Raw genomic sequence first — 115,343 nt, forward strand, 5'->3', positions numbered from 1 at the left:
CTTCTCAAACTGCTGTAAGGCTTCTGTTGTCTTCATATTCTTATTCATATTCATATTCATAATATTCAGGCAGCTCCTTTATTCTTCGGTCTGACCTGAATATACACAACCGCTACTGACAACATTATGTCAGTAGCGTTCCAGCATTCTCGCCGCTTCCTCCCGCACAAGCTTCCGCAAGGCTTCCGGCTCCAGGACAACCGCCCCCGCTCCCCAGCCAAGCACCCATTGCAGCAGGTCCTCGGGCTGGCGCACGCGGAAGGTCATAAGCCTGCCGTCTGCCCGGTCCTCCACTGCCTCCAGATAAAAGTTACCCGATTCAGCCGCCTTGCCCGCGATCTCCGGCTGAACCAAAATGCACACGCGTACATGGCGGTCATCCTCCGGCTGGTACTCGTGCAGATCGAAATCCGCAGGCACTTCGAACCGGTCACCCAGAACGGTAAGCCCGCTCATTCTGGATAACCGGAAATGACGGATCTCCTGCCGCAGCCAGCACCAGGCGACCAGGGTCCAGGCGCCTCTGTTCAGGACAAGTCCATACGGCGAAGCGGTTCGGACACTCCGGTGACTTCCGTCAGCTTCCTGTCTGCCCTTCGTATACCCGAAGCTGATCTTCCGCTGCTCCAGAATCGCGCGGCGGATCTGCTCCATGTACTCCTTCTCCTGTCCTTGCAGCTTATCTTTACTGGTATTCAGCAGCAGGATGCTCTGGCGGAGCCGGGCGGTATTCTCCTTGACATCCTCCGGGAGAACCGCTTCAATCTTCCTCCCTGCTGCGGAGGCCTGGTTACCATACTGAGTGTCGAACCGCTGCTCCACGAAATCCGTCCCGATCAGCAGGGTCACTGCCTCCTCGGCGGTGAAGCTGACCGGGGGCAGGAAATACCCTTTTACCAGCGAATATCCCTGACCTGTAGCTCCTACCACCGGCACTCCAGCTTCACTAAGCGCCTGGATATCGCGGTAGATGGTTCTTACACTAGTCTCGAAGACGGACGCCAGATCCTCTGCCCGTACGACCCCTTTGCGCTGCAGCTCCAGTACGATGGCTAACATGCGGTCTGTCTTGTTCATGCGGCGGCTGCACCCTCTTCATCCTGAAATCAGTTTATGTATTGATTATACTGATTTCCTGTTCACTTTTCTCCTTACGGCTTCTAATGGAATACAGAACGAACAGCAGGATGAACCAGAGCGGGGTGAACAACAGAGCCGGACGGGTCTCAGCAGCAAAGAGCATGATCACAAGAATGGCGGCGAACAGCGTCAGGACGGCATAGTTAATTACGGGGGTGAACGGCGCTTTAAATTTGGAAGCGGCATGTAAGTCCGGGCGGTTCCTTTTATACTTGATATGGCAGACCAGCACAACGCCCCAGACCCAGATGAAGCAAATGGCGCTGATCGTAGTCACGATACCGAAGGCCTGACCCGGAATAAGCTTGCTGAGCAGTGCCCCGGCAGAAATCACCAGCGTGGAGAGGAATAAGGAATTCGCAGGCACATGATTCCGGTTCAGCTTGCCAAGCTGAGGCGAGGCCTGATTCCGTCTGCTCAGATTGTAGAGAATCCGGCTGGTCGAGAACATCCCGCTGTTGCAGGCGGAGGCTGCCGAGGTTAAGACCACGAAATTGATAATCCCCGCAGCAATCGGAATCCCGACCAGACTGAAGGTGCGCACGAACGGACTTTCAGCCGCGCTAAGCTGGGTCCAGGGATTAATGCACAGCAGCACGAAGAGCGCGCCGACATAGAAGAAGAGAATCCGCAGCGGAATTTTGTTGATCGCGGACGGGATGTTTTTCTCAGGATTAGCCGTCTCCGCTGCCGATACCCCCACCAGCTCCACGCCGACATAGGCGAATACCACCATCTGGAAGGAGAACAGGAAGCCCTTCACCCCGTTCGGGAACACGCCCCCGTGCTCCCAGAGATTGCGGACCGACACTGAGCCTGCATCTGTCTTGAACTGGGTTACCAGCAGGACAATCCCCAGGCCAATCAGAGCCAGAATCGTAACCACCTTGATCAGAGCAAACCAGAATTCGAGTTCGCCGAAGCTTTTGACCGTGAGCAGATTGAGTCCGAGCAGAATGATCAGGCAGATCACGGCCGGCACCCACTGCGGAATATCGAACCAGTACTGCACATAGACGCCCACCGCAATCACATCGGCCATCGCCGTCATAATCCAGCAGAACCAGTAGGTCCAGCCCGTAATGAACGCCGCCCGCGGCCCCAGGTAATCCTCAGCAATGTCTGTAAAAGACTGATACCCCGCCTTCGAGAGCAGCAGCTCCCCCAGCGCCCGCATTACAAAAAACACGGCAATCCCCACGATCAGATACGTGAGCATGATGGAGGGCCCGGCCTGCTGAATGGCTTTACCCGATCCCAGGAATAAACCTGTGCCAATCGTACCTCCGATGGCAATAAGCTGGACATGCCGGTTTGCAAGCTCTCTTTTTAACTCTGTCTGTGCCATACCTGTTTCCCCCTTAGTGTATATGACGCTGTCCTGCCGGGTAACGCAAAAAGGAGACTGGATATCATCCAATCTCCCGGTTCATAAGAGGTTCCAAATAAGCGTCTGCAGCAGCGGCTAATCCGCACGGCAAAACACAAATTCGGTACTCTTCTGTCCTTTTGCCTGAGATTGTGAACCCTTCGGCGCTGCGGTCTCCCGCAGTCTCTCCAGAAGCTGCTCCAGCTATAGTGTGATCCATAGCCTTCATAGCTTGCGAATATTCAATTATTTGAAGCTGACTTCATGTAAATATTTTTCAATTCTATGCACAGTCCAGACTTCTGTCAATATCATTTGTTACTCTCGTGGTCATCGCCGGGTGTCCTGCACTGCTTCATTGCACGTTATTTAACCGTAATTTTGGTTTCCAGGTCTTTATAATAAGTTTTAGCCCATTGGCCCTGCTTGTCTTTGAACATCTTCCCGCTGGCATCTTTGGAATACGTAAAAGGCTTCACGCTAATGGACTTCGGAACGGCTGGGAATGCACTATAGTTCTGTTCCTCGGTACCGCTTGTTTTAACCTTCTCAAACGGCTTGCCCCACGGCGAGATCACATTCCCCTTCTCATCCACAAGGTCATATAACATTCTTTCCGGGTTCACCTTGGACTTGGCCGCTGCCGGAACTTCACCCTTAAAGGTCACCTGCAGAGACATCGTTAACGCGGTCATCTCGAAGGAATTCACCGTATAATTGAATTTGTTGTTCTTCTTGGAGACGCCCGGCTTCAGGCTTAACAGGGTCCCCAGCTTGTTCACTTGAACTTTGAAAATAAACGGCTCCTTCACCCCGTTGGCGTATGCCTTCAGCGTTAGGTCGAATTTGTCCGGGATTTGCTGCTTCATGGCTCCTTTGGTCAGCCAGATCAACGCCGTGTCCGTATCTTCCAAATTGGGAATGATGGAAGTATCAAACAGCAGCTTTTTCCCATTGATCAACACGTCCACATTCCTGGTCTGGTCCATGAAAGAACCGTTCTTGCCCACCGTCCCTCCCTCCTGCCGGATACCTGCGACAAGCTCGTTATTGTCATAGATCAGATCGGTTAGAGTCAGGGTCACCCCTTCCTGGGTCACGGTCTGATTCGGGGCAGCAGCAAGCCCTTTCTGGACAAGCGCCTTCAGCACGGTGCTGTCACTGACCGCAAAGGCGCTGCCAGCCTTAGTTGCCTTGTTGACATCGGCTGCCGCCGCTACGGGTACAGTGAATCCCCCGCCGACAACTGTCCCTCCGAGTACAACGGTTACTGCTGTTGCTATCATTGCTTTCTTCATCGTATTTAAGCTGATCGTGTACATAGTTTCTCTCCTTTGCTGATTAAGAATATACAGGTATAACGTTCCCCTGCTGCTATTTTGTGACAGGAGCGCAGAATAACATCCTACTTGCACAAAGTCATTTTTGAATAAACAGGGTCATTTGCAAGAGAGAATTCGGTTCATCCGCTCTACTATAATAAGTTCATCCAGAACAAGTAGAGTGAGGTTAGAACTTATGGCAAATCCCGCACCACAAGCTATGAACACCAAGTTAGCGACACCGCCCCAGGGCCGTTTCGGCCGTCTGCTGCACAATATCGTGCGATACCGGGTGCTGCTGCTGATGCTGCTGCCCACCTCGATTATCTTTTTCATCAACTGCTATATTCCGATGTTCGGATTATTCATTGCCTTCAAGAACATCAACTACATTGACGGCATTATGGGCAGTCCTTGGGCCGGGCTCGACAACTTCCGGTTCCTGTTCGCCACCTCTGACGCCTTGCGCGTGACCATCAACACCGTGGGGTACAATGTGGTCTTCATTATCTCAGGACTCATCCTCTCGGTCTCGCTGGCCATTGCGATCAATGAGGTGCGTAACAAGCTGGCTTCGAAGTTCTTCCAGACCGTCATGATTATGCCGAACTTCCTGTCCATGGTCGTGGTCAGCTTCATCGTCTATGCCTTCCTGCACCCGGAGTACGGCTTCCTGGTCAAGCATATTCTGCCAATGTTCGGCTACTCCTCAGTGAATGCCTATATGCATCCTAACGCATGGCCTTACATTCTGTGGATCACCAAAATGTGGCACTCCATCGGGATCGGCAGCGTCATCTACCTTGCAGCCATCACCGGCATCAGCGAAGAGCTGTACGAAGCCGCGGTGATGGACGGCGCCAGCAAATGGCAGCAGATCACCAAGATTACCCTGCCGCTGCTCACGCCGATCATGGTCATTCTCACGATTCTTAACATGGGCGGCATCTTCCGCTCTGACTTCGGGCTGTTCTACCATGTGACCCTGGACTCCGGTGCGCTGCGCTCGACTACGGACGTCATCGACACCTATGTCTACCGGGGCCTGATCCAGCTCAACGACCTGGGGATGTCCTCAGCGGCGAATTTCTATCAATCGGTCGTCGGCTTCTTCCTGGTCATCGGCGCGAACGCTCTCGCCCGGAAGCTGAACCGCGATACGGCGCTTTTCTAGAAACGGAGGATTCTAATGACTACTGCATCCCGAAGCAACCCTTATACCAAAGGCTCCACTACCGCCCAGATTATTCTGAATGTGTTCTTCATCGCCTTCAGCCTGGCCTGTATTCTGCCGATCCTACTCATTGTCGCCATCTCCTTAACCAACGAGAAGGCCTTGACGCTGCAGGGTTACAAATTCTGGCCCGATCATATCGACGCATCCGCGTACCAATATCTGTTCAAGCATTCGGAGACACTGGTTAAGGCGTATGGCGTCAGCCTGACCGTTACCATTATCGGGACTGTTCTGGCCGTGCTGCTGATTGCGCTATATGCGTACCCGCTTTACCGGAAGGATTTTCCCTTTAAAAAAACATTCAACTTCTACCTGCTGATCACCATGCTGTTCTCGGGAGGGCTTGTCCCCTTCTATCTGCTGTACGTGAACTATCTCGATCTGAAGGACTCGCTGGTTGCGCTGATCCTGCCCGGCCTGTCCAATGCCTTCTATATCTTCATCACCCGTACCTTCTTCCAGCAGACGATCCCGGAGGAGATGATTGAATCCGGCAAGCTTGACGGGGCCTCGGAATGGCGGATATTCTTCCAGCTTGTGCTTCCGATCTCCCTGCCTGTTCTGGCTACGATCGGTCTGTTCACTACGCTGATGTATTGGAATGACTGGTTCAACTCCATGCTATTCATTAATGACACCGACAAGTTCTCCCTGCAATACGTCATGATTCAGATGATCCGCCAGGCGGAATTCTTCAAAACCCAGCTTGCCGGCAGCGGTGTCGCCCTGATGGTACAGGAATCCGTTCCGACCGAAAGTCTGCGGATGGCTATGGTCGTGCTGTCGATTGGTCCGATTCTGTTCATCTATCCGTTCTTCCAGAAGTACTTCACCAAGGGCCTTACTATAGGGGCAATCAAAGGTTAAGCGGTCTAGCTCTGGCGTAAATGCCGGTTAGAATATATGATCTAATTATCATTCGAGGAGGTTCATACAAATGAGAACAACAAGAAGCTCAGGCACGGTGCTTGCCGCTCTGACTGCCGTGATACTGGGCATTACCGGATGCGGCGGGGGCAATTCAGGTGCATCCGCCCCGTCCAAGGCAGAATCAACAGCAGCAGCCACAACGGCTGGCACGGAAGGCAGCACGAGTCCTGATACCTCAACGTTCCGGAAGCTCAAAGTTTACACGGTCGGGAATTTCCCGCAGAATGATACCAAGGCAGTTGTAGATGAGATCAATAAGTATCTCAAAGAGAAAATCAACGCCGAGATTGACTTCCAGGGACTCCCTTGGTCCTCCTGGGCCGAGAAGATGGCACTGGCTTACCAGTCCGGTGAACAGGTTGATCTGACCTTCGCCCCCAACTGGGCCGACTTCGCCAATAACGTAGCCAAGGGCGCGTTCCTCCCGCTGGATGATCTGTTAGCCAAATATGGACAAGGCATCAAGGAGACCCTTGATCCCCGCTTCCTGGACGGCGGAACCGTAGACGGCAAAATCTATGCGATTCCTACCAATAAGGAAATTGGTGAGAGCCATACCATTATGTTCCGCAAGGATCTGGTAGATAAATACGGCTTCGATGTGAACTCGATTGAGACGCTGGAGGATCTGGAGCCATGGCTGCAGACGATCAAGGAGAAGGAACCGGCTATTGCGCCGATCTGGCTCTCCGGCAGCGGCTCCGATACCCTGGGCTACTTCGACAAGACCAGAGAGAGCATGAAGGAGAACTTCCGTTATGAGCTGGTGGCCGGCGCTCCCGCCGGAATCGTACTGGATACCAAGACTGATAAGATGGTGATCAGCTCCATGGAGTCCGACACCGCAATCTACCGGATGAAGCTCTACGGCGACTGGTTCAGCAAAGGCTACATCAATAAAGATGCCGCAACGACCAAAACCAGTACTGAAGACGCTTTCAAGGCCGGTAAGACCTGGATGAAATTCGGTTCAGACAAACCGGATTCCGACAAGGAAGATTCCATCGCTACCGGCATTGAGCTGGTGAAGCTGAAGGGGAATGAACCCGAGATCAGTACAGCCAGCGTCAGCAACTCCATGATGGCCATCGGACGCACCTCGATTGATCCCGAGCGGACCATGATGCTGCTGAACCTTCTGCATACCGATCCGGTGCTGGTCAATCTCATTGACTTCGGTGTAGAAGGACGGCAATATGTGAAGGTGGAAGGCAAAGAGAACTTCATCAAGCTGCCTGACGGCATTGCTACCCGTGCCGATACCGGCTGGGCGCCGGGCATTGAATGGATGTTCGGTAACCAGACCATAACCTATCTGTGGGAAGGCGAAAGCGCCGACAAGTGGGAGAAATTCAAGGCTTATAACGAGAGCGCCCATAAGGTGAAGTCCTTCGGCTTCAACTTCAATACCGACGCTGTCAAAACACAGGTCTCCGTGGTCAGCAACATTATCAAGGAATTCCGCCCGCTGCTGGAAACGGGCAGCCTGGGTGTAGATAAGGTGCTTACGGAGTACAATAAGAAGCTTAAGGCTAACGGCATTGAAGAGATCCGCGCCGAGGTTCAGAAGCAATACGATGCCTGGAAGGCCAAACAATCCTAAACAAACAAGTGAAAACGACGATGCCGTCCTTTTAAGGACGGCACCCGTTTCAGCGAGAAATATAAGGATAAGTTGTCGTGTGGAACATACAAATTCTTATATTTTAAGCTAAGGGGAAGGACGGCTGCCGTCCTTCCCCTTTCCTGCCGCTCAGCGTGTAAATGTACCTAAGGATAAGGGGGAAGACTGTGAAACTATCATTGCGATTCAAAGTGAGTGCCCTTGTCCTGCTGCTGGTCACGCCGCTGTTCCTCTTTCTCTCCTACACCAATCTCTATTCCACCAACATTGTCCGGGAGAAGGTTGCGAAGTCCGCTTCGGACACGTTGACCCTGCACTTAGGTACACTCGATGAGCTGCTGGAGCAGACCAGCCATTATCTGCTGCGTACGGCCAATGAAAACATGCTGCTGGAGCTCTATTCCGACAGCGGTCCCGACAGCGTCAATTATTATCTGTCCATCCGTAAGCTGATGGACCAGTGGTACAGCGATGTCAGCTACTATACCATTATCCGCAGTGTCTTCGTCTACCATCAGGACCGGGATGAACTCTTCCTGAGCAGCCAGAAAGAGTATTACCAAGAGAAGGAGATGATTGCCTCGGGGCTGTCTTCACACCTCAAGACCCCTAATCTCCAGGCCTCCCTGAAGTGGGAGACCGTGACCCTCGGCGGAGAGCCGGTGTTATTCAAGGTGCTGCCGGACAAGAGCGGCCGGCTTCTCATGGGGGTACTGGTCAGCATCGATTCTCTGGCCCAGCCCCTGACCCAGTTGGAGTCTACCGGGGGCAGCGGACAGGTCGGCATGATCGACAATGACGGTAAATTACTCTGGGGCCAGTTCGCCAGTAAAGATCTTGCGCTCATCCGCAGCCGGCTTAATCAGCCCAACCCTCGTGCTGATGCCTCGATTCGCCTGAGTAACGGTAATTCGTATCTGCTGATTGACAAGCCATCCCAATATTCCAATCTGAATGTCTTTTTCCTGCTCGACGAGAAATCCATTCTGGACGAGCTGCCGATCTTCCAGCAGATCATCAAGGTGATTCCCTTCGTCATTATCCTCGTAATGGTTATCCTGTTGGCTCTGCTTAGCAGACTGGTGTTCAAGCCTATCCAGCAATTGACCAGCGGGATGCGCATCTTGGGGAAGGGACAGCTGGAATACCGGCTGAAGGATGGCAACAGCAGAGAGTTCCAGATCATTACGATGCAATTCAACCAGATGGCGGAGCAGATCGGCAATCTCAAGATTGATGTGTATGAGGAGCAGATGAAGGTGCAGCAGGCCGAGCTGAAGCATCTCCAGGCGCAGATCAATCCCCATTTTTTCATGAATTCCTTGAATATCGTCTTTCATCTGGTAGAGCTGAAGCAATATGCCTTGATCAAAAAGATGATCGGACATCTGGTCTCCCACTTCCGCTTCATTATGAATACCAACGACGCCTGGCTTCCGCTCCGCAGCGAGCTGAATCATATTCAGAACTATATCGAGATCCAGATGGTTATGTATCCGAACAAGCTGTCTTATGAAGTGCTGCTTCCGCAGGAGCTGGAGTCTACGCTGATTCCGCCGCTGCTGATCCAGCCCTTCGTCGAGAATGCCATCAAGCATGGCTTCATCAACAATTCGAAGCCCTTCGAGGTCGGCATCACAGTCAGTGAAGAAGCCGGAGAGAGCGGCGATTCCTGCATTGCCATTCAGATCCGCGATTCCGGGCCGGGCTTCTCCGCGGCTCAGCTCGACAGGCTCAATCATGGCGTATATGAGCGCAAGCCGACAGACCGCCATCTGGGGATATGGAACGTATACAGACGCATGCTGATGTTCTATAACAACCGGGCACGGCTTACCTTCCACAATGCTCCAGACGGAGGCGCGGTTGTGGAAATCAGACTACCCGTTCAAAAGGAGCTGTGACGTTCAATGTACAGAGTTCTAATCGTTGACGACCAATACTTCGCCTTGCTCGGCCTTCAGCAGGGGGTAGATTGGAGCGCGCTTAGCGTGTCAGATGTCTGTCTGGCGGAGAACGTAGACCAGGCGATTGCTGTTCTTGAGCAGCAGCCCGTAGACCTGCTGATCTGCGATATTGAAATGCCGGGCAAAAGCGGCCTGGAGCTGCTGGCCTGGGTGAAGCAATCCGCTCCCGGCACGCTGACGATTATGCTGACCTGCCATGCGGATTTCGAGTATGCCCAGCGCGCGATTTACCACGGAGCCTTCCATTATCTGCTCAAGCCGGTAGACTATGAGGAATTGATGAAAATCTCCCGTGAGGCGCTATTCGAGATCAGCAAGCAGAGAGAGCAGCAGCAGTTCGAGGCCCTGATCCAGAAGTACCGGAGACAGTGGGAGCATCAGCTCCCCCTGCTGGTGGAACGGTTCTGGCAGGATATTCTCAGCCAGCGGGCAGCGCCCGTGCTGGAATCGCTCACCCTTCCGGCGAACACCTACAATCTGGATCTGCAGCCTGGAGACCGCTACTTCCTCGCTCTGCTCGGGTTGGAGCAGTGGAAGGAGAACCTTAGCGCACGGGATGAGACAATTATGGAATATGCACTGCGCAACATGGCCGATGAGCTGCTGCTAAGCGGGCTGGAAGGCACTGTGCTGCAGGATCAGGTCGGCCATAATCTGGCGGTCATCTACGTGCGTGGCGATATGAACGCCGTCCGGCATACGCTGGAGCAGAATGGCCGCACCTTCCTGGATACCTGCGGACGGCTGCTGCATTGCTCCCTCTCGATCTACATCAGCGCGGGTGTCCCTCTATCCGGAATCATGAGCGCTTACACGAATGTCACGGAGCGGGAACAACGCAACCTGAATCGTTCGCGTCAGGTGTTCGGACCGGAGGATCAGGCATATAGCCGAGATCAGCCGCTTGCGCCGGTGCCTCAGGCAGCGCCTATGCATATCTTCGGAGAGTGGGCGACCCTCCTGGAGCTTGGCGAGCTGGAGGAGCTGGAGCGCCGCGTGACGCTGTGGTTCTCGGGCATCGGGCCCGGCCGCTGGACAAGTGAGCTGCACCGCCAGCTTATCCACGGCATCCTGTTCATTGTACACACCGTTCTCGCCAAAAAAGGCTTATCCGCACACGCCTCAGCGGAGCTGAAGCCCTTGATGGATAAGGAGAATTATCCGAAGCAGTCCGCTTCGCTCCAGCATTGGGCGCTGGAATGCCTGCGAGCCGTAATGCACTTATTGCAGACCAGCAATAACGTATCCTCGGCCACGGTCACCAAGATCCGGCAGTATATCCGCTCGCGTCTGAGCGAAGAGATCACCCGCGACGAACTCGCGGCCTATGTCTACTTGAACCCGGCCTACTTGTCGCGGCTGTTCAAGAAGGAGACCGGGCTGTCAATCTCCGATGTGATCATTCAGGAACGGCTGCAGAAGGCCAAGCAGCTGCTGGAGGAGACAGAGCTGAAGATCACCGATATCGCCGAGCAGGTCGGATACACCAGCCTCGGCAGCTTCTCCAACCTGTTCAAACGGATCGTCGGCGCCACACCGCAGCAATACCGTGCGCGGAATAAGAAGTGAGTGGGGCGGGCAGATGCTTTTGAATCTCGCCGCCGCACTCACCATACCTGCCGAACAAAAAGAGCGAGAGGGCTATATGCCCCTTCGCTCTTTTTATATGCACTCGCTGTTAACTTTTACAAGTAACTCTAATTACTTAATAATTACATATTCCAGGCCAACCAGCTTCGCATAGGTAACGATCTGATCGGTCGTCAGGTTCAGCGATACAACGGTGTGGTGTCCGCCGCCGTTCTCGATCCAGGCTCTGACTCCGTCCTGGAAGTTAGGCTTCACCTGCCACAGCACACGGGCTACCGGCAGATTCGGAGCCGGAACGGTTGGCTCGAACGCGGTAACTTCGTTGATCAGCAGCTTGTAGTGGGTGCCGAAGTCGGCCATCGATACCACGACACCTTCGCCTGCCTTGCCGTCGAAGACGAGGCGGGCCGGGTCTTCACGGTCGCCGATCCCCAGCGGAGATACGATGATCTTCGGCTGATTGCTGGCCAGGCTCGGATCAACCTCCAGCATGTGGGACTGGAGAATTGCTTCCTGTCCGGCAGCCATTTCGTAAGTGTAATCCTCCATGAACCCGGTGTTCAGGTTGTGGCTCATCACCTTCATCAGGCGGTCCAGGGCCGCAGTCTTCCAGTCCCCTTCACCGGCGAAGCCGTAGCCTTGGGCCATCAGGCGCTGAACAGCCAGACCCGGAAGCTGCTTCATGCCGTGCAGGTCCTCGAAGTTAGAGGTGAAGGCATTGTAGCCGCCTGCATCCAAGAAGCGCTTAAGGGCAATCTCGTAGCTCGCCTGCACCTTCACGCTGGCTTCCCAATCTTCCTTGCTGTACGTGCCATAATCAACGGCATACAGCTTGGTATATTCTGCGAACAGGGCATCGATCTCTTCCTGCTTCACTTCATTCACATAAGTGACCAGATCGCCGATGCCGAAGTAATCTACGGTCCAGCCGAACTGGATCTGGGCTTCTACCTTGTCGCCTTCGGTAACGCCGACGTTGCGCATGTTGTCGCCGAAGCGGGCAACCTTGATGTTGAAGCTTTCGTTATAAGCTACAGCAACGTCCATCCACTCAGCAATCTGCTTCTGGACTTCCGGACGTTCCCAGTATCCTACAACGACCTTATTCTGCTTCTTCAGGCGGGCATTGATGAAGCCATACTCACGGTCGCCATGGGCAGCCTGGTTCAGGTTCATGAAGTCCATGTCAATCGTTGCCCAAGGGATGCTCTCATTGTACTGGGTAGCCAGATGAAGCAACGGCTTCTGCAGCAGCTTCGTGCCGCGAATCCACATTTTGGCCGGGGAGAAGGTGTGCATCCAGGTGATTACACCGGCAACCTCATCACGATAGTTCACTTCTTTCATGATGGAGGTGATTTTGTCTGCGCTAACGGCCAGATCCTGCAATACCAGCGGATAAGGAAGCACCCCGCTGTTGTTGAGCGCATCAGTCATTTCCTGGGCATGTGCCTTCACCTCACCCAGCGCTTCATCTCCATACAGGTGCTGAGATCCTACGACGAACCAGAATTGCTTGTCGCTTACTGTTGACATATCATTCATCCTCTTCTCTATTAGTTTGGTAAAAGTCGTTACTTCTGTCCGTAATACGCATCCTTGCCGTGCTTGCGCAGATAATGCTTGTCCAGAATCCGCTGCGGCAGCTCCTCGGCGAACGTATTCAGCTGGCGGGCGAAGTGGTTCATCTTGGACACTTCCTCCAGTACCACACTGTTCATGACAGCAGCGTGGGCATCCTTGCCCCATGTGAACGGCGCATGCCCCTTCAGCAGAACGCCGGGAATCGCCATCACATCCAGCCCCCGCTGTTCAAAAGTCTCAATGATCACATGCCCAGTCTCTGCTTCATAACCGCGGTCAATCTCTTCCTGGGTCAGGAACCGTGTACACGGTACAGAACCATAGAAGGTGTCTGCATGCGTCGTGCCCATAACCGGAACATCCAGTCCGGCCTGAGCCCAGATGGTTGCCCACGTGGAATGCGTATGCACGATGCCGCCAATTTCGGCATAGTGCTTGTAGAGTACAGCGTGGGTCGCTGTATCCGAGGAAGGCCGCATCTCTCCCTCCACCACATTGCCATCGAAGTCCACAACGACCATATCGCTCGGCTTCATCTTGTCATAGCTGACTCCGCTCGGCTTGATGACGAACAGACTGCTCGCCCGGTCCACCGCGCTCACATTGCCCCAGGTGTATTTGACCAGCCCGTGCTTAGGCAGCTCCAGATTGGCCGCGTACACCTCTTCCTTCAGTTGCTCCAGCATGTGTTAATTCCCCCCGTTCTCTACGAGATGATCTACAGCGGCCTGCTCAATCGCCAGACCCGCCGTGTAGCGTTCCATGAACAATTCAAAGCCCTTCACATCCGCCGCAACCGGATGAATGGTCTCGCCTTCGATATCCTTGAAGACCTTCTGGTCGAGGAAATCATCCAGACGCTCCTGCTGCGCTCTGTTCTTCATATAAGAAGCCAGAATCGCCATGCCCCACGCGCCGCCTTCTCCGGCTGTTGCCATCACAGAGACCGGAACATTCATCGCAGCAGCCACGATTCTCTGTCCGACAACAGGCGTCTTGAACAAGCCGCCGTGCGCCAGAATGCTGTCGATGGACACCTGCTCCTTCAAGGTCAGAATATCCATCCCGATCTTCAGCGCGCCAAAAGCGGAGAACAAATGCGTCCGCATAAAGTTGCCCAGCGTGAATCGGCTCTCAGGCGAGCGGACAAACAGCGGCCGTCCCTTCTCCAGCCCGGTGATGTTCTCACCCGAGAAATAGCCGTAGCTTAGCAGTCCGCCGCCATCAGCGTCCGCCTCCAACGCTTTATTGAACAGAACACTGAAGAGCTGGGCCGGATCAGCCTTGAAGCCCATCGCCTCCGAGAATTCCCGGAACAAGCCGACCCAGGCATTGATATCGCTGGAGCAGTTGTTGGCATGCACCATCCCTACCGGACTGCCATCGGGGGTAGTCACCATGTCAATCTCAGGGTATACCGCTGTAAGGTCCTTCTCCAGCACGATCATGGCGAACACGGAGGTGCCTACAGAGATATTACCGGTCCGTTTGCGCACACTGTTCGTAGCGACCATTCCTGTTCCGGCATCGCCCTCTGGAGGACAGAGCGGAATGCCTGCCAGCAGGTCCCCGGACTCATCCAGCAGTCTCGCTCCGGCTTCCGTTAACACACCAGCCTGCTCGCCTGCTGCGTAGACCTTGGGCAGGAGATCACTCAGCCTCCAAGGGTAATTCTTAGCGGCAATCAGCTCATCGAACTGGCTGACCATGGCCGGGTGGTAATCCTGTGAAGCTTCATCTATAGGGAAGACCCCGGAGGCATCGCCAATCCCGATCGCCTTGCTGCCGGTCAGCAGCCAATGGATGTATCCGCCCAGCGTCGTTACGAACGTTGCCTGCGGAACATGCTCTTCCCCGTTCAGAATCGCCTGATACAGGTGGGCAATGGTCCAGCGCTCCGGAATATTGAACTGGAACAGCTCTGTTAATTCCTTGGCCGCCGCACCGGTTGTAGCATTACGCCAGGTCCGGAACGGAACCAGCAGCTCGCCCGCGCTGTCAAAGGCCATATATCCGTGCATCATTGCTGAGAATCCGATCGAACCGACAGTAGTAAGCGTAACCCCGTATTTCTGTGCAACCTCCTGCTTCATCTCGCGGTAAGCCGCTTGCAGCCCCTTGATGATATCGGTGAGGGGATACGTCCAGTACCCGCCTTCCAGCAGGTTCTCCCACTCGTAGCTTCCGGATGCAACCGCCTCGAATCGCTGATCAATCAGGACGGCTTTGATACGTGTGGACCCAAATTCGATACCCAGTGATGTCTCTCCCTTAAGTATCGCTTGCTTGATGTTCTGATCCATGCCCACGTTACTCCTCTCTGAACCAAACTGTGTTACTTACGAATTTAAAGAATGCGCTTCCTTTATGAACAGGTTTAGTATATTTTTTGTTCGTACATTTGTCAATAATAGATATAAGATATACCTACAAATTTACCGGAAAATCACCCGTATTTTACGCAAATCATGATATATGGTAGACACCGGAGGATATTAAGCTTATATTCAAGCTATAATATGTACGTACAACTACAATAATTTATCCACTCCAAATAAGAACAACTATGAAAGAAGTGACCCATGTGCGAACCAAGTACCAGATCATATTCGATGAACTCAAAAGCAACATCCTGTCCGGCACCTACAGTGTAGGCGAGCAAATTCCTACGGAGTCGGCGCTGCAGGAGATGTACGGCGTCAGCCGCCAGACCGTGCGGAAGGCCATTCTGGAGCTATCCAATGAGGGGTTTCTGCGCAGCGAAAAGGGCTCGGGCACCTATGTCAGCCACCAGTTCCGGTCCAAATCCGGGAATGGCGCGGGCAAGCGGACCATCGGCGTAATAACCACTTACCTCTCCGATTATATTTTCCCGTCCATTATCCGGGGCATTGAAGGCAGGCTGAATGAAGACAACTATTCGCTGCTGCTCGCCAGCACCAATAACGATGTCGCCCAGGAGAAAAAAGCGCTGGAGATGATGCTGTCCTACGGGGTAGACGGGCTGATCATTGAGCCAACCAAGAGCAACCTCTACAATCCGAACATCGCTTACTACTTGTCGTTCAAGGAGCAGGACGTCCCGTTCATCATGATTAACGCTTATTATGAGGAGCTGGAGGTGCCGTTCTTCTGCCTGGATGACGTACAGTCGAGTTATCTGGCGACCCGGGAGCTGATTGCGAAGGGCCATACCCAGATCGGGATTATCGCCAAAATGGACGATCTCCAGGGCAAATACCGCATGAAGGGCTATATCAAGGCACTCGGCGAGGCCAAGCTTCGCTTCCACCCGGAGCAGGTCCTCTCCTTCGATACCGAATCGAAGCAGGCGCTGTCGGCCAATCTGGAGCAATTCCTGACAGATAACAGAGAGGTGCTGACCGCTATCGTCTGCTATAACGATGAAGTGGGCCTGGAAGTGGTCAAGATGTGCCGCGAACTGGGGATCTCAATTCCTGGAGAGCTGTCGATTATCGGGCAGGACAATTCCTATATCGCCAAGAATGCAGGGATCAAGCTGACGACGCTGACCCACCCGCAGGAGAGAATGGGCCGTGACGCCGCCGAATGGGTCATTAAGAAGCTTCAGGGTAAAAAAGACCTGAAGAGCAGCAACTACTATCTGCCCGAGCTGGTAGAGGGGGAGACGGTGCGGGTGCTGGAGCCGGCTCCAGTGGAATAGGAAGTCCGCCCGGGAATGTGCAGACAAAAGACAAACAGCCCTGACCGCTTCATGACCGTTACAGGCCGTGAAGCGGCAGGGCTGTTCAGTATTCTGCTGATTCAGGGGACTGATTTAGTCCAGCAGAGTAGAGATGCTTATGCTTTCAATCTTAGCGCCCTTGACGTGGAACAGCATATAATCCACATAGTTGCTTGGGGCGAACCGGAAGTCATCCTCTTCCTCAGGTGCACCGTCTCCGGTCAGCGTGCCTTCGGGATAGGCTTTTTTGAGCGTATCCAGGCTGTCTCCGACCTTGATATTACGGACTGTAGTGTACTTCGGATCAGTGATCTTCATGTTGAAGATGTAGAACTGCTTGCCGTCACCCGAATCAATGGTCTTAATCTCAAGGCCCGGGAAGGTATACGTGTTCTCTGTTCTGCCGATCAGGGTATCCATATTTTTACCGTCATCCAAGGAATAAGTGTGCGATTTCTTCGCCGTTGCCTTGCCAAGCATACTCTCCAGCTTAGCATCATCCACAATGTCAGAGAGGGCAATAGTCTGGTCCTTATAGACAAAAGCCAGCTCCTTCAGAACCACATTCCCTTCCTTCTCAATGGTTCCCTCCTTGATTGCCTCCGAGCTGCCCGCTGAAGCCGCAGGGGTTGGCTCGGCCGTAGCAGCTTCAGTCGCCGCAGGGGTTGCTTCCGGTGCCGCTGTGGCCACCGCTTCAGTGGTAGGCTCTGCCGAAGGAGTTGCCGCCGGAGCGGCTGAATCAGACTGGCACCCGGCCAGAAGTGTCATTAACAATACTGCGGACAGCAGCAGCGCTGCCGGTTTTTTAAATGTTCCCATAAGTAATCCCTCCATGAATGTACGCGATGGACGCGTTGTTTGTTTGGTATGAGGTTAGTATACGAAAAGCATTTATTAGTGTAATAACAGAGTTGTATCAGTCTTGTAACGCCTGTTTACAGGAGCGGCAGACGGATGGAGACCGTGGTTCCCGCGCCGAGCTGACTCTCAATATCCAGGTGCCCGCCGAACTTCTCAGCGATCTCCTTACATATGGACAGCCCCAGCCCCGTTCCGCCTGCCCCGCCTGCATTGCTTGCCCGGTAGAACCGCTCCTGCACACGGGTAAGCTCATCCGCGCTGATTCCAATGCCCTGATCGCTGATCCGGACGACAGCTTCCTGCTCCCGGACCAAAGTTTCAATGCTTACCCGGGTACCGGGACCGGAGTATTTGATCGCGTTGTCCAGCACATTCGCGATGGCATGGGACATCAGCACCTGATTGACATTGACGAAGGCCGGCGGCCCCTGCCGGATCGTAAGCTCTATCCCCTTACTGTCCGCCTTGGCCCTCAATCCAGCGGCTCCCCCTGCGGCCAGCTGTGCCAGGTCCGTCTTCTCGGCATCGATTCCATCCTGCCCTGCCTTATCGAAGCGCGACAGCATGAGCAGCTCATTGACCAGCCGGGTCAGGCGGTCCGATTCATTCACCAGATGGAAGTAGATCCGCTGCAGCTCCTCATCCTCGTCCTCACCTTCGTACAAATATTGAGAGAACCCCTTGATCGCAGCAAGCGGCGTTTTCAGCTCATGGGATACGTTCGAGACAAACTGCTTCTGATACTGGATATAGTCGCTGAGCTGAATACCCATCCGGTTCAGGCCCGCAGCCAGCATGCCCAGCTCATCCTTCCGATTCAGGTGAACCTCGCGGAACTGCTGCTTGGAGAAGCTCTCCGTAGCACCCAGCAGATATTTAATTGGCTTCGTCGTATTCCGGGCAATGAACAGACTGGAGAGCGTAATCAGAATAATGAATCCCCCTGCACCGGCGAACAGGATATAGCGGATCTGGTCCATCATCGTATAGAAATAAGAGACATCCTCCACGAACTCGTACACATAGCTATTCTGATAATACTTGTCTTGGATCGGAACCGCGAAGTAGAGCAGATGATCCTCGGAGACCGTATACGCATAATTGCCCTTAAGGGCATTCTGGATATTCCCGGGGAAAATGACGGGGGTCTTGTTATTGATCACAATCCCGTCAACGGCGAGTCCCAGCAGCTTCTGGCTGCTGTCGTAGATGCGCACTTCCTTGACGGAGGCTTTTAACGTCTCCAGCGCGCTTCTCGCCACCGCCTCCATCTGCCCGGCATCCACCTCTTGTTCGTGCCTGGAGAGCACCTCCCTGAAGGACATCTCGCCAAGATCCGCCTTCTCCATCATTTGCTTCTCTATGGTTACGAAGCTGAAATAGTCAATCGCCTTATTAACCGAAATAATGATAACGGCAAAGGACAGCACCGAGAACAGCAAATACATTAGCACCAGCCGGGTCGCGTATTTCAGGCGGAGCCACCTCCCAGCTGATAACCGAAGCCGTAGACGGTGCGGATATATTTCGGATTCTCGGCATCATCCTCCAGCTTCTTTCTTAAGCGCATGATCGTCATATCCACGCTGCGGCTGTCGCCCATGAAGTCATAGCCCCAGACAATCTCCAGCAGCTCATCCCGGGTATAGATTTTGTCCGGGCGCTTCAGCAGGGTCTCCAGAATCCGGAATTCCTTGGCTGTCAGAGCCACCGGAACGCCGCCTTTCTGCACCACCCGGGTCTCCAGATCGAAGGTCAGCTCCTCATGAGTGATCCGGGTATCTTCAGCTTCTGCGGGCAGACCGCTGTTCTGGGCTCTCCGGAGCACCACCTTGATCCGCGCCAGCAGCTCCCGGTTATCGAACGGCTTGGTCATGTAATCCTCTGCCCCCAGCTCAAGCCCCAGCACCTTATCGATAATCTCATTCTTGGCCGACAGCATAATGACGGGAACGGCCTGCCGCTTGGTGATCTCCTTACACAGGTCATAGCCCGAGCAATCGGGCAGCATCAGATCCAGTACCACCAGGTCCGGCTGAAAAGCATCCAAGGCCTCTAGTCCCGCACTCCCGTTCTCCGCTGTCCGCACCTCATAATTCTCTCTGCGGAGCACAAGCTCGATCAGATCTCTAAGGGCAGCTTCATCATCGATTACGAGAATTTTGTTCATCCGATCCCTCCTCCTATACTTAATATTAACACCGGCAAAGGACGTTAATCTCCCCGCAGCGCAGATCACCTGTTATCATTGCCCGTGAAACCGTCGCCAGCAAATTGTATTCGGTTTTTCGCCTACATTCGGTCCGCGCACCCTGGTGTACCCGGAGCCTTTGCTGTTGCCGGACCGCTAGCTATATCCTTTCCAAAAATAAACCTTCGGCAGGCGGTTCACCTATCGCATTTTCCAACATACCTTGAATAAACCAACTAGAAAGGGGACAAATCAATGTATCTGCTCTGGGTAATCATCGTAGGGGGACTCATCGGCTGGCTAAGCGGCAATCTAATCGGGCGTGATGTTCCGGGAGGCGTCCTGGGCAATGTAATCGCCGGGTTCATCGGTTCCTGGCTGGGCTCCGAGCTGCTTGGTCCAAGAGGCCCTGTAGTAGGTGGCTTCCACATTGTTCCAGCCATTATCGGCTCCATCGTTGCGCTATTGATCTTCTTTGCCCTGGCCCGCGGCGGCGCCTTCCGGCGTCGTTAATCCTTCCCGCCGGCTGCTGCAAAGTCAACACAGAGCCCCTCCTGTTCAACCAGGCAGGGGCTCTGCCATGTCATCCTTACAGAATCCTTAGAATCTGCCCTTAGAGTAGAGGGAGAGAAAGGATGATATACTATGCAGGAACATATTCTGGAAATACAGGATCTATGTAAAAGCTTCAAACGCCAGACAGCCGTCAACAACGTATCGTTAACTGTTGCACGTAATTCGGTCTACGGGCTGCTCGGTCCGAACGGTGCAGGCAAATCGACCCTGCTCAAAATGATTACCGGCATGCTGCGGCCCGATTCCGGGACAATCCGCTTCCAGGGCCAGGAATGGACCCGGAAGGACTTAAGCCGGATCGGCGTATTAATTGAAGCACCTCCGCTGTACGATAATCTGACCGCCCGGGAGAATCTGAAGGTACGCACGCTGGCCCTCGGACTGCCGCAGTCGCGTATCGAAGAGGTGCTTGCCGTTGTCGATCTGACCGCAACCGGGAAGAAGCGGGCCGGACAATTCTCCATGGGGATGAAGCAGCGGCTCGGCATCGCCATTGCGCTCCTCAACCAGCCGGAGCTGCTGATTCTGGACGAGCCGACGAACGGGCTGGACCCGATCGGGATTCAGGAGCTGCGGGAGCTGATCCGCTCCTTCCCGGAGCAGGGAATCACCGTCATCCTGTCCAGCCACCTGCTCTCCGAGGTGGAACAGACAGCCGACCATATTGGCATCATCGCGGGCGGCGTACTCGGCTATCAGGGGGCGATCTCCCCGGATCAGGACCTGGAGGCGCTGTTCATGCAGGTTGCTGCGGCCCACCGGAGGGACGGTGCGGTTCATGCTTAATGTCATACAGGCCGAACGCCTGAAATGGCGGCGGACCTTCATTCCCAAGCTGACTTGGCTTGCCCCGGCGGTTGCGCTTCTGCTGTGTGCGGTGCTCATGGGCGGCAGCCTGTTCCAGAGCGGCTCCTACAACTGGTGGTACACCCTGTTCCTGCCCGGTGCGCTGAGCCTGGCCTGTTCGCTGGCGCTGCTCAAGGATGCCAAGCTGAAATACCGCAGCCTGCTGGCCCTGCCCTTTACACCGGGTACGCTCTGGACCAGCAAAATCCTTGCCTGCACCGGTTGGCTGCTCACTACTCTAGCCGTGTTCCTGACCGGCGTTACAGCCGGTGGCTTGCTGTTCGGACAGATGATTACACTGCCAAGCAGTCTGGCAGGCAGCGCGCTGATCTTCCTCACCTTCCTGTGGCAGATTCCGCTGTGCCTGTTCCTGGCTGCCCGGCTCGGATTATTCGCAGCCATCCTGCTGAACCTGTTCGGTACTATTCTAGGTGTAGTTCAATTCGACAAGGGCGGCTTATGGGATTACATTCCTTATACAATTACCGCAAGGCTCATGTGTCCGGTGCTGTCCATCCTGCCGAACGGCCTGCCGGTCCCGGCGGACAGCCCGCTGCGCAGCACAGATATGATTCTTCCCGGTACGCTGGTCTCCCTCGGATGGTTCGCCCTTCTGTTCCTGCTGACCACCTTATGGTTCCGTAAACAGGAGGCGAAGTAGCATGAGTACATTGCCGGGTCTGCTCAGAGCTGATCTGCTCAAAACACGGCGCACCCCGTTTCTCCTGACCCATCTGCTGACTCCGCTGATCGGGGCTGCCCTATTCATAGCTTACTACTCCATTTCCTCTGCCAGCGAAGGGGTTAAGGTGATGGCGTTCATGCAGGCGGTCGCCTGTGCGTTTCCTACCCTCATCGGGCTGCTATGTGCGATGGCAGCGGAGCAGGAGGCTGCCGCCGGAGAATTCCAGGGAATGCTGGCCTTGCCTGCGGCAAGAAGCACCACCTATGCAAGCAAGCTGCTGCTCCTGCTGGGCTTCAGCCTGGGGGCTGTCCTGCTGATTTTCGTCCTGTTCAGCCTGGGCTTTGCCGGAATGCTGGGGCAGGACCGGCACGGCATAGTCTTTTATCTGACCGGGGCCGTGATCCTGTTCGCAAGCAATATCCTGCTCTATCTGGTTCACTTCGCTGTCAGCCTGCGGTTCGGCCGGGGCGTCTCCATCGGCATAGGAATCACGGGGAGCCTGCTCGCCGCCCTGATGCTGACTGGTCTTGGCGATATCCTGTGGCCGTATATCCCCTTCGCCTGGGGTGGACGTTTCCTCTCCCTGCTGGAGATTCAGCATTCGGGACTCCGGCTGCCCCGGGCTGAAACGGGACTGGCCACCGGCATATCCATCTGTACAGGAGCAACAATAGCCGCTGGCCTTCTCAGTATGTTATGGTTCAACAAATGGGAGGGCCGCTCTGCGGATAACTAGCCTCCTAATCTGCAAATGAAGGAAACAATGACTATGGCCAAAATACTTGTGGTAGACGACGAACCCGCTATCCTCTCCCTGATTCATAACGCGTTGAGCACAGACCAGCATCTGGTGACCACCATTTCCAATCCGGCGGAGGTGCACAGCACCGATCTGGGGGCATATGATTTGATTCTGCTGGATGTGATGATGCCGGGAGTGGATGGCTTCACGCTCTGCCGGGAGATCCGCACTGCGGTGGATTGTCCCATTCTTTTTTTGACGGCAAAGACGTTGGAAAGTGACCTGATGTACGGACTCGGACTGGGGGCGGATGACTATATTACGAAGCCCTTCGGCATCGGCGCGCTGCGCGCGCGGATTCAGGCCCATCTCCGGCGGGAAGGCCGGGAGCGGCGCAATATGCTGTACCTGGACCCCGTGCGCCTGAACCTCTCCGGTAAGGAGCTGTATATACGCGAGAATAAGGTCCCGCTGACCAAAAGCGAATATGAAATCTGCGAATTCCTGGCCCGCCACCGCGGACAGGTCTTCTCCAAGGACCATATCTATGAAGGGGTCTTCGGGATGGACGGGGACAGTGACAGCAGTGCGATTACCGAGCATATCAAGAATATCCGCGCTAAGCTGGCCCGGCACGGGCTGGAGGCCATAGAAACCATCTGGGGGATCGGATACAAGTGGAAGCTGTGAAACAACGTAAAGCCGTGCGACTGCGCACTTTTTTCCTAAAATACCTGCTGCTGCTTAGTCTGGGCACCATTCTGCTGCTGGGAGGACTGCTCGGTGTATTCGCGCTGGCGTTCGCCCGGGGGGCGCTGCTGCCTGCCAACTATGAGGAGAAGGCAATTGCCCAGTTCAAGCAGCAGTTAGCTGCTGATGTAACAGATACGGTTCCCCGGGTCCCAGACCGGCTGAATTACACCGTATTCACCTTGGACGGGAAGCCGCTGGCCGGCAACCTGACAGCTAAGGAGGCGGAGCAAGCCTGGAGAATAATCCGGGAGGGGAACAACAGAAGCGCCTACTACTATACCACCGCCGAGCATGGGCAGGAGCTATGGATCTTCCGCTATGTCCTGACACCGCAGTATGCTTCTCCAGTGCTGCGCAGCGCGCTGCCGAATCCCCAGCTCCTGGGCCCCTTGCTCTTCGTGCTCGGATTCCTGGTGATGGCCGCCCTGCTCGCGGCCCGGTTCGGCCGGAAGCTCTCGGAGCGGATGGCCGGACTGCAGGAAGCGACCGAGAACATCCGGCGCGAGAATCTGGAGTTCGCCGTCCATCCCAGCGGCATTGTGGAGATTGATGAGGTACTGGGCTCGCTGGACCGGATGAAGGATGCCCTGCAGACTTCACTGGAGAAGCAGTGGGAGCTGGAGCGCTCCCGCAGAGAGCAGATCTCCGCGCTGGCCCACGACATCAAGACGCCACTGACCATTATCCGGGGCAACGCCGAGCTGCTGCAGGAGATTGTAGAGACGGAGCCGCAGCGTGAATACAGCGGCTATATCCGCCGCAGCGCTGAAGACATTGAAGCCTTCGTGCAGGAAGTCATTGATCTGTCCAACCAGCAGGCCGGCTCCTCCCGCCAGAAGGTGCTGGTCCCGGCAGCAGAGATCATAGCTGAGCTGGAGCTGCAGATGAATGCCCTCAAGGCAGGCAGGAACCTGAAGACCTCTATCCGGCAGGAGAAGCTGCCGGAATACCTGTTCATTCACAAGGAGCTGCTGCTGCGGGGCATGATGAACGTGATTACCAATGCCGCCGAGCATACCCCGCCCGGGGGCAGCATTGCCCTGCTTGTCCAGAGCGGGCCGGATGCGGTTCAGTTCACGGTTACCGACACCGGCAGCGGCTTCTCGGCGGCCGACCTCCGGGAGGCCACCAGCCAGTTCTACCGGGGCGACCCGAGCCGCAGCTCCGGGAATCATCACGGAATGGGGCTCTATATTGCACGCTCTGTGGCCGAGCAGCACGGAGGCACGCTGAGCCTCAGCAACGACTCCGTCTCCGGCGGCGCCAAAGTCACGATGCGCATTGCCAATCCGGAGCGTCTGATTACCCCGTCTGCGACTTCATAGAAATCTTCATCTCAAGCGGTTTTTGTGATTATTTTAATAGACAAATCCACTCAATTCACTGTTACGTTCCTTCTCTATCCGTAGTAGAATGAAGAGGTACCGCTAATCTTCTGCTCAAAGGAGAAGTCTATGGAGATCCAAATTCTGATTGTCGAAGATGATGCGGTATGGAGAAGCATGCTCGCCCGGTTCCTGAATAGCGAACCCGGTCTGCAGGTTATTCACACTACAGCTACCAAAGAAGAGGCGCTCGCCTTTTGTACAAGCCATACAGTAGATGTGGTGCTGATGGATCTCAACCTGACGGAGCATCATCTGGACGGCCTCCAGGCTACGCTGGAGCTGAGCCTGACGGGCAACGAGGCCCGGGTGATTGTACTCACCTCCCTTACGGATGAGCGTACGATTCTGGATGCTTTTACGGCCGGTGCCATTCAATATGTAAGTAAATCGGATTTCCGCCTCATCCCGGGCACGATCCGGGAAGCGATGCGCTCCCGTTCTCCCCAGTCTGTTCTGGTCAGGGAATTCCTGCGGCTCAAAGAAGCCGAACAATATAACCGCCTGACGTTAGCCGAGAAGGAAATTATCTCGCTTAGCGAAGCAGGCAACGGCAGACAGGCCATGATGCGCTCGCTCCGCAAATCGGAAGGGACGCTGAAGAATCAAATTACCAGTATACTCCGCAAATTCAACTCCAAATCCCTGAAGGAGGTCGTCCGGGCTATCAAGAGCAGAGGATTAACCGACAGAGAACTTGAGCTATGATCCCCGCCTTGTTCATAACTCTGTTAGTAGCTTCGGTGGTTCTCTGGCTCAATTCGGGCAACGCCTCGTTCCGCTGGTTCAGTATTGCTCTGTTTGCGTCCAGCAGCAGCATTATCACCTATCTGCTTAGCGCAGCCTATCCGCAGACCAAGTACGATGTATGGATTAATACACTATATGCCGTTTCCGATGCTACAATTGCCTATACGTTCGGCATGTTTGGTGCTGTATATTCGGATTTGCTGCACAGGCGGCAGCGGCGGATGTACGGCTTTATTCTTATCATTGCGGCGTTAGCGGGACTTGCTGCTACCCCGCTCACGCCCGGCCGGCTCATCAATTACAGCGGCAGAAATGAATTGCCTATGCTGCTGTTCATCGGCTGTGCGTTAGGAATCAGCGCCGTGCTGCTTATTCTGGCGAATCTCCGTGAGAAGCACCCGTTCAAGCGCCGCGAGCGGATGCTGACGAACATGCTGGCGCTGCCGGTGATGGTGTATATTATAGTGAGCTATGCCTTTTATATGCGGGGGATTGACCTGTTTCAATTCAACCACCTCGTTAGCATAGGCTTCCTGTCCGTGTTCCTGCTGATCGGTCTGACAAGGGGCATCCTTGGAGTCCGGTTCAAGGTGGAGATGCTGAAGATAGACGCGTCCCTGCACACCTTGAAGGGAGGCTCCCATCTGCTGAACCATACCATTAAGAATGAGATCGGCAAAATAGACATCCTGCTCCATCAGATCCGGCGGGAGCTTCAGAGCGGTGAGCAGACTGGCGGCGGCCACCGGGAAACTCTCGGAATGGTCGCTTCGGCTGCCGAATCCATCGGCCATGTGCAAAATATGATGGGCAAGATCAACGAGTCCGTACAAGCCATTGACATTCAGGCTCAGACAATGAATCCTGCGCCTGTATTAGAAGCTTGTCTTGCAGCCTTTGCAAGGGTAGCTCCGCCGGAGATTCACCTCCATCATTCCCTGCATCCCGTCCAGGACGTATACTTCGATCCCCTTCATCTGAAGGAGATGCTGACCAATCTGCTGAACAATGCGGCCGAGGCCATAGAGCATCAAGGAGCGATTACCGTCCGGTTGTCGGAGACCTCCCGGGAAGCGGTCATCTCCATTCAGGATAGCGGCAAAGGGATTCCGCAGACGGCACTCCCGTATATCTTCGATCCCTTCTACTCCACCAAGAAGATGACCGCTCATTATGGTCTGGGCCTGTATTACTGCAAGAATGTGATGATGAAGCTTGATGGCTCCATCCGTGTAGAGAGTGAACCGGGGCAGGGCACCTGCTTTTACCTGTATCTCCGAAAAATAAAGCGCTCCTCCATATAACGAATTCCCCTGCCCGTAGGTCCTATAAAAGATAGGCGTTACGGGCTTTTTTTGCCCAATGATACAATGAATTATATCGAAATATAGGGAATCGCGTCGAATGATGTCATTTCACTGCGAACCCGGTTCATTCTATTCATGTACAAAAAGGGGAGTTGCGAAAATGCAAGAACTGAAGAAAACACGCAAGAAGCTGTACATCAGCGCGGCTGTATCCGCTTGTCTGGTGCTTGGCGCAGTTCCATCCGCTTATGCCGGACCCGGCAGTCTGCTGGACAACAGGATCGGTAATGAGCTTGAGGCAGAATTCAACGTAACGGCAGTAAATGCCGAGGATACCGTTGTTCTATCCTGGGATTCTTCAGCTCTGAAGCTGGACAAGAAGGCCTATGATCTGACCAAGGATACTTCCAAGGAGATTGAATACTTCATCAGTCCTGGCGCGGAGAATGACGACAATCTGAAGGTCAGCGTACTGCTGGAGATTCCAACCGCCGCTGCGGGTGCCGTAGAGCTGGACAACCGCCCAGAATCTTTTGTGGAAGGCAACTATACCTATTACTACATTGATAAAGGCCTCGAAGTCAATGTCGGCGATGCTGCGGATTCCAATGAATTCGATATTACCTTCAAGGCTGTATCCCCGCAGAACGCTCCGTTTACAGCCAAGCTGCTCGCTGTTAAAGAGGTGAAGCCGGCGCAGAAGACAACCTTTAGCGGAAATCTGCAAGAGCCGAATCCTTATCAGCATAGAGATATGATCATGTACCTGAGTTCAGCGCCGGCAACAGCCGCTTCAACGGGTACGTTCGTTATTAATATCGGTGAAATGACTCCGAATTTCAGCGATGGCCAGTATGATGGATTCCTGTATACCGATAAAAAAGGCATCCCGCTGCTGGCAGAATATTATGATGCAGCCGCCCACACCTTCACGATTCCGGTAGAATTGGCAGCAGGCGATTCCTTAGAGGTATTCCGGCTGAACTACCCTACGTATTCTCTGACACCTAATTCACAGATGACAGCGAAGTTCGACCAGGACGGCGAAGAAACCGTCTATACGTTCAGCGATGAAGTGAAGGTAACCTACAACACGACCATGATTCCCTAACGAATGGAATGACACAGGATTGGAATGGTGATCATGAAAAAAGCAAGGATTGTACTCTATACCGTCTCCCTGTTCCTCGTCCTGCTTGCCTGCACGACTGCGGTATTAGCGTCTGAGGGCAACCGCCCTCCATCCGGGCTGGCGAATGTCGTCTCTAATGAACTGGAGATGGCATTCACGGTTACGCAGCCAGAAGTTAAACCTACAACTGCACCAGAAGCTACAACTGCACCTACTGCCACGCCAACTGCTTCACCTGAACCTGCCAGTACGCCTACAGCTACACCTCAACCTACGAGTGTGCCTACGGCTACAACTCAACCTTCAAGCGCACCGGACGCAGGTTCAGTAAGCCCAGGCGGAAGTGAGCTGTTGGCGGTTATCGTCGACAATGGAGACGGCACTACGATCTCCGGCGCAGCGGTGCGGCGGACCAGAGATGCTGCCGGACGCATTACCGACCAGGTGACCTTTGATGCGCAGCAGGCCGCCGCAAGTGTGGCGGGCGCCAAGGCAGCCGGACGGAGTGCGGCAAGAATCGTCATCCCTGATCCCGAGGATAAGGTGTCCGAGCTGAAGCTGCAGATTCCGGCAGCGGCTCTGGATGTACTGTTCAAGGGCGGTCTGGAGCTGGAGATTTACTCGGATAATGCGGCAATTAAGATTCCCAACGCATCGTTATCCGGAATCACGGAGGACCTGTACTTCCGGCTTGTGCCGATCAAGGATGCGGTACAGCGCGCTGAAGTTGAGGAGCGGGCCAGAGTGGAACGTGTTGTCAGGGAAGCCGTGAGCGGCGAGAAGGTTCAGGTTGTCGCACGCCCAATGACCATTGAGACCAATCTGAGCAGCCGGGCTGTTGAAATCACGCTGCCGCTTAAAGGGGTTCAGCTGCCCGCAGACGCCAAAGAGCGGACGGCCTTCCTCGCGAAGCTTGCTGTCTTCATCGAGCATAGCGACGGCGACCGCGAACTGATCAGGCCTGAGTTCGTCCAGTACAAGCAGGGATTATCCGGCCTGTCCTTCGGCATTAACAAATTCAGTACGTTCACGATTCTCAAGCTGGAAGGCCTCGGGGGCGCTGCCCGGCATGATGCCTATATTCTGGGCTATCCGGACGGGACGTTCCGGCCTGAACGGGGAATTACCCGCGGAGAACTGGCCGCAATCCTGTACCGCTTGAAGGTGCAAGGAACCGCACCGGCAGCGGCGGCACCGGCGGCACTGACCGATATCACGGGTAAACGTTGGTCCGATCCGGCAGTACAATACGCCGCAGCAGGCGGTCTGTTACAAGGTTACCCTGACGGTACCTTCAAGTCAGAGGCAAATGTCAGCAGAGCCGAACTCGCGGCTGTGGTCAGCCGCTGGCTGAACCTGCCGGCCGGCGATGGTTCAACCTTCGCAGATACGGCTACTCACTGGGCGGGTACGGAGATCGGAGCGCTTCTGCAGAAGAAGCTCATAACCGGTTACCCTGACGGTACCTTCCGTCCAGACCAGCCGCTGACACGTGCGGAAGCCGTTACGATCATCAATACTATTCTGCAGCGGAACAGCGAGAGCTGGAGCAAGTCTTCCTGGAGTGATGTGCCGGCTGCACATTGGGCCTTCCAGGCCATTCAGGAAGCTTCCGCAGCGCATGAGTATGCGGGCAAACCGTAATATTTAAAAAGATGTAGTCCCAACAAATAGAGAAGCATCTCTTCAGTACGTTGAAGAAATGCTTCTCTATTCATGTTCGGTAACACAAGATTCAATATACAGTTCTATCTCCAATATTGGACTTAGGCTTCTCCCCAGTTCCGCTGATACAAGCGGCGGGAGGGTGTGTGTTCCGTATGCTCTGTGTACAGGTTGGTCGCGGTTATAAGCGCAGCCACCTTGTCCAGGAAGACCGCCTTCGGCAGCTCCTGGCCGAGAATCACCTCGTAGACCTGCTGCAACTCGGCCAGGGTGAATTGCTCAGGCATTAAGAGCAGCGCGATTCCTGTTCTCTCCGTCTCCTGACGCAGCCGTTCAATAGCATAGGCAATGATCTTAGCGTGATCAAAAGCAAGTCCGTCATTGGACAAGACGGCATACTGCACCGATCTTGCAGCCGGTGTCGCCGTCACCGTCTGTTCGATCACTGCTGCCAGCTCCTGCCCGCCCGCTTCCAGCCGCAGCTCATAGGTACGGGTGCGGATGCAGCCCTGCTCCAGCAGCTCTTTATGCTCCTGCCGGAGCTGGTAGCTTACCTTGAACCAGGCCGCAGCCTCGGCATCATCCCCTGCCTCTAATTGGCTACGGCGGCTGTCGACCAGCGCCATATAACTGCTGCTGATCACCCAGGTGCGGGGATCGCGCCCGGGGTCGCTGAAGGTGCGCAGCTGCTCCAGATAGACACCGGCCACGCCGGTCTCCTCCTCCAGCTCTCGCGCGGCCGCCTGATCTGTGGTCTCGTCCGGCTGGACGAAGCCGCCCGGCAGTGCCCACTTCCCGAGGCAGGGATGCCCGCCTCTGCGGATCAGCAGAAGGCGCAGCCCCTTCGCTCCAGCCCCGGGTTCCTGATCCGCCGCTGCATCCGCAACGGTGAAAATCACCATATCCGCCGCCACGGAGGGCCGCTCATAATCCCCAGGCCGGTACTGCTTCAGGAATTCTTGCTCTGTAAGTCCGTTACCATCTCTCAATTCCACATTTTCCGCCTCCTTATGTCTCTGGTTCAATGCTCCAGCTCTCCGAAATAATTCCCGTACGGCTTGAATTTTGCCAGTACACTGTCCACCTTGCTTATACGTTCCGTAAGCGTGCCCCTAAGGGTTATATAGGGAATCCGCCTCTCCTTCAGATCTGCGATAATCTGCTGGTGGAACACATGCCGCTTCTGATCCCCGCTGCGGTCCCACGTATCGTCATAGGGAATATCATCGTCGCACAGGAAGAACAGGTCGTAGCGCTGCGCGTTCTCCAAGGCCAGCCGGGTTAGCAGCTCGGGTGCCTTCCCATGGTAATCCAGCGCATACATATAAGTGGTAATCGCATTCGTATCGACGAATAAATACCTGTTGGCATCAAGCAATGCCTGCTCTTCCCGCTCCAGATGCCCCACCCCGATCTCGTCAAAAGCCTCCAACCCAATCCGGCGGTCCACCTGATGCTCTGCCCAGTAATCCCGCCCGTATTCACTGGCAAAGGCCGTACCGTATTTCCGGGCAAGCGCTTCGGTGATCGTCGACTTACCGGTAGACATCGCCCCTACAAATACGACCTTGGTAATTAGATCGCGGTACACTAGCCCACTGACATAACCCCGGTATTGGTAAGGGTCCGAGCGGACCATCGTGGCCGATACCGGAACCTGCACCCTCGCCTCATCCACCCGCCGGTCAATAGCACCCAGCGCCAGACTCATATGCTCTCCATAGAATTCACTCGAATAAAAATGGGTCACCTGCTCGCCCTTCAGCAGCCCGAGAATATACTGCTCCTCCCGGATCTCATGCTCCCTGTCATCCGAGTATCCATCAGGGCCATCCCAGGCCTCGATTACCCGGACCGCAGGATAGAGCCTGCGAATCCAGTTCGCCCGGATCTGCAGCGGTACCGGAGAGACCTTGGTCTCATAGATCACCACAATCAGCTCGTCAACCTCCCGCAGCGCCGTCTCGATCATGAACTGGTGCCCTTTATGCAGCGGCGCGAACTTCCCGAGGGTTAATCCAAGTGTTTTCATGACAGTGCCTCCCTAGCCCCTTTGTTCCAGTTGTAGTAGCCGTAGACCGCGTTGATCAGATAGGCGCTCCACATCACGATCATCAGCAGACCCTCCCCGCTGCCTTCCAGCGTCCGGATCACCCAGAGCAGCACGGTGAACATATTCAGCACAATATAGACCAGCCACTGCTCCTTGAAACGACGCACCATCAGAATCGTTGCCACTACCGATAACACGGTAGTCAGGGCGTCGATGTAAGGTGAGTTCTGCGCGGGAATGAACGATAAGCCGAAGCCCAGCAGCAGCGCTCCCGCCACACAGACTGCAACGGTGAGCAGGATGCCCCTCGTTTCCATTTGGCGCATGGACAGCTTGCCGCCGTGCATGTTTCTTTTCCACATATAAAAGCCAACAATATTCATGGGCACAAAGAATAGCAGATTCAGCATAACCTCGCCGAATAATCCGTTGATATAGGCCAAATAAGCATATCCGAACGTATTATACATCCCGAATCCATAGCTCGCCAGCTTCCCCTTCGCCGTCAGCACCACGCATAGTACCCCGGTGATGAAGACCGTGAACCCGAAGAGCGAATCCTTGGAGATCACCGTAAAAACAACCGCGATCAGCGTAAATATCACCAGCCAGGCGAGTTCAAACCCGCTCCAGTTGCCGGGTGCCTTCTTCATGCTCATCCCTCCGCTTCCTCTGTATCCTGAGAAATTGAATACTTAATAACTAATTGATAATTACATTTTGTTAATATCAAAATAACAGAATTTATGGCGGGATGCAAGCCCGATTTTCCACAACTTATGAGCTAGCGGTCTTCGGCCGCCTGTTGAGAACCAATCATTTGGAGGATTAGATAACGGCGGTATTAGGAAGCTATTAAAACCTCCTTCACACGTACAAGTCAGCCTATAAGCTGGCTATTTTTGACGCCCTTCTACTTTTCTTCCATTTGTTGTTGCCTAAACCTCTTTATGCAAATATGATAGATTCATATACTCCAAGATCTTACATATTATCCACCCCATTAGCGATCATATAAGGAGGAACGGCAGCAATGTTCAAGACAAGGATCATGAAACGAAGCTTCATCTTATTTGCCATTCTGGTATTGGTATTCTCTTCTCTTCAGCTCAGGCCCGCTCTAGCTCAGGAATACACGGGCGGGAAGCAGGATACAACTTACACAGGAGAGGGTTATGAGGTAACCTACACGATTTCCTCCAAGTGGGAAGGCGCCTTTAACGCAGATGTTACGATCAGGAATACGGGTAAACAGACGCTAGAGAACTGGAGTATTGATTTTACATCCCCTTATGAAATTACGAATATCTGGAACGGACAAGTACAGGCCTACGAGAACGGAGTTTATACCATCAAGAATGCAGGCAGCAATCAGGACATTCCGGTGGGTGGCAGTGTGAATTTCGGCTTCACGGCTTCATTTGAAGGAGAGCTTCAGCTGCCTGTAGCATTTGAAATGCCGGGCGCGGAACAGATCGTACCGGGCGCGCAATACGAGACAAGCTTCACAGTGACAAGTGATTGGGGAAGCGCTTTTAACGGCGAAATTGCCATTAAGAATACATCGCAGTCAGCCATTGAGGATTGGACGCTGGAGTTCGATTATGACGGGAACCTGGACCGGTTCTGGACGGCTGAAATTACCGGGCATACCGGCAATCATTACGTCATACATAATGCGGGCTATAATGCCAACATTCAGCCGGGCGAGATACTGATCCTAGGCTTCTCCGGGAACCCGGGAAATGTTGTAAGTGCGCCTTCGGGCTATCAGCTAACGCAGATCTCAACCGGGGAAGAATCCCCGGAGCCTGAGCCGGGCAGGGTCTCCGTGCAGCTTGAAACGTACAGTCTCCAGCTTCAGAACAGTCCGGACGGAGACTATTACTTCCTGACCTCCAAGATGGACAAGCTGACGGGAACGCTAGGAGGAGTATCACAGGTCAAGGCCTTCAATTATGAGATTACGGACAAAAACAAAGCAGTCCTCCAGCAAGGGACGATCCCTGTAAGTGCAGCATGGTCTGTGGAAGGAATCGGACTTGGCATCGGATATAATCTGCTGAAGTTAAGCGCGCAGTTAAACGATGGCTCAGAGGTCTCCAAGACGTATATTATCGTGAACTTCGACGAGAGCAATCTGGATAACCTCGGGATTGACCGGGAGAAGGACAGCGATAATGACGGAATTAGCGATTACTATGAGGAGCATTATGGCCTCTCCGCTACCAGCAAGGATACCGACGGCGACGGGTTAAGCGACCGGGATGAGCTGCTCGTGCTGAAGCTGAATCCGCTTGAACCGGACAGTGATAAGAACGGGACTGCTGACGGTGATGAAGACTACGACAAGGACGGATTAACCAACCTGGAGGAGCTGATGCTGGGCACCAGCCTCATCAGTGAGGACAGTGACGGCGATGGCCTGACGGACGGCGAAGAGATCCATAAGCACAAGACCGATTCCCTGAAGGCCGACACCGATGGAGACGGACTCTCTGACGCGTGGGAACTCCAGATCGGAAGCGACCCGCTTGTGCCTGAGACGAAGTTCGCAAGAACGGAGAAGGCGGCGGATGCCGGGGGCAAGGCTGTGCCAAGTGTGGCCGTGGAAGGGATCACTGCGGAGCAGGTAGACAGCTTGTCTGTCCAGCCGGTCCAAGATGGCATTCTTAATGATATAACCATCCCCGGGTATATTGACCAGGGCTATAATTTCTCCATCGATGGAAGCTTTGAGAAGGCGACAATCTCCTTTGAGTTTGATAAAAGCTTACTGAGTCAGGCAGGCTTTGTGCCGCGGATCTACTATTACAATGAGGAGTCGCAGCTATTCGAAGAGCTGCCGGATCAGCGGGTCGCCGGGAATGTGGTCTCGGCCGAGACGGCTCATTTCTCCAGGTACATTCTGCTGAATAAGACGGTATACGACCAGGTCTGGCAGTATAAGTTCCTGTATGATGAGGGGCAGGAGCATTATGCGGGGATGGATGTCGCCTTCGTCATCGATTCCTCGGGCAGTATGTCAGATAATGACCGGAGCAATGTAAGAATCAGCGTAACCAGACAGTTTGTTGATCTGCTGACGGACAGTGACCGCGGGGCGGTGGTTGATTTTGACGACTATGCTACGGTATTATCCGGCTTCACTTCAGACAAGACCGTGCTGAGTCAGGCTGCGGGGCGGATTGATGCGAACGGCGGAACGACTCTGAGCAGCGGGATTTCAAGTGCAATTAATCTGTTCGCCACCACCAGCAGAGCGGATGTTCTGAAGTACATTATTATGCTTACTGACGGGGAAGGCTCTTATGATACCGCACTAACCAAACGGGCTGCCGATCAGGGTATTGTGATTTATACGGTAGGCCTGGGCAGCAGCATTTCGACGAGTGTCCTGACCAGCATGGCCCAGGGCACCGGCGGCAGCTATTATCATGCAAGTAATGCCAGCCAATTGTATGGGATCTTCGATACCATTGCCGAGACTTCCGATCTGTACAAGGATACAGACCAGGATGGCATCAGCGATTATCATGAGAAGGAGATGCAGGCCGGAAGACTGCGTGTTGGTACTGGCGGTGCGGCAATAAGGTTGAATTATCTGGATGCAGACAGCGATAACGACGGGCTTAAGGACGGGCAAGAGATCCGTATTGTTAAATCCGGCGACAAGGTCTACGCCTATTTGTACTCCAATCCCAACCTGGCCGATACGGACGGCGACGGCTTGAACGATGCGGTGGACAGCAGAAGACTGATTCCAGATGTAAGGGAGGCCCTGATCCTTCAATCTGATAACAGAGAAGGAATTCTTAAGAAAGCACCGCAGGGAACTTCCCCAGTCTCCGATGACCTGACGTTCAATGACTACACTTATTTTGAGTTACTCAAGCTGGACCCGGTATTCTCGGTGGCCAGAATTACGCCCGAGCCCATGATCTGGGGCGAGATGGCCCTCCTGTTCGTTGTCGGCACAATAGGTGCAACGGATGATATGAAATTCGTTCTTGGCGATCTGATCTCAACGTTCAAATACAGCAAAACCATTAATGAGGGATCTTCGGTAACCCTTGGCGACACCTTCGATACCAGCAAATATATCAAGTATCATAACAGCCAGCTGGATAATGCCGTCATCACGGACGCCAGTACCCAGAACTATGTACAATTAATCAAGAATTTTGTTGTGCAGGAGCTGCGCAGTAATAACGGTGATCTGTCCAGACTAAAATTTGATCCGAACAGCAACCGGAATGTGGTGTATAGTTACGTGAATCAATTCTCGACCAGCCCGTATCCGGTATTTACGGAGAAGACCAATCTGGCGTTATCTCTGGCTATCCATGCCTTCCATGGTCATAATATTACCATTAAGGACTTCAACAGCAACGGAGGTCAATTCAGCGGCAAGCTGGTGTTCCATTTCTACGATCATTTCGGCCTGGATGCTGATGATGAGATTAATAATCCGGGATTTGTGGACTGGTTCACTTTGCAGCACTACGAACGGTTCAACGGCAAATATGTACCGTTCATTACAACGATTGACTACGAGCTGCCTTTTAGCGGCTCCGTTAACTAATTTCAATGGAGCAGGCAGGTGAAGCTATTGAGTCGCAGGACACGAATCTTACTTGGCATTACCATTATACTGTTGCTTGCAGCGGCGGGCTTCATCATCATGTACGACCCCTCCATGGCGAAATATAATATTTTCCGGGAGCACCGCGCGCAGTTTGATGCTGTGAAGTCGGAGACCCTGCTGCTGATGGACAGCCTGGATGAGCAGAGCGATATCGGGAATACCTTCATCTATTCCAATAATCGTAATACCACCTCTCCGTTCCATGACAGTGTGAATACAGAATTGCAAGACAAGATCCGGCAGATCGCTGCATGGTCTGGGGACAGCCTGGACTTCGTGCGTTACAGCAGGCAGGACGGAAAGCCGCTCCTCAGGTTCATATTCGACTGGGAAAGGGAGCATGGCGCGACCTATCACATCGTGTATTGCGCAAGTCAGAGCATGGTGGAGCAGGCCTATGCAGCAGAGCCGGTTAAGTATAAGCTGACTCCACTTGCAGACGGCTGGTACGGGATCGAGATAGAATAGTTTTTAGAAGAAGGGGTGTCCCACGCCATGTGTAATGGCTGAGACACCCTTTCTTTTGAACAAACCGGTTACCCGCTCTGCTCACACCACATATTCGGCCATAATCTGCTCAATATGGTACGGAGTCACTCCCTGGTCTACCGAGAATACGGTATCCGCCTGCTGTGGTGACACGGCCAGCTGACCGCGGGCCTTGGCGTGCAGCGTGAACAGATCATACAGATCGGGCTTCTTCAAGGAGGTCATCGCCTTGCCGATGATCACCATCCCCTTCTGGTTCCCTTCCACGTTATTCACATGGAACGGATCTCTGGTCAGGGACAAGTCTGTCCAGATCACGGTCCGCTCCACCAGATCGAGTATCACAGGAATGGCGAGTTGGGTATCCGCCGTGACATCAATCTTGTTCGATACCGTGGCTGGCTCATAGATTTCACCGGACCCCGGCTTCTTCCGCATCATCCAGCCCGTAAAGCACTCCGGCAGATTGCAGTACGGCTGTCCTGTGAAGGAATGGAGAGTCGCCACTACATACCTTCCGCCATACTCAACAATAGAAGGAATATGCAGATCAATGAACTCGCTGGCCCCGTAAGGCGCCGTTACTATATCGCCGCTATGGACTGCACGATATTGTGCCGAGCGAAGATTCGTATAAGAAATATGCTCCACATAATTCCAATTCTTATCATACATCACTGCTGACAGATCAATATCAACTCGGCCTGTAGAGGTACCGTCCATCTTCCCTTCCTTCCACCAGCAGAAGAAACGGACCGTGTTCCCTTCTTCCAGCGGAATCCGGCTTCCCCGTACAAGAGTATGCAGCGCTTTACTGGCCGACCGCTGGGAGAACGGCACCAGATAGTCCTTCAGACGCTCATCCACATATACTTTTCCCAGGGAAGGCTGGCTTGCGAAGCGGGCGACCAGAGTCTGCTCACAGAGGTCCACCATGTCCCGACAGGCTTCTTCACTGATCTCCGGCAGGGTATTAGGAGTGGCCCAGGCTTTGGCGACATTTCCCTTGGGGAAAAACACCCTAAGCTCCGGCAGCTCCCGCTGTCGCGCGAAGTAGCTCTTCACCTGCAGCAGCACCGGGGTCGATACCTGGTCTGCCACTTCTGCGAAGGCCATCACCACGTACTCCGGCTCGCGGGTCATCCGCAGCAGCTTCGCCAATCTTCGTGCGAATTCGCCCGGACGCTTCACCAGCAGATCCAGCGCCGTCCACATCTGGTGATACTGAAGGGCCAGCTCCACACTTCCGTTAAAGGTCGTGAAGGCTTTGTTGTTGCGCAGGATATCAAAAGCTTCCTCACAGCGTTTATACCGCTGCTTGTATTCAGATGGATGCAGGATCTCGCCGAGACGAATCCAGCGCTCCCTGTATCGCAGCATATCCTCGGTGATCGTCTGACACCGTTCCAAGAGCCCCAGTAACAGCCGGCGTTCACTACGCTTGAACTTGCGGAAGCGGGTGGGCAAGGCCAGACTAACATCGCCTTCCGACCAGGCCACCGCCAGCCGCAGCACATCGGTTGCTGTCATGAAATAGGGGCTTATTCTGGCTACATCCGCCTTATCATGCCTAAGCAGCGACGCTGCCACGAATCCGGCATTCTCCTTGAACGGGATCTCCTTCGGCAGGAGTTCATCCAGCTCTTCGTTGGCTGTATTCGCAATCACAGCATCGATATCCTTCTGATCCTCTGCCGAGATCGAGCCTCTGGCCTCCATCAGCTGGCGGATTAGGGTCCGGAACTCCGTGATGCTCCCCAGGTCAATGACCTTCATCTTCACCTGTTCCTCAAGGGGCGTTCGCTGCACGGAATCAGCATATGGAAGCTCCCAGGTGTAATAATGGAACATCGCATTGAAATACAGCTCCGCTTCATCCTCCTGCATGACCTGCTCCGGGAACCCTGGATACATCGGTGCATAATGCACATGCGCGCCAACCATCCGTCTTACATCGGCAATCAGCGGATAATACAGCTGCTCGAAGGCCTCGCGGGGCATCTTCTGGACCGCCCGGAACAAGGCAGGCGACAGGGTATACCCAAGCCCCTGCAGATTGCGGAGGGCTGCGGCCAAGTACCCCTTCGGTAGCTTCTTCGTGTCAGCAGCATCAGGTGTGTGTTTCAGCATCATTTTGCCTGCTCTACGCAGGTAGATTCGGTTTATTTGCATAGTAAAAGTGTCCAGGAGAGCTGTATCCCTACTCGGTTTCAGTCCATGGGTAGAAGGAAGGAATACAATAGCCTGGACGCCTCCTCTCTGGATAAGCATCCTTCAGGAGAGCTGCGGCTCTAATTCATCCAATTGAGTAGAAGGAAGAACCGCAATAGCCTGAAGATCTCCCGGCGATCTTGCCGCCGTTTGATGAATCCATCATCGCACACGGTCCAGCGGGCCAACAGGGCGGAAGTATTACGACAAAGGGAATTTTTAACTTATGGCACATCCCGCCTCTTATCGCACCCTGTATTTTGGCTTTTCATTGAGGGTATGTTATCATTCTTACAGTAAGTTAAATTTTAAATGTTTAGGAGGGATACCTGATGAAAAAGAGATCTATTCAATATCTGTCTGCTGGAATCGGGTATTCGACTGCTGTTTTTTTCTAGAATTCATGTTGACGGGATAGGTCTGTCCAATATGAAGTAATACTATAAAAAACAGCCCATTTAAAAGGAGACTTATAAGCAATGAGACTAAATAACAATGTCATTCAAAGATATAATCCGGAAAATATAGCAAAACCTGTTGGAAGCTACAGCCATGTCACTAAGATCAGCAGAGACGCTGAAATGTATGTCTTTTCCGGTCAAATCGGGATCGATCAGAACAACAATATCCCTGCCGATTTCAATCAGCAAGTAACCAATACGATGAGCAATATTGTAGACATCTTGTCCTCTCAAGGGCTAACTCCCGATCATGTCATCAAAATCAACATCTGGGCCACGGAGGAAATCGATTGGGATCATTTCTATTCCATCTGGAATGAAGTGTTCGGCCCTACGCCTCCTTCCATGACGGTGGCCTACATCCAGGGATTAGGTCTGCCTGAACTCAAAATCGAGCTGGATGTGTGGGCCGCAGGTTAGAGCGTAGCGTAAATTAATACACCCAAAACAAGCCCTAGAAGTATTCTAGAGGCTTGTTTTGGGTGTTTTTTTCTGCGCTGCGGGTAATTAAGAGATAAAGGTGTATTATTGATGTGCATCAGATAATTTAAGAGGATTTTAATGTCGTTTTTCTTAAAAGGTTAGATAACGTTGTTAAATCATTCCACTTAGGGATATACTAGAACAGAATACGGAACTAAGATATCTACAACCATTTAATGCTGCTGAGGGGTGATTGTTTGAAGCTCAGAGTTAGAGATGTTTTTATTGCTGGTGCCCTTCCGATTCACACCTATATTTCGCGCAAATCGGAATTTGGGCTGACCTATGAATTCCGTCTTCATAATGTGATCGATATGGTCGGATTTTTAACTTCAATTATAGGTCCATCGAAAACAGGAAAAACCGTACTGTGTGACAAGGTAATCGGCTTGGACGGATACGTCGATTTTATAGGAAGCGACTTTAAGGATACCGTAGATTTCTGGGAGACGGTTGCAAATAAAATTGGTATTCCCCTCGAACGAGACCATACAGAAATACGCACGCTTGAAGGTCAGGGGCTCGCCGGAACAACAGAAGGAATCACCACCTCCATCACAGAGTCTTTCCGTTCCGGCAAAGATAAAGTCATTAAATATTTTATAGCAAACAACTTAGTTCTATTACTAGATGACTTCCATTACGCTTCACCCAGCAAACAGTTTGAGATTGCCTATCAGCTCAAAGATGCGATCCGCAAAGGGCTTCGAGCCATCATCATATCCTTACCTCACCGTTCGGATGATGCCATTCGAAAGAATGCCGATTTAAGCGGGAGACTGAACCTGATTAATATCGAGCCTTGGAATCCAGATGAACTGCGTGAAATTGCTGTAGGAGGATTCAACAAACTAAATATGCAGATTGATCTGCGGATCGCCGATAACATTGCGCAGGAGAGTCTATCTTCTCCCCAACTCATGCAATCTATCTGTTATAACCTTAGTATGATACTCGATATCGACAATACAGATTATCCGGCAATGCCTGATCAGGAGACCCTCAACCAGGCCTACAGAATGACCTCATTGAACCTTCTTGCTTACCAAGAGGTTGCCAGGAAATTGAAAACAGGTCCAAATCCCCGGGGACAAAAAAGAAAAACTTATTTGACTATAAAAGGTGAACAAACCGATATCTATGAGTTACTTCTAAAGGCAATTGCTGATGATCCGCCCATTGTGAGCCTTTCTATCGACAGCATCAAGCGAAGAATTGATGTGTTGCTAGGTAATCATGCTGACAAACCGGATCGGGTGAAAATCAAAGCAGCTATTGATCAGATGCAGGCTATTATGCAGAGCAGCGAACCGATGTATCAGGTTTTTGAATATAAGGACGATGAAGTTTACATTTTAGAACCGTTATTCCTGTTCTTTTTGCGCTGGGGTAATCTCAACTAATCGAAGGGGGATTATTTTGACTACGATTAATGAGGATAGACTACAAGCTATAGGTGCGCTTCAAGTGCAAATTCAATCTTTCCCACAGGGACAATCGGCTGACTTCAGCAGATGGGTAGATACTACCAGCCGCATGTTAGAGCGTCTCTTCTCCGATCAGTCCATAGCACAGAAATTTGTCTTGCTCACCAGAGCAGGTATACTCCAGGCACAATTATACCTGGAGAATTTAATTACAGATATTAACGCTGGGCTTTTCGATGATGCCAAACCACTTAATGAAATAGATGAAGCACATTTTCATCTTATCATAAGCAGAGTTCTTCATAATTTCGATAAGCATATTTACGAAATGTATCAGAAGCCAGTCCATGGAAATGGAACACTGAAGCTAGAGAGCCTTGCTGACATTTCACTGGGTAACGAATATGATGTGCAGCGGTTGCTATATTCACTGCTCCGTCCCATTTTCCCTGAAGCAAGGGTCGAGGTGCCCACTGACGGAGGATACAAGGGTTATCGCTTTGATATATTTATAGATTCCTACGAAACTGTAATTGAAGTTAAATGCTCGCGTCCAAATATGACTGAGAGGAAGCTCACCGAAGAGATCGGGTCAGATGCATTTCATTATCCCAAAAAGCACATCTATTTCTTCATCTATGATAAAGCTAGAATCATTACAAATGTTGATGCATTCTGTAAGAACTATAACAGGACTCATGATTCCAAGCAGATAAAAACAATAATAATCCAACCAGTTAAAATGATATGAAAAAACAGGCTGCTCTCCATCATTGGAAAGCAGCCTGTTCTTTAATCTGCAATATCACTCCCCCTCCCCCTTCTTCGGCGCAGGCCGCTCATACACCACAGCATAATTCTGGCTGCCCAGTAGTATCCGTTTGCCCTGGAACTCATCGTAAATATTCACCCGCACCGTTGCGCCGTTAAGGGACTTGTACGCTTTGTTGTTCAGCGGGAAGGACAAGCTGCCCGTGGCTCCCGCACCAGCCGGTCCGTCTCCCAGAGGCAGAAGCTGCTCCGACGGCTGACCAAACGGATCAATCAGTTCGGCCACCAGCCTATGCTCATTTGCCTCAGCAACATACTGCTCACTTCGGGTTAACCGGTAGTTCATCTGTACCTCTATGGACTCCCGGTCTTCAGGCATCGTGGCAGTCACCTGGTTCACGGACAGGGAGTAGGGGAACAGGTCCAGCTTCTGAAGGGACGGCTGCGGAGCAGGATTGGCCGGACTCAGCCCCAGGCCCACGGTCTGGATGTAAGCGGTCGGCACTGCGCCGGGTGCGGTCAGCTTGCCTTCGGCGATGCCTTCCCCGAGGAAGAGGGTTAGATCTGACGCATTGATCTCCGTAGGAAGCTTGCTCCAGACGGTTACGAGACTCTTCTCTTTGGGGTTCAGGGCCGCGGCGGACTGCGAGATTACCGCCTCGAAATACTGTCGATCCGGGGTCCGGTAATACCCCACCAGCTGCGCCGGCTGGGTCTTGCGTAGTTCCTCGTTGGTCATCACCAGCTCGGTATAGATCAGCTTGGAATCCGTGCCCGGATAGATCCGGCTCTGCCGCTCCAGAATCTCTGCCTTCTTCCCGGCCAGCTCCAGACGGAAGGGTTCACCGGCCGCCACGGTTCTTAAGGTATTCTCCACCTGGCTGGTGAATAGCGTGAGGAAATTCGCCTGGGTCTCTTCCGAAGGATACTGGAGGATCACCTTCAGCTTCGTCAGATGATAAGAATAGGGAAGGTTCCCCGTAATATACAGAACCGCTGTCTCCTGCGGGGCCAATTGGCTCTTGGAGCCTTCGATCACCATCTGCGAACTGCCGCTGATATCGAGATCCCCCGCCTTCAGAAGCGCTGTAAGGGCCGGAAGCTGAACATTCGCCATGCCTGAGTTGCGGAGGCTGAGCTTGGTCACGACCTGATCGCGGTCCGACCACGGCAGGCGTTCCACCGCTTCCAGCTTCACCACGAAGGTACCCAGACTGTTCTGCACGGGGTACTCAGTCGCCAGCAGATGATTCGGCTGCAAGGAGTAGGGAATCTGATAGTAAGCCGCCGGGAAGGCGATCCGGCCCTCTTCTGCCGGCTCGTTCATCTGTAGCTGGAGCACTCCCTGATTAAGCTTCAGGGGCAGCTCTGCACTGAGTTCGACTACCCGCTCCTCCAGCGGCTTCAGACTCAGACCGGCCAGTGCCTTATTGCTGACCGGATAGCTGTACCCTTCGGCAGTCGTCAGGCTGAAGGAATAGGCCGGAATCGTCACCGCTTGGTTGCCTGTGTTGCGCACCCGGAATTTCAGGCTCCATTTCGCCAGATGATCCTCCGAATACACCGCCGCGCTTGCGAGCTGTGTCTCAATTGTATTGTTGGCAACCTTAAGCTTGGCGACGGCGTTAACGGGTACGGTGAAGTTCGGCGACACCGCGGCAGGCAGCTTATACTCAGCCACAGGCAGGTTCAGCTGCAGCTCGCTGTCTTCCTGGATGAACTGCAGGGACATATTATCCGTCTTCGTATAGGAGGGAATGTCCGCCAGAAATTGCACGGTCCGTTTCTCCTTGGGCTGAATCTGGTAATCGGCAGGGGCGGCATTCAGTTCAAATCTGGAGCCTCCCGAGGATATCAGATATCCCTTCAGGCCCGTGTCCTTAAGCACCTTGGTGCCCGAATTGGCGAAGCTGATGCCCACCCTGGCATACACTTTTCCGTTAGCCTTAACGATCTGCAGGCTCTCGGCCTTACTGATCACCGGCATACCCGCCAGGACCAGCTTCTTGCTCTGCCCTCTGGCGGTGGCTACCGAGTAGGAACCCGGAATCGTGAACATCCCCAGCTTCTTCTGGTAATTCGCCTGGCTGAAGTCCCAGCCGAACAGGGCGATTCGGACTCCGGTTATTTTGGCAGCCTTCCCCGCATTGACATAATACGTGACCGACTGGCTGCTATTAGCCGGAATAGATTTGACGGCAGCACTGCCCGTCACCGGCTTGCCTTGAATAACTGCGCCGCTTGGGGTAGTAACCTTGGAGAAATAATCAATCAGGCTCACGTTGCTGTTACTCCCGTTAACGTAATTCAGGGTATACGTAATCATATTCCCGCTCTCCTGGGGCTGAAGGGCAGCGTCCAGCAGCTTCACGCTCACCCCGCTCTTCAATGAGACCGCCCCCAGTCCCTCCAGCGTGGACACGGAGGCTGTAGCCGCCTTTCCCGCTGAAGGCCCGGCTGCCGCATAGGCTCCGAAGGCGATGGACTGGCTGAGAACCGCCAGGCTTAGCATGGCTACAGCATATTTTCTAGTGGTATGATTCATAATTCTCTCCTCCCTTAACTTCGCTTAAGCTTGCGGCAGCCGGACCTCGAACCTCGTCCGCAGCTCATTGCTCTCTACAGACAGGCTACCGTCATGCTGCTCTACAATATTGCGTGCAATGAACAGCCCCAGGCCGGTCCCGCCCTCCTGATGTGTCCGTGCCCGGTCCCCCGAGTAATACATCTCGAAGATATGCGGCTGCTCCTCCGGCGGAATGGGATTTCCGTAATTGATGACCTCAACCGCTACTGAACCTGAATCTGGGCGGCTGTTAATATCCACATAACCGCCTTCCTGCCCGTAACGGGCGGCATTGGTCAGCAGATTGCCTAATACGCGTACCAGCAGATCCCCGTCCCCGTAGATCATTAGGCCAGGAGTCACATTCAGCCGGGAGGTCAGGCCATTGCGCTCGAATACCGGGTACATCTCCTCGTTCAATTGCCGCAGCAATTCGGTAATATCCAGATATGTCTTCACCACAGGCAGTGTGCCATGGTTCATCCTGGTGATCTCGAACAGCCCGTCAATCAGCTTCTCCAGCCGCTGGGACTTGGTGAAGGCAATCGTCGCGTAATGCCGGATCGTCTCCACTGGTAATTGCTCATCCCTCAGAATCAGATCCAAATATCCGAGAACGGACGTCAGTGGTGTACGCAGATCATGCGCCAGATTGACGACTAGCTGGTCCTTGCTGCTCTCGGCGAAATCACCTCTTTGTACGGCCTCCTGCAGCTTGGCTCCGGCCACATTCAGATCCTCTGCGATTGCGCTGAACTCATCCCTGGAGGCAATCCGCACCTGATTCTGGAAATCTCCGCCCGCCAGATGATGAATCCCCTTGGAAATCTCGTTAAGGTAGCGGATGTACGGCTTGGTGAACATGAAGAATAAGATCAGCATGATTGGAATGAACAGCATCAGAGACACATTGAAGTCTCCGATCCTGTAGATGAACCGGCGGATTTCCGCCTCCGGGTCCTCCCACTTCACCCCGGCGTAATAGAGCTGAAGCAGCTTGAAGATCCCGTAGGTGATCCCGGCAGAGAGCAGCATGCTTACGCCCAGTAACTGAACCAGTCTGGTTCTGAATCCCCGGCGTCTCTTAGGCATTGAACGTGTACCCGACACCCCAGATGGTCTTGATGAACCGTTCCTTGTTCTGATCCTCTCCCAGCTTCCGGCGCAGGGTGCGGATATGTACCATCACTGTATTCCCGCTCTCATAGTACGCCTCGCCCCATACCTGCTGAAAGATACTCTCTGCACTGAACACCTGCTTCGAGTGGCTCGCCAGCAGATAGAGGATGTCGAATTCCTTCGGCGTAAGGTCAATCTCTTCGCCATACAGCGTAACGGTGTGCTGGTCAGGGGAGATGATCAGCCCGCCCAGCTCCAGAACCGAAGTCAGATGGGCACCCTGAGGCTGGCTGAACTGCAGGGAGCGCCGTAGCTGGGAATTGACCCGGGCCAGCAGCTCCATCGGATTGAAGGGCTTGATCATATAATCGTCCGCGCCCATGACAAGACCGGTAATCTTATCGAAGTCAGAGGTCTTGGCACTGAGGAAAATAATCGGCAGATTATGCTTCACCCGCACCTGGCGGGTGACCTCGTATCCGTCCAGCTTCGGCATCATAATATCCAGGATGGCCAGATCAATGGATTGGGACTGAATAGCCTGCACGGCCGCTTGGCCGTCGAATACCTGAATGCAGTGATACCCTTCCTTCTCCAGGTGCAGGGCAATCAGGCCGGCAATCTCTTTCTCGTCCTCTGCGATCAGAATAGTAACTCGCTTCATACCGGAACCCTCCTAGGCCTGAATCTATTCGTTCAGGTAGGTAGTCGCCTTGTTCTGAATCAGCTTCGCCACTTCCTCCGCGGTCTTCTGTCCGCTGAAGAAGCCTCCCGCCTCTTCTCCGACAATCGAAAGAATTTTGACATCCAGCATGGCGAAGTTATCCGCAGTATTCATCATCTCTCTGAATACCTTGAATTGCTCGTCAGGCACACTTGCAGACTTGCCGTCTGGAAGCTTATACGTCCCGCCCTTCACTTCCTGCTGAAGCTCGCCAAGCTGCTTGTCGTTTACCGACTTCAGCAGGGAGAAGCCTTCTTCACGCTGCAGGTTCTGCACTTCCTCTGACAGCAGGAATTCCATGAACTTCCAAGCCTGTTCTGCCACCGGCGATTTGGCCTGGATCGAGAAGGTGGAGACCGGAATAATCCGCATGGTGCCGGAATTTCCGCTATGCGGCTTATCCAGCAGCTGCGGATTGGTGAAGTAAGTATACGGAACATTGACGAAATCAGCCGGGGTTTGCAGAACGGCGGAATAGAACAATTGATTATCGGCTTCCCCCGAGCCGGCGCTCATCACTCCATCGTCATACATCTCTTTAATCTGCCGCATCATAAATATGAAGGCAGGGGAATCGAATTTGGCTTTGCGTGCCGCAGCGTCTACGAACTGGTTATAGCCGTCCACGACCATCTCCTGAAGCAGCATCTCCGGCGGATACTCCTGGAGTGCGAAGCGGTGCCCGGACCCTGCCTTCTGCCCGGCTTCAATCATCGGTTTGGCAATCCCGCTGAATTGCTGCCAGGTCCAGCTCTTATCGTCCACATTCGCATTCTTAAGCGCATCCCCGTCTCCAATGAAAGCTCTCAGATTGTACCCGGAAGGGATGAGATAGGTGCCCCCGTTCAGCTTCAGGGCGTTCAACACATTAAGCTCCAGATTCTCCTGCTTCAGCGTTTGTGACTGCTTCAGGTAATCGTCCATATTCAGGAACAGCTGCTTGTTCACGTAATCACTGACCGGCAGAGTGCTGGTCTCGTAAATATCGGCGCCTTTGCCCGAGAGCAGTGCCGTTCCGGTGCTTTTGATGTATTTCTCATAATCCTGCGCTTTCTCACCGATCGCCTTGTAAGCCTGCACCTGCAAGTCAATATCAGGGTAGGCCTGTTCAAACTTCTTCTCCAGCGCACGGTAGAACTCACTGTCCTGCCTAACCGATAATGTCAGAACGGTCTTGCCGTCTGTGCTTGGAGCTTCCGCGCTGCTCCCCGAACTGCATGCGGTCATCACCGTTGTAAAAGCAAGAATCATTCCTAGAAAGCCCATCTTCTTCATCTTCATTCTCAAATACCTCCCAATAATTATTCGTAGAAAATGCCTTACTCCTATGGCTACTGCAGACGTACACGGTTCCCGTCCTGCAGGGGCTCGCTGCTCTCCAGAATAATCAGCTCATCCTCATACAGATTATCCGTCTGGATGATGCTGTCTATGCCATTGGTTGTACTGGAGTGGATCGTAACCTCGCGGGCGATAAAGGTATTGCCCAGCGCCCCCCTCTGCTCCTCGATCTTATAGATATAGCTTCGCTCACCCAATTGGTGGATAACCTTATTGGATACGAGGAGTCCCTCCTCCCAGGAAGGCTTCTTCAGCTTAATCTGAACCTGCTCCCCCCCCTTAAGCGACTCTTCATTCAGCACAATGAAGACATTCTTCTGCGCAATTTGCTCCACCCTGACGTTCTCCTCAGCGGATGCGCTGTCGGTACGCGCCTGAGCGTCCTTGATCTCTGCAACCTTACCCTGCAAGGAACGGGCCTGCTGGCCCTGTGCCGGATGAACCTGCACCTCAAGCTGCTCCCCTAAGGTAACCCCGAGGCTGGATAACAGCTCCGCGTCCGCCGTGAAGCCGAACTGATACCCCTTGCTGCTGCTCGACAGGACCAGATCCGCTTCCCCCGCGGACAGCATTCCCGCAATGGCATTCACCTGGGTGACCACCCCGTCGAAGGGTGCCGTAAGCTGCTGCTGCGCCGTTAACCGCTCTCTCAATCCGGCAATTTTCCGCGCCTGGGTGACCTGATCGACCTTACCCGCTTCAATCTCGCGCCGGGCCTTGCGAATCTGAAGCTCATCGCCTTCCGCATACGTCTGAATGAACTGATCCTGCAGCGTCTGCTGCGCGATCTTTTGCTTATCGAGCGCCGCGACTTCATCCTTCAGCTCCGCTTCGGCGGCCTGGCTGTCATAGCGGATCAGTGTTTGCCCCTTCGTGACCCGGTCCCCCTCCTTCACAAGAACCTGCCGGACCTTCCAGCCGCTGGCATTCAGGAGCTTCGCTTCACTCACGGGCGTAAGCTTCCCGCTGCCCTCCAGCGTGAATTCGAGGCTCTTGGTCTGCGGCTTGACCGTGGTCACCTTGGGCAAGGTCAACGACTGCAGCGTATTGCTGAAGAAGGTGAAGAAGAGTAACACGCCCATGAGCAGAAGGAAGGCTGTTCTGATATTTTTTTTGCGCCTGCGGTCTGCGGGCACTCCTGTAGTCTCCATATTCCTTCTATCTCCTCCTGCCATTAAAATCCCTCACACACGAACATCAGCCCTTGATTCCCGACAGTTGAATCCCTTCGATGAAGTACGTCTCCGCATACAGAAACAGCAGAACCATCGGTGCCATGTAGATCATAGATGCGGCGAACGCCAGGCCCTTCTCGCTGCTGATATTCGATAAGTAGACAGATAAGGGCTGTCTGAGCGGGTCGTCCAGGAAAATAAGCGGCTGCTCCACCATATTCCAATAATCGACGAATAACAGAATCGTCAGAGCGGCCAGGCCCGGCTGGACCATCGGAACAATAATCGTATAGAAAATCCGCAAGTGTCCGGCCCCATCCATCTTAGCCGCTTCAATATAGGCATACGGGATATCCAGCATGAACTGCCTGAGCATGAATACTCCGAAGGCGGCAAAAATTCCGGGCAAGATAATGGCCCCCGGGCTATTTAATAACCCCAGCCGGTCAGCCATAATATAATTGGGCACCAGCGTGACCTGAAAGGGCATCAGCATCGTCAGGACATAGACCAGGAACAGGAATTCCCGGCCCCGAAATCTCAGCTTGGAGAACGCATAGGCCGCGAGCGCGGCGATCACCGTCTGTCCGGCAATGATCGGCACCACCAGGAATACTGAATTCCAGAACATCGACAGGTACATCGGGCTGTCCATCAGCACCTTGCCATACTGCTCCAGGGAGACCTGATCCGGCAGCCATTTCAGATTGGCGAACGGATCGCTCCTGCCTTGAATGACAGGATTCATCTGTCCGATGGGGCCGTAATTGATCCCGATTTCGCGGCTGCTCATGAACGAATTGATGAGGGTCACCCCGATCGGGAACAGCATCAGGAGGGCAACCGCCCCCATCAGGACGGTTAACGTCAGCTTTTGTATGACTTTACCAACTGCCAAGACCTCTTTCACCTCTATTCCATATACCGCCGGTAGCGGCGTTCCATAGCGAACAATCCCAGCACGATGATCAGAATGCCGCCGACCATCAGGGTGGATGCAGCCGTCATCTTCTGAAGGTCGAGCGACAGGAACATGTTGTTCATATAATGCTGAAGCATATAGATACTGTCATGCGGGTAAGCTCCGGCAATCAGATACGTCTCCCGGAAGACCTTGAAGGAATTAATGACCGACATAATGACGACAAAAAACATCGTAGAGGTTAAATAGACCAGCGTAATGCTCCGGAACTGCCTTAGACGGCCGGCCCCCTCAATCTGGGCGGTCTCGTAATAATCCTTCGGAATCTGCTGCAAGCCGGCCAGGAACAGGATCACGTTATACCCGATGTTTTTCCAGACATACATCAGCATGATTACATTCCGCGCAGCCTCCGTCTTCATCCAGTCCACCCGCGTCCGGCCGAAGCCGCTCAGCCAGGCATTAAGCACCCCATTCCAGTCGAACAGGATCTGCCAGACCAAGATAATCGAGGCTACAGGCACGACCAGCGGGAGTACGTACGCAGTTCTCAGCCATTTCTGAAAATACAATTTCCTGTGCAGCAACAGCGCTAGTCCCAGCGACAGCACAATCAGCAGGGGAACACTCACCATACTGAAGTAGAAGGTATTAGAGGCCGCCTTCCGGAAGGATTCGCCCGCAATGACCTCCCAGTAATTATCCAGTCCCACATAGTGGCCCCCCACCGTGCGGTCCATGAAGGAGTAGAACACGCCCATGCCGAACGGAATCAGATAGAATAGGGCGAACCCAACCACACTGGGTGCCAGAAATAACCATGCAATCGATGAATCTTTACGGGCCCAATTCTTCAAGTTGCTCCCTCCCTGTACTCAAGAATAGGCTCAACTGTTTAAGAACAAGTCGGGTAAAGATTAAAACTTTCTTAAATTGTCTCCACCACATAGCAAAATAACCCCACAAAGTGGGGCTTTAGCGTAGGTGATGACTCAGGTACTTTGCGGGGACCCCAAAACATCAAAAAAGCCGCGGACGGATGTATTATCCATTCGCAGCTCTTGCAAGGCACCGCATACTTTACTTCAGGTCGGCAATCTCCATGACCTTATCCTTGAACCGGTACGTCACACTAACATTCTCGATAACCGCTGTGTCGTCGTAGGCCAGGGAGCCCTCGAACGCTAACGTGTCATTATCTTTCCACACAAGTTGACTCGGATAGCTGTAATTCTCATGATCCGGGCGGACCCAGGTATCCAGCTTGCGCTGCGCGCCGTGTCTGATCCTAGCCGACTCTACCAGCTCCGGGCTGATCGTCCCCTTCTCCACATTCAGGATCTGCACGAATTCACTTTTGTTAGAGCCGGTGACCACTGCCAGGAGCTTCCGGTCCGGTGACGGGAGGATTTCCTTAATGTACATGGAAGGGGCCGCGAAGCTGAAATAGGGTTCAAGCACATCATCTTGTATGCGCCACAGTACATTCTGGGTACCGTAATCCGAATAGTTGTTGAATAAGGCGAATACGATGCTCCCGTCGGCCATTTTGTGGAGATACGGACTCTGGTAGCTTTTCGACAGGATATCTGTGGCAAAAGCAGCCGCACCCGCGATCTTCGGAGAATCATCCTTCAGCAAAGGCTGAAGCTTCTGCAACGCCAGCTCCCGCGCCTTCGGATCATTGAAGCTCTCCACCAGCCGGTTTACCGCAATGTAGACATGTTCATCGTTGCCGCTGGCTAAGGCTTGGAGGAATTTGTCCGCCTGATATTGCGCGGGAGGTGCCAACTCCATATCCTCCACTGTTAAATAACGGATGTAGGGCTCCTCCGTTTTATTTCTGGTGTATTCTGTGGCGAGCAGCACTGTAGAAGTTGAGCTGTACACGACCAGACAGGCGACCAGTGCGATCCATCTTTTGGAGAACCGGCCTCTCCTGCCCCTTCCTCTTACTCCGCTGTGTTCGGCCGCCGCAATCAATTCCTCGTCAATCAGTCCGATCTCCTTATACAAGTCCTCCCGCTTCATAGGTGAACGCCCTCCTGGTCTAAATGAATTCTAAGCTTGTTCCGGGTCCTGAACAGGCTCGACTTCACCTTGCTGCTGCTCATATCGAACCTGCCGGCGAGGGATTCTATGGAATCCGCATACCAATACCGCCTGATGAATAAATTTCGTGTGCCCTCCTCCAGCCCGTACAGAAATTCGTTGATCAACCGCGCGGTTTCACCGGCGGCATACTCGGTCTCCACCGTCTCTGCTGCGGGCAGGCAGTCCTCCAGCTCCTCCAGAATCACCTCAAGCTGGCGGCTCCGCTTCTTGGCCGTATTATACCCATACTTATCGAGCGCGATATTGCGGGTGATCCGCCCCAGGAACACCGGCAGCCTCCTCGGCTGGTTAGGCGGAATAGCATTCCACGCAGCCAGGTATGTATCGTTCTCACACTCTTCGGTATCGGAAGGGTTCGCGACAATGTTCCTGGCGATCGCCCGGCAGTAAGCACCATATTTGTTCCGGGTTTCCGTGATGGCCTGCTGTGAGCGCTGCAAGTATAGCTGAATGATTCCCTGATCTTCCATCTGCTAGTTTCTCCTTTAGCATCCTCTTATCTATATAGTAGAGAATTCCGGGTAACGGTTGCACTTATACGCTAATTATTTTTAGCACAAAAAAATCCTGGCACATAAGCATCACTGCTTACACACCAGGATGGGGATATAAATCTCTTGTTAACCGAGGACCGGCGGTTTCAGCTCAGTGGTGCTGTCATCCTCTACGTCTGCCGGTTTAGTAATTACCTTAATGTCCACAATCAGGGTATCCGTCAGCTCCGTATCGGCCCAGGCTGAGCCGTCCCATATCTGCTTGCGGTAGATAACGGTTATCTTGTAATCACCTACAGCAGACGGAACATATGCAGCCTGATACACATCATCCGTTACGGTGAAGACGCCTGCCATACCTTCCTCTGTGGAGCTCCAGGCCTCCGGATGATAACGTTCATCTCCGGGGTTGGCAGGTACCAGGCTCTGGTTATGGCCTTCGGCCGTCAGGGTAAGTGTTTCCCCTGCAAAAGGGCTGCCCGGGCTAACGCTGAGCCGGTTGCCTTCAGGCGTAACCGTTTCATACACATCGAGGGTTACCGTCTTAAGCGCACTGGCCGTCACCTTTTGTATCCCTGTAACACGGGCATTATCGAACACCGCATTCTGGGAGGTTGTTCGGAAGCCGATCTTCCCTGCAGTTAATTCCGTTTGCGGGTTCGTCCATTCGAGCTTTAACTGGCCGTCCACAAAGCCTAGAATTCTATTCCCTTTGATGACCGCCTTCAGGGTATACCACTGGCCCGCAGCCGCATCGGCAAAAAGTGAACTGGACACGGGGGTCAACGTTCCGTTTACTGCCTTGAACAGCTCCAGCTTCTTGTCGTTGACATTGATCCGGTACATGTAATAGTTGTTGGCGTCCTGCACCCGGAAGAGAATTCCGGCATTGGCATTCGCGATGGGAACCTTCACTTTGGCTTCCATAGCAATATCTTGCCATGAATCCCCGGCTGTAATGAGCCCCGCCCCATTTCCTTTTGTCTGGATCAGGGCTTTCGTACTGCCATCTGTGGTTACACTCCAGGTCCCGCTGGCAGCCGTCCAGCCCGTCGTATTCCCATCCTCAAAGTTATCCGTGAACCGGACGGAATTCGGATTGGCATCAATCGGAGTCTCGTCCACATCTGTAACCTGAATCGTGAAGCTCTTCTCCAGAGACAGGCCATTGGCGTCAATGCTCTTCACCCGGATGCTGTAGCTGCTCTTCGCTTCATAATCCGGCGTAGTGCGGAGGGTCAGCCTGTCTCCCTGCGGGGCAATGGAGAAGCTGCTGTTATCGGCGTCTCCTTGCCCCGGAACCAGCGCGTAAATAAAGGTCTGGCCCGCATCCGGATGTGCTGTAGTGAAGGTGCCCACTACACCGCCTGGAGTAGTCAGCTCCGGCACCTGGGTAGCGCTGAGAGTGATATCCGTGGGCGGATTGTGAATGGCGGTCACCTTGGCATCATCATACCAGACCCCGGCTGAAGTGGTGCGGAAGCCGATTCCGCCCGAGGTTAATTCATTGACCGGATTGGTCCATGTTGTCTTCAGCACTCCGTCCACATACCCTTTGATAGTGTTGCCCTGGACCGTCGCCTTAAGGGTATACCATTGGTTCTTGACAGGCACGAACGAGGTGTTCGAGACCTGCGTCAACGTTCCGGCTACAGCCTTGTAGAGCTGCAGCTGGCTTGTGCTGGCATCAATCCGGTACATATAGAAGTTGTTCTGATCCTGCACCCGGAAGACAATGCCTGCGTTCTCGCTTCCATTAATGAGAGGCAGTCTGGCTCTGGCTTCATACGTGTAATCTGTCCAGGATATACCGGCCTTGGCGGTAATCAGCGCCGTCGTGGTCTGGCTGGTGGACAGCACCCGGTTCCCTGTTCGATCGGTTACCGCCCAACTGTTGGCACCTGAAGCCACGGTCCAATCCGGGAGCAGCCCGGAGGTGAAGTGATCGCTGAACCAGGCCTGATCCGTATTCGCGAAGACTACCCCGCTTACATTCTCATTCTTGATGCTCACCTTCAGGTCACTGAGATTCTTCGCCAGCGTTCCTTTGACCACCACATTTTCAAAAGTTACCCCGTTCACCATCCCGCCTCTGGTGGGATTGCCCTGAATAGGGGAATCTCCTCCCGTCTCGCGGACATTGATGTTCCGGAGAATGACATTGCTTACATCACCGGATGTACTGGTGGAGACCCGCAGCCAGTAATTGCCGAACTGGTTGATGCCCACCCGTTCAATATCGATATTCTCGAAGGTCACATCCTGGGCCCAGCCTTCGACCGGGAGCGGATTCTCTGTATAGGCATGATCCACCAGCAGCGCCCGCGCGCTTTGATAGACATACGAATTGCGGATGGTTACGCCAATCTGCGGCGTGCATATGCCCATCCCCAGCTTGAAGGCGGCGCAGCGTGTCCAGGCGAAGCAGTCCTCAAAGACCACATTCTCCAGATGCTCGATGGCTCCCGGCCAGTCCTTGGACATTCCTTTCTGCGGCCAGGTCTTGGTGGAGAAGGTATCGTCATCCGAGATGGCAAGGGCATGCTTCACCAGCACGTTCTGGCTCTCGTTAATATCGATGGCATCATCCTCAAGCGTAAATAAATCCTGGTATCCCTTATAGTTGGTGATGGTCACGTTATCGGAGCGGACCACCAGGAACGCCCAGAAGCCGCCGTCCCGCAGGGTTAACCCGTCGAACTTGAAGTTGCTGGTCGCCATCGGCACCACCAGGTTATTGATGAATCCCTCTCCCTGCTTATGGGTTGCAGGCGGGTTGGTCATCTTGCGTTTGCGCATTTCTATCCCTTTTCCGTCGATCGTTCCGCGCCCCCGCATGGTGATATTCACGGAATTGGTGGCGGTGCGGATGAAATAGGTTCCATCCGAGATCGAATCCTTGCGGAAGTCATTCCGGTAGTCCTCGCCCCGGCCTGTACCGACGATGACTGCACCCCCGGCCAGATAGAACGTAACATTGCTTTTGAGGGTCAGATTGCTGCTCTTATATACGCCCGCCGGAATATAGACGATACCGCCTCCGGCCTGATTGGCAGCATCAATCGCCTGCTGGATGGCGCCCGAGGTGATCGTTGCCCCCGTCTTGTCTGCGTTGTACGGTGCAGCGGTCACATTGTAGATTCCCGGGCCGGAGGACGCGGGGATGTCTGTCTCCAGCGGATCGGCGGCGATCACGAGTCTTTTGCGGCGCTTGTCCGGGTCCTTCTCATTCGGGTCTTCGTTCGCAGGTGCATTAATGTCGACGATCACATAGGTAGAGGCCGACAGGGTGAAGGTCAGCTTGTTGCCGTTGACCGTTCCCGTGATGTTCTTGGCCAGCGGGCTGATCGAATACGAGGTGATTGGCTTGTCTGCCGTCACCTCAAGGCTAATGGTTCCTTCAAAGGAGAACTGGGCATAATCATAGTCGGGTAAATACTTGACGACGGGGACCGCCTCATTGTTCACCTTCAACGAGTAAACAGAAGACGGAGTATAGATAGACGGCATCGGGTAATTCTGGATGGTTGCCGGGCCAGCGGCGGCCACCTGCGGCACCGGTTCCGTTCCCGGTTCCGGTTCAGCCGCACCGGCGGTCTGCGGGATGAACCCCGTGAATGCGACGGCAAGCACCAGCAGCAATCTCAATACTTTGCGAGTAAGCATAAATACCTCCTCCAGATCGATTTGGCTCCAGGCAACCGCTTTCAATTTCCAGCAGGATACATAGAGTCATTCCTTACTATAATCCCGGGCCAAAAAGAAAGGAGGGTGGCAAACCCACTCTCCAGGGACACAATTATACTGTTCTGCACCATCTGTTAACCTTAGATGTTATGCATTAGATGAATGCTTCGAAACGCCCCTCTGCATTTACTGTCGCTGTCTGCGGATCCGTCTGGCCGATCCCCTTCAGGAACCCCTTCCACTCGGTCCTCATCAGCGGACCCTGGACATTCTGGAAGGCTGTGCTTACGTCGGTGGAAGTACTGCTGCCGGCTTTGCGTGCAAGCTGAACCTCCAGCAGCCGGATCTGCCGCTGCAGCTGCTCACGGCGGTAGGGCACGGCCTCGCTGCTCTGTCCCGCGTTCACCCGGTCCAGCTCCAGCATCAGCCGATCCCGCTGCTTCTCCAGTGAGCTGACATCGCTCTGTGTGCCGCCGTAGGCCATGATGACCTGTACCGGACTGATTCCTGATACACTCTGTCCTATCATGATCCATCCCTCCAGTCCTTGGGTCCCGCCGCATTCCGGATGATCGTGCCTGTAACGTTTCCGCGCCGGGATTGCTGTGGCTACAGTTAAAGCTTCTATATCTGTCTATTACCCTGCCTCTTCCGGTATGACTACAGCTTAGCCGCTGGATGACTCTAAAATCTATCAAAAAATCCCAAAAATACAATTTACATAATATGTTATATATGGTATCCTTATGGTGGATGCGCTTACATTTTATGCCGTAAAAGAAGAGCTCTGCTTCATAGAGGGACATAAGAGGACGGATGAATCAGGTTTGGCCTAATCTATTTAAACTAAGGAGGATATGTGAAATGAAGAAGATGATGACTCGTATTGCCGCTTTGGCTCTGACGGCAGCGCTGATGCTGCCCGCTATGTCCTATGCCTCGCCGGTAGCCGAAGAGCAGGAGTTGAGCCTCTCTGCGGATGCCGCTGCGGCTATAACCAGTACCATCACTCCCGCTCCGCAAGGCTATGACGGATACCGCAATAATATTCCCCACGGCAACGTACAGCAGATTTCTTATTATTCGACTACCGTAGGTAAGTCAAGAAACGCAATGGTATACACCCCTCCGGGCTATACCCCTTCCAAGACCTACAATGTTCTTTACCTGCTGCACGGCATCGGCGGAGATCAGAACGAATGGCTGAACGGGATGAATCCACGGAACATTCTGGACAACCTGTACTCCCAGAACAAGCTGGAGCCGATGATTGTCGTGTTCCCGAATGGCCGCGCGATGGCGGATGACCGCCCGATCGGCGATATTTATGCACCGGACAAGGTAGCCGCCTTCGAGCGGTTTGAATTCGACCTGATCAATGATCTCATTCCTTATGTCGATTCCCACTTCCCGGTATACAAAAACAAGCAAAACCGCGCCCTGGCCGGCTTATCGATGGGCGGCGGCCAGACGCTGAACTTCGGGCTCAAGCATCTGGACAAGTTCTCCTGGATCGGCGCGTTCTCCTCTGCTCCGAATACGAAGCCGGCCTCACAGCTGATCACGAATCCGGCGCAGACGGCCAGCCAGCTGAAGCTGCTCTGGCTCTCCTGCGGTGCTTCCGACGGCCTGCTGTATATCAGCCAGAACTTCCATAACAGCCTAACCAGCATGAATGTTCCGCATCTGTGGTATCTGGATATCGGCGGACATGAAGGCAAGGTCTGGAGCAGCGGACTGTACCAGTTCTCGCAGCGGATCTTCAAGTAATTTAGGTCATAGGCTGCCCTCTCCCGATCCGTTATGGTTGGGGGAGGGCAGTTTTTCTTGATAAGGCCCGGCCAACTTTAAGGAGGGCAATATGGCGAATGCGATAACGGATTACTATGATTCCTATGATGAAGAAGGAAGGCTGTCCAGGGATAACGGTCATCAGATAGAATGGATCACAACGATGGCCTACTTCAAGAAGCTGTTTAAGCCGGAAGCCTACATTCTTGACGGCTGCGCAGGGACAGGGAATTACTCTTTTCCACTGGCAGAATTGGGGCATAAGGTTGTAGCTGGAGATCTCGTTCCTTATCATGTAGATATCCTAAGAGAGAAGCAGAGCAAGCATCCGGTATTGGCCGATATGTATGCAGGAAGCATCACGGATTTATCCCGTTTTGACAGTGAAACCTTTGATGTTGTTTTGAACATGGGAGCCTTTTATCATATCGGCAATGAAGACCGGCAGCTGGCCGTGGCCGAATGCCTGCGCGTGCTGAAGCCGGGAGGGCTGCTGGCAGTCTCATATATTAACAATGCTGCCGTTTCGTTATTAAGCATAGGCGATAGGTTAGGAATATGGATGATGTGCTTACCTGGCATACTAACCAGACGAAAGATGGTCTATTCCTACATATGTCCCCCTTGGAAATGGAACGCATAGCAGCGGCCTATCACACAGAGCTTGTGGCCCATATTGGAACAGACGGCGTCGGTTATCTGTTTGCCAAGCACATCAATGAGGCACAGCAAGAAGATTTTGAACGCTGGCTTCAGCTTCATCTGCGGACCTGTGAGGACAAGAGTCTGCTCGGGTATAGTTTGCATGGACTGGCTATTTTGCGAAAATGATAGAAATAGACCTACCATTTGGCCCGCGCGCCCACGCAATGCCGAATGTGATCGGTTTTTCGATTACATCTGGCCCGCGCGCCCACGCAACGCCCAATGTAATCGGTTTTTCGATTACATTCGGCCCACGCGCCCACGCAACGCCAATTGTGATCGGTTTTTCGATTACATTTTGATCGATGCACTCGCCAGAGAGCACAAGAAAACTGCACGCTCATCGCGTGCAGCCCTTCTCAAGCCCTCTTATGGTGTGCCAACACGTAACCATGCTGCTGGAGTTTTCCTCATGAAATGCTTCTCTACCGAAGCAAGCACTACATCATTCCCCGGTAAAGCGACCCTGTCTATGGCTTCATTCACCGGCAGCCATTCATAATCACTATGCTCATGATTAAGAATGACATCCTGGTCGTCATTCACATATCCCACGAACACTGGTGCGACGTAGATATAGTTTTCTTTTGCCGAATAGATCTGGTCGAAGGTATTGGAAGTGTAGAGAGTGACTTGGGTAATCCCCGTCTCTTCCCGAACCTCTCTTAGTGCAGCTTCCCACGCTTGCTCCCCTTCTTCAATGCCCCCGCCGATATAGCACCAGGCATCCCTGAGTACCGAACCGGCCCGCTTCAGTAACAGGACATGATGACCAGAGGGTGTATTCTTCAGCAATACTACGGCAACACCTGTACAACGTATGGGAACTTCTACGTTCGTCTTATTCATAATTGATCCTCTCCGCCGTTATATCTCCACTCTATCCAAGCTCCGTATAGATCTGGAACGTCACCCCGAACTTGTCCGTCAGATCGCCGAAGCCGGGGCTGAACGGCTCCTCCCGAAACGGCATATTGACTTGACCGCCCTCCTGCAGCGCATCAAAAATTCTCCGTGATTCCTCCACACTGTCCGTAGTAACGCAGACCGTTACCCGCTTCCCGCTCTCAACTGGCGTACCGCCGGGAGTATCCGAGAACATCAGCTCCGTGCCGCCCACCTGGACCTTGGCATGTGCCACCAGACTCCGCACCTCATCCGGGAACGTGTCCGGGAGGTCCGGCATATCACCGTACGTCAGGATGGAGAGGACTTCGGCACCCATAGTCTGTGCATAGAACTGAATAGCCTCCCGCGTGCGCCCCTCCAGGGTAATGTAGGGAGTAAGTTTGATTGTCATTGTGTGTTCCTCCTTAAGTTCGGAATGGTCTCGCTTGTGCGATTCATTAGTATAGACGTTCCGGCCGCGGCAGAATCATCGGTGTTCCGGCAATCCGAAGCGAATAAATAATTCAGCATCTATAAAATGATGAACATGCGCGATCTTCCCCCCGCTCAGCTCAAGCACATGAATCGCCCACGGAACCAGCAATCCATCTTCTCCAGAGGGAACATACTGGGCAAATGCGGGCCGGTTCCCGTTCACCTGGACGGGCACCATCCGTGATCCCACACAGTGACTGCGTGTGATCTGGTAGAAGGCCGCGAGATCCGCGCCGCCCTGCACCCACATCGTAAATGGCGGCATCGACAGGCTGCCGTTCTCCTGGAATAGGTCTAACAACGCAGCAATATTGTATTGTTCAAAAGCCTCCACGTACCGGGTAATCAGTCCTTCGTCCACTTCATTATCATCAGCCTGCAAGGCCTCGGACCGGAGCTGTGCCTTGGCCATGGCTGCCCGTGCCCGCTGCATCGCGCTGTTCACCGCTGCCACGGTCATCTCCAGTGCCCCGGCGGTCTCGGCTGCCGACCACCGGAACACCTCCTGCAGAATCAGCACGGCACGCTGGCGGGGCGGCAACAGTTGAAGCAGTGCAATGAAGGACAGCCGGAGGGTCTCTCTGCTGACCAGAATATTACCAGGGTCATCCACATAGCCCGGAGCGGGCCAGATCCAGGAATGCTGAGGCAGGCTCTCCCTAGGCTCCGTAACGACAGCGGCCGGTTCCGAGAGATCCATCGGCAGTGCCCGCCGCTTGGCGCTCCTTAGCCGATCGAGACAGACATTGGTGGCAATCCGGTACATCCAGGCTCGGAGAGAGGCCTGCTGCCTCATCTGCTCCTGGTGCTGCCAGGCCCGGATCATGGTATCCTGGACGGCATCCTCCGCCTCGAAGATGGAGCCCATCATCCGGTAACAGTACCCTGTTAGCTCGGAGCGCATGTCCTCCAGCCCGTCCAGGGTCTCGCAGGTCTCATGGTTATGATTCACTTTAGACAGTCTCTCCTTCATGACCCGTCCAGCTCTCCCTCCATGAACTGTATGAGGTAGCGTTCAGGCTGGGCAAGAAATTCCGGGAAGCTGCACAGATCCGCATACGTCTGATGCTCCAGATCATAGCAGCCGAGCTGCCCCTTCTTCTGCGGATTCCAGACCAGCACAAGACCGGAGTAATTATCGATATCGGCAGACAGCCGCAACAGCTTGCGCCGGCCGGCCTTCATCTGAAGGGTGTCGGTGAAGCTGAAGAAGTCGATGTACCCGATCTTATATTCATTCGGGGCCAGCGTCAGGCGCAGCTCGTCCCCTGTAAGGAAGCGGACCAGTTCATCCGGCAGTTTATATTTGGCCAGCTCGTATTTCTTGTTCTCCACATTATGAACATCCGGCGGTTCCAACGCTTTCAGGTATTCCGCCATAGCGGCATGCTTGCTGCTGACCGCAATCGTATACGGCCGCTCGCCGTCCTTCTCCGTCATCATAAGGTCCGCACCGCGTTCCACCAGGAAGCGGACCATGTTCAGATTGCCCAGCCGGGCAGCCACTGTCAGCGGCGTCGCCCCGTAAGGATAGACCATATCCGGCTTGTTGTAGTTGATATCCACTCCCTGATCCAGCAGATAGGTAAGCGTCTTCAGATCATGGTCCGAGGCGGCTTGCCGCAACACGGCACCGGCATGTTGCCGGATGTCCAGACCCAGCTCATGGATCAGCGGGATATTCTTCTTGTTGCCGTAGTAGGCCTGTGAATAAGCGCCCGATCCCGTCCGGTTCAGCAGGTCCAGCTTCGCGCCCTGTGCAGCAAGGTATCGGACCAGTTCCTCCTTGCCGTAACGGACCGCCCTCAGGAAGGCCGGATTCTGAGGTACATTCAGCTTCGCGCCATGCTCCACCAGCAGCTTCACCACCTCGGTCTGCTGTGTGATAATCGCCAGGTCGAGCGGGCTGACTGTGGTATGCTTGCTAAGCTCTAGCCCCGCTTCAATATCCCAGCCTGCAGCAATAGTCGCCTGCAAGGCCGGAACATCCCCCTGATAGATCTGCATCGCCCGCGCCGGCAGCACCTCGAATTTCCCTATGTCCTTCAGGACAATCATCCGCACTCCTCCTTATTCTTCACTCCCATGAATACTGCTCGCATCCCTTCGACAGAAGCCACTCTTTCATCTTGGCCGATACCTGCCCGGCAGCCTGCTCATAGAAGACGGCTACCTCCTGCCCACCCGCCAGATTCAGGCGGATATAGCCGCCCAGATTCCGGTAGAACAGGTAGCAGACGTAAGGATTCTCAATGAAGAGATCCGGCGGAGACTCCGCCCGGCACAGGCCAGCCAGCTCCGTGAGCGCCAGCTGGCCCTCTCCCGGCGGCATCCGCAGGAAAAGATGCTCGCGGGTTCCCGTCCATGGCTCATAATAGACGCTCTCCTCCTGGCTCCGCCCATACATCCGGCGGTAGATGCCGTCCAAGATCAGGGCATAGCTCTCTCCCTTCTCCTGTTCCCCGGATGGCAGCGGGATTGCTTGAATCTGTTCCGCATGACGGGGCAGCCATAGCAGCCCGTCCACCTTGGAATGAACCGCCAGGAAATCACCGTCCACAGTGGTCCCGATAGCGGTACACTCGCCGATCTGCTGCTCCGTTATAGGGCTATCCTGATCATGCTCCCATAATCCGTATTCGGCAAACGGCCCCAGCACCTCTGTGTCAGGGGTCTGCACATTCATCCAGCCCCGATACGTTCCTTCGCCGTACTGCTGCAAGAACCGGATATAGGCTGGAGGATACAGACCTGCGTTCTCCACTTCAAGCAGGCGCCTGTGATGCTCTGACAGCCCCTTGGGCTCAGATACGATATACATTCATCATTCCCCCGGTTTCCTGCGTGAGTTATTCATCAATAACCTTATTCTGCCGCTTCCGCCAGCCAGGCCCGCATCGCCGGAGCTTCCGCCCGGTTCAGCCGCAGGGCAATCTCCGTATTCCCCTCATCCGGCGGCATCACTTCGGCAAGCACACATACGTCCTCCCTGGGCTGATTGAGCGCGAACAGACCCTCAGCATCCAGCATCCGCATCGCCAGCTCTATGGCCCCCAGCCTCATAGTGAACTCATCGTTCCATGCCTCATCCTCAAGCTCCGCAATAGACGGACGCGCCTGGAATAACCGCTTGACCTCATCGAAATACTCATCTCCGAAGCAGCAATAAGGCGAATCGGCATATGACCACTTGATCAGCTCGGCGATCTCTGCTGCCGGTATGCTGCCGCACTCTGCCTGTCTGTCCGCCTCCTGCTCCAGGGCCTCCCGTGACCAAGCGGAGAGGCTTGGCGCATGTCCCTCGCCCGTTGTATATAGCGTACAGTAATAATAATGCTCCCCATTCGCAAAAAGCTCGCGAAAAGACCTCCGGGCCGCATCCGCAATCTCAGCGGCCAGCCGCTCCACTTCCTTCTGTGCCGTATTCATGGCTACTTCCTCTCGTCGATCAGCTGTTCCAGGAATCCGGCGAACGTGGGAGCATACTCCTCGATCAGATCATTCATGAGGTCATAACGCATGACCGGGAATTCCCCCTGCACATCGGGGGCAGAGGTGTCAAAGTAATACAGCTCATCGCTGTCCGGCACGAACAGATCCAGCCGGTGCGGAAACCGGCTGACCCACCAATCCTCCGCCAGATTCAGCCTGTGGATATACAGCAGATCCCAGTCGGTATACTCCCTATCCTCGGGAGCAACCAGCGTCAGAATTTGCCCGTCCCCCAGGCTGGCCCCCCCATAACGGTTCAGCCACCAGCGGTAAGACGGCGGCAGCCTGAAGCCTAATTCCTCCTCGGCTTCGGCAATCCAGCTCTCCTCGGCCCCATGGCCCGGAAACCACCGGACCGGGGAAGGCTTGCTTAATAACTCTGTCAGACGTTCATACATTGGTGTGCTCCCCTCTCCCTGCTAAGGGATAATTATAGATTGTCAGGATGAACAGCAGCTGGCGCATCATTATTCATGCGCAGCAGGATATACTCAATCTCCTCCAGCGGCAGCTTCAAGGTCCGGCTAACCTCATGGAGTCCCATCTCCCGGGAGAGGAGGAGGCGTGCCTGATGGATTTTCCCTTCCAGCCAGTTGTTGGCCAGCATCCAGCTCTTCACCCGTTCCAGTAGCTCTGCTTGGGCAGTTTTACCGGCATGCTTGGTATACTTGGCAATAGATTCTGCCAGATAGCTGTACAGGTGAATGCCCAGAGCCTCGCGCTGCTCATTCTTGGACATGCGCTGGTACTGCTCATAGCTGAGGCTGATATCCAAATAGAGGGTATGATCCCCGCTGTCAAAGCGTCTGAACGTTCTCCGCTCGTAGCTATCAGGTAACACCCGGAACACAACGAAGATATCGTAGGGGAACTCCAATGTATTCGCCAGCTCCTCTAACGGCAGCAATTCATCTCTGAGTACACCCACACATGTTCCATGGGTATCCAGCGTAAAACCCAGTTGCATATTAGCACCCCTCCCCAGCTTAAGACACGCTTGAACTATTTCCCCCTTCTATAGGCATCTGCCAGCTGGACCAGATACCAGACGGCCGCACCGGTCAGGGCTGCGAACAGCAGATTAATACAGCCGAATACAAGAAATAACTTGGCTTTGCCTGGCCCGATCCGTACAGCAGCAACGAGCTGGAGAATCTCAGGGAGCAGGAACATCAGCCAGGAGACGGTGATCAGCTTTTCGGTCTTGAAGCTCCACCATACCGCACAGCACGATAGAGCCAGCACGCCCCAGGTACAGATGAACTTCAGCGCCATCTGCTCCCCTCCCTTTCATGAGTAATCCAATAGATCAGCTAGGCCCTGGTTGCCCATGGATCACGAGTCCATATTGTCTGACCATCCACGAGTCGCTTAAGTCTTGAGCCGCGTCACGGCTTATGCGTACAGAGGGCTTCTGTTCGTCCATCGCCTCCGTATCTTGCGCCGAGAAGCGGAGAGGCTTGGTTATTTTTTGAATAGAGCCGGTGATTTCCTTATACAGGGCATAGCTCAGCGGTTTGTGCTCCCGGACATCCTCATAGAGATAATACTCCCCTTGCTCATCCTGAGCATTGACCCGGTGCCCCTTAGGGCAGGAGATCAGAATACAGGGCAGCTCATTCTCTGCCCATTGCCCGTGATAGGGAATAGAAACCCCCTCATTTCTCGCAAAAAAACCAAAGCTCTCCGTATCCGGCAGAACCGACATCGAATAGATGAAGAAGGGGCGCACCCCGCTCTCTTTTTCCGTAGCTGTATAATATTGATAGAAGGCGCGATACGCCTCCACCACCTGATTCTGATCATGCTCTGTATGGGTATAATTGGTTAAATAGTACCGCACTTGCGTAGGCTCCAGAAGCTCTACGACTCTCTTGAACTCCTCGGGCGTGATGAAGAAGCGCTGCTTGTAGAATCCGCTGTTTTTTAGCATCTTCTTCTACCACTCATAGGTAACAAACCGTGCTCTGAGCGTCTCTTCATACGGCAGCCATTCCGCATCGCTCCATAGAGACATTCCAGTAATTTCGGACAGCCGCTCCACCGCTTGCCCGGGGCTGGTAAGGCTGATGAATGCGCCGAAGTTCTCCTCCTCAGCTTGCATCCCGAGCACCCGCTGCATATATTCGTCAGCTATACGCTCTTCCCGCAGGTGTTCGTATTCCTCCCGGGTCCACGGCTCACAGAAGATTCGTTCGGCCTGGATCTCCCCCTGTTCAAAGAAAGACAGCTCGAAGATCTCCTCATTCATGTATCCCGCCGTCATCACCGGCTCCTCCAGCAGCCCGGACAACGTTCTGCCAACCTTTTTCACCGTACCCCATACGAAATAATCGTGAAGCACGCTGATCCAGCCCTCGTTGCTTTGGCTTACATAGATAACTGCCTTACGCTCCGGCGTCTCAGAATCAGGATAACCCAGAACCTTGCCATGCTTGGCGATCAGCTCTTTCAAGGCTTGAAGGGTCTTGTCCAGGTCACCTGACTTGATATGCAGATTTGCAAACGATCTTCCCACGGGTGGATGGCCTCCTTTAATGGCTTGTCTATAGTTACTTGGCATACTAACATATAAACTAGATTTCATTCATTTTACCAAATTAATGTAAGGAGGGGCTACCTTGAATAAGAAATTCCTCTTGGCCAGATGGCAGGACGACCAGCTCTCTGAAGTGAACCGGCGTCTGGCCGCTATTTCAGGCAAACATAATCTCCATCAAAAGGACCGCTCCTTTCCCATCTCCCCTTATGGACAGACGGAGGCAGGACTGGAAGATTACCGGGGGGTTACTCTGATAGAGAGCATACAGTACCTCACTCTACAGGGCATTGATTTCTCTTATTCACGCTTCGAGGATGCGGCAAGCCTCAATACCTCAACGCTTACCCATTGTTGCCTGGACGGGGTCAAGCTGGACAACAGATTCGTGACCCATACCTTCAGCCACTGTTCCTTCCGGGGAGCGAAGCTGAATCGTGCCCGAATCAGCAAGGAGTTCCATGATTGTGATTTCACCGGCTGCAACTTCAGCAAAGCGATCGCTAATGATGTATCCTTCACCCGCTGCCGCTTTGACGGCGCCAACTTTCGCGGTGCCTTATTCCTGTATTGCCGGTTCGAGGAATGCAGCTTTGAGGGGGCGCTGTTTCAAGACGGCTCCATAGCTGGAAGCCGCTTTGCGGGAGAGGCACACTTGCTGCCTGAGTGGGGGAATACGATACTGGATCATGTGAAATTTGAGGAGTGATGTAGCCTGCAATAGATCCGCATATAACCATCCAACTTAGCCATAATAATACAGATTATCCCATCCCACCCAAAGGAGCAGTTGATCTTGAAAAAGCTATGGCTAATGGTGTTCACCCTCACGCTCGTATTCAATCTTGCGCAAGCCGGAGGAACGGTGCAGGCCCAGGCAGGCGGCAGCAAAAAGGCGGCGGCCTGCTGGAGCCCGCAGAAGGTGCAGCTGAGAAGTGAGATGCAACAGGTGTGGATTGACCACACCACATGGACGCACAGCTATATTGTGAGCGCCCTCAACAATAACCCGGATCAGAAGGAAGTATTGGCGCGGCTGCTAAGGAACCAGGAAGATATCGGCAATGTCTTCAAGCGTTATTACGGGGAGGCGAACGGCAATAAGCTGGCCGGACTGCTCAAGGAGCATATTCAGATAGCCGGACAGATCGTCGCGGCCGCCCAGAAAGGCAATGCGGGCGAGGTACAGAAGCTCCAGACGGACTGGCACAGGAACGCCGATGAGATTGCCCGCTTCCTGAGCGGACTGAATCCGAACTGGCCCTTCAAAGGAGTGCAGGACATGCTGTACGAGCATCTTCAGCTCGTCACGGACATCGTGCTTGATATCCTCAAGGGAGACTACGCTGCTTCCATTGCTGCCACCGATAAAAACGAGGTCCACATGATTCATTTTGCCGACCTGCTGACGGAAGGCATTGTGAAACAGTTCCCGGAGAAATTCCAGGGGAAATAGGATACGTGATCCGTGACACACACAACAAAACAGGCTTTTCACCTCCCCAAGGGATCGTGAAAAGCCTGTTCCTGCGTTTAATCTCTGCGCGCTTTAGTAGATCTTCCCCAGCAGCGCGATCACTTCATCAAGCGTAAGGCCGAAGGACTTGTAATACTGAATGTCGCCCTCCATCTGCTTCAAGACCATCTCGTTACGTATCCGCAGCATCTCATCCGGTGAGAATTCGGCCACAAAGCAGCCTTTGCCCGTTACCGTATTAATCAAGCCACTCCGCTCTAGCTCCTCCCAGGCCTTCTTCACCGTGATGACACTGACATGCAGCTCTAGGGCAGCCTGCCGGATGGGGGGTAAGCAATAGCCGCTTTCCAGCTCGCCACTAAGAATCTGTGCGCTGATCTGTTCGTGCAGCTGCTGGTAAATCGGCTTGTCGGAGGTGCTGGAGATGGTTACGTTCATAAGATCTCCACTCTGAGGAATCTCTTCACCGCAATCCGGTAGGCAAGCAGGGTGAAGACCGCGAAAATGAGGATGCCTCCGATCAGAATCGAGAACTGAAGCGCCGCATTGCCGGTCCCGGAGCCGTAGAAAATGCCGTGCATCCAGCTATTCTGAATTCCGGCCCATTGGACCAGGCCCGCGAACAGGATCGCCGCAGCCGTCGATGCAGTCGTAGCCGCGCCATACTTATATGCCGTCTTGTAATACATCGAGATAAATATAAGGTTGAACACCGCCAGCATAATGAAGCATAGGCCCCAGAAGCCCATATAAGGCGGAAAGAAAATATAAGTCAAATGCGGGTACAGGCGGAACGTAAAGATACTGAAGATCATGGCAATGAGCAGATGCATAAGCTCAAGAATGACAATCACAGCTATTCTGGACTTCACGATGTCCGGTTTGGTCACAGGCATCATCGTGCTGAATATGAGATCATTCTGGCTCTTGAATCCGCCGAACATGTTCGGTACGGTGATGAAGCAGAAATACAGCGGGACTATAAAGTAGACCCAGCCCGGAATGAGCATCAGACCGCCTAGAATTAAAGGTAATACAAAGAACCAGGGGTTAACGCCTAACTTCAAATCCTTCAGCACCAGATTATACATATACACCCTCCTTTTTGGTAAAGTAGATCATGATGTCGTCAAGAGTCGGGATGGCCGTGTTAAGCGTCCAGGCGGGATCGATATCCCGGGCATGAATCAATCCGGTGAAGCCGAAGGAGTTGATCTTGTAGGAAATCAGCTTCTCCTTCAATTCGTTAAGCTGCGACTCGCTGCCGCTAAGTAACCGGTATGACTCCTTGAACTCGTTCTTCTCGCTACTTGCCACAATCTCTCCTTGCTCAATGAAGGTGATATAATCCGCACAGCGTTCGAGGTCAGAGGTTATATGAGTGGAGAAAAGGATGCTGATCTCGCCGCCCATGATAAGCTCCTGGAAAATATCCAGCAGATCATCCCGGGAGACCGGATCGAGTCCGCTGGTCGGCTCATCCAGAATGAGCAGCTTGGCGCCATGCGACAGAGCGAGAGTCAGGCTGTATTTGACCTTCATACCGGTGGACAGCTCAGCGATCTTCTTGTTCTCGTCCAGCTTGAACCGCTTCAGATACTTGTAATACGTGTCATCATTCCAATTCTTGTAGAACTTCTTCGTGATGCCTGTGAGCGTCTTGATCCGGCTGCGGGTGTAGAAGTTAATATCGCCGAAGGCACAGCCGATGTCCTGCTTCAGCTCCATCTCATGCTCCGCGATATTCTTGCCCAGAATGTGAATCTCGCCGCTGTCCATCTGAATCATATTTAGAATCGATTTGATCGTCGTTGTTTTGCCGGCGCCGTTCACGCCGATGAAGCCCATAATATACCCCTGCTCCAGTTGAAAAGATACGTCTTTGAGCTGAAAATTCGGGTATTTCTTATTCAAGTGTCTAACATCCAAGGCCAGCATAACAACCCTCCCCAATAAATTGTGTATTCCGTGTATACACAATGTATCACGGGGATTTCACAAAGTCAACAGTCGGGTGAAGATTAGGCTGCCGTCTCCGCAGGCTTATCCTTCGGCTTGCGCCGGAAGAGCGGCTTGCCCTTAGACCAGTTAATGAACGGCTGTTCTATGGCGTAATACGAAATAGTGGCCGCTGCATACGAAATGACCACAACAGACATACTGATGCCCAGCCAGCGCCACACATCCCTGACCCCGGCAAAGTGGTAATCCTGAAGCCCGTACTTCTCGATCAGAGTAATGAACAGGTAGTGCCATATGTACAGGCCGAACGAGACCTTCGCCGTAAACCGGAAGAAGCGGTTATCCAGCACACGCCCGGCCACCCGGCTGAACGGTGCTGTGAATAGCACAATGCCAAATAGTATGGCGTAGACCGGGAACAGATACGGCTGCTGCTGGAGACTGAAATCGAATTCGCCCGCGTGGCGCATCCGCCAGATCAGGAGGCCGGCCAGGCCAAGTGCGAGCGCAGCAGCCGCATCGAACACGCCCAGCCTGCTGAGCCTTTCCACTCTGGAGCGGCGCTGCAGCAAGGCATTCGTGATGCCCGCCGCCAGAATGCCGATGGTGAAGTGGCCGAAGAAGCCGACCGGATTGTAGTTGGGCATCCAGAATTTCGCTCCGCCGACCTGGCCGTAGTCCCAGCCCCGGCCCTGCTCGCCTGGTGTAAACCAATGATGAATGAGGGCATTGGCGGCCAGCACCAACCCAAATATGGCGACCCAGAACATGATCGCCTTACTAAAGGAATGAAGTTTGCCTAGCATGAATAGTGCAGCCATGAAGAGGGGCATAAGCAGGTAGCAGAAGACCTCGAAGCTGATCGACCAGAGCGGGCCGTTCAAGTCGGAGGGGAAGAACGTGGTATAGTGGAAGCCCGATGTGAAGGTGAAGGCTGTGACAATACGCCGCCCTAAGTACTCCATCGGAATATCCAGCCTCCAGGTCAGGAGCAGGCAGACCAGCAGGGATACATAGAAGCCGGGCATAATTCTTGCGGCACGGCGCAGGGTGTACGTCCTCAAACTCGGATACGGCCTGTTATCGAGATATGCACTCCAGAAGGGAAACGACAGCAGGAAGCCGCTTAGCAGAAAAAACAAGCTGACCCCGCTGTTCCCCAGAAGCAGCACGGATTGCAGCTCCTGCAGCCAGGGCTTTTGTGCGGGCATGATCAGCTTTTGCGACAAGTGATGCAGGATGACTGACAGGCAGGCGATCGCACGAACGCCATCCGCTCCTGTTAGCCGGGTATTGCCCAGACGAATCGTTGACATCAGCTCAAATTCCTCTTTTCATGAGTGAATTCCTGAATATATGACGCAGACTGGTCTCAGGTACTCTATCTTTCCATAGATTCAGGCCAATTCCTTCAACGATTTAGGGCTTTAGAGGAGAAAATTTTACAAACTGTGATTTACGTCCCATTATTGCAATTTACTTGAATTCCCCTCCATAATCGCATCCAGAAACTGCTCGGCATCACTGTTGAATTTCCACCCTACACCATACTGGTCCACCAGCAAGCCGAAGCACGAAGACCATGGTGTAGCGGATAAAGGCATGATGACATGTCCGCCCGCAGACAGGCCCTTAAAGTACTCTTCCAGCTTCTGCTTGTCCTCCATCACCAGGCTGATCAGCATGGCATTCCCCTTCACCAGCTTTCCCATTACCGCTTGCATCGAGGGCAGAAGGTCGGACATCATAATTTTGCCGCCTGCGAATTCTATAGAGGATTCCATAATCATCGCTGACTCCTGCTCGGACAGAGGATAGTTCGGGTCCTGCGGCATATCTCCGAATTTGACCTTTTTCACCTGGGTGGCCTGTAGAGCCTCTGTGTAGAATTCAATCGCCTGTTCGGCAACACCATCGAAATTAAGATAAGCAATCGCTGACATTGAGCATAACCTCCTTCGTAAGATAAATGTAGTATAATACACGATAGGTGACGGCTATATGTCACCGTTTCGTACTCAACTCAAGAAAGAGGTAACCGGATGGACAAGGTGGAGCGGCTGATTACCATCATCATGATTCTGCTCAAAAAAGATATTGTGCCCAGCTCAGAGTTCGCACAATTATTCGGCGTGTCCAAACGGACGATTCTCCGCGATATGGAAGCGCTCAGCCTGGCGCACATTCCTATATACGCCACACCCGGCGTGCAGGGCGGCTACGGCATTATGGAAGAATACAAGATGGACAAGCGGCTGCTGAGCAGCTCCGATCTGGAGAATATACTGGCTGCGCTCGGCGGGCTGGAGCAAATTCTGATCAGCGAAGACGTTGCCATGACGCTACGAAAAATAGAAGCGATGGTTAGCCCGCTCGCTTCTAAAGGGTCGGTTCAGCTGTCCTTCTATGGCTGGGAGGGACGCGCGGAGCTTGCCGGAGCCATGAAGCTCTGTCAGGAGGCCATCGCCGGGAGCTGGCTGCTCTCTTTTGACTATACCGATAGAACAGGTACTCCCACGACACGGACAGTGGAGCCTTATCAACTTCATTTCAGTGAATCGAGCTGGTATCTGAAGGGCTTCTGCCTGGAGCGGATGGGCGCGCGGATGTTCAAGCTCTCCCGGATGGAGCAGCTGGAGCGGAAGAAACAGACCTTCAGCCCCAGAGCGGATATGCTGAATCAGGCACGGGAGGCTGAAGTTCCGCCGCAGTTAACCGAAGTGAAGGCGCTGATCTCGCCGGGGATTAAGGATCAATTCATTGAACGTTATGGCCGCAAGAGCATCGAAGCCTATAACGCGGAACAACTGCTGGCTACGTTCTATATTCCGCATCACCCGATCGGATATCAATTCCTGGCAGGCTTCGGCACCCATCTGGAGATTATGGAGCCGAAGGACTACCGTGAAGAATTCCGTAAGTACCTGCTTGAAATGATGAGCCGGTATACGTAGTAATTACGGTGCTAAGGGAGCGGGCTGCTACTCCAGCTCCTTAAGAAATTCCCCAATCCGATCCATATAGCCCGGAACTGTAATGTGGCGTGGGGCGAAGAGGCTGATCATGAGCGCTCTGAAGCTGGAATCCGCCGTCTTCTTGCTCAGCATCGAATGCTCAGCCTCCGGGAAGACCGCCACGCTCAGCAGCTCCGGCCGGACGAGCTTGCGGTACACCTGCTCTGTCTCCTGCCAGTCTACATGAATATCCTGCTGGCCCAGCAGCAACAGCACCGGGGAATGGAATTGCTTAAGATCCTCCCCTGCATCCGACAGGTAATTCTTACTGACAAAGGTCCACCGCTCCCGCGTCATCGGGTCATCTTCCTTCACTACAGCCAGATAGTCTTCATAGCTCGCCTTCTGCGCCAAAAGCTCCAAAACCTCGTTGTTAGATGCCACTTCCGCTTGAATCTCCGCTTCCGATTTCCCTTCCTGCAGCATTTGCTGCCGGGTATGATAGGCACCCTGGCGCAGCCAGTTAATAGCCGGGGAGACCAGGATGCTGAAGGCGAGCGGCTCCTTGCCCGCCAGCTTGGGAATCACCCAGCCTGCCTGACTGGCGCCCCACACCCCGATCCGGTCCGGATCGATATCCGGCTGCTTCCGGGCCCATGCAATAGCCTCGCGGGCTTCTTCCACCCGGTCATCTATACTCTGATCCAGCCAATCGCCTGCGGAACCGCCGATCCCTCTTTTATCAAGAGACAAGGAGGCATACCCCAGACTGGCTAACCGCTCCCATAGCGGCTTATATCCATCATCATGCGAGGCATTAATCGGCCCGTCCCCATGGATGAAGAGCACAAGTCCCAGCTTGCCGGAAGATTGCGAAGCCTCCTTAGGCAGTACCAGCGTACCCGTCAACTTGCCTTCGGGCGACGCAATCTCGATGGCCTGCTCCGTCATCTCAAAGCGGTTCTGCTGCACAATATACTGCCCCGCACCGCCAAGGACCAGCACTACAATTAGCAGAGATATCCATAGTGTCTTCGTTGCCCTCATTTCTTTATCCGCCCCTTTGCTGAACCCTGTATTCCCAGCGCAATTCATTGAACAATAAGTACAGGGTATAACGTGTCTCCCGGGCTTCCGTGTGGAAGGACCACTTCCCGTATAGCTTACGGGCATGCGGGTTACCGGCTGATACATGCAGGCTGAGACGATTCAGTCCCGGGTCTGTATCCACAAGCTTCTGCACCCACTCTACAAGCAGCCTTCCTACCCCTTTGTTCTGATGCTCCGGGTGGACCGCAAGGTCGGTAATATAACACTCGCCTGCTGCCGGGGTATGGTCTAGTACATAGAGGCCGATCAGCATTCTGATCATGCCCCGTTTGCCTAATAGCTGTGAGGTTCCCGGTAAAGGAGGCGTCTGCCTTTTCCCCAAAAGGCGGGCTTCAGGTGTACACTTAATCGCGATGCTGCCAATCACCTGGCCTTGCTGCACAGCAACCATCCTGTGTGTATAGGGATCAGCCGGAGCATACTGAAGCAGCAACTCGAAGCACTCTGCCAGCTCTGCCTCCTTCAGCCTGATCCGGTTCTGGAATTTCCCTTGAAAAGCTTGAGCCAGCAGCAGCCCCACCGCACGATTATACCTCGCCTCCATAGGTTCGATAGTTACTGGCGCTGTACTTATTGACGTTGTACCTGTTGGCATCGTTCTCATACGGAACCTCTCCCTTCCACAGGTGCTGCCGGGTAGATGCAGGCCCTCAGCTCATAATGCAGCTTGCCCGGAACGAACAGGGAGAGATAAGAACGTTCGATGACCACCAGCGGTCCCGCGAGAGGAATCACTTGTGCAGCAGCATGCTCCAGTAATTGACTGATCCACTGCTCCAGCTCCTCCTCGCGGGCCACACATTGCAGAGTCAGATACTCCCCGTCCGGCAAAATCACCCCGCCCGCATCCGGCTGCTCCAGACACAAGGTTACCGCACCCGACTCCTCCAGCACATAATACATATCCGATTCGAACAGATCCGGTATCCCTGCCGCCTGCTCCGCAAGCAGCGCTGCACTCAGCTTCCTGTGTGAATCCAGCTTCAGCACCTGCATAAGACTTGTAGCCTTACATTTCTTGATCTGAAAGGTCTCAGGCGAGGTGCTGTAGCTCTGCTGTTCCTCCAACATTTTACGGATGAACTGCCGGAGCTCCTGAAGACGCGCCAGCTCCTGTTCAATTCCTTCGAGAGAGTTCTCCAGCAGCCCGCGATGCTGCTCCGGACTATAGGTCATACATTCGTTAATCGACTGAACAGGCACTTCAAGCTTGCGGAGCAGCAGGATATGCGCGAGCTGATACACTTGTTCCATACTGTACATTCTGTACTGATTCTCACCGGTATAAGCAGGCTGCAGCACACCCTTCTCTTCAAAATACCGGATCTGGTGGACCGACACATTCATCAGCTTGGCCAGTTCACTAATCGTTATTTCATTTCTCATCCTAATCACTCCCCGGACTGCGGCTTGGAATAGCTCTACGATACACCCTGGGTCTGACCTAAGGTCAAGGGGAGGATTCGAGATCCCGGGCCAGATGGATAAAAGCCTCAATTGCCGGGGAGAGCCACTTCTCCTCATGCCAGAACATTTGGGTGGCAAAAGATACTGCGGTCAAATCCCACGGCAGGGAGATCAGCTCCCCCCGCTTCAATTCTTCGCTTACGGCCATTTCAGGGAGGATGGCGATGCCCATGCCCAGCTTCGCACATTGTTTGATGGCTTCTGCGCTGTGAAACTCCAATTCCGTAATGCCCGCCATCCCCTTCTGCGACAAGCTGCGCTCGAAGAAGCTGCGGTAGGAGCACCCTTGCTCCGTCAGCAAGAACGTTTCACCGTGGAAATCCTCGATAGCCAGCGCCGGGCGCGACGCCAGCGGATGATCGGGAGCGGCCAGAAGGCAGAAGCGTTCCTCCCTTATTTTTTCTCCGCAAAATCCGCTCTCGCCCTTCACTTCATCCAGCATGAAGATCACATCGACATCCCCGTCCCGCAGACTCTGTCTGAGGCTTGGACTCACGAGCGGCAGGAAGATCAAGCGTACTCCGGGATGAAGCTGCCGGAACTTCTGCAACACAGCGGGGAGCCGGTAGGTGCATAATGTCTCATCTGCGCTAATCACGATGGTGCCTGTCAGCTCGCCGGGCTGCTTGAGCGCGTGCTGCGCCTCCTCCACCATACACAGGATGTTATCCGCATAACGCAGGAACGTTTTTCCGGTATCGGTTAACGTGACATTTTTGCCGAGCCGGTCCACCAGCTTCACCCCCAATTCTTCCTCCAGGGCCTTCATTTGCATCGTAACCGTTGAGGGAACGTAGTTCTGCGCTTCGGCGGCGCGGGCGAAATTGAGTGTGGAAGCCAGCGTATAAAAGGTTTTAAGTTGGCGTAATTCCATCTGTGTCACTCCTTCATTCAAAAAAAATGAACGTTCCATTCAGAAACGTTTCTTTGACTTAACCTTAGCAGCATCGTAGAGTGATGACAAGAACGGCGGCCGATTCCGTTATGCATGTACAAGGATATGAAACCACAAGGAGCGAATGAACTTGAATAACCGATTGACGATATATATTCTGGCACTTGCCGTTTTTCTGATCGGGACGATTGAATATATTATTACCGGCGTCATTGAGATGATGGCGGCAGATCTTAGCGTATCCACCTCTGAAGTGGGGCTGATGGTGACCGTATTCGCGCTGTCCGCAGCGATTATTGCCCCGGTTCTCATTGCACTCACCCTTAATATGGACCGCAAAAAGCTGCTGCTGACCGCCCTCGGCGTGTTCATTGCCAGCAACGGGCTGATGCTTCTGAACCTGCCCTATGAAGCTATGCTGGGGGTGCGGGTTATCCAAGGGGCAAGCGGGGGCATAGCGACCGTAGTCGCTATGGCTGTAGCTACACGGCTCGTGGAGAAGGAACGCAGAGGCAATGCGATTGGCATTATTCTGATGGGACTGAGCAGCTCGCTGGTTCTGGGCGTTCCGGCCGGCACTTTTTTCAGCGAACACTTTGGGTGGAGGGCTCTGTTCATCATCGTCGGGGGGCTGAGCCTTGTTCCGCTGTTCATCATCTCTGCCAAGGTCCCTGCCATCAAAGAAAAAGAAGCCGTCACCCTCAGGATGCAGCTGTCTGTGCTGAAGGATTCCAGAATTGTTACTGCTCTGGCGATCACCTTACTATATGTAGGGGGTTACGCTACACTCTTCACTTATATTACCCCTTACCTGCAGGCCGCATCCTCACTGTCTGTGACCGAAATCAGCGGGGTGCTCTTCCTGGCGGGGGTCTGCAGCTTCATGGGCTCCAAGTTAGGCGGGCAATTGGCTGATTCCAAAGGATCGAAGTTCACCATAATTACGGGACTTCTGTTACAGGCAGCCACGCTCCTCCTGTTCGCAATGGCAGGCGTTCATGTGATCGTCCTCCTCCTGATCCTGATGATCTTCATGCTGGGGACCTGGAGCATCTCCCCCGCGCAACAGCTCCTGCTGGTCACCCTGGTTCCCCGGAACCCGGATATGGCCCTGAGCGTCAATACCTCCTTCATCCAGTTCGGCTTCGCGCTGGGATCGGGCCTAGGCGGCTATGTGATCAGCCGTACCTCTGTGCTCCACCTGAACTGGGCGGGTCTCGCGGCTGTAGCGGTGGCTCTGATTCTGGCCATCCGGCTGTTCAAGACTCATAAGGCTTGATCGCCCTTGAAGTACTCAGAGATGGACACAGGAAGACAAAGAGGCTATCCCAAGGGATGGCCTCTTTGCATGTATATAAGAGCTGACAGGCTGGTGGTCAGCCGTACGCTCTCTATTGCCTACAGATGGTTGACCGCGGCTGGCGGCTCATGCCCATCTGTTCCATTCGTCAGGCCCAGCGTGTGCGCTGCGGAAGCATGAATGTCGTTCAATAGCTTCGGGTTAGCGGACAAGGACATGCCGTAGGCAGGAATCATTTGCTTGATCTTCGGCTCCCAGGCCTTGATCTGCTGCGGGAAGCACTTGGTGATTACCTCCAGCATGACAGAGACGGCCGTTGATGCTCCTGGAGAGGCTCCCAGCAATGCGGCGATGGAGCCGTCCGCACTGCTGATCACTTCCGTTCCGAATTGAAGCATGCCTTTACCGGCTGCTGTATCCTTAATAATCTGCACCCGCTGGCCTGCCACCACCAGCTCCCAATCCTCGCTGCTAGCATCCGGGATGAACTCCCGCAGCGCTTCCATGCGCTGTTCTTTGGACAGCATGACCTGCCCGATCAGATACTTGGTCAATGACAGGTTTTTCGCTCCTGCTGCAAGCATCGTAACCAGATTATCCGGCTTGACCGAGGTAATCAGATCGAACATGGAGCCGTATTTCAGGAACTTGGGCGAGAAGCCGGCAAACGGCCCGAAGAACAGGGATTCCTGCTTATCGATCACCCGGGTATCCAGATGTGGAACAGACATCGGAGGCGCACCCACAGCAGCCTTACCGTACACCTTGGCATGATGCTGGGCTACAATCTCCGGCTTCTTGCAGACCATGAACAGTCCGCTTACCGGGAATCCGCCAATCTTTTTACCTTCCGGTATGCCGGATTTCTGCAGCAGATGCAGGCTTCCTCCCCCGCCGCCGATGAAGACGAACTTGGCGTTATGACGCTCTGTTACGCCGCTGGCGAGATTCTTCACCTTCAGCTCCCAGGAGCCGTCCTGCGCGCGCTTCAGGTCATCCACCTGATGATTATACCTAATATCGGTGTTATTGCTCTGCAAGTGGTTGAACAGCATACGGGTCAGTGCGCCGAAGTTCACATCCGTTCCCGAATCGATTTTGGTAGCCGCTATCGGCTGGTCCAGCTTCCGGTTCTTCATCATCAGCGGAATCCATTCCATCAGCCGCCTTGGATCATCGGAGAATTCCATGCCTTGAAATAGCGGACTATTTGAAAGCGCTTCATATCGTTTTTGTAAAAATGCAACGTCCTTCTGTCCTTCCACAAAGCTCATATGTGGCACAGGTACAATGAAATCCTGCGGATTGTGTATTCGTTTCTGGCTCACCAGATAGGACCAGAATTGCTTGGAGAACTGAAATTCCTCGTTCACCTTAATCGCCTTGCTGATGTCAATCGATCCGTCCGGCTGCTCTGTAGTATAGTTAAGCTCGCAGAGTGAGGAATGCCCCGTTCCCGCATTGTTCCATTCACCTGAACTTTCCTCCCCCGCACCCGCACGCCGCTCAAACACGGTTATTTGCCAATCCGGTACTAATTCCTTTAACAGTGAACCAAGTGTTGCACTCATGATTCCAGCACCAATTAAAATAACGTCTGTTTTTGTTTGTTGGTTGCTCATATTATACCGTCCTTCTACCCTACGATTTGCAGGAAGGATGCAGGCACTCCTGCTTAGGCGCCATAGCAAGCCAGCGCGGACCAAGTCACACACCGTTTGGATCAATCCTGATCCTAGTTTATCACTAATGAAACTAAATTTTAAGATTTATCTTAATTTTTATAAACTTTTTAATTAATAATCACGCGCCGCATCGAACCAGCCCTGCGCCGCTTCCTCTGTTATAGGCTGGCCGAGCTGGTGCTCTGACTGGCTGAGCTGCCATACCGCTTCGCCCAGGTCTTCCCTCTCGGTAGTCTCGATGCCCTTCAGCGAATTGAAGCGCAGGGTGAAGGCGGTAATGGCTGCTTCCGCCTCTTCAAGATTGCGGGCCTCCGCCATAGCTGCTTGTGCAGCATCGTAGGCTTCGTTCGCCAGCTTGGCCAGACGCTTCGGCCAGGCGGAGAATGGGCGGCCGTACTCGCTCACCCACCACTCAGGCTTTCTCAGCTGGCTCACCGAGGCATACTCATCCCAAGGGCGCATCTTGGCCCGCGCCTTCATCTGTTGCCTTAGACGCTTGCCGCCGGCCTCTTCCACATTGAAGGCAATGAACCGGTCCAGCAGCGGCCACGTATCCAGCGAAGGCAGACCGTCAAGCTCCGGCATGAAGCGCAGCTCCAGGCTGGTCAGCCCGGTAAGGCGGGCAAGTGCGTCAAGATCACAGAAGCTGCCCCACAAGCTCAGGGATTCCAGGTTCGGAAACTGCCCCAGACCCGCCAGCGAGATGGGCTGGCCCAGCGGCGGGCTATTCAGCGTCAGGTTGGTCACACCCTGCAGCTCACCCAGATCCGGCAGCCGGTACGGCGCATCGCTCCTGCGCCGGCTCATATCCGGTACTAAGGCCAACGTAGTCGGCAGATGGCCGGAGGCCGAGATGCGGGTCAGATCGCCGGACAGGCTCAGGTTGTACAGCTTGTCCGGCAGCTTCATGCGGAGTAATCCGCCGGACTGCTGGCTCATTGTAATATTCAAGCCGTAGATATCTGCCCGGCTGGCATCCATCTCCGCAGCCTCCGGCAGCACCGGGGTCCAGCTTATACTCTCAATAGGCCGCCGCTCCGCCCACTCCAGGAAGCCCGTGTCAACGCCGGTATAGCTCAGATAACGCGGCCAAGGGGAGCCGGCCGGGGTGGCGAAGGGTTCGAAGACGGACCAGTTGATGCGCTCATCCGCAGCGACCAGCATCTCTGCCTGTGGCTTCGACTCCATGGGGCCGATCGATAAGCTGCCCATACCGGGCTTGCGGTCAAGCGTGTGGCTACCGGGCCCCGTCAGATCAAGGACATACCGTCCGGGTTCTGTAATCGGAGCCGGGGGAAGAGCTTGGTTATCTGTGGACATTTGCTTCATCCTCTCTGCTTGATCCTACCTGTATTCTCGATACTACTAATATTCTCCATACTACCTTTGTTTGCTATATTAACTCAACCATACGATATCCTGGGGCTCACAGCAACTTTGACGGCCCTCTATCCTGTACATATCCTATGCCAACTGCGGTCTCATCCAATTGTAATCGATTTTTCGATTACATTTGGCCCATGCGCCCCCACCAGGCCCATTGTAATCGGTTTTCCACTTACATTTCCGTCCATGCCCCTCTCGCGGCGCATTGTAATCGGTTTTTCGATTACATTTCCGTCCATGCCCCCCTCGCGGCGCATTGTAATCGGTTTTTCGATTACATTTCCGTCCATGCCCCCCTCGCGGCGCATTGTAATCGGTTTTTCGATTACATTTGGCCCACGCGCCCCCACCCGGCCCATTGTAATCGGTTTTCCACTTACATTTCCGTCCATCCCCCTCTCGCGGCGATTGTAATCGGTTTTTCGATTACATCCGCCCCAGCACATCGCCCGCCCCGCGCAATGGTGTTCGGTTTTTTGCATCCATTCCGCCCATGCCATAACGCGAACAAGCCCGGGCCGTTACCGGCCCGAGCGCTCATTCTCTATTTAGTTTGCCGTGCAGCAATCACACGCTCTGCCCTTCATTCGTCCCTGCCTTGTACATACTCTCTGCTTCAACCGGATTCTCTTTGGCTGTCAGATGCTGCGGAGTGATCCGGTACACTTGTACGGGTCCGCCGTACACAGCCGACCGGTATTTCTCGACATGCTGCTTGGACAGAGGCCGGTTATAGTATCCGGGCACATACTTGTTCATCATCTCCTGCAGGACCTGCGTAGCCTCATCCAGATCCGTCACTGGCTCTGCCTGCCCGAAGACCATCACGCTCATATAGGCAGTATCCGTCTTGGCGGGCACGGGATTCGTGATTGTCCCATACTCCTCACAGACTGTGAAGCATACCTCTGAGTTCTCACTCATCACCTGATTGCGTCTTCCATCCCCGGCCCCGTGGATATACAGCTTCCCGTCCATCCACACATAGTTAAGCGGCACAACATACGGGAGATTACCATCCGCTAATCCCAGAAACCCAATTCTCGCCTGCTTCAAAAACTGTTCAATCCTCGCCTCATCCTTACATTCCCTGACCTTGTAACGAACCGGATTCATATCGAACCCTCTCCTTCCCGCGTCCTCCGCGTATACGTTATTCGGTAGTATATCAGCTATTGGATTGTGCTAAAATATCCAAAGAACATAGTTTCGACCAATCCATAATTTAGGCACTGCACCGAAACAACAAACGGGAGGGGACTTCTCACAATGTTCGTCAACCGCAACGACCCAAGTCCGATCTGGCAGCAACTGCTGAATCAGGCCATTCACAATATTACACAAGGCATCTGGACCCCGGGTGAGCTGCTGCTCCCTTCCCGTGAACTCGCAGAGCAGCTTGGAGTTTCCCGCTCCACGGTGCAGCTCGTCTATGAGGAACTGCTGAGCAGAGGGTATACCATAACCTCCCGGCGGGGCGGAACACGGGTAAGCCATTGGAACCCGGTTCCTGAAGCGGCACAGGAGGAGTCGGTGCCGGAAGGACCTGTTCCACCTTTAATTCCCCTGCTGAACTCAGCGGTAGATCAGCTGCAAGACTGGTTCGGAGGCCATCAGCCTCAGGAGGTGATGATCGATTTCACCCCCCACGAGCCTTATGTGGATAGGACCTTCCAGAACCACTGGCGGCAATCTCTGCTTCACGCCTCTGCCGCAATGGACGTATCCGATTGGTCCTACGGCAATCCCTATGGTCTCCTGCCGCTCAGGGAACAGATTCAGCGTTACTTGCTGCTTGAGCGGGGCATACGGATTGAGCTCAATCAGATTCTGTTGACCTCAGGAGCGCAGCACAGCCTTGACCTGATTGCCCAATCCCTGCTCACGGAAGGAGATACCGTCTCTGTGGAAGATCCCGGCTTCCCTGCGGCATGGATGGCGATGAATTACCGGCGGATGCACGTAGCCCCTGTCCCGGTAGACGGACATGGCCTTGTGGTTGACCAGCTTCACCCGGAATCGCGGCTGGTCTTCGTAACTCCATCGCACCAGTGCGCCATAGGCTCCGTGATGTCAGAGCCGCGCAGGCAGCAGTTGCTGCATCAGGCCGTGCAGGAGCAGCTATGGATTATAGAGGACGGCTATGACAGTGAATTCCGCTACCGTGGCGACCCGCTGCCCACGCTCTATAGCCAGGCGCCGAATAATACCCTGTATATGATGAGCTTCTCTAAAATGATCGCCCCGGCCATCCGTATCTCGGCGATTGTCGGCCCGGCGCGGGCCATTGCCCAGCTGGCCCGCGTACAGGAGCTGACCTACCGCCACCTTCCGGTGATGGACCAGCTCACCTTGACCCATTTTATTCAAAAAGGGCACTTCATGCGCCATATGCGCAGAGTCCGCAATGTGTACCGCCGCAGACATGAGGCCATCACCAAGGCGATAACCGCAAACGGTCTAGCCGAGCGGTTCACCCTGAGCGGAGCAGAGACGGGACTGCATGTCTTCCTTGAGGCAGAATCAGACTACGATGAGGAAGCCGTGACCCGGTTAGCCCTGGAGCAGGGAATCCGGGTATATCCTCTTGCACACTACTGTCTGGAGAGCCGCAGGAAGGGTTGGGTGCTGGGGTTCGCCAAGGTGGATGAGACCTTGATTGAGCAGGGGATTCACCGGCTGGCCGGGCTGTTATTATAAGCCCCTGCTTATGGTCCCGGATGATCTGCTCTCCTTGCGCCCAAACTGCACATAATAAACCATGCTCACCGCAATAACCAGAACAGCAAGCACCGCAAAAATATTACTAAACACAAAGGAAGCCTCATTTCCAGGTATAGGATTGAACGCCGCTGCCTGGGCACCGGAGTCGAGCACCTTGCCCAGGACCGCCGTCGATGTAGCGGCTGAGATGAAGGTGAGCATGGAGAACAGCCCCATCCCCACTCCTGTCTGCTCTGGGGTCAACGTCCGCGAAACCGTATTTGACATAGCAATCTGCATGAACGACTGGCCCAGCACACAGAAGATCAGCGAGATGGAGACCAGAACCGCAGAGCCTCCAGCTACTGAAGACAAACACAGGAAGCCTATCCCCAGAAGCGAGGCCGCCGTATACACGAGCCGAGGATTCCCGTGCTCATCTGCCAGCTTGCCGCCCTTACGGCCCAGAACCGTGGTAACGATAGCTGCCGGCAGCATGATGATCCCGACATAGGCGGGAGACAGACCGTTTACAAGTGTCAGCAGCTGCGGGATGAGATATGGAGAGCTGAAGCTGATGCCCGTAATGCAGAAGGTAATCATCAGGATGATCGAATACTGCCTGTTGCGGAAAATATCGGGATGGATAAACGGAGCCGCAGCGGAGCGGATACGCAGAATAAACAGGAGGAGCATCAGAACCGCTGCCAGCGCAAACGGGAAGCTCCCGCTCGTTAATGCCAATAAAATTGCCGTTACCGCCCCAGCCAGCAATATGCCGCCAAGCCAGTCCATCGGACCGGCCTTTCCTGATTCATCATCCTGCAGATATTTGCGGTAGACCGGCAGTGTCAGCAGCGACAGCAACGGAATGAGGAACAGAATCCGCCAGCTCCAGGCGCTGATGACCATACCGGCAATAATCGGCCCCAGCGCGGTACCCAAGGCTATCCCAATGGCAGACGTACCCAGCGCACGGCCTCTTTTCTCGGGAGAAAAGTAACGGATCGGGATGATCATAGCCATAGCAGGGATCACGGAAGCCCCGGCTGCCTGAATTACACGACCCGCAATAATCATCCAGTATTCGGTGGCGGCAACGCCAGCCATAGACCCCAGGACAAAGAGCAGTAATCCATAGGTCAACAGGTTCTTCAGCCGGTACTTCTCCGTCAATTTGCCGAAGGTAACGGCACCAACAGCATATACAATCATATAACTGGTAATGACCCAGCTTACCTGAGATGGAGATAATTCAAATTGCTTACTGATCGTCGGCAGCACAATATTGAACATATTCGCATTCATTGATGAAATCACCAGGATAAAAACGAGCGCGCGCATTAACACATTCCCTTTGATATCAGGGGCTACAACATGGTTCTTCATAGGTGGTGCTCCTCTCTCCATATATCTATTCGATAAGGTAAGTCAGTACTTACTGTCATTTCATTCAAAAAAACAACTAGGGTGTTAAAGCCCTAGTAAAGGTCTGGACACTTGCCGTGATGAATTCCTCCAGCGACACCGAAGTGAAATTCCCCTCATCGTCCAGATTGTTCAGGAATGCGCCATAATTCATCACCATAAATTGCACAGCCTGCACTCTGGGATTCCCGGGAATCAGCTTCCCCCGCTCGGTCATGGCCTTGAAATAATCCGTCAGATTCCGCATCAACTGCTCCGGGGCGGTTCTGCTATACTCCTTAAGACCGGGGAGTTGATCCCCTTCCTTGATAAATATCATGTTCATCTTCCGGTTGCGGTTCATAATCTCATGATACGTCCGGCTGACCAGCAGCAGATCGGTATGAAGATCCCATACAATGCTCTCCTTGAACAGCCTGGCCATATCTTCGGTATAATGAAACCGGTCGAAGGCCCGCTCCAGCAGGTTCAGCTTGGTTCCGAACTGGCGGAACAGCGTCTTCTCGCTTAAGCCTGCCGCCGCCGCAATCTCCTGGGTGGTCACACTCTTGTAGCCCTTCTCTGCGAACAGATCAATGGCAGCGGTCAGGAGTTTATCACTGGTACTTAGCGATTTGCTCTCCATCATCATATTCCTCATTTCAAAAAGTTGACTGTCAGTACTAACTGACATATTAGACTAAGAATACACCCTGCTCCCGAATTTAGCAAGGTGTATCGTACTGCCCGCTACCCGCTTAAGCCGTTTCCAGCTCAATACGCTTGTCCTATTCTAACAGCGAGGTAACGCCCAATGCAGCAAATAGGAGCAAGCCCAGCCCCAGCAGAATGCCTCCCATCAGCGAATACCGTACCTCCCGCTGAAACGATGCGGTGCCTGGGCCTCCAGGTGCCGGCGGGCCGGGCTGGGCTACCGCGCCTTCCAGACGGGTACGCCTGCCCGTGCGCCGCCGTTGATAGCCAATAATGAGTAATACAATCCCCAGCAGACTCAAGAAGCTGCCAGGGTAGACGAATGCCATCCACAGGTTGTCCATAGTACACCTCCCTGTCCGTGATCTTGATCTATACTTAACCAAGTCACGGTACGCCAAACAGGGAGATGCCGCCAGGCTAGAAGCCCATCAAAGTTCAGCTTTTGAAAATTACTTTAACTAATCGCTTGCTGAGGGTTTACCGCGCCGCGATTAAGGTAAAGGGAGAGGCTTAATTGCAATCTGTACAACTAAATCGCCGGATATGTCGCCAAATCTCTGTTTAGCTGTATTTCGTGCAATTAAAATGCCTCTATACCTGGATTTTCGCCCATTCGGGCAAATGTAGTTGTACAAACTACAGTTAGAAGAGGAAAGCCTTCCATTTCACTGTTTTTAGTTGCACCGAATACATTTATCTCTCATGGTTCGCTACGAACTGAATGCATCCTTTACTCCATGGGGTTCTTTACTTGCTAAAGGTGGCTTCCTTCCAGAATTCAACTAGAAGCAGGTGAACGAGCTAACCCGGTTCAAATCAACGCCGTAGTATCCCCAGAAGAAGCCATTCCATCTGAAGCCTGCGACCGAACTTCTGCCCACGAATACCGGGTAGAACCAGAACTGCTCACCATTATTCAGCCAGATATAAGTGTTGCGGAACAGGCATCCTCTGATGCCCCCGGGGTCAACCGCATAAGCCGTGACCGCTGGTGCTTGCGGTACGAATTGCGGCGGTGGCGCCGTCGGTGCGGCTACTCCTCCCGGCGCACCCCCGGGCGTCCCTGGAAATCCTCCGGGCCCTCCGCCTGGAATCCCCGGCCCTCCCGGCAAGCCTGGTCCACCCGGAAATCCCGGTATCCCCGGAAATCCTCCGCCGCCTCCCGGCACTGGTATAAATCCCATATCTATCGCTCCTCTTTCGTTTCATTAGGCATAATCATCATATGCATTCGCGGAGAAGATGCCTGGGCGGATGCCCAGGTGCAATGGGCTTTTAACAGCATCCCGCCTAGCGGAGGGCAATCGGTGTTACAGCTCCTTTTTCACCCGGCCATAATAATCCGGCAGCTCAAAATCCTTGACCGCAATATATCCGTGCCCAGATAGTGCAGCCCGGCGCTCAACCGCAGAGTGGATGGCTTTAGTCATGATCCATTCCACACCGAACTCGTGGTAGAAATGATCGTGCGCCAGCTCCAGGACAGCACTCACGACCTCTTTTTTCTCATAAGCACTCATCACATCTATGCGCAGTACGCCATGCACCCCATAGCCGGGAGCCTCCCCGCGATTAAACATCTCCACACTTCCGATGATCTCGTTAGTAGAATTCCAGATGATCGTCATGCGGACAAACTGCTCTGTGTCATAGCTGTACTTCCAGAAATCAAGCGCCTGCTTCATCCGCTCCGCTGTTGGATAGTAGAACGTATCGCCGTTGCAATTATCCGCGTTGAACAAGGGCACCGCCTTCTGATCTGAGTAACAGTTAAGCAGACCTGCAACATCCTCCTCTTGCACCGGCCGCAGCGTGATCTGTTCATTTTTAAATACCGGACAATGCTTAAAGATGGTGTACATCCCCGTCTTCCTCCTCCTCATGGATCATCAGACTATATCGTAAGAGCGGAACTCATCAATGAACTCCTCGAGCCAGTCTTCCGTATAATCCAGCGCCCCGCTATCACTGATGAACTCGACATCAAGTCCCATCACCCACAACCGGCGGGCAATCATAAACAGATCAATTACTGATTCATCTTGTTCGGAGAAGTCTCTGACCGAGCGGTAGCCCGACATTAACGCCTGCCACAGCGGTTCCTTCTTCTCCTGAGGCAGGCGTTTTCTATGCCGGACCTGGGCCAAGTCGTAGGCGCGCCACCCTTGTGCCGCCCATTCAAAATCATAATGCGTGAACGTATCTCCTTCCTGGAAGGCATTGTTATTCCCGTGCAAATCTCCGTGGCAGATGCCCCAGTCCAGGCCCGGACTAGCAGTATTGATCCGTTCCGTTAATGCACCGGCGAACTCGCGCAGGTACGCAGCAGAGCGGTGTCCCTCACCGAGATAATCCACAATACGGTCCAGCGGCTGGGAGATCAGAGCGCGGGTATCCAGATCCGGTCTAGGCAAATCTAAGGAGACCCTGTCCATGGCAGCATGCAATTCAGCAGCGGATTTTCCGAAGGAAGCACATGATTCCTCATCATGCAGCACGTTCTCAGTGCCTGTCAGATAGCTGTAAATCACGGCAACTCTCGGGCCCTCCGGCGCATCGATGACCGTATATAAGCTGCTGTTCTTTTGAGGGAGGGGAACGGAAACCTTTGTATTTACTGCGCTTAATTGGTGTTCCAGCTGAGTCAGGAGGGACAATTCATAGACAACATCACTTTCAGCTATCGATTGGCGGTAGATCCGAAGAATATAAGTGCCTCTGCCGGTACGGATTCTGTAAGTATCGTTCAAGCCGCGTAACCAGAACAAGCAATCTCGCCAATCTCCAATGTCGTACAGAGGACTAAGGCAATATTCCAAATACTTTGGATCTAGAACGGAACGCATGGCCGTCGGTTTTTTATACATTTAGCTCTCCCCTAGCTTGCTGCTCCAGCCGGACAACGGTCTCCTCGAACGTTTTGACCGGACTGTAGCCGAGCTCGTTTTTTATTTTGTCGCAACTATACGCCGTTCTTATGGGGTCTCCGCCCGGTATAATGAACTTCTTGCTCAGGGCAAGCCCGATACGCATCGTAAAATCTTTTTCCGGATAATTTCCGTCAATTGCGTTATAGCACTGGTTCACAGCCGCAGGCTGCGTCGCTGCCAGTACACACATCTCAGCCAGGTTGTCCGCATGCACCCAAGGCGTTAAGTCCTCCGGATGAATCCAGTCCACTTCCCCGGAATCAGCAAGCTTAGTGATCAGTCGGTCGCCCCAGTGCGAGTTGGATTCGGAGCAGATCACTCCAGGACGCAGGATCACACTTGTCAAACCGTTAGCCCTTGCAGCTTGTACAATCCGTTCCGATTCACATTTGGTTGAAATGTATACCTCCCCGTGGCCGAAGGCAAGGCTGCTAGCCTCATCCAGCTCCACCTCTCCATCAAAATGACCATAGACCGATACTGTAGAAATATGCACGAAGCGTTCCACTCCCGCAGATACAGCACCGTCAACCAGACTCTGAACCCCCTGAACATTGGACGCCTCGGCAATCGCCCGGTCCTCCCCCAGATACGCCGCAGCGTGAATAATAATATCCACATTCCGAAGCGCTTCCACAATAAAAGCTCTATCTGTCAAGTCTCCGATGACGGGTGTAACGCCGAGCTCTTCACATAGCGCAATCTGGTCCGCATTTCGGATAAGTCCCTTGACCTCGGCTCCCTCGCTAATACACCTTCTGGAAATTTTATCTCCTGCCGTGCCCGTAACGCCTGTGACGAGAACGACTTTATCTCGAAGTCTCATTGAGATCCCCCTCTAGTACATAGTTTCTTTTATCGCCTTCTTATCTATTTTGCCTACAGATGTTCTGGCAAGTGACTCAGTAATCACTAAGCGGGTGGGTAACTTATACTCCGCTATGTATTGACTGCAGAATTGTTGCAAGTTCTCTAGCGCAAGTGTCTGCCCCTGCTTAAGTACAACTACCGCAGTGACTTCTTCACCTTCATCCGGCAAGGGCGTTCCTATAACAGCAGCCTCAAGAATAGAAGGATGTACGCTTATTGCCTGCTCCACTTCAGCACAGTAGACATTAGAAGCCCCTACTATAATCATGTCTTTCTTCCGGTCCGCAATGTATAAATAACCGTCTTCGTCCAGTCTGCCGAGATCCCCTGTATGGAGCCATCCATTTCGGATGGTTTTGTCCGTCTCTTCCGGATTATTCCAGTAACCAAGCATGATCTGTTCACTTCGGCATATGATTTCGCCAATCTCGCCTTGCTCTACTTCTTGCCCTGAGTCATTGACTATACGCACCTCAAAAGGCTTCTGGCCCCAGCGCTCCATATGGGATGGATTCCCGACCGACTGCAGCCGATGCAGCTTCCCCTCTGCAAGGCACTCTTGTACAAATAAAAAGCTGATAAATTGACCGCTCTCTGTCTGTGAATACACCTCGGATATCTGCGCGTTAGGGAATACTTCCAGAGCTTGCTGCAAGGTCTTCTCACTGATCGGAGCACCTCCGCAGGATATGCCTGCCACAGTTCCAACTTCTCTGGAACGGGCGCCTGCCAAAGCAGTGATATCCCTAAATAGGAGTCCGACTGTTCCCAGAAATCTGATTTGCTCACGCTCAATAATATCTATAACCTCGTTAGCCTGCAGCGGATAGGAGTCCGGATAAATGAGACAGCCTCCTTCAAAAAGAGTTGTCCAAAGGATAAATTGTCCGGTAAGATGGGCTTGATTGGGAACAAGCGATTTTTTGGCCGGATTATGCCCTCCGCCTCTTGCAGGGCTCATGAAAGCCCACTTTCTGATCGCCCGATGAGAGTGCATCACACCCTTAGAGCGTCCCGTCGTACCTCCGGTATATATAATAAGAGCGACATCATCCGGCTGTGCTGTGTACCATGCTGTTAATGGAGAGGAAGTCGCGATTAAATCTTCTAAGGACAGGCCGCCGTTGACAGGCTTGAACGTGATGGCAAAAGCTATATTGGACGCCGAAAGGGAAGAGGCAATTCTCGGATGCTCCGCATCATACACGATAGCTGTTGGGGCAGCATCATCAAGGATCTGATTCATCTCTCTAGAGGCCAGACCTGGAAAGATTGTAACTGGAATGGCACCTATAGCAATTACGGCACATTCTGCAATCACAAGATATGGACAAGGATCACCTGCAAGCGCCACCCGTTCACCGGGTCCTATTCCCAAGTCCTTCAGACCTCCCGCCACACAGCTCACCTGATGCAGTAATTGTTGATAGGTCAGATACTCATTTCTGTACTTTGTAGCATAGTGATCGGGCTGTAACCGGGCCACATGAGGCAATATTTCTGAAAGAAGCATACGTATACCCTCCAAGAGTGTTTATCCTGCTATTTGCTGATCCGCCCCATCCGCTCAGCCCAAATAATCATCCGGCAGGTGCAGCTCCCGCAAGCAAGCGGTGAATTTCTCCCTGAAATTAGGATTTCCTTTGTATTCGGGCCATATCGCCTTATAGTAAGGCAGAAGCTTCTCATGTGGAATAACGTCCCAATGTGAAATGGAGCTGCGCAGTACCTCTGTACCTCCGGTACGGAACATCTGCTCAATGATCTGCCAGCTCTCCTGCTTATTCCCGCAGTCTCTCACGGCATAGATCGCAGCCGTCTGCATAACCAGGCTGGTATGGCACAGGAAGGGTGCGAAATCGCGGAGGTTCACAGCATCGCAGTCTTTTAGAATATAACCGGCATAACGCAGAGTTTCCGCATCATTAATCCCTTCAAGCCTCTCAAGCCTCTGCCGGATCAGCGGAATGAATTCGGTCCGGTCCTCATTCTTGCCGTAAGTATGCAGAATTGTTAAGGCGCGGAGCGCTCCCTCAGCGTCATCCGACTGTAGCAGCTTCTGCAGATAGGGCCTGCCCGCCGCAAAGGACGTTTTGCAGAGCAGCGAGATGGCTGTTTTGGAATCCCGGGGGCTATGCTCCGTCACATGCTTCAGGAATTCCAGGGTCGACGGGGCGATTCGCTTGAACTTGAACATGGCCTCCAGCGCCTTGGCCTGCAGCTTCCCGTCAGGAGTGTTCCGATACAGCTGAATAAGCGTATTCTCGTCACCCGGCAGCCGGCTGCCAAACCATGCGTTGTCATAATCCAGAATAATCTCATCCAGCCAGCGCTCGTACCAGTCCAGGAAGTTATCTTCATAGACGAAGAAGAACGGGCGGTCAGGGAAAAATTCCGAGGTATACACAATCCTCCCCCGGTGCTCCCCTTCCAGCACGAGATACATCTCATATTCGCAGCCCTGGGTGCCGATACACAGCATTCCGCCAAGCGCCTTGTTTCTCGCTTCCTCGTACTCTTCATCCGAGATGTCCCGCTCCCCCGTCAGAGGCTCCGTCAATAGATTCCATTCCTCTGCGGTCATTCCGGGATGAAGCGCCGCCCGGCCCTGGAGTGCCGGAAGCTCGGTATAGGAGGTGGCCTGTGCAAGCGGATAGATCCCGTAATACGGTCCGGCCCCGCCGTTCCCGATCTCTGTCAAGAACCGGGCGAACGGTTCAGGAAGCCTGATCCCATATTGTGCCTCCCAGTCCGCCAGCTCGCCTGCTGTAAGCTTCTCTTTCAGCTTATATCGATGCGATGAAGCCCCAAATTCCGCGAACTCCGCATCCTTGCGCAGGGCCTGCTCCAGCTTCGTCCTGATCCGCTCAAGCTGATCAGCCTGCTTCTCTAATTCCATGATGATCCCTCCTGCATATTCAAAGAATGTCACATAATGGCCTGGCCGATTGTCTTCCATCATATCACACCAAGCATATATCCCAGGCTCCTCGTTTACTTCCACAACAAATAAGCCCGCCGTCACGATGAAGTGACAGGCGGGCTTATACCCAGGCAACACTTATTGGACAGCGTTAGACAGCTCTGTGAAAATAACCCCCAGGGCAAATGCGCCCGCATCCGGGTGGCCGATGCTGCGCTCACCTACTGTCCCGGCCCGGCCCATCCGCGCAACGATGGATTTCGTACGCTCCGCCCCCGTGACAGCGGCTTCAGCCCCCCTGGCGAAGGCCTCCTTCAAGGACAGCTGCTGCTGCGAGCTGCTCTTCCAGGCTTCGGCACAAGGAATCAGCGCATCGATCAGCGTCTTATCACCCACGACTGCTCCCCGTCCGAAGGAGCGTTCACCGGTAGCCTGGATGCCCTGAGCCGCCGCGTCCAGCATCCCGGCCATCTCCAGCGTATTCAGCGAGGTCCGGCCTGTAGCATATTTGCCTGCTGAGCGGAAGGCCGAGCCCCAGATTGGACCAGAAGCTCCGCCGCAATGCTCCATAATGATCAGGGAGCAGGCCTGAAGGAAGCTTCCGATATCCGTAGCGTGATCCTGCACAAGCTCCTTCCATTCCCGCTTCAATTGCTTGAAGCCCTTGGCGACACTCATCCCGAAGTCTCCATCACCCGCATGAGCATCCAGCTCACAGAAGGGAGCCTCATTCGCGATAATAATCTCGCTCATCTTATCCACCAGATAGATGATGTTCGTAAGCCGCAGCCGTTCGTCACGGAGGACAGCGAAGCCCGGATCGGTCTCGGCCGTCAGGCTCACCTCAGCCTGAGCCTCCTGCTGTGGAAGTGGGCTGACGTATTGCACCGGCGCAAGCTCACCCGTTAACCGGAGCGCCGGAGTATCGCAAGGCTCAGCAAGCCATCTGCGCAGTTCATCATCCAGCTTCATCAGGCTGATGGAAGCGCCGGCCATATCTATGCTGGTCATATAGTTGCCTACAAGAGATTGGCGGATGATGATACCCCGTTCTCCCAGACTACGGATCACAGAGTGATTGAGCAGGTACAGCTCCTGCAGAGGCGTTGCGCCGAAGCCGTTGACGAGCACCACTACCTCTCCGCCGTCCGGCTGATCCAGGTTCAGACTGGCCAGCAGGGCAGAGATCATACGTTCCGCCAGCTCATCGGCGGTCAGCAGCTTTTCTCTGCGGATGCCCGGTTCACCATGAATGCCGACCCCATACTCCATCTCATCCTCCTGAAGCTGGAAGGTAGGTGTACCCTTGGCAGGAACGGTACAGGAGGTAAAAGCAAAACCAAGACTGCGCACATGCTCTGCCGCATGCTGCGCGGCCTGCTTCACCTCGGCCAGCGGCAGTCCGGCCTCAGCAGCCGCCCCTGCAACCTTATGCACCAGAATCGTGCCAGCAACCCCTCGGCGTCCCACCGTATACAGGCTGTCTTCTACTGCAATATCATCATCAACCTTGACATAGTCCACAGCGAGGCCGTCCTCAGCCGCCAGATAAGCCGCATTCTGGAAGTTCATCATATCGCCGCTGTAATTCTTGATGATCAGCAGAGCGCCCTTATGGCCGGTATGGTTGCGGATCGCCTGGTAGACCTGAATCTGTGACGGGGAGGCGAAGACATCCCCGCAGACTGCGGCATCCAGCATTCCCGGTCCGACCAGCCCGGCATGCGCCGGCTCATGGCCGCTGCCCCCGCCGCTGATCAGCGTTACCTTGTCAGGATTCGGCGCAGACCTGGAGACAATTTTGTATTTGCTGTCGAATGTCAGCTGCGGATGAGCCATCACCAGTCCACTGCACATCTCACGGACGAGATTGGCCGGATCGTTGATTATCTTTTTCATACGCGCTGCTCCTTACTCTTCTTGAAGGCTTCGCCCAGCTTGTCAGCGACAGCAATGGCAGCGGCAACCGCTTCAGCGGTAACCGGGAACGGCATGGAATGAATCGACTCTTCCGGGATACACGCCTTGCGGGCCACTTCCAGCAGCTCCTCATGGGAGATAGAAGCGACACCAATATCGGCCAGGCATACGGGAAGGCCCACAGCGTGGCAGAAGGACAACACCTGATCGATCTCTGCCTGCTGCGCGTTCTCCAGAACGAGCTGTGCAATTGTGCTGAAGGCCACCTTCTCGCCATGGTAATAATGATGGGTGCCTTCAAGCGCCGTCAGGCCGTTATGGATGGCATGTGCGGCAGCCAGACCGCTGCTCTCGAAGCCAAGTCCCGACAGCAGGATGTTCGTTTCGATAATATTCTCCAGCGCCGGTGTCACCACGTTCTGATCGCAAGCCAGCTTGGCTAAGACGCCATCCTCGAGCAGTGTATCGTAGCATAAGCGGGCAAGGGCCAGCGCGGCTTTGGTGCCTTTGGCCTCCGTAATCACGCCTGCATGCACTCCGCAAGGAAGCCCCGCATTGACATTGGAATAGGATGCCGCAGTAGCTCTGGCCTCGAAGTAGGTGGAGAGGGCATCGCCCATCCCGGATACCAGGAAGCGGGTAGGAGCCTGCGCAATAACAGTCGTATCAATCAGCACCACCGAAGGACTGGCTTTGAAGTAAGCATAATCCTCGAAAGCGCCTTCAGAAGTGTAAATCACAGCGGAATGGCTGGTGGGTGCATCGGTGGCCGCAATGGTAGGAACGATAATCAGCGCATCGCCTTCTGCCACACATTTGGCCGTGTCGATCGCTTTGCCTCCGCCAAGACCGATTGTACAAGCACACTTGTGCTCACGGGCCAGCTCCTGTAGTCTGGAAATCTCCTGCCTGGAGCATTCGCCCTGGAAATCCCCCTTCACGAGGGTAATGCCGAATTGACTGCTGGTGGCATCGAGCTTGGCCTGCACACGCTTCACATCATCCGGGTGCGCAATCAGCAGAGCCGATGTGCCGAAAGTACTGACGAAGTATCCCAATTGAAGCAGCTCATCCTCACCTTGTGTGTATTTAGCCGGGCTGATAAAGGTTCTTCTCATTCTTTCATTCCTCCTCGAGTCGTATGTCCCCATTATAGACAAGTGGATAGCGGGGCGCATGGGACAAAGCAAACGAATTAATATGCTGCAAAATAGTATTATTATGTTGTCAGCATCTGAATTATAATTATCTTGTTCTCATTGTCACTGTAGATGGAAGGGGTGAGCCGAATGCAATCCAAATTCGATTTGAAATATATCATTGATATGGATGAATGGGGCAAGCTTCAGGAATCGTTGTCCCTGGTGACACGCATGGCCATCATTATGGTCGATTATAAAGGCGTGCCGGTTACGGCACATAGCCGCTGTCAGGCCTTCTGCCAGACCGTGCGCAGCGACAAGGAATTCTCAGCCTATTGTCAAAAATGTGACGCGCGCGGAGGTCTGGAGGCTGTGCGGCTGAGCCGGCCCTATATCTACCGCTGCCACTTCGATATTCTCGACATTGCTATCCCTATCATTGTCGATAATCAGTACATCGGTGCGCTGATGGCCGGACAGATCCGGCTGGCGGAGGGAAGCGGTCCGAATCTGGAGCAGATTGTGTCCCGTCCGCACCAGGACGCCATGACGGAGGATCGGGCCCGCAAGTACGAGCTGCTGCCCGTCATGACGTATGAGGAGGTCGTAGCCACCGCCGATATGCTCTATCATTTGTGCAACTATGTGGTCAAGGAATCGATCCTGAAGCATGAGCTGCTGGAGAGGAACCGGCAGCATGAGGCTTTGAACCTGCAGGAGTCCAAGCTCCAGCTTGAACTGCCGCCTCTGCCTGTAGAGCCGCCTTCGGCTCCCAAGACTCCGGTCTTTTCGGGAAGCGCATACAAGACGGAATGCATAAGTCCTACGCTACAGCCTGCTTTGGACTATATGCTAAGCCACCGGGAGGAGAATTTCTCGCTGAAATCGCTGGCGCAGCTATGCCATATCAGCCCTAGCTACTTCAGCCGCTTGTTCACCAGGGAGATGGGCGAGCATTTCTCCCTATATGTTGCGCGCATGAAGATCGGGTGGGCGAAGGAGCTGCTGGCAACAACGGATTGGTCAGTCAACGAGATCAGCAATCACTTGAATTTTTGCGATGCCGGTTATTTCATTAAGATCTTCAAGAAATACGAGTCGGCAACTCCCCTGTCCTACCGTGCTGCACTTAAGGACAGACATTGAGGGGAAGATGAATGGGATAGCTGGCTTGAATTCATTCTCAGCCTCCGCCCGATCCGGTATAATAGATACAACACTATTCGAGCAGGGGGTTAGCCGCATGAAGCTGAACGAACAAGGTGTGCTCATCGTTGAAGAGGATGATATACACGACCTGTACTTTTTTCTGGCCCATGACGGGTTGACATTCAAGGATTCTTTCGAGATTGGGATGGAAAAGCATAAGATTGAGCTGTACCCCGGCAGCGTATCTGCTATTGTTCACCCGCAGGCCATGCCCGAGGACTATGGCTACCCGGAAGAAGACCTTCCCCGTATAGTGGAGGCGATTTATTCGGCCATCCGGGAGTATGATCCGGGCTTCGGGGTGTGGTAACATCCCTGCGGCCTGTCTATAGCATCAAGGGATAACCAGGCCGTTCTTGAACGCCAGTTTGACATCATTCTCACGGACATAAGCGGAATAGTCCCAGGATTCTCCCTCCTGCAGCCGCTTGTAGGTCTGATGAATATTCCGGCGCCAAGGCGACGGCCGGCTGTTGAAATAAATCGTAAAGAAGCGCTGCGCCTGCTCTTGTGTGCCGAAGCACAGCAGATAGGCCAGCGGACTGGATTCAGCATCGCAGATGCCGGGGAATCCTGCGCCGCAGGCGGCAAGCTGCTCCAGTGCGCGGGGACGGTCTGCGAACAGCTCGAACAGCGGCAGGACACGTTCCCCAATCAGCTGACCTATCTCCTGCCGGGAGGAATCCAGTTGTGAGGGGGCGACCTGCCAGACGATAGCGCTTGACGATTTCTGCGGCCTGCGCAGCGAGCCGAACAGAACGGTATCGTCCCCTCTGCCGGTTTGTCCGGCAAGCCATTTTTTGACGGACTTGCTGGCAATCCGCAGGTTCACGGTCATCCGTACATCGGTGCGGGTGTTGTAAGACTGCGGTTGGAAAGAGAGCTCGAATACGGTATCTTTGTCAGCCGCTGTTTTTTTCCATACCGTACCCGCCTTATTGGATTTGAAGCCCTCTGCCTGGATGAACTGCTGCCCGGTCTGCTGGCAGGCCTGAAGGAATTGAGCTTTGGGATCAAGCTTACGGTTAGAAGGGCCTTCAGACCAGACCTCCCACTGGGCAAAACGGTCATCCAGCATGGGCTTCAGGCGGTCGTAATTCTCCCAGCTGTTCTCTACATAATAGATGCTTGGATATTCACGGCCTTGTTCAGCCGCCAGGCGGTTGAACACCTCACAGTAATCACTGAGATAGCTTCCATACTGTGTGGCGAACGCCGATTGACCGTCATAATAATCGGCGGCGAAGGCATTGCCGCGCTCGTCCAGATCCTCATCCCAGAACTTCCCGTCACAGTACTCCAGCAGGTATTCCAGCCCTGTAAGCTCACGGCGTTTCAGCCGCTTCAGCGCCTCCGCCGACTCCTCAAGGTGTATTCCCCCCGCCATACCGCGGCCCAAGGCCCAGGCCAGGAACATGCCGATATGAATCCCGCCATTCTCTTCCGGCAGATCTGCAGGATAATCTCCCCCGGAATGCCAATCGATCCGGTCATATGCCATACGGGTCTCCTTTCGGCCAGCAGCTCTAGCTCCCGGCTTCCCTTTTTAATAAAAATTGATACACTTCATCACCCGCTAAATCCCACTCTACTTTGCTTTCTGGAATCTGAGCAAGCGGGGTGGTTAGCAGTGGATGGTCTACTGAAACGTTATTGAGTCCCTCGGCCTGTCTCATATTTTGGATGAGCCGGATTTCATAAGGGATGTAATTCAAGCATAGAATTTCTGCGAATTTATGGGGAAGATCCAGTGAGCTGTGGATATGGTAATCGCTGATTTCACTCATCAGGCTGCTCAGCAGCTCTTCATCGGTGGTGTAGCAATGGTCGAGAACTCTCCGGTACACATGCTGCTCCGGCAGCACCGAATACAGCTTCTGATTGATCTGCTCCGTGACGAATAAGTCATGTAACAACGCCATGAACAAATGATGTGTCTCGTTGCGGGTATAGCGCTGCGCATCCTCTTCAAAAATCATCTGGAAATAATCCCTGGCCAATTGTGCCAGCTCCTTCATATCCCATAGCAAGGCCAGCCCTATAATACTGCCTATCGTTCTTGAAGAGACCTCTTTATATTTGAACAGCCTCCGCAGAATATGCTTCTCCCAATACAGAAACCGGGTAACATACTTCCATCCTTCCTGTTCCCCGTTCAGAATCAGGCTTTTCGGATAATCTCCGCCATGTACACCAATTCCAAGCGTCAGGTTTCTGGCGATGGTCTCTTTGTATCCGTCTTTGATATCGTCCTGGATACTTTCCTTAATTAACGTATACCATTCTCTGAGTTCATCTTCGGATACGGTTCTCTTCTGGAGGGTACGAATCTCTTTGTTGAACGCATTTATTAATTTGCTGTGCTCCATCTGCTCACTCCCTGTAAAAGATCGTTAATCCAGGCGGCCCTTACGGGTGCCGGATTTGTCATCAAGGATGGAATTCAGTACAATGATCAGCATCGGAAGGTACTACCATAGATTATGATATACAGAAGGTGACACCGCAATGGAAAGTGGAGATTTGAGGATTTTTCAGGCTGTTGCCCGTGAGGGTACGATTACGAAGGCTGCGCAAGCCTTGAACTATGTTCAGTCCAATGTGACCAGCCGGATTCAGTTCCTGGAGGCCGAGCTGAAGGTCCCGCTGTTCCACCGGTCCAACCGGGGAATGAAGCTAACGCCTGCGGGTGAGAACCTGCTGGAATACGCGAATGCCATACTGATGCTAATGGACGAGGCTGTCCAATCAACACAATACTCTGAGCACCCGGCCGGCCCGCTGCGGATTGGCTCCATTGAGACGACAGCGGTTATTCATCTGACGACGATGATCGCCGATTACCATTCCCGCTACCCCGATGTCCATCTGTCTCTCATCACAGGCGAAACGCATGATCTTCTGCACAAGTTGCTAGATTACAAACTGGATGGCGCCTTCGTCTATGGACCCATAGACCAGCCGGATATCGGGCATGTTGCGGCTTACGAGGAGGAACTGGTGCTCATTGCTGAACCGGGGACAACTGAGTTGCATGAGTTGCTGCACAAGCCCATGCTGTTCTTCGACGTTGGCTGCACGCACCGGGTCAAAGCGGAGCGCTTCCTGAGCGAGAGCGGCATGCACTCGGTTCAAATCCGGGAATTCGGCACGCTGGAAATGATACTACACGGAGTATCTGCCGGACTCGGCGTATCGCTGCTGCCTAAGTCCTCGATCCGCAAGGCAGAAGAGGCCGGACGAATTATCTCCCACCGCCTCCCCGAAGAATACCGGAAGCTAGAGGTATGGTTAATATACCGCCGCAACTCCGTGCTTTCCAGTGCAATGTCCAGGTTTTTGGAGATGGTGGGGCAGAGATAGATAATGATAAAAGGAGTATTTTCCTTGAACGATACACCCAACACACTTAAACAAATTATCGGAAAAACCGTTAAAGCGATACGAATCAAACAAGGCTTGAGCCAAGAGGACCTTGCTCACAAATGTAACGTAGATCGTTCCTATATCTCTATGATCGAAGTCGGCCGCAACGAGCCATCCATCACCAAAATATTTGAGCTTTGCAGAGGTTTAAAGATTACTCCCTCCTTCTTCATTAAATTGATTGAACTTGAGTATGACAGAGACCGGGAGCAGGAATGAAACAACTCTCTAGCTCTATCCAAGCATAAAATGCCTGCGGCATCCCCATTGTGATCGGTTTTTCGACCATATCCGGCCCACACGCCTCTGCCGCACCGAATGTGATCGGTTTTTCGACCATATCCAGCCCACACGCCTCTGCCGCACCGAATGTGATCGGTTTTTCGACCACATCCGGCCCACACGCCTCCGCCGCACCGAATGTGATCGGTTTTTCGACCATATCCGGCTGTTCGGTGAAATCAGGAAGTCATTCCTATTACTGAACCAGAATATAGTCATCCTGCCGATGCTCCAAGACACTTACCCCCAACTTTATGCACAACTTATCCACATCGGACGAAAGTCATAATCTCCTAATCAATAAAAAAGATCAGAACCTATTCTCTCAGGTTCTGATCTTCTCGCATCTTACAATCTATCTACTCGAATCCGACATCATCCAGGCCAGGAATTCCCCGAACGAATCGGCTACCTTCTCAACCTCTTCAAATTCAGGCTCAGCTCCACGGACAATAGCCCCGCTGTCTATCGTTAAGTCAATGGCGTAGAAGGAATATCCGTCCCCCACAGACATTACGATTGGCAAGTGATGATCCCACCAGGCTATGATCTCGGACTCCCAAGCTGGATCACCTGCTGCCGCCTCCACACTAAGCATTTCAAATTCATTCCACCGGAATTCGGTTTCCGCGCTATGATTGAATTCTGCTTCACATATAAACCAGGTTTGCTCATCCGGTGCAACGCAGGTCTCAACTATCTTTAGAAATTCTAAATACTCATCGGGTAGTCCTTGATATCGGGAAGTAATCCCGCTATCTAAATGTAGCTGAGAACCGGATTTCCTCTTTATCTCCCAGCCCTGCTCCTCCGCCCAAGTCATAAATTCCCTGATAAGAGCTTTTCCTTTTCCACTATTCGTGTCCAAAAGATACACCCGCCCATCTGCTTAAGAAATGGAAACTACCACACTAATATACCATTTCCGCAGGGCTGCTTACATACAGCAGATCATTCCTTTACCTTAAGCTGCCACGTTGCCTCCCTGCCTTCCCACTGCTTACCGTTAGCCACATAGTACTCTCTTTCCACCGACCCATCTGTTTTGGTAAAACTAATGGCAAATACCTGACCTTCTGCGATTTGCATCGGGTATTGATCATACGGAAGAACATTACCCGTCTGTGTCAGCTTGCTGGCATCTTCGTAAGCATCTTCTAATCGCCAAAACTCCCAGTAAACATAATCCCTGAATCCACTCATGTCCTGCTTCCCGTAATACGATGCTGCATACTTCTTACCCTGCATAGTGATTTCTTCTACTCTGAGCGGTTCAATATCCTTCACCATCCAGCTAATATCCTCGGAGTGCAGGTTGCCTCCATAGTGCTTATGTAATTGATTGGCCATGCAAGGAACAGACTTGGTAAAAAGATCCATTTCATTGACTCCGGTGTGCGCTGAGCCGTAAATACCCATAATGCTCTCGTTACCCAATTTCTCCAATTCACGGATGAAATTCTCCGCCATCTTATTCTCCCGGTATACACCATCATAACTGCTGTAATATCTCTGCCCTTGTTGAATCGCCTCGGCAGTTAAGGTATACATCTCCGATCCGGTGAGATTGTTGTCGGCAAGATAAGACAAGAACCGCTTACCGGTTGTATCCCCTTGATGCCCAACATCGGTACCATGAAAAATAGTCTCCGGGCATTCGCTCTTTATTTTCTTATAGAACGTCTTCGTATATGGCGTGTGACTCTCCGTCCCTTCCGAGTCCTGGTAAAGCGCCTCCAGAATGTCGTCATTGTCCGCCTTCATCCACAGATTCAAGAATTCCGCAGCGAAATAGGACTGTTCCACGAACAAGTGCCTCATGCCCTTGTTGTGATAATAATCAGACCAGAGTTCATATTCCTTGTCCATAATTTTGGCAACGCCATGGGCTTCACCATACAGATAAATCTGGCCGGTTGCTCTCGTCACCACGGGGGTTGCCTCAGAGGTTGCCTCGCCTGTTATCTTGGCTGGCTGCGATGTTGAACTGGCCTCTTCACCCCCAGAAAAGTTGCTGCGGCAGGCTGTAAGGCTGCTAAGCAGGAGTATGACCATTAGAACTATTACACTACCATATTTATTGGAGCTTTTCGCACTCATAACCAGGATCAACCTTTCTTCATCAACTTTTTACAAGTTAATCACAGATTATGGATGTTCTCAGTGCTGTATGTCATGCGCCTAGTTCTATTGAAAAGGAAAGCACCCGCTGCGTTCATGCAGCAGGTGCTTGGCAGCGGTTAAGACTTCCGCACAGGCCGGACATACTTGAAGTACCGATCCGGGTTGAAATAGAAGTAGATGATCCGGCCGGGGGTGAGATCGAAGCAGTAGCCAGTGCCTGTATAGTCAAAAGCAGCCATCGCCTGCTCCATCCGTTCCTCGACACTGCGGTTCTCCTGCTCATAATCGAATGGCCCGTGCTCGAATACGATATACTCGGCCTCGGGGACATCCGCCATCAGCATCTGCGCGGGGACTTCACCTTCATACTCATAAGGGAGACGCACACCATAACACTCTGTACGCGGAAATCCCCAATCGCAGAGCCTGCCGTCCGGGTCATTCATATACGCCATAATCTGGCCGTTGCCGCTGTTCGTATCGCTTCCGCCGTCATCATCCAGCTTCCCCTTGATACTATCCAGCAAGCCGCTGATGGTTTCGCAGTCCTGCCCTGGAATCAGGCTCTGCTTCTGCCAGAAATCCCAGTACCCGTTGCTCTCGTAGTTCTTAATGTGCAGGAATTTGTGCGCGGGAATGGTTACGAAATAAATCTTAACCTCTTCTGTAGATTTCACCATGCCAACCTCTCCTAGTCCGAAAAAGTAGCGGTCAAACGGGTTGATTTTGGTCCGCAGGACGACAGGGTACGGGTGCCTCCGGTACTCGCTTGGGGCTACACCATAGGTCACCTTGAACGCGCGCGTAAAGGCTTCATGGGAGGAGAATCCATAGTCGAGCGCAATATCCAGAATGCTTTTTCCGCTGTCCCGCACCTCCTTCAGTGCAAAAGCCAGCTTCCGGTGGCGAAGGTAATCCCTAAGCTGCATCCCGGATATCTCTTTGAATTTCCTCGTAGTATGAAACTCCGAATAACCCAGCTTGTCAGCAAGAGATTGCAGTGTTATGGCCTCACTGTTATGCTGCTTAATGCTTTGGTCCATATCATCGACAATGATCTGGATCTGCCTGTGCCACTCGTACACCGTCCGCTCACCCCCTCGTTCCAACCGCTCTATGTTCATTCTAGAATACTGGAAAAGGCATTTCTTGATTCTACTTGCGGCATGGGATCAGCCTCATCTCTGTAAGATGATCCAGATTGATCTCGATCCTCAGCTCATCATGCTCATTCATCGCGATTAATGTCCGGTCTTCAATACTTAATTGCTTGATAGGATTGGTGACATCCGAGAAAAAAGCCCAAACCATATTGCCGCCCGCATCGGTGCAGGCAATGAAGCCCTCATTCCCCATCTGCCCGTCCCCGCCGTAGATTGTACCGCCCTCATAATCCAGACTCGTCCATGCATCAACAATGGTCCAAGGATCATCGTTATGCTTCACAATGCTCTCAATCGTTGTGTCACACAAGGGGGAACAGCGCATTGTACGCTGACGGGTATTCGGGTCGTAACAGGTCTCAATATTCAGAATCGTAATGCTGCCATCTGCCCAAGCAATACAATTGATCCCGGGCAGCTCACACTCCTCCGTCCAATGCTTCAGGATTAAGTTACTCATGGCTCTATCCTTCCGTTTCGCTGATTTCCTGTACATATACCATTTCTGTTAACCGCCCCGTTTTCCCTTCTCAAGGGTAAAAGACCATCCTAATTAATCAAGTGATTTCAGTCCATAAATGCGGTAAGGGATGAGGCTGTATCTGTAGCGAAAAAACAGGGGTAAGTGTATTCTGTGCAACTAAAAACAGTGAAACGGAAGTCCATCTTCTTCTAATTGTAGTCTGTACAACTAAATTTGACTGGATGGGCAAAAATCCAGAACTAGAGGCATTTTAATTGCACGAAATACATCTAAAAAGAGATTTGGCGGCACATCCGGCGATTTAGTTGTACAAATTGCAATTAGGACTACCCCTACTAGGTCCGATTTATGTACAAAAAAGCTGGAGGCCCCATTGGAGGCCTCCAGCTTTTTATCTATTTCACTTGTGCCCCAAGAGTCTCCAGCATACGCTGCAGCCGCTCACTTGTCTCTGTTGAAGCTGTGTAGATCATTACCTTCAGATCCGGATTACCCGGAGGCTGCAGGGTCACATGCTCAAACTCCATCTCGCCGATCCGGGGATCATATCTCTGTTTGTGGTGGTCTGCTACGGCCTGAACCTCATGAAGCGGCCAGATCTCGCGAAAGAGCTGACTGTTCTGCATGAACTCTTCGATGAGCTGCTTAAACCTCGCATCATCAGGGAAGCGCGCGTAATCCGCACGGAACTGGGCAATCAGGACTTTGGCTCCAGTTCCCCAACCCTCTACGGATGGCCACAGCCCTGTCAAAAGATATCTGACCCAGTTGATTCTCTCCGGCACCGCATCCGCACACGAAGGTAACCGGAACACAAGCTCAGCCGCCTGATTCCACATCAGCATATCCCAATATCTCCCCAGCACAAATGCCGGATGCGGACCTAGCGCCTGGATCATCCGTTCAATGCCCGCAGGAATGTGCAGATCCGCTTCCCTGTCCTGTTGTACCGGTCTGGCAAGAAGATGCAGATGCTGGCGTTCATCCTCTGTTAACCGCAAGGCTCTGGCTATATTATTAAGCACTTCCTCCGATGGATTGACGTTCCGGCCTTGCTCCAGGGAGGTGTACCACGAGGTTCCGATATGGGCAAGCTGGGCTACTTCTTCCCGGCGCAGCCCTGTAATCCGCCGTCGCCCATAAGATTTCAACCCCACATCCTCCGGCGTAAGGCGTTCCCGGCGCGTACGCAGAAATTCACCCAATGATATTTTGGAAGAAACGTTCTCCATAGAATAGAATCGCCTCCTTATCCTGACACTCCCAATCATACGATAAAGGCAGGAAGGATGCTATTCGCGCGTCCCATTATACTCCTCCTATGACTTAACAACTTAGGAGGATCTGAGGATGAAGATTTTTGTAACTGGAGCAACAGGTAAGGTAGGAAGCCGTCTGGTTCCGCGTCTGCTCCAGCGCGGCCATCAGGTTAAACTCTTGGTCAGGGATACTGCCAGGGTGGAGGAGCTTCGCCAGCAAGGGGCTGAATGCGTAGAAGGCGATCTTCTGCAGCCGGAAGGATATCTTGAGGCACTGCGGGACATTGGCGTTGTGGTTCACTTAGCCGCCCAGTTCCGCGGCGTGGATGAGCAGACCACCCGAATAGCCAATATTGACGGCGCTGTGGCTTTGGCCCGTGCAGCGCTGGATGCGGATGTGCCAAGGTTCGTATTCGCAAGCACCAACCACGTCTACGGACCAGGAGGTCATTCCCGGCCCAGCCGGGAGGAGGATGACCTCCGGCCTGCTTTTGCCTATCCCCAGAGTAAGGCGGAAGCTGAAGCGGCGCTGCTGGCACTTCACCGTGAACAGGGCTTAGGGCTGCGTATTGTACGTTTTCCCTTCGTCTACGGTGAGCGCGACCCCCATATCGCGGAGGTACTGCCTTATTTCAGCCAATGGAATCCGGCCAGACGCATCCATATGGCCCATCATGCGGATATCAGCCAGGCACTGATGCTCGCCGCCTTCACGCCGGGCATCGACGGACGCATCTATAATGTGGCTGATGATGCACCGATCTCCGTGGCCGAGATGCTTCAGCTTCATCAGGCCGAACCCGCGCCTGAAGCTCTGCAGCAGCCATATGATCCATGGGACATGATTGTCGATACCTCGCGGATCAGAGACGAACTGCATTACCGCCCGATCTATCCGACGTTCTATACGGCAAGAGATGCAGGAGCGTTATGATCTAACCCGCCTGCACCTCTGTTATTACCTGCCCTCAAACCGTTTAACCGCATCCTCCGTCACCGGCTGAAAAAGGTTCACCAGGTTGCCGTCGGGATCACGGAACAGCATCGAGCGGTTCCCCCACGGCATCGTGGTTGGCTCCTGTACCCAATCCTCAACAGCTGGCTTCAAGCGTGCATACTCCGCTTCAACATCGTCAACGCGGAACTCCATAATAACCGTGCGGTTACTTCCCGCCACTACAGCATCTGCGCCGAATAGCTGTGCTGTCTTGGAGTGGCCGATGGCCAGAGTACATGTGGGCATAACGAATTCGGCAAATACCGGAGCGGGCCGCTCTGCCGTCCCCCCTGTCACTTGCTCATAGAACTCAACCAGACGATCGATGTCGTCAGTAATGATGCGTATCGAAGCGAAATTCATAAGTGTTCATCCTCTCTTGAATGTGTACATGTCTAATGATAAAAAAACGCTACTGACAACGTTATGTCAGTAGCGTTTTTAATGTAGACGAAAAACCGATCACATTCGGCTGACGAAAGGTTATCCGCTCCAAATGTAATCGAAAAACCGATCACATTCAGCGGGTGCAAGGCAATCGGGCCGAATCAGTAGCGCCTGCATGTCCTGTATCTCTACCCTTAGCCTATTCTCAGGGCAATATTCCCGAGCTGCTCCGCACGTTCCATCCGCTGAAGGGCAAGCGGGGTCTCCGCTAAGGAATACACGCTATCCATGATAGGGTGTATCTGATGCTGCTCCATGAACCGAAGCATCGCGGTGAACTCTTCATGGCTGCCCATGGATGTTCCAAGCAACTGAAGCTGCGGGAAGAAGATCGCTCTGGCCGGAATGGTGAGATCATCGCCCGAGCTTGCGCCGAACATGACGATTCTCCCGCCCGGCTTGATGACCTCGAAGTATTGCCCGAATGTGGCTGGACCTAGACTATCCAGGATCAGGTCTACAGGATGGTTCCCGAGTTCTTCCCTCCAACGGGTGTTGCTGTCTATAACCTGAGTAACCGGTAATTGCAGGGCCTCTGCACGCTTCGCTTCACTTCTGGACGTAACTGTAACCCGCGCCCCTGCCGCTGCCGCCATAAGAGCAGCAAACGTAGCCACTCCGCCGCCAATGCCCGGAATCAGTACATGGTCGCCCCACTTCAGGCCCCCTCTAGTGAATAACGCCCGATACGCAGTAAGTGCCGCTAAGGGTAAGACACCCGCTTCCTCCCAGGACAGATACACTGGCTTAGGCACAACATTCTGCTCAGGCACAATCACATATTCCGCAAAAGTCCCGTCTGCAGGGTAACCCAATATGTCAGGAACCACAGGTACCTCATCCGCCCGATTCCATCCGAGACATGGATTAATAATGACTTCCATCCCCTGAGCCAGGCCGCTTACCCCTTCACCCGTCTCTTCAATAACACCAGCCCCGTCTGAACCCAGCACACAAGGATGAATCGGACCCGGTGCACCTTCTGTAGCAGAAGCAGCAGCTATAATGAATAAATCCCGGTGATTGAGTCCGGCTGTCTTTAACCTTACCTTGACCTGTCCCTGTTCAGGACGCTTGTCCGGATGATCCGTATATTGCAGACCCTGCGGTCCAAGTGTAATTGCCTTCATCTTCATATCCTCCTGTTACGCTATAGTGGCTTCATACAAAGTGTAGGCTGTTCCAGCGGTTAGGTAAAATGACTAGAAGAGAAGGTGAGTATCATTAATAATGATAGCTGTAGTAATCCATTTAGTATGGTCAAGGGACGGGGCTTAGCCTCCCTGCAACAGCCGGAATCGGCCGGCAGCAATAATGACCGCCAGTACTATAAAGATGATGTTGATCCACACATTCGGTTCGCCCCGCAATAGATGGAAGACCAGACCGGAGCCTGCGGCAGCAGCCAGACCCATAGCGGCGAGCGGGGTAAGCTGCGGCTGGATGCGAAGAGCCATCGGCAAAATTAACCCCAAGACCCCCAGCAGCTCAGCGATGCCGATACCCATAACCAACCCCTGCGGCACATCATTCACCCAGCTCCAGGCCGCCCGGGCCGAGTCCAACTGAAATGCCTTCAGCCAACCCGAATACAAGAACCCCGCACCTAGAACAATCTGTAAGACCCATAACACGAAATTCATATACAATGTCACTCCTTCTCATATGTTTACGCAAGCCGCATCCGGGCCCTCCACTCGGGCAGGCGGTTCTTCTTGCGCTACAGAAACCTTAGCTGCATAATAATATGAAGGGTTTCCCATGAGAAGTAGACACTTTAATTAAACCTAGTTACTTCAAAGATACCTTACGTGAATCAAGGGGGCAGCGATATGACCTACTGCAAATTCGAGTCCGCATTAGAAATCTTCGTGGGGAAATGGAAGCCCGTCATTCTGCTGCGCCTGTTCAATAACGGAGCTATGAGATTCAGCGAATTACAGCGCGCCATTCCTGAGATCACCAAAAAAATGCTCACACAACAATTGCGTGAGCTGGAATACCATAATATTGTTCACCGTGAGATTTACCACCAGATCCCGCCGAAAGTGGAGTATTCCATCACGGAATACGGACGAAGCTTGTCCGGCATCATGCAGGCCATGAATGATTGGGGAGTCACCCACATCGAGCATCTGAACCAGTTATATGGTGCTGAACGTATCGGCGAACTGGAGTCTGACTAGCGCCGCGGATCAATAATAGAATGCTCGATCTCTTCGATGTAGGAATCAAAGGCCTCCACGCCTTCACTTAAGATTAATGCGGCCTCCTGCGCCGTGACTGGTAGCGCCCATACGATCTCAGCCTTCTCGCTCCCGACCTGAATCTCCTCCAGCTCTTCACTTTCTCCCCTCAGCTCATCCAGCAGAAAAGCAGTGGTTGTCCAGTTAGCCGGGGCCAGCGGACTCTCTTCCATCACTCTAGGTATCCGTGAATCACCTGCGCCCTCTATATGATGGGCGATAAGATCACTGAGATAGGTAAATATCCGGTCCATAGACTCTCCGCCTAAGTCAGAGGTCAGAGCCATCACCCACTCTGTACCCACAGCTTGCCCATTTAGGCGGTGAGTCGCGGATAACCCTACTGTTGCAAACCTCGCAATCTCTTCCCCCTCCACTGCAGGAAAATAATAGATCTCAACATAGGCTCCTGTTTCAGGCTTCTTCAGAATGACCCGGTATTCCGGCATCTGCCACTCCCGCATATAGGCACCCAAGATAAGGGTTCTGCGGATATCGAAGGAGAGCTCCCTCTCTTTAGTTGATTCCATGAAGATGGTCATCACCTTTCCTCTTTTGATTAGGATATGGTTAATAAGTTAAGTATCTCTTTTACAAAAGTATCAACAACTGCTCTGTCAGGACGGGACTTCAGGAACACCGTAAGTCCTATTAACGAAATGACCAGTGTCTGCGCCAGATTCTTGGCATTAATCCCGGCAGCTAGCTCCCCTGACCGCAAGCCCCGTTCAATCGTTTCCTGGAAGATGACCGAGAGGTACATCTGATGTTCCCTGGTCAGGATCTCAAATTTCTCATCATGGGGAGCTAGTTCCACCATTGAATTGATGCAGAAGCACCCCGTGCTCGGGCTTTTCTCATATTCTTTGGACACCACATCTTCAAAAAAAGTACGGAATGCCTCTTTCACCGAAGAATGCTTGTGCAGACTGCCCCGGACATAGGCGGCATGGGAACTTGTATATTTTCGCAAGGCAGCTTCAAATAATCCTTTTTTATCTCCAAAGGCAGAGTATAGGCTTGGACGCTGAATGCCCATTCTTGCGGTTAAGTCGCTTAAGGAGGCAGCCTCGAACCCTCTTTCCCAAAATACATGCAGCGCTGCATCCAGCGCCTTGTCCTCATCAAATTCACGCGGCCGGGCCATAGATCTCCCTCATTTCGTATCGAATGGTATATTACGATTGTATTTGACTAAGTAGCCCCTGTCAATTAGAGCAATTTATATCCGACTCTTCCCGCTTTCCCCTTGACAATTAATTTTGGTTAGCGGTATATTTATCAGGAATTATTTCATACCGTTCAGTATATTATTATATCCATATATCGAAGGAGGCGTTATCTCTGGTTAACTTTGTAAAAGAACCGCAAGCCATTACCGCACCATCCGGGCCAACGCCTGCATCTTCAATGACCCGTAAGGTTGCGCTCTTATTTGCCATCACCTGCGGACTGGCGGTAGCCAACATTTATTACGCCCAGCCCTTACTGGACGCGATCTCCAGCGAATTCGGGATTACGCATTCTTCCGTCGGCATCGTGATTACAGTGACTCAGATTTGTTACGCCCTTGGACTACTGTTGCTGGTGCCGCTGGGCGATCTGCTGGGTCGGCGCTGGCTGATCGCCGGACAGATGCTGGTATCCGTGCTGGCTTTGGTTGTTGTGGGCACTGCCCCCACCAGCATGGTGTTATTCATAGGCATAGCTACGGTCGGACTGCTTGCGGTAGTGACACAGACGCTTGTTGCATTCGCAGCAACTCTGGCTGCCCCGGCCGAACGCGGGCGCACGGTCGGTGTGGTGACCAGCGGAATTGTCATTGGGATTCTACTGGCGCGGACATTCGCCGGCGCGTTAACGGATCTGGCCGGTTGGCGTTCGGTCTACCTTGTCTCCGCAGGACTCACGTTAATCATGGCAGGTGTATTGTTCAGGGTGCTGCCGCAGTCTGAGCCCCGGAGAGAATCCTTATCCTATCCGCAGCTTCTCCGTTCACTGTTCACGCTGTTCGCACAAGAACGGCTGCTGCGAATCCGTGCTGTGTTATGCCTGCTGATTTTCGCCGCATTCAGTATCTTGTGGACTTCCCTGGTGCTGCCGCTCAGCGCTCCGCCGCTGTCCCTGTCACATACCGCGATTGGAGCGTTTGGTCTCGCCGGAGTTACCGGGGCGTTAGCAGCAGCGCGGGCAGGCCGTCTGGCCGATCGGGGTTTGGGGCAAAAGACCACCGGCGTGGCATTGACTCTGCTGCTTCTTTCATGGCTGCCAATCAGTTATACTCCGCATTCGCTGCTCGCGTTAATCATTGGGATTATCCTTCTTGACCTGGCCGTACAAGCCGTACACGTCACCAACCAGAGCATGATCCTTCATCTGCGCCCGGAAGCCCGCAGCAGAATTACTGCCGGTTACATGGTCTTCTATTCGATTGGCAGCGCCACAGGATCGATTGCATCCACCAGTATGTATGCATACTCGGGCTGGAACGGAGTGTGCTTGCTCGGTGCAACAGTCAGTGCTCTGGCTCTGATATTCTGGGCGTTAACCCGTCATATGAAATGAACAATCTAACGGCTTCATATTCCCTCAGTGAGGTTTGTCAAAATCTTAAATTTCCATTATTGTTATCCTTATCTTACATTTGACGTTATGGATGCAGAAATGGAGGCCCCGAATTTCTTGAGACCACAGTTATTAACACGTTCCTTCTATTATCTCTGGACGACCCAGACGGCCGCGAATGCTGCCGATGTCTTGTATATTATGGCCCTGACAGTGCTGGTGCTGGACCGGACGGATTCCCTTGTCTCGGCGGCGCTGATGCCGCTGATGCGCAGCTCGGCCCAGATGGTGAGCGGCTTCATTGCGCCGCTGCTCATCAACCGGATCAAGCTGCCCTCGCTGCTGCTGATCTCACAGACAGGCCAGTTCCTGCTGTTTGTGCTGCTGGCTCTGTATCTGCAGCTTAACGGCGCGGCTGCTTCACTCACACTTGTCTTTGCTCTGGTCTTCGTCATGTCCTTCCTCGACGGCTGGACCGTTCCAGCCCGTAATGCGCTGGTGCCGCGGCTCGTAACGCGGGAGGAAGGGCTGCTTCAAGCCAACGGTCTGATCAGCGTCAGCGATCAGGTCGTGCAGTTTGCGGGCTGGGGACTGAGCGGCCTATTGGTCGCATTCCTTGGGCCCAGCCCGGCGCTGCTACTGACAGCGGCCATCTATGGGCTGGCGGCCGCATTTACGCTTGGCGTGAGAGAGCCAGCAGAAGCAATGGCTCAGATGCAGGGGCAGCCGGCGGGCTTGGAGCCGGTACCCCCATCCTCTTCGAAGTGGAAGACCTTGACCGAAGGCTGGCAAGTCATCTGGCGTATGCCCCGCCTGCGGATGCTGACCTTCATGGACATCATCGACATGCTTGGAGGCTCGGTCTGGGTCGGTGCGTTCACGCTGGCCTTCGTCCAGGTGGCGCTGAAGCAAGGCGAAGAATGGTGGGGCTTCATTAACGCAGCCTATTTCGCAGGAACGGTCGGCGGCGGGCTGCTGGTCCTGTCGGCAGTGCGTCTCATCGGCAACCGTTATCTGGGGGCGATGCTCATCGGTATGGCGGGCTATGGCCTGCTCACCATGGTGTATGCTCTGAATACCCAGCCGTATATAGCACTGGTCCTTGTCCTGCTGATGGGACCGTTCGCGGAGCTGTCGGTGATTAACCGGCGTACCCTCATCCAGCGCAGCACCAGTAAGCAGATGCTGCCCAAGGTGCTGTCGGCGCAAGCCTCGCTGCTGCATCTGGTGTTCTGCATCTCGCTGCTGGTCATGGCGGGACTGGCCGAACGGTTCGGGATCGTCAACCTGTATCTGCTGGCGGCGGTTTTGACATCGCTGGCTTTGGTGGTCGGCTTGCTCGGCCGCCTGGCATTCAGGGACGAACCTGAGTCATCAGCAGCCAGCCGCCCAAGCCTTTAATTGTATATCTGTCTGGTATGAAATATCATACAATTAGGCTCATGGATGATTAGAAGGAGAGATTTGGGATGCAGCATAATAACTCTGTGGTAGATGAACAAGTATGAGCGAATTCCTGAAATTAATGAAGGATGCAAGGTTCAGAAGAACCATGCGGATGATTTTCAAGTTCGCCTGGGATTTCTGGTGGCTGGGCAAGCTGAAGGTTGTGATGTCAAGGCGGCGCTTTGCAGCGAAGCAACGGGCCTTATACCGCAAGCAGGCAGCGTATTTCACGACTACCGCCATGGATATGGGCGGGCTAATTATCAAGCTTGGGCAGCATGTGAGTGCGCAGGTGGATATGCTGCCGAAGGAAGTTATTGAAGAATTGTCCAAGCTGCAGGATTCTGTAGAATTCGTAGATTTCTCCGAGATCCAGCAGAAGGTAGAGCGTGAACTCGGGGTATCCATCAGCAAGATGTATGCTGAGTTCAGCGAGACTCCTATTGCAGCAGCATCCTTCGGACAGGTCCACCGGGCCACCTTACGGACAGGTGAGCAAGTCGCCGTGAAGGTGATGCGGCCCGGGGTGGAGGACATTATCGCGATTGATTGGAAATCCATTCAGGTCGCTATTTCGTTATTGAAGCGCCAGAAGCTAATTACAGACTTCATGGATCTTGATGCCGTGTATGATGAGTTTCATGACACCATTATGGAGGAGCTCGACTATCAGCAAGAAGGGCGTAATGCCGAAGAGTTCAAGCAGCAGCTAGCCCACCGGAAGGATGTCGTGATTCCGCACATCCATTGGTCCTGTACTACATCGCAGGTGCTGACCATGGAGTTTATGGAAGGTGTCAAAATCAATGATTTCGCCAAGCTCGACGTTTGGGGGGTGGACCGGACCCAATTGGCAACATCGCTGATCGAAATGTTCGTGGAACAGATTTTATTGAATGGCTTGTTTCACGCAGACCCGCACCCGGGCAATGTGCTCGTGCAGCCTGACGGCACCATCGCCTTGATTGATTTTGGAATGGTCGGGCGGATCGCCCGTGATATGAAGACCCAGATGGTAGCCCTTCTGCTGGCCGTATATTTGAAAGACGCCCACGGCGCTATCGACGCTCTTAATCGTTTGAGATTCTTAAGACGCAATGTAGATCTGGAGGTCTTCTCCAGGAATCTTACGTTATTATTCGAACAAATCAACGGCGATACGTTCGATCTGAGTTTTGTGACGTCAGGCGACAATGTGGAAGAACTGCGTAATTTCCTCTACTCCCAGCCTTTTCAATTACCTGCCAATACCACATTCCTGGGCAAAGCCATAGGCACCGTGTACGGACTCTGTACCGGACTGGACCCGGATCTTGATCTGGTTGGGACGGTTAAGCCTTATGTGGAACAGGTGGTGCGGAGGGATCTGCGGGGAAGTGTTATCTCCAAAGTTGTAGAGGATGGCAAGAATATGCTCAAAGACATCCTTCCAACGACCAAGAAGTTCATGTCTGCAATCGATAAAATGGATAGCGGAGGCTTAAGGGTCAAGCTGGCGAGCTCCCTCGAGCAAAAATTAATCGAGACGCAGAATAAAAATACACAGCGGTTAATTGCCACCATCATTGGCGCAGTATTACTTCTGGCCGGGGTCAACCTGTGGAATGAAGTGAATCCCATCGTCTCTTATGTACTCGGCACCCTGGGCCTGCTCGTTATGCTGAGCCAACTCCGAACGAGACAAGGCCGCCGGGACGAAAGACATGCCAGACAAATCAACGCTATGCGTGAACGTAGCCGGTTGGAGAAGCCGAAGTCTAAATCGCGTGGATAACGAAAGGTGGATAACATTAACGCTTCGTACGAAACTAAACTGTACAAGTGGAAACGGCTTTGCCGTCCTTTTAAAGGACGGTACCGTTACCACTTCATCCTTCCGGCCGATCTCATCATTGTTATTCATTACTGCTGAGCGGAACGTGAAAAGTTACCGTTGTCCCTGCATCCAGCGAGCTTGTGATATGAAGGCCTGTTCCGAAATGCCGCTTCAAGCGCTGATCCGTATTGATTAATCCGACGCCGGAACTACTGCTTTTACGCCTTTCCAATAATCGCTGCAATTGAACCTCATCCATTCCGACCCCATCATCTTTAACTGTGATCTCTGCCCGGGTCTCCACGAAGGAAATACGTATGACAATGCTGCCTCCACGCTTGCGCTTCATGATTCCATGTTTAATTGCATTCTCAACGAGAGGCTGAATCGTAAGAAACGGGACTTTGATGCACCTGTGATCATCAATCTCCCAAATCACCTGCAGCCTCTCTTCAAACCGCACCTGTTCAATATATAAATAAGAACGCACTAAACTCAGCTCTTCTGCAACCGGAACAAGACTTTCAATGTTCTGGAATTTAAATTTGTTTCGCAGATAATTAGTGAATTCATCAAGCAAATCACGCATCTTCTCCAGATTAATATCCGTTAACGCTGATATAGCATTCAAAGCATTAAACAAGAAATGAGGCTTAATTTGGGCTTGCAGCCATACAGTCTCTAATCGCAGCTGTTCCCGAATGGATTGCTTAATCGTCGTTAGCGCCTGTATCCGCAATTTAAGTTCTATGGCTTCTACCGGCTTCGTCACATAATCGTTAGCTCCCGCCAGGAAACCGCTATGTATATCCTGTGGCTGGCTTCTAGCAGTAAGAAGCAGAACAGGAAGCTCTGTGAAGGTAAATCGCTCACGAATCCTTCGTGTCAGTTCATATCCGGACATCATCGGCATCATGATATCAGAGATTACCACATCCCATTCCTTCGTACCCAGAATAGCCAACGCTTGTCTGGCACTGGTTACCATGGTTGTATCATATTCGTCTGGTGGCAGTATGGCTTCAAGCACTTGAAGGTTAACAGGATCATCATCAATAATTAATAAAACCGGA

At 53.2% G+C, this 115,343-nt stretch carries 111 protein-coding genes and 1 riboswitch (2 of these 112 cut by a window edge); of the genes, 38 read left to right on the top strand and 73 right to left on the bottom strand.

The features are described from left to right. From NST26_RS32085 to NST26_RS32100, 4 genes are all read right to left on the bottom strand, one after another. Nucleotides 1-36, bottom strand: partial view of a DinB family protein gene (locus NST26_RS32085; protein ID WP_340958191.1) — the start only. It extends 507 nt beyond the left edge of the window; only the first 36 of its 543 coding nucleotides appear in the window; its start codon is at nt 34-36; the stop codon falls past the left edge of the window. A 93-nt stretch (nt 37-129) separates the two neighbouring features. Then, the gene (locus NST26_RS32090) at nt 130-1,077 is read right to left on the bottom strand and encodes a helix-turn-helix transcriptional regulator (protein WP_340957201.1); all 948 of its coding nucleotides are present in this window, start codon (nt 1,075-1,077) and stop codon (nt 130-132) included. A gap of 34 nt (nt 1,078-1,111) precedes the next feature. Then, nucleotides 1,112-2,488 carry an amino acid permease gene (locus NST26_RS32095; RefSeq protein WP_339252304.1) on the bottom strand — a complete coding sequence of 459 codons (1,377 nt, stop codon included), beginning with the start codon at nt 2,486-2,488 and terminating at the stop codon, nt 1,112-1,114. A gap of 143 nt (nt 2,489-2,631) precedes the next feature. Continuing rightward, a riboswitch (glycine riboswitch) is annotated at nt 2,632-2,711 on the bottom strand. 163 nt (nt 2,712-2,874) lie between these two features. Further along, nucleotides 2,875-3,831 (bottom strand): DUF5643 domain-containing protein, encoded by a 957-nt coding sequence (locus NST26_RS32100; RefSeq protein WP_339252305.1) that lies wholly within the window; start codon nt 3,829-3,831, stop codon nt 2,875-2,877. A 196-nt stretch (nt 3,832-4,027) separates the two neighbouring features. Between NST26_RS32100 and NST26_RS32105 the strand changes: the two genes are divergently transcribed. The 5 genes from NST26_RS32105 (at nt 4,028) to NST26_RS32125 (ending at nt 11,158) form a co-directional block, all read left to right on the top strand. After that, complete coding sequence (locus tag NST26_RS32105; protein ID WP_036722856.1) at nt 4,028-5,005, top strand: ABC transporter permease; 978 nt, start codon at nt 4,028-4,030, stop codon at nt 5,003-5,005. Nucleotides 5,006-5,020: 15 nt separating this feature from the next. Continuing rightward, the gene (locus tag NST26_RS32110) at nt 5,021-5,935 is read left to right on the top strand and encodes a carbohydrate ABC transporter permease (protein WP_036722857.1); all 915 of its coding nucleotides are present in this window, start codon (nt 5,021-5,023) and stop codon (nt 5,933-5,935) included. Nucleotides 5,936-6,005: 70 nt separating this feature from the next. Continuing rightward, complete coding sequence (locus tag NST26_RS32115; RefSeq protein ID WP_339252308.1) at nt 6,006-7,601, top strand: ABC transporter substrate-binding protein; 1,596 nt, start codon at nt 6,006-6,008, stop codon at nt 7,599-7,601. A gap of 188 nt (nt 7,602-7,789) precedes the next feature. After that, on the top strand, nt 7,790-9,526 hold the full coding sequence (locus tag NST26_RS32120) for a sensor histidine kinase (RefSeq protein ID WP_339252310.1): 1,737 nt from the start codon (nt 7,790-7,792) through the stop codon (nt 9,524-9,526). Nucleotides 9,527-9,532: 6 nt separating this feature from the next. Continuing rightward, nucleotides 9,533-11,158: a helix-turn-helix domain-containing protein gene (locus NST26_RS32125; RefSeq protein WP_339252312.1), complete on the top strand. Its 1,626-nt coding sequence runs from the start codon at nt 9,533-9,535 to the stop codon at nt 11,156-11,158. Nucleotides 11,159-11,290: 132 nt separating this feature from the next. Here the strand turns inward: NST26_RS32125 and araA are convergent, their stop codons facing one another. The 3 genes from araA to NST26_RS32140 are packed head-to-tail and all read right to left on the bottom strand — an operon-like array spanning nt 11,291 to nt 15,066. Beyond that, entirely contained in the window at nt 11,291-12,715 is a 1,425-nt protein-coding gene (gene araA, locus NST26_RS32130; RefSeq protein WP_339252314.1) for an L-arabinose isomerase, read from the bottom strand. A 38-nt stretch (nt 12,716-12,753) separates the two neighbouring features. Beyond that, on the bottom strand, nt 12,754-13,449 hold the full coding sequence (locus tag NST26_RS32135; protein WP_339252316.1) for an L-ribulose-5-phosphate 4-epimerase: 696 nt from the start codon (nt 13,447-13,449) through the stop codon (nt 12,754-12,756). Nucleotides 13,450-13,452: 3 nt separating this feature from the next. Next, on the bottom strand, nt 13,453-15,066 hold the full coding sequence (locus NST26_RS32140) for a xylulokinase (RefSeq protein WP_339252318.1): 1,614 nt from the start codon (nt 15,064-15,066) through the stop codon (nt 13,453-13,455). Nucleotides 15,067-15,347: 281 nt separating this feature from the next. Between NST26_RS32140 and NST26_RS32145 the strand changes: the two genes are divergently transcribed. Continuing rightward, on the top strand, nt 15,348-16,448 hold the full coding sequence (locus NST26_RS32145) for a GntR family transcriptional regulator (RefSeq protein ID WP_340957195.1): 1,101 nt from the start codon (nt 15,348-15,350) through the stop codon (nt 16,446-16,448). A gap of 114 nt (nt 16,449-16,562) precedes the next feature. Here the strand turns inward: NST26_RS32145 and NST26_RS32150 are convergent, their stop codons facing one another. The 3 genes from NST26_RS32150 to NST26_RS32160 form a co-directional block, all read right to left on the bottom strand. After that, complete coding sequence (locus NST26_RS32150; RefSeq protein WP_340980697.1) at nt 16,563-17,288, bottom strand: hypothetical protein; 726 nt, start codon at nt 17,286-17,288, stop codon at nt 16,563-16,565. A 116-nt stretch (nt 17,289-17,404) separates the two neighbouring features. Then, the gene (locus NST26_RS32155; RefSeq protein ID WP_340980698.1) at nt 17,405-18,778 is read right to left on the bottom strand and encodes a sensor histidine kinase; all 1,374 of its coding nucleotides are present in this window, start codon (nt 18,776-18,778) and stop codon (nt 17,405-17,407) included. A 23-nt stretch (nt 18,779-18,801) separates the two neighbouring features. Beyond that, nucleotides 18,802-19,500, bottom strand: coding sequence for a response regulator transcription factor (locus NST26_RS32160; RefSeq protein ID WP_209868849.1), 699 nt, complete (start codon nt 19,498-19,500; stop codon nt 18,802-18,804). A 276-nt stretch (nt 19,501-19,776) separates the two neighbouring features. Between NST26_RS32160 and NST26_RS32165 the strand changes: the two genes are divergently transcribed. The 10 genes from NST26_RS32165 (at nt 19,777) to NST26_RS32210 (ending at nt 29,341) form a co-directional block, all read left to right on the top strand. Further along, nucleotides 19,777-20,034, top strand: a complete 258-nt coding sequence (locus NST26_RS32165; protein ID WP_036722871.1) for a GlsB/YeaQ/YmgE family stress response membrane protein — start codon at nt 19,777-19,779, stop codon at nt 20,032-20,034. A 132-nt stretch (nt 20,035-20,166) separates the two neighbouring features. Then, complete coding sequence (locus NST26_RS32170; protein WP_340957187.1) at nt 20,167-20,883, top strand: lantibiotic protection ABC transporter ATP-binding protein; 717 nt, start codon at nt 20,167-20,169, stop codon at nt 20,881-20,883. Further along, on the top strand, nt 20,876-21,604 hold the full coding sequence (locus tag NST26_RS32175) for a lantibiotic immunity ABC transporter MutE/EpiE family permease subunit (RefSeq protein WP_339312117.1): 729 nt from the start codon (nt 20,876-20,878) through the stop codon (nt 21,602-21,604). The genes NST26_RS32170 and NST26_RS32175 overlap by 8 nt, the downstream gene beginning before the upstream one ends. A 1-nt stretch (nt 21,605) precedes the next feature. After that, entirely contained in the window at nt 21,606-22,364 is a 759-nt protein-coding gene (locus tag NST26_RS32180) for a lantibiotic immunity ABC transporter MutG family permease subunit (RefSeq protein WP_339312118.1), read from the top strand. 33 nt (nt 22,365-22,397) lie between these two features. Continuing rightward, a complete protein-coding gene (locus NST26_RS32185; RefSeq protein WP_340980701.1) occupies nt 22,398-23,060 on the top strand; it encodes a response regulator transcription factor in 663 nt (220 codons plus the stop codon). Continuing rightward, nucleotides 23,057-24,448, top strand: a complete 1,392-nt coding sequence (locus tag NST26_RS32190) for a sensor histidine kinase (protein ID WP_340980702.1) — start codon at nt 23,057-23,059, stop codon at nt 24,446-24,448. Before NST26_RS32185 ends, NST26_RS32190 begins: the two co-directional genes overlap by 4 nt. A gap of 129 nt (nt 24,449-24,577) precedes the next feature. Then, nucleotides 24,578-25,216 carry a response regulator transcription factor gene (locus NST26_RS32195; protein WP_340957174.1) on the top strand — a complete coding sequence of 213 codons (639 nt, stop codon included), beginning with the start codon at nt 24,578-24,580 and terminating at the stop codon, nt 25,214-25,216. Then, entirely contained in the window at nt 25,213-26,562 is a 1,350-nt protein-coding gene (locus tag NST26_RS32200; protein ID WP_339312123.1) for a sensor histidine kinase, read from the top strand. The genes NST26_RS32195 and NST26_RS32200 overlap by 4 nt, the downstream gene beginning before the upstream one ends. Before the next feature lie 163 nt (nt 26,563-26,725). Further along, nucleotides 26,726-27,676, top strand: a complete 951-nt coding sequence (locus tag NST26_RS32205) for a hypothetical protein (protein ID WP_209868865.1) — start codon at nt 26,726-26,728, stop codon at nt 27,674-27,676. 33 nt (nt 27,677-27,709) lie between these two features. Then, nucleotides 27,710-29,341 carry an S-layer homology domain-containing protein gene (locus NST26_RS32210; protein ID WP_340957170.1) on the top strand — a complete coding sequence of 544 codons (1,632 nt, stop codon included), beginning with the start codon at nt 27,710-27,712 and terminating at the stop codon, nt 29,339-29,341. A gap of 122 nt (nt 29,342-29,463) precedes the next feature. Here NST26_RS32210 and NST26_RS32215 read toward each other — a convergent pair whose 3' ends face one another. From NST26_RS32215 to pnuC, 3 genes are read right to left on the bottom strand one after another with little or no spacing between them, the layout of a single operon-like run. Next, entirely contained in the window at nt 29,464-30,357 is an 894-nt protein-coding gene (locus NST26_RS32215) for an NUDIX domain-containing protein (protein WP_340957169.1), read from the bottom strand. 26 nt (nt 30,358-30,383) lie between these two features. Further along, nucleotides 30,384-31,394: an AAA family ATPase gene (locus tag NST26_RS32220; RefSeq protein ID WP_340957167.1), complete on the bottom strand. Its 1,011-nt coding sequence runs from the start codon at nt 31,392-31,394 to the stop codon at nt 30,384-30,386. After that, nucleotides 31,391-32,074, bottom strand: coding sequence for a nicotinamide riboside transporter PnuC (gene pnuC, locus NST26_RS32225; RefSeq protein ID WP_340957165.1), 684 nt, complete (start codon nt 32,072-32,074; stop codon nt 31,391-31,393). The genes NST26_RS32220 and pnuC overlap by 4 nt, the downstream gene beginning before the upstream one ends. Nucleotides 32,075-32,448: 374 nt before the next feature. On the opposite strand from pnuC, the gene NST26_RS32230 reads away from it, so the two are divergent. Beyond that, complete coding sequence (locus tag NST26_RS32230) at nt 32,449-36,000, top strand: DUF3289 family protein (protein ID WP_340957162.1); 3,552 nt, start codon at nt 32,449-32,451, stop codon at nt 35,998-36,000. A gap of 18 nt (nt 36,001-36,018) precedes the next feature. Then, nucleotides 36,019-36,531 carry a hypothetical protein gene (locus NST26_RS32235; RefSeq protein WP_340957160.1) on the top strand — a complete coding sequence of 171 codons (513 nt, stop codon included), beginning with the start codon at nt 36,019-36,021 and terminating at the stop codon, nt 36,529-36,531. An 81-nt stretch (nt 36,532-36,612) separates the two neighbouring features. Here NST26_RS32235 and NST26_RS32240 read toward each other — a convergent pair whose 3' ends face one another. After that, on the bottom strand, nt 36,613-38,724 hold the full coding sequence (locus NST26_RS32240; RefSeq protein ID WP_340980704.1) for a TerD family protein: 2,112 nt from the start codon (nt 38,722-38,724) through the stop codon (nt 36,613-36,615). A 518-nt stretch (nt 38,725-39,242) separates the two neighbouring features. Between NST26_RS32240 and NST26_RS32245 the strand changes: the two genes are divergently transcribed. From NST26_RS32245 to NST26_RS32255, 3 genes are all read left to right on the top strand, one after another. Further along, entirely contained in the window at nt 39,243-39,644 is a 402-nt protein-coding gene (locus NST26_RS32245) for a RidA family protein (protein ID WP_339252358.1), read from the top strand. Between the two features lie 260 nt (nt 39,645-39,904). Then, nucleotides 39,905-41,110 carry an ATP-binding protein gene (locus NST26_RS32250; protein WP_339252360.1) on the top strand — a complete coding sequence of 402 codons (1,206 nt, stop codon included), beginning with the start codon at nt 39,905-39,907 and terminating at the stop codon, nt 41,108-41,110. 16 nt (nt 41,111-41,126) lie between these two features. After that, nucleotides 41,127-41,885 (top strand): PD-(D/E)XK nuclease domain-containing protein, encoded by a 759-nt coding sequence (locus NST26_RS32255; protein WP_339252362.1) that lies wholly within the window; start codon nt 41,127-41,129, stop codon nt 41,883-41,885. Between the two features lie 54 nt (nt 41,886-41,939). Here the strand turns inward: NST26_RS32255 and NST26_RS32260 are convergent, their stop codons facing one another. From NST26_RS32260 to NST26_RS32310, 11 genes are all read right to left on the bottom strand, one after another. Then, the gene (locus NST26_RS32260) at nt 41,940-44,450 is read right to left on the bottom strand and encodes a hypothetical protein (RefSeq protein ID WP_339252364.1); all 2,511 of its coding nucleotides are present in this window, start codon (nt 44,448-44,450) and stop codon (nt 41,940-41,942) included. 24 nt (nt 44,451-44,474) lie between these two features. Further along, nucleotides 44,475-45,563, bottom strand: coding sequence for a HAMP domain-containing sensor histidine kinase (locus tag NST26_RS32265; protein ID WP_339252366.1), 1,089 nt, complete (start codon nt 45,561-45,563; stop codon nt 44,475-44,477). Beyond that, the gene (locus tag NST26_RS32270; RefSeq protein WP_339252368.1) at nt 45,556-46,254 is read right to left on the bottom strand and encodes a response regulator transcription factor; all 699 of its coding nucleotides are present in this window, start codon (nt 46,252-46,254) and stop codon (nt 45,556-45,558) included. Before NST26_RS32270 ends, NST26_RS32265 begins: the two co-directional genes overlap by 8 nt. A 24-nt stretch (nt 46,255-46,278) precedes the next feature. Beyond that, entirely contained in the window at nt 46,279-47,595 is a 1,317-nt protein-coding gene (locus tag NST26_RS32275; protein ID WP_339252370.1) for an ABC transporter substrate-binding protein, read from the bottom strand. Nucleotides 47,596-47,645: 50 nt separating this feature from the next. Continuing rightward, nucleotides 47,646-48,806: an efflux RND transporter periplasmic adaptor subunit gene (locus NST26_RS32280; RefSeq protein WP_339252372.1), complete on the bottom strand. Its 1,161-nt coding sequence runs from the start codon at nt 48,804-48,806 to the stop codon at nt 47,646-47,648. A gap of 46 nt (nt 48,807-48,852) precedes the next feature. Then, on the bottom strand, nt 48,853-49,683 hold the full coding sequence (locus NST26_RS32285) for a carbohydrate ABC transporter permease (RefSeq protein WP_445165114.1): 831 nt from the start codon (nt 49,681-49,683) through the stop codon (nt 48,853-48,855). Between the two features lie 59 nt (nt 49,684-49,742). Continuing rightward, entirely contained in the window at nt 49,743-50,609 is an 867-nt protein-coding gene (locus NST26_RS32290; protein ID WP_339252376.1) for a carbohydrate ABC transporter permease, read from the bottom strand. 223 nt (nt 50,610-50,832) lie between these two features. Next, the gene (locus tag NST26_RS32295; RefSeq protein ID WP_339252378.1) at nt 50,833-51,783 is read right to left on the bottom strand and encodes a hypothetical protein; all 951 of its coding nucleotides are present in this window, start codon (nt 51,781-51,783) and stop codon (nt 50,833-50,835) included. Continuing rightward, the gene (locus NST26_RS32300; protein ID WP_076080690.1) at nt 51,780-52,337 is read right to left on the bottom strand and encodes an RNA polymerase sigma factor; all 558 of its coding nucleotides are present in this window, start codon (nt 52,335-52,337) and stop codon (nt 51,780-51,782) included. Before NST26_RS32300 ends, NST26_RS32295 begins: the two co-directional genes overlap by 4 nt. Nucleotides 52,338-52,487: 150 nt before the next feature. Beyond that, entirely contained in the window at nt 52,488-56,027 is a 3,540-nt protein-coding gene (locus NST26_RS32305) for a family 16 glycoside hydrolase (RefSeq protein ID WP_339252381.1), read from the bottom strand. Nucleotides 56,028-56,202: 175 nt separating this feature from the next. Continuing rightward, nucleotides 56,203-56,577, bottom strand: coding sequence for a hypothetical protein (locus tag NST26_RS32310; RefSeq protein ID WP_339252383.1), 375 nt, complete (start codon nt 56,575-56,577; stop codon nt 56,203-56,205). Nucleotides 56,578-56,912: 335 nt separating this feature from the next. Between NST26_RS32310 and NST26_RS32315 the strand changes: the two genes are divergently transcribed. From NST26_RS32315 to NST26_RS32325, 3 genes are all read left to right on the top strand, one after another. After that, a complete protein-coding gene (locus tag NST26_RS32315) occupies nt 56,913-57,818 on the top strand; it encodes an alpha/beta hydrolase (protein WP_340980705.1) in 906 nt (301 codons plus the stop codon). A 91-nt stretch (nt 57,819-57,909) separates the two neighbouring features. Continuing rightward, complete coding sequence (locus tag NST26_RS32320) at nt 57,910-58,482, top strand: class I SAM-dependent methyltransferase (protein WP_339252387.1); 573 nt, start codon at nt 57,910-57,912, stop codon at nt 58,480-58,482. After that, the gene (locus NST26_RS32325; protein ID WP_339252389.1) at nt 58,470-58,670 is read left to right on the top strand and encodes a hypothetical protein; all 201 of its coding nucleotides are present in this window, start codon (nt 58,470-58,472) and stop codon (nt 58,668-58,670) included. Before NST26_RS32320 ends, NST26_RS32325 begins: the two co-directional genes overlap by 13 nt. A 243-nt stretch (nt 58,671-58,913) precedes the next feature. Here the strand turns inward: NST26_RS32325 and NST26_RS32330 are convergent, their stop codons facing one another. The 11 genes from NST26_RS32330 to NST26_RS32380 form a co-directional block, all read right to left on the bottom strand. After that, complete coding sequence (locus tag NST26_RS32330) at nt 58,914-59,393, bottom strand: NUDIX hydrolase (protein WP_339252391.1); 480 nt, start codon at nt 59,391-59,393, stop codon at nt 58,914-58,916. Between the two features lie 31 nt (nt 59,394-59,424). Further along, complete coding sequence (locus NST26_RS32335) at nt 59,425-59,844, bottom strand: VOC family protein (protein WP_339252393.1); 420 nt, start codon at nt 59,842-59,844, stop codon at nt 59,425-59,427. Nucleotides 59,845-59,919: 75 nt separating this feature from the next. Next, entirely contained in the window at nt 59,920-60,900 is a 981-nt protein-coding gene (locus NST26_RS32340) for a sigma-70 family RNA polymerase sigma factor (protein ID WP_339252395.1), read from the bottom strand. Continuing rightward, nucleotides 60,897-61,985, bottom strand: a complete 1,089-nt coding sequence (locus NST26_RS32345) for an ankyrin repeat domain-containing protein (protein ID WP_339252397.1) — start codon at nt 61,983-61,985, stop codon at nt 60,897-60,899. Before NST26_RS32345 ends, NST26_RS32340 begins: the two co-directional genes overlap by 4 nt. A 19-nt stretch (nt 61,986-62,004) precedes the next feature. Beyond that, on the bottom strand, nt 62,005-62,748 hold the full coding sequence (locus NST26_RS32350) for a hypothetical protein (protein ID WP_339252399.1): 744 nt from the start codon (nt 62,746-62,748) through the stop codon (nt 62,005-62,007). A gap of 44 nt (nt 62,749-62,792) precedes the next feature. Then, complete coding sequence (locus NST26_RS32355; RefSeq protein WP_339252401.1) at nt 62,793-63,356, bottom strand: DUF4303 domain-containing protein; 564 nt, start codon at nt 63,354-63,356, stop codon at nt 62,793-62,795. 2 nt (nt 63,357-63,358) lie between these two features. After that, entirely contained in the window at nt 63,359-63,817 is a 459-nt protein-coding gene (locus tag NST26_RS32360; protein ID WP_339252403.1) for an SMI1/KNR4 family protein, read from the bottom strand. Nucleotides 63,818-63,849: 32 nt separating this feature from the next. Continuing rightward, nucleotides 63,850-64,386, bottom strand: a complete 537-nt coding sequence (locus NST26_RS32365; RefSeq protein ID WP_339252405.1) for a hypothetical protein — start codon at nt 64,384-64,386, stop codon at nt 63,850-63,852. Between the two features lie 35 nt (nt 64,387-64,421). Beyond that, complete coding sequence (locus NST26_RS32370; protein ID WP_340980710.1) at nt 64,422-64,694, bottom strand: hypothetical protein; 273 nt, start codon at nt 64,692-64,694, stop codon at nt 64,422-64,424. A 34-nt stretch (nt 64,695-64,728) separates the two neighbouring features. Beyond that, entirely contained in the window at nt 64,729-65,352 is a 624-nt protein-coding gene (locus NST26_RS32375; protein WP_339252409.1) for a hypothetical protein, read from the bottom strand. Nucleotides 65,353-65,358: 6 nt separating this feature from the next. Further along, the gene (locus NST26_RS32380; protein ID WP_339252411.1) at nt 65,359-65,937 is read right to left on the bottom strand and encodes a hypothetical protein; all 579 of its coding nucleotides are present in this window, start codon (nt 65,935-65,937) and stop codon (nt 65,359-65,361) included. A 103-nt stretch (nt 65,938-66,040) separates the two neighbouring features. Here NST26_RS32380 and NST26_RS32385 point away from each other — a divergent pair, with 103 nt between their 5' ends. Continuing rightward, nucleotides 66,041-66,667, top strand: coding sequence for a pentapeptide repeat-containing protein (locus NST26_RS32385; RefSeq protein WP_339252413.1), 627 nt, complete (start codon nt 66,041-66,043; stop codon nt 66,665-66,667). 87 nt (nt 66,668-66,754) lie between these two features. Continuing rightward, nucleotides 66,755-67,414 (top strand): glycosyltransferase, encoded by a 660-nt coding sequence (locus NST26_RS32390; protein WP_339252415.1) that lies wholly within the window; start codon nt 66,755-66,757, stop codon nt 67,412-67,414. Between the two features lie 93 nt (nt 67,415-67,507). On the opposite strand, the gene NST26_RS32395 is transcribed toward NST26_RS32390, so the two are convergent. From NST26_RS32395 to NST26_RS32415, 5 genes are all read right to left on the bottom strand, one after another. Then, complete coding sequence (locus NST26_RS32395) at nt 67,508-67,873, bottom strand: GntR family transcriptional regulator (RefSeq protein WP_339252417.1); 366 nt, start codon at nt 67,871-67,873, stop codon at nt 67,508-67,510. Then, nucleotides 67,870-68,526 carry an ABC-2 transporter permease gene (locus tag NST26_RS32400; RefSeq protein ID WP_339252419.1) on the bottom strand — a complete coding sequence of 219 codons (657 nt, stop codon included), beginning with the start codon at nt 68,524-68,526 and terminating at the stop codon, nt 67,870-67,872. The genes NST26_RS32395 and NST26_RS32400 overlap by 4 nt, the downstream gene beginning before the upstream one ends. After that, complete coding sequence (locus NST26_RS32405; RefSeq protein WP_339252421.1) at nt 68,519-69,373, bottom strand: ABC transporter ATP-binding protein; 855 nt, start codon at nt 69,371-69,373, stop codon at nt 68,519-68,521. Before NST26_RS32405 ends, NST26_RS32400 begins: the two co-directional genes overlap by 8 nt. An 83-nt stretch (nt 69,374-69,456) precedes the next feature. Next, complete coding sequence (locus tag NST26_RS32410; protein ID WP_339252423.1) at nt 69,457-70,713, bottom strand: acyltransferase family protein; 1,257 nt, start codon at nt 70,711-70,713, stop codon at nt 69,457-69,459. A gap of 150 nt (nt 70,714-70,863) precedes the next feature. Then, nucleotides 70,864-71,340: a VOC family protein gene (locus tag NST26_RS32415; protein WP_339252425.1), complete on the bottom strand. Its 477-nt coding sequence runs from the start codon at nt 71,338-71,340 to the stop codon at nt 70,864-70,866. Between the two features lie 99 nt (nt 71,341-71,439). On the opposite strand from NST26_RS32415, the gene NST26_RS32420 reads away from it, so the two are divergent. Continuing rightward, a complete protein-coding gene (locus NST26_RS32420; RefSeq protein WP_339252427.1) occupies nt 71,440-72,351 on the top strand; it encodes a helix-turn-helix transcriptional regulator in 912 nt (303 codons plus the stop codon). Nucleotides 72,352-72,378: 27 nt separating this feature from the next. Here NST26_RS32420 and NST26_RS32425 read toward each other — a convergent pair whose 3' ends face one another. The 4 genes from NST26_RS32425 to NST26_RS32440 form a co-directional block, all read right to left on the bottom strand. Continuing rightward, nucleotides 72,379-73,398, bottom strand: coding sequence for an alpha/beta hydrolase family protein (locus tag NST26_RS32425; RefSeq protein ID WP_340980713.1), 1,020 nt, complete (start codon nt 73,396-73,398; stop codon nt 72,379-72,381). A gap of 4 nt (nt 73,399-73,402) precedes the next feature. Then, the gene (locus tag NST26_RS32430) at nt 73,403-74,065 is read right to left on the bottom strand and encodes a GNAT family N-acetyltransferase (RefSeq protein ID WP_340980715.1); all 663 of its coding nucleotides are present in this window, start codon (nt 74,063-74,065) and stop codon (nt 73,403-73,405) included. Further along, nucleotides 74,062-74,847: a MerR family transcriptional regulator gene (locus NST26_RS32435; protein ID WP_340980717.1), complete on the bottom strand. Its 786-nt coding sequence runs from the start codon at nt 74,845-74,847 to the stop codon at nt 74,062-74,064. The genes NST26_RS32430 and NST26_RS32435 overlap by 4 nt, the downstream gene beginning before the upstream one ends. A gap of 64 nt (nt 74,848-74,911) precedes the next feature. Further along, nucleotides 74,912-75,802, bottom strand: a complete 891-nt coding sequence (locus NST26_RS32440) for a LysR family transcriptional regulator (protein ID WP_076080626.1) — start codon at nt 75,800-75,802, stop codon at nt 74,912-74,914. Between the two features lie 145 nt (nt 75,803-75,947). Here NST26_RS32440 and NST26_RS32445 point away from each other — a divergent pair, with 145 nt between their 5' ends. Next, nucleotides 75,948-77,102: an MFS transporter gene (locus NST26_RS32445; protein ID WP_445323354.1), complete on the top strand. Its 1,155-nt coding sequence runs from the start codon at nt 75,948-75,950 to the stop codon at nt 77,100-77,102. A gap of 119 nt (nt 77,103-77,221) precedes the next feature. On the opposite strand, the gene NST26_RS32450 is transcribed toward NST26_RS32445, so the two are convergent. From NST26_RS32450 to NST26_RS32465, 4 genes are all read right to left on the bottom strand, one after another. Beyond that, nucleotides 77,222-78,745 (bottom strand): malate:quinone oxidoreductase, encoded by a 1,524-nt coding sequence (locus tag NST26_RS32450; protein WP_209868958.1) that lies wholly within the window; start codon nt 78,743-78,745, stop codon nt 77,222-77,224. A 174-nt stretch (nt 78,746-78,919) separates the two neighbouring features. Further along, complete coding sequence (locus NST26_RS32455; RefSeq protein ID WP_339252434.1) at nt 78,920-80,128, bottom strand: hypothetical protein; 1,209 nt, start codon at nt 80,126-80,128, stop codon at nt 78,920-78,922. Nucleotides 80,129-80,289: 161 nt separating this feature from the next. Continuing rightward, on the bottom strand, nt 80,290-80,484 hold the full coding sequence (locus NST26_RS32460) for a hypothetical protein (RefSeq protein WP_340957091.1): 195 nt from the start codon (nt 80,482-80,484) through the stop codon (nt 80,290-80,292). 277 nt (nt 80,485-80,761) lie between these two features. After that, on the bottom strand, nt 80,762-81,310 hold the full coding sequence (locus NST26_RS32465; RefSeq protein ID WP_209868961.1) for a pyridoxamine 5'-phosphate oxidase family protein: 549 nt from the start codon (nt 81,308-81,310) through the stop codon (nt 80,762-80,764). Nucleotides 81,311-81,463: 153 nt separating this feature from the next. Here NST26_RS32465 and pdxR point away from each other — a divergent pair, with 153 nt between their 5' ends. Continuing rightward, nucleotides 81,464-82,894 (top strand): MocR-like pyridoxine biosynthesis transcription factor PdxR, encoded by a 1,431-nt coding sequence (gene pdxR, locus NST26_RS32470; protein ID WP_339252438.1) that lies wholly within the window; start codon nt 81,464-81,466, stop codon nt 82,892-82,894. Here the strand turns inward: pdxR and NST26_RS32475 are convergent. The 11 genes from NST26_RS32475 to NST26_RS32525 all read right to left on the bottom strand — a co-directional run bounded on the left by NST26_RS32475 (nt 82,889) and on the right by NST26_RS32525 (nt 94,782). After that, complete coding sequence (locus NST26_RS32475) at nt 82,889-84,286, bottom strand: MFS transporter (RefSeq protein WP_340980720.1); 1,398 nt, start codon at nt 84,284-84,286, stop codon at nt 82,889-82,891. The two genes, pdxR and NST26_RS32475, sit on opposite strands and share 6 nt — an antisense overlap. Before the next feature lie 76 nt (nt 84,287-84,362). Then, nucleotides 84,363-84,953 (bottom strand): TetR/AcrR family transcriptional regulator, encoded by a 591-nt coding sequence (locus tag NST26_RS32480; RefSeq protein WP_339315016.1) that lies wholly within the window; start codon nt 84,951-84,953, stop codon nt 84,363-84,365. Between the two features lie 139 nt (nt 84,954-85,092). Further along, a complete protein-coding gene (locus tag NST26_RS32485) occupies nt 85,093-85,362 on the bottom strand; it encodes a hypothetical protein (RefSeq protein WP_036722938.1) in 270 nt (89 codons plus the stop codon). Nucleotides 85,363-85,803: 441 nt separating this feature from the next. After that, the gene (locus NST26_RS32490) at nt 85,804-86,205 is read right to left on the bottom strand and encodes a collagen-like protein (RefSeq protein WP_339312143.1); all 402 of its coding nucleotides are present in this window, start codon (nt 86,203-86,205) and stop codon (nt 85,804-85,806) included. Between the two features lie 126 nt (nt 86,206-86,331). After that, entirely contained in the window at nt 86,332-86,883 is a 552-nt protein-coding gene (locus NST26_RS32495) for a GNAT family N-acetyltransferase (RefSeq protein ID WP_340957083.1), read from the bottom strand. Between the two features lie 27 nt (nt 86,884-86,910). Beyond that, on the bottom strand, nt 86,911-87,888 hold the full coding sequence (locus NST26_RS32500) for a phosphotransferase (RefSeq protein WP_340957081.1): 978 nt from the start codon (nt 87,886-87,888) through the stop codon (nt 86,911-86,913). Beyond that, the gene (locus tag NST26_RS32505; protein ID WP_340957079.1) at nt 87,881-88,777 is read right to left on the bottom strand and encodes an NAD-dependent epimerase/dehydratase family protein; all 897 of its coding nucleotides are present in this window, start codon (nt 88,775-88,777) and stop codon (nt 87,881-87,883) included. The genes NST26_RS32500 and NST26_RS32505 overlap by 8 nt, the downstream gene beginning before the upstream one ends. A 12-nt stretch (nt 88,778-88,789) precedes the next feature. Then, a complete protein-coding gene (locus tag NST26_RS32510; protein ID WP_340957076.1) occupies nt 88,790-90,334 on the bottom strand; it encodes a class I adenylate-forming enzyme family protein in 1,545 nt (514 codons plus the stop codon). A 54-nt stretch (nt 90,335-90,388) separates the two neighbouring features. Beyond that, nucleotides 90,389-91,720, bottom strand: coding sequence for an SMI1/KNR4 family protein (locus NST26_RS32515; protein ID WP_339312150.1), 1,332 nt, complete (start codon nt 91,718-91,720; stop codon nt 90,389-90,391). 162 nt (nt 91,721-91,882) lie between these two features. Further along, nucleotides 91,883-93,643: a dihydroxyacetone kinase subunit DhaK gene (gene dhaK, locus NST26_RS32520; RefSeq protein ID WP_340957073.1), complete on the bottom strand. Its 1,761-nt coding sequence runs from the start codon at nt 93,641-93,643 to the stop codon at nt 91,883-91,885. Continuing rightward, nucleotides 93,640-94,782, bottom strand: coding sequence for a glycerol dehydrogenase (locus tag NST26_RS32525; RefSeq protein WP_340957071.1), 1,143 nt, complete (start codon nt 94,780-94,782; stop codon nt 93,640-93,642). The genes dhaK and NST26_RS32525 overlap by 4 nt, the downstream gene beginning before the upstream one ends. Before the next feature lie 171 nt (nt 94,783-94,953). Between NST26_RS32525 and NST26_RS32530 the strand changes: the two genes are divergently transcribed. Both NST26_RS32530 and NST26_RS32535 read left to right on the top strand, forming a co-directional pair. Next, on the top strand, nt 94,954-95,952 hold the full coding sequence (locus NST26_RS32530) for a PocR ligand-binding domain-containing protein (protein ID WP_340957069.1): 999 nt from the start codon (nt 94,954-94,956) through the stop codon (nt 95,950-95,952). A gap of 97 nt (nt 95,953-96,049) precedes the next feature. Then, nucleotides 96,050-96,325: a hypothetical protein gene (locus NST26_RS32535; protein ID WP_340957066.1), complete on the top strand. Its 276-nt coding sequence runs from the start codon at nt 96,050-96,052 to the stop codon at nt 96,323-96,325. A 24-nt stretch (nt 96,326-96,349) separates the two neighbouring features. On the opposite strand, the gene NST26_RS32540 is transcribed toward NST26_RS32535, so the two are convergent. Together NST26_RS32540 and NST26_RS32545 are read right to left on the bottom strand one after the other, a co-directional pair. Next, a complete protein-coding gene (locus NST26_RS32540) occupies nt 96,350-97,516 on the bottom strand; it encodes a DUF7832 domain-containing protein (protein WP_340957063.1) in 1,167 nt (388 codons plus the stop codon). Between the two features lie 25 nt (nt 97,517-97,541). Continuing rightward, nucleotides 97,542-98,384: a hypothetical protein gene (locus NST26_RS32545; protein ID WP_036722951.1), complete on the bottom strand. Its 843-nt coding sequence runs from the start codon at nt 98,382-98,384 to the stop codon at nt 97,542-97,544. A 139-nt stretch (nt 98,385-98,523) separates the two neighbouring features. Here NST26_RS32545 and NST26_RS32550 point away from each other — a divergent pair, with 139 nt between their 5' ends. After that, entirely contained in the window at nt 98,524-99,378 is an 855-nt protein-coding gene (locus tag NST26_RS32550; protein WP_340957060.1) for a LysR family transcriptional regulator, read from the top strand. 24 nt (nt 99,379-99,402) lie between these two features. Beyond that, nucleotides 99,403-99,660, top strand: coding sequence for a helix-turn-helix domain-containing protein (locus NST26_RS32555; RefSeq protein ID WP_340980721.1), 258 nt, complete (start codon nt 99,403-99,405; stop codon nt 99,658-99,660). Nucleotides 99,661-100,078: 418 nt separating this feature from the next. Here the strand turns inward: NST26_RS32555 and NST26_RS32560 are convergent, their stop codons facing one another. The 5 genes from NST26_RS32560 to NST26_RS32580 all read right to left on the bottom strand — a co-directional run bounded on the left by NST26_RS32560 (nt 100,079) and on the right by NST26_RS32580 (nt 104,726). Further along, nucleotides 100,079-100,591, bottom strand: a complete 513-nt coding sequence (locus tag NST26_RS32560; protein WP_340957056.1) for an SMI1/KNR4 family protein — start codon at nt 100,589-100,591, stop codon at nt 100,079-100,081. Between the two features lie 83 nt (nt 100,592-100,674). Continuing rightward, nucleotides 100,675-101,823: a hypothetical protein gene (locus NST26_RS32565; protein WP_340957055.1), complete on the bottom strand. Its 1,149-nt coding sequence runs from the start codon at nt 101,821-101,823 to the stop codon at nt 100,675-100,677. A 140-nt stretch (nt 101,824-101,963) separates the two neighbouring features. Further along, nucleotides 101,964-102,932 carry a helix-turn-helix transcriptional regulator gene (locus NST26_RS32570; RefSeq protein WP_340957054.1) on the bottom strand — a complete coding sequence of 323 codons (969 nt, stop codon included), beginning with the start codon at nt 102,930-102,932 and terminating at the stop codon, nt 101,964-101,966. 70 nt (nt 102,933-103,002) lie between these two features. Further along, the gene (locus NST26_RS32575; protein ID WP_339252471.1) at nt 103,003-103,470 is read right to left on the bottom strand and encodes a hypothetical protein; all 468 of its coding nucleotides are present in this window, start codon (nt 103,468-103,470) and stop codon (nt 103,003-103,005) included. A 419-nt stretch (nt 103,471-103,889) separates the two neighbouring features. Further along, nucleotides 103,890-104,726 carry a helix-turn-helix transcriptional regulator gene (locus NST26_RS32580; RefSeq protein ID WP_339252472.1) on the bottom strand — a complete coding sequence of 279 codons (837 nt, stop codon included), beginning with the start codon at nt 104,724-104,726 and terminating at the stop codon, nt 103,890-103,892. A 118-nt stretch (nt 104,727-104,844) separates the two neighbouring features. Here NST26_RS32580 and NST26_RS32585 point away from each other — a divergent pair, with 118 nt between their 5' ends. Continuing rightward, a complete protein-coding gene (locus NST26_RS32585) occupies nt 104,845-105,687 on the top strand; it encodes an NAD-dependent epimerase/dehydratase family protein (RefSeq protein ID WP_339252473.1) in 843 nt (280 codons plus the stop codon). 24 nt (nt 105,688-105,711) lie between these two features. Here NST26_RS32585 and NST26_RS32590 read toward each other — a convergent pair whose 3' ends face one another. The 3 genes from NST26_RS32590 to NST26_RS32600 form a co-directional block, all read right to left on the bottom strand. After that, nucleotides 105,712-106,113: a VOC family protein gene (locus NST26_RS32590; RefSeq protein WP_339252474.1), complete on the bottom strand. Its 402-nt coding sequence runs from the start codon at nt 106,111-106,113 to the stop codon at nt 105,712-105,714. 218 nt (nt 106,114-106,331) lie between these two features. Further along, nucleotides 106,332-107,327, bottom strand: a complete 996-nt coding sequence (locus NST26_RS32595) for a zinc-binding dehydrogenase (protein ID WP_339252475.1) — start codon at nt 107,325-107,327, stop codon at nt 106,332-106,334. Between the two features lie 144 nt (nt 107,328-107,471). Continuing rightward, nucleotides 107,472-107,840 (bottom strand): DoxX family protein, encoded by a 369-nt coding sequence (locus tag NST26_RS32600; protein WP_339252477.1) that lies wholly within the window; start codon nt 107,838-107,840, stop codon nt 107,472-107,474. A 189-nt stretch (nt 107,841-108,029) separates the two neighbouring features. On the opposite strand from NST26_RS32600, the gene NST26_RS32605 reads away from it, so the two are divergent. Next, nucleotides 108,030-108,383 (top strand): winged helix-turn-helix transcriptional regulator, encoded by a 354-nt coding sequence (locus tag NST26_RS32605; protein ID WP_339252479.1) that lies wholly within the window; start codon nt 108,030-108,032, stop codon nt 108,381-108,383. Here NST26_RS32605 and NST26_RS32610 read toward each other — a convergent pair. Next, the gene (locus NST26_RS32610) at nt 108,380-108,973 is read right to left on the bottom strand and encodes a suppressor of fused domain protein (protein ID WP_339252481.1); all 594 of its coding nucleotides are present in this window, start codon (nt 108,971-108,973) and stop codon (nt 108,380-108,382) included. The genes NST26_RS32605 and NST26_RS32610 overlap by 4 nt on opposite strands. A 29-nt stretch (nt 108,974-109,002) precedes the next feature. Then, nucleotides 109,003-109,590, bottom strand: a complete 588-nt coding sequence (locus NST26_RS32615; protein WP_339252483.1) for a TetR/AcrR family transcriptional regulator — start codon at nt 109,588-109,590, stop codon at nt 109,003-109,005. 263 nt (nt 109,591-109,853) lie between these two features. Here NST26_RS32615 and NST26_RS32620 point away from each other — a divergent pair, with 263 nt between their 5' ends. The 3 genes from NST26_RS32620 to NST26_RS32630 all read left to right on the top strand — a co-directional run bounded on the left by NST26_RS32620 (nt 109,854) and on the right by NST26_RS32630 (nt 114,228). Then, a complete protein-coding gene (locus NST26_RS32620; RefSeq protein WP_340957047.1) occupies nt 109,854-111,008 on the top strand; it encodes an MFS transporter in 1,155 nt (384 codons plus the stop codon). 117 nt (nt 111,009-111,125) lie between these two features. Next, nucleotides 111,126-112,409 (top strand): MFS transporter, encoded by a 1,284-nt coding sequence (locus NST26_RS32625; protein ID WP_340957045.1) that lies wholly within the window; start codon nt 111,126-111,128, stop codon nt 112,407-112,409. Between the two features lie 103 nt (nt 112,410-112,512). Continuing rightward, complete coding sequence (locus tag NST26_RS32630; RefSeq protein ID WP_340957044.1) at nt 112,513-114,228, top strand: ABC1 kinase family protein; 1,716 nt, start codon at nt 112,513-112,515, stop codon at nt 114,226-114,228. Nucleotides 114,229-114,349: 121 nt separating this feature from the next. On the opposite strand, the gene NST26_RS32635 is transcribed toward NST26_RS32630, so the two are convergent. After that, nucleotides 114,350-115,343, bottom strand: the 3' portion of a protein-coding gene (locus NST26_RS32635) for an ATP-binding response regulator (RefSeq protein WP_340980893.1). The gene runs 2,120 nt beyond the window's last position; 994 of the gene's 3,114 nt are visible here — the last part of the coding sequence; the start codon falls outside the window, past its right edge; it ends in the stop codon at nt 114,350-114,352.

Origin of the sequence: Paenibacillus sp. FSL R7-0128, from assembly GCF_038002245.1 — a bacterium.
GTDB classification, from domain to species: domain Bacteria; phylum Bacillota; class Bacilli; order Paenibacillales; family Paenibacillaceae; genus Paenibacillus_AQ; species Paenibacillus_AQ silagei.

What these genes read in the sequence shown, in the direction of transcription:
- NST26_RS32565 (WP_340957055.1), bottom strand. Translation starts at nt 101,823, where the DNA reads ATGAGTGCGAAAAGCTCCAATAAATATGGTAGTGTAATAGTTCTAATG.
- NST26_RS32435 (WP_340980717.1), bottom strand. Translation starts at nt 74,847, where the DNA reads ATGAGAAATGAAATAACGATTAGTGAACTGGCCAAGCTGATGAATGTG.
- NST26_RS32155 (WP_340980698.1), bottom strand. Translation starts at nt 18,778, where the DNA reads ATGTATTTGCTGTTCTCGGTGCTGTCCTTTGCCGTTATCATTATTTCG.
- NST26_RS32395 (WP_339252417.1), bottom strand. Translation starts at nt 67,873, where the DNA reads ATGAACGTAACCATCTCCAGCACCTCCGACAAGCCGATTTACCAGCAG.
- NST26_RS32170 (WP_340957187.1), top strand. Translation starts at nt 20,167, where the DNA reads ATGCAGGAACATATTCTGGAAATACAGGATCTATGTAAAAGCTTCAAA.
- NST26_RS32205 (WP_209868865.1), top strand. Translation starts at nt 26,726, where the DNA reads ATGCAAGAACTGAAGAAAACACGCAAGAAGCTGTACATCAGCGCGGCT.
- NST26_RS32400 (WP_339252419.1), bottom strand. Translation starts at nt 68,526, where the DNA reads ATGTATAATCTGGTGCTGAAGGATTTGAAGTTAGGCGTTAACCCCTGG.
- NST26_RS32420 (WP_339252427.1), top strand. Translation starts at nt 71,440, where the DNA reads ATGGACAAGGTGGAGCGGCTGATTACCATCATCATGATTCTGCTCAAA.
- NST26_RS32165 (WP_036722871.1), top strand. Translation starts at nt 19,777, where the DNA reads ATGTATCTGCTCTGGGTAATCATCGTAGGGGGACTCATCGGCTGGCTA.
- NST26_RS32240 (WP_340980704.1), bottom strand. Translation starts at nt 38,724, where the DNA reads ATGCAAATAAACCGAATCTACCTGCGTAGAGCAGGCAAAATGATGCTG.
- NST26_RS32325 (WP_339252389.1), top strand. Translation starts at nt 58,470, where the DNA reads ATGGAACGCATAGCAGCGGCCTATCACACAGAGCTTGTGGCCCATATT.
- NST26_RS32465 (WP_209868961.1), bottom strand. Translation starts at nt 81,310, where the DNA reads ATGAATCCGGTTCGTTACAAGGTCAGGGAATGTAAGGATGAGGCGAGG.
- NST26_RS32245 (WP_339252358.1), top strand. Translation starts at nt 39,243, where the DNA reads ATGAGACTAAATAACAATGTCATTCAAAGATATAATCCGGAAAATATA.
- NST26_RS32405 (WP_339252421.1), bottom strand. Translation starts at nt 69,373, where the DNA reads ATGCTGGCCTTGGATGTTAGACACTTGAATAAGAAATACCCGAATTTT.
- NST26_RS32530 (WP_340957069.1), top strand. Translation starts at nt 94,954, where the DNA reads ATGCAATCCAAATTCGATTTGAAATATATCATTGATATGGATGAATGG.
- NST26_RS32090 (WP_340957201.1), bottom strand. Translation starts at nt 1,077, where the DNA reads ATGAACAAGACAGACCGCATGTTAGCCATCGTACTGGAGCTGCAGCGC.
- NST26_RS32315 (WP_340980705.1), top strand. Translation starts at nt 56,913, where the DNA reads ATGAAGAAGATGATGACTCGTATTGCCGCTTTGGCTCTGACGGCAGCG.
- NST26_RS32355 (WP_339252401.1), bottom strand. Translation starts at nt 63,356, where the DNA reads ATGAATACGGCACAGAAGGAAGTGGAGCGGCTGGCCGCTGAGATTGCG.
- NST26_RS32275 (WP_339252370.1), bottom strand. Translation starts at nt 47,595, where the DNA reads ATGAAGATGAAGAAGATGGGCTTTCTAGGAATGATTCTTGCTTTTACA.
- NST26_RS32450 (WP_209868958.1), bottom strand. Translation starts at nt 78,745, where the DNA reads ATGAGCAACCAACAAACAAAAACAGACGTTATTTTAATTGGTGCTGGA.
- NST26_RS32285 (WP_445165114.1), bottom strand. Translation starts at nt 49,683, where the DNA reads ATGGGGGCGGTTGCCCTCCTGATGCTGTTCCCGATCGGGGTGACCCTC.
- NST26_RS32590 (WP_339252474.1), bottom strand. Translation starts at nt 106,113, where the DNA reads ATGAATTTCGCTTCGATACGCATCATTACTGACGACATCGATCGTCTG.
- NST26_RS32265 (WP_339252366.1), bottom strand. Translation starts at nt 45,563, where the DNA reads ATGCCTAAGAGACGCCGGGGATTCAGAACCAGACTGGTTCAGTTACTG.
- NST26_RS32455 (WP_339252434.1), bottom strand. Translation starts at nt 80,128, where the DNA reads ATGTCCACAGATAACCAAGCTCTTCCCCCGGCTCCGATTACAGAACCC.
- NST26_RS32575 (WP_339252471.1), bottom strand. Translation starts at nt 103,470, where the DNA reads ATGAGTAACTTAATCCTGAAGCATTGGACGGAGGAGTGTGAGCTGCCC.
- NST26_RS32110 (WP_036722857.1), top strand. Translation starts at nt 5,021, where the DNA reads ATGACTACTGCATCCCGAAGCAACCCTTATACCAAAGGCTCCACTACC.
- dhaK (WP_340957073.1), bottom strand. Translation starts at nt 93,643, where the DNA reads ATGAAAAAGATAATCAACGATCCGGCCAATCTCGTCCGTGAGATGTGC.
- NST26_RS32230 (WP_340957162.1), top strand. Translation starts at nt 32,449, where the DNA reads ATGTTCAAGACAAGGATCATGAAACGAAGCTTCATCTTATTTGCCATT.
- NST26_RS32115 (WP_339252308.1), top strand. Translation starts at nt 6,006, where the DNA reads ATGAGAACAACAAGAAGCTCAGGCACGGTGCTTGCCGCTCTGACTGCC.
- NST26_RS32335 (WP_339252393.1), bottom strand. Translation starts at nt 59,844, where the DNA reads ATGACAATCAAACTTACTCCCTACATTACCCTGGAGGGGCGCACGCGG.
- NST26_RS32365 (WP_339252405.1), bottom strand. Translation starts at nt 64,386, where the DNA reads ATGCAACTGGGTTTTACGCTGGATACCCATGGAACATGTGTGGGTGTA.
- NST26_RS32505 (WP_340957079.1), bottom strand. Translation starts at nt 88,777, where the DNA reads ATGAGACTTCGAGATAAAGTCGTTCTCGTCACAGGCGTTACGGGCACG.
- NST26_RS32345 (WP_339252397.1), bottom strand. Translation starts at nt 61,985, where the DNA reads ATGATTGTCCTGAAGGACATAGGGAAATTCGAGGTGCTGCCGGCGCGG.
- NST26_RS32425 (WP_340980713.1), bottom strand. Translation starts at nt 73,398, where the DNA reads ATGAGGGCAACGAAGACACTATGGATATCTCTGCTAATTGTAGTGCTG.
- NST26_RS32330 (WP_339252391.1), bottom strand. Translation starts at nt 59,393, where the DNA reads ATGAATAAGACGAACGTAGAAGTTCCCATACGTTGTACAGGTGTTGCC.
- NST26_RS32300 (WP_076080690.1), bottom strand. Translation starts at nt 52,337, where the DNA reads ATGGAAGATCAGGGAATCATTCAGCTATACTTGCAGCGCTCACAGCAG.
- NST26_RS32600 (WP_339252477.1), bottom strand. Translation starts at nt 107,840, where the DNA reads ATGAATTTCGTGTTATGGGTCTTACAGATTGTTCTAGGTGCGGGGTTC.
- NST26_RS32605 (WP_339252479.1), top strand. Translation starts at nt 108,030, where the DNA reads ATGACCTACTGCAAATTCGAGTCCGCATTAGAAATCTTCGTGGGGAAA.
- NST26_RS32310 (WP_339252383.1), bottom strand. Translation starts at nt 56,577, where the DNA reads ATGATAGGACAGAGTGTATCAGGAATCAGTCCGGTACAGGTCATCATG.
- NST26_RS32100 (WP_339252305.1), bottom strand. Translation starts at nt 3,831, where the DNA reads ATGTACACGATCAGCTTAAATACGATGAAGAAAGCAATGATAGCAACA.
- NST26_RS32585 (WP_339252473.1), top strand. Translation starts at nt 104,845, where the DNA reads ATGAAGATTTTTGTAACTGGAGCAACAGGTAAGGTAGGAAGCCGTCTG.
- NST26_RS32295 (WP_339252378.1), bottom strand. Translation starts at nt 51,783, where the DNA reads ATGAAGCGGGAGGACTTGTATAAGGAGATCGGACTGATTGACGAGGAA.
- NST26_RS32260 (WP_339252364.1), bottom strand. Translation starts at nt 44,450, where the DNA reads ATGAATCATACCACTAGAAAATATGCTGTAGCCATGCTAAGCCTGGCG.
- NST26_RS32175 (WP_339312117.1), top strand. Translation starts at nt 20,876, where the DNA reads ATGCTTAATGTCATACAGGCCGAACGCCTGAAATGGCGGCGGACCTTC.
- NST26_RS32535 (WP_340957066.1), top strand. Translation starts at nt 96,050, where the DNA reads ATGAAGCTGAACGAACAAGGTGTGCTCATCGTTGAAGAGGATGATATA.
- NST26_RS32485 (WP_036722938.1), bottom strand. Translation starts at nt 85,362, where the DNA reads ATGGACAACCTGTGGATGGCATTCGTCTACCCTGGCAGCTTCTTGAGT.
- pdxR (WP_339252438.1), top strand. Translation starts at nt 81,464, where the DNA reads ATGTTCGTCAACCGCAACGACCCAAGTCCGATCTGGCAGCAACTGCTG.
- pnuC (WP_340957165.1), bottom strand. Translation starts at nt 32,074, where the DNA reads ATGAGCATGAAGAAGGCACCCGGCAACTGGAGCGGGTTTGAACTCGCC.
- NST26_RS32620 (WP_340957047.1), top strand. Translation starts at nt 109,854, where the DNA reads ATGACCCGTAAGGTTGCGCTCTTATTTGCCATCACCTGCGGACTGGCG.
- NST26_RS32135 (WP_339252316.1), bottom strand. Translation starts at nt 13,449, where the DNA reads ATGCTGGAGCAACTGAAGGAAGAGGTGTACGCGGCCAATCTGGAGCTG.
- NST26_RS32105 (WP_036722856.1), top strand. Translation starts at nt 4,028, where the DNA reads ATGGCAAATCCCGCACCACAAGCTATGAACACCAAGTTAGCGACACCG.
- NST26_RS32095 (WP_339252304.1), bottom strand. Translation starts at nt 2,488, where the DNA reads ATGGCACAGACAGAGTTAAAAAGAGAGCTTGCAAACCGGCATGTCCAG.
- NST26_RS32415 (WP_339252425.1), bottom strand. Translation starts at nt 71,340, where the DNA reads ATGTCAGCGATTGCTTATCTTAATTTCGATGGTGTTGCCGAACAGGCG.
- NST26_RS32220 (WP_340957167.1), bottom strand. Translation starts at nt 31,394, where the DNA reads ATGAAAACACTTGGATTAACCCTCGGGAAGTTCGCGCCGCTGCATAAA.
- NST26_RS32550 (WP_340957060.1), top strand. Translation starts at nt 98,524, where the DNA reads ATGGAAAGTGGAGATTTGAGGATTTTTCAGGCTGTTGCCCGTGAGGGT.
- NST26_RS32480 (WP_339315016.1), bottom strand. Translation starts at nt 84,953, where the DNA reads ATGATGGAGAGCAAATCGCTAAGTACCAGTGATAAACTCCTGACCGCT.
- NST26_RS32320 (WP_339252387.1), top strand. Translation starts at nt 57,910, where the DNA reads ATGGCGAATGCGATAACGGATTACTATGATTCCTATGATGAAGAAGGA.
- NST26_RS32445 (WP_445323354.1), top strand. Translation starts at nt 75,948, where the DNA reads ATGAACTTGAATAACCGATTGACGATATATATTCTGGCACTTGCCGTT.
- NST26_RS32595 (WP_339252475.1), bottom strand. Translation starts at nt 107,327, where the DNA reads ATGAAGGCAATTACACTTGGACCGCAGGGTCTGCAATATACGGATCAT.
- NST26_RS32410 (WP_339252423.1), bottom strand. Translation starts at nt 70,713, where the DNA reads ATGTCAACGATTCGTCTGGGCAATACCCGGCTAACAGGAGCGGATGGC.
- NST26_RS32475 (WP_340980720.1), bottom strand. Translation starts at nt 84,286, where the DNA reads ATGAAGAACCATGTTGTAGCCCCTGATATCAAAGGGAATGTGTTAATG.
- NST26_RS32210 (WP_340957170.1), top strand. Translation starts at nt 27,710, where the DNA reads ATGAAAAAAGCAAGGATTGTACTCTATACCGTCTCCCTGTTCCTCGTC.
- NST26_RS32580 (WP_339252472.1), bottom strand. Translation starts at nt 104,726, where the DNA reads ATGGAGAACGTTTCTTCCAAAATATCATTGGGTGAATTTCTGCGTACG.
- NST26_RS32460 (WP_340957091.1), bottom strand. Translation starts at nt 80,484, where the DNA reads ATGGACGGAAATGTAATCGAAAAACCGATTACAATGCGCCGCGAGGGG.
- NST26_RS32510 (WP_340957076.1), bottom strand. Translation starts at nt 90,334, where the DNA reads ATGCTTCTTTCAGAAATATTGCCTCATGTGGCCCGGTTACAGCCCGAT.
- NST26_RS32360 (WP_339252403.1), bottom strand. Translation starts at nt 63,817, where the DNA reads ATGTATGAACGTCTGACAGAGTTATTAAGCAAGCCTTCCCCGGTCCGG.
- NST26_RS32280 (WP_339252372.1), bottom strand. Translation starts at nt 48,806, where the DNA reads ATGGAGACTACAGGAGTGCCCGCAGACCGCAGGCGCAAAAAAAATATC.
- NST26_RS32440 (WP_076080626.1), bottom strand. Translation starts at nt 75,802, where the DNA reads ATGGAATTACGCCAACTTAAAACCTTTTATACGCTGGCTTCCACACTC.
- NST26_RS32630 (WP_340957044.1), top strand. Translation starts at nt 112,513, where the DNA reads ATGAGCGAATTCCTGAAATTAATGAAGGATGCAAGGTTCAGAAGAACC.
- NST26_RS32615 (WP_339252483.1), bottom strand. Translation starts at nt 109,590, where the DNA reads ATGGCCCGGCCGCGTGAATTTGATGAGGACAAGGCGCTGGATGCAGCG.
- NST26_RS32140 (WP_339252318.1), bottom strand. Translation starts at nt 15,066, where the DNA reads ATGGATCAGAACATCAAGCAAGCGATACTTAAGGGAGAGACATCACTG.
- NST26_RS32270 (WP_339252368.1), bottom strand. Translation starts at nt 46,254, where the DNA reads ATGAAGCGAGTTACTATTCTGATCGCAGAGGACGAGAAAGAGATTGCC.
- NST26_RS32515 (WP_339312150.1), bottom strand. Translation starts at nt 91,720, where the DNA reads ATGGAATTAGAGAAGCAGGCTGATCAGCTTGAGCGGATCAGGACGAAG.
- NST26_RS32200 (WP_339312123.1), top strand. Translation starts at nt 25,213, where the DNA reads ATGATCCCCGCCTTGTTCATAACTCTGTTAGTAGCTTCGGTGGTTCTC.
- NST26_RS32305 (WP_339252381.1), bottom strand. Translation starts at nt 56,027, where the DNA reads ATGCTTACTCGCAAAGTATTGAGATTGCTGCTGGTGCTTGCCGTCGCA.
- NST26_RS32350 (WP_339252399.1), bottom strand. Translation starts at nt 62,748, where the DNA reads ATGTATATCGTATCTGAGCCCAAGGGGCTGTCAGAGCATCACAGGCGC.
- NST26_RS32540 (WP_340957063.1), bottom strand. Translation starts at nt 97,516, where the DNA reads ATGGCATATGACCGGATCGATTGGCATTCCGGGGGAGATTATCCTGCA.
- NST26_RS32195 (WP_340957174.1), top strand. Translation starts at nt 24,578, where the DNA reads ATGGAGATCCAAATTCTGATTGTCGAAGATGATGCGGTATGGAGAAGC.
- NST26_RS32610 (WP_339252481.1), bottom strand. Translation starts at nt 108,973, where the DNA reads ATGGAATCAACTAAAGAGAGGGAGCTCTCCTTCGATATCCGCAGAACC.
- NST26_RS32180 (WP_339312118.1), top strand. Translation starts at nt 21,606, where the DNA reads ATGAGTACATTGCCGGGTCTGCTCAGAGCTGATCTGCTCAAAACACGG.
- NST26_RS32500 (WP_340957081.1), bottom strand. Translation starts at nt 87,888, where the DNA reads ATGTATAAAAAACCGACGGCCATGCGTTCCGTTCTAGATCCAAAGTAT.
- NST26_RS32185 (WP_340980701.1), top strand. Translation starts at nt 22,398, where the DNA reads ATGGCCAAAATACTTGTGGTAGACGACGAACCCGCTATCCTCTCCCTG.
- NST26_RS32375 (WP_339252409.1), bottom strand. Translation starts at nt 65,352, where the DNA reads ATGCTAAAAAACAGCGGATTCTACAAGCAGCGCTTCTTCATCACGCCC.
- NST26_RS32340 (WP_339252395.1), bottom strand. Translation starts at nt 60,900, where the DNA reads ATGAAGGAGAGACTGTCTAAAGTGAATCATAACCATGAGACCTGCGAG.
- NST26_RS32490 (WP_339312143.1), bottom strand. Translation starts at nt 86,205, where the DNA reads ATGGGATTTATACCAGTGCCGGGAGGCGGCGGAGGATTTCCGGGGATA.
- NST26_RS32160 (WP_209868849.1), bottom strand. Translation starts at nt 19,500, where the DNA reads ATGAACAAAATTCTCGTAATCGATGATGAAGCTGCCCTTAGAGATCTG.
- NST26_RS32125 (WP_339252312.1), top strand. Translation starts at nt 9,533, where the DNA reads ATGTACAGAGTTCTAATCGTTGACGACCAATACTTCGCCTTGCTCGGC.
- NST26_RS32150 (WP_340980697.1), bottom strand. Translation starts at nt 17,288, where the DNA reads ATGGGAACATTTAAAAAACCGGCAGCGCTGCTGCTGTCCGCAGTATTG.
- NST26_RS32370 (WP_340980710.1), bottom strand. Translation starts at nt 64,694, where the DNA reads ATGGCGCTGAAGTTCATCTGTACCTGGGGCGTGCTGGCTCTATCGTGC.
- araA (WP_339252314.1), bottom strand. Translation starts at nt 12,715, where the DNA reads ATGTCAACAGTAAGCGACAAGCAATTCTGGTTCGTCGTAGGATCTCAG.
- NST26_RS32495 (WP_340957083.1), bottom strand. Translation starts at nt 86,883, where the DNA reads ATGTACACCATCTTTAAGCATTGTCCGGTATTTAAAAATGAACAGATC.
- NST26_RS32525 (WP_340957071.1), bottom strand. Translation starts at nt 94,782, where the DNA reads ATGAGAAGAACCTTTATCAGCCCGGCTAAATACACACAAGGTGAGGAT.
- NST26_RS32545 (WP_036722951.1), bottom strand. Translation starts at nt 98,384, where the DNA reads ATGGAGCACAGCAAATTAATAAATGCGTTCAACAAAGAGATTCGTACC.
- NST26_RS32430 (WP_340980715.1), bottom strand. Translation starts at nt 74,065, where the DNA reads ATGAGAACGATGCCAACAGGTACAACGTCAATAAGTACAGCGCCAGTA.